This window comes from Bacteroides sp. HF-4919 (assembly GCF_018860125.1).
This window is the reverse complement of the sequence record NZ_JAHKNF010000007.1, coordinates 1-115343: the sequence shown is the minus strand read 5'-3', so window position 1 is coordinate 115343 and position 115343 is coordinate 1. Positions and strand designations below refer to the sequence as shown.

The window sequence follows — 115343 nt, the reverse complement described above, 5'->3', positions numbered from 1 at the left end:
TTCGGGTAGGGAATTGTATGTATTTAAGGTTCCCGGAACCGAGAGCCGTTTGCAGGGTGATATCAATAACGATGGTAAGATCGACAATAACGATTTAACCTCGTATACCAACTATACCGGTCTGAGAAAAGGTGATTCCGACTATGAAGGCTATATCAGTGTAGGCGACATTGATCAGAATGGTTTGATTGACGCTTATGATATTTCTGTAGTGGCAACACAATTGGAAGATGGTGTAAGTGAAGAGCCGATTGAGAAACTGGATGGTACCATTGAAATCAGTACTGCTAAACGGAATTACAGTAAGGGTGATGTTGTTGAAGTGCTTGTAAAAGGTGTCAACCTCCGCTCTGTAAATGCGTTGAGTTTTGCGTTGCCATACAATCAGCAGGATTATGAATTCGTGGGTGTAGAACCTCTGAACCTCAAAGCTATGGAAAATCTGACTTATGACAGACTCCATACCAATGGTACAAAAGCACTCTATCCTACATTCGTTAACCTTGGAGCTAAAGAAGCCCTTGAAGGAACAAACGATCTGTTTATTCTGAAGCTGAAAGCGAAACGTGCCGTGAAGTTTGATCTGAAAGCTATTGATGGCGTTTTGGTCGACAAGAACCTGAACACACGTAAGTTTTAAACTTGTGTAAGAATACTCCGCCGTTTGAACGGAGAAAAATAAAAAGCTGCCCGGAAATTTCCGAGGGCACTGAAAAAACAGATGGCTTTTCAGTGCCCTCTTGAAGAGTAAAAGTGAGAGTCGCCAAGTTAGAAATACTAACTTGGCGACTTTTCTATTTGGTTCCAGTAAGTAAAATGCTTCACATAACGGTTGACATCGTACTTACGAACGTAGTTGTTAAACCGAGTTCTGTTCAAAAAAGTGGAAAAGTTGAGAAAAAGCGTATTTATCTTGATTCATCATTACAGCTGCAAAAATAGAAATTCAAATCCGTTTTATTTCAAAATATAACTTAATCGACTATATTTCAATTATTTCAAAGAACTATTATTCACTTTAACGGAACAGTAGTGAACATTTATTATATAAATACAAAATATTATCATAATTCATAGTAATAATTATATTAATAATAGTAGCTTTGTTACTCCTTAAACATATAGTTAAACAATGAAACTAAAACACAAATTAAACTATATACTACAATGAAAAACATGAAAATTGCATCCTTTATGATAAAATTCATAATGATGCCCCTGCTTGTCAGCACTTCCTGTGTAAATGAAATTTCAGAAGAACCGACAACCCTTCCCGGAGAAATTCCTATCCGCCTTTCTACACAAATTTTATGCAACCCCACACGTGTTATTGATAACAAATTTCAAGAAAAGGACGCCATTGGCTTGTATGTATTGACACAACCATCAACTATCAATCAGAAACGATACATTGACAATATGCGTTTCACATGTTCCCAAACCTCCGGCTTCGAACCGGAAGAAACGATTTATTATCCTAAAGGAAACGGAGAATGTAACTTCATCAGTTATTATCCTTTTCAAGAAACAGGTATTGAACCGGACAAAAGTACAATGCAGGTCCAGATACAGACCGACCAAAGTACTGTGGGCGGACTATCACTTTCCGACTTTATGATCGCTGTAAACAATGACATTACACCCAGCCAGAACATGGTTGCCATGGAATATAAACACAAACTTTGCAAACTGGAAATCATTATAAGACCCGCAGCCGGAGAAGACTTACAAGAGCTCTTGGCTGATAACCCTACCTTATCCTTAAACGGATTCCATTCGGAAGCATCTTATGATTTTCTCACCGGCCAATTCGGGTCATCGGGACAAACGAGCGGCATTATTCCTTATGGAGAATGGAAAATAGAGAATAATACCCTTATAGGCAAAAAAGCGATACTGATACCCGAAAAAATAGAGTCTGACAGTCACTACATAAATATGGAAATAGATGGAAAGAGCTATAGTTGCCCATTTCCGGACAACTTTCAGCTGTCCAGTGAAAAAAGCTGTTCCATAGGCATTATCTATAAATCATCCGAAGGTATTCAAATCAACAACTTCGATCATAGCATTGCAGACTGGACAGAAGGGGAGTCGGGTGAAACGACAGCTCAGGAAACATCAGGTATAATTCACCTGGCTGCACTGAAATTCAGTAAGAGTAATGTATATAAAGCCATTAACGAAGGGACGCAGGTAGCAGAGATCTGTAAAGAGTACCTATTGGCAGACAATATCGATGCACAAGCCATCGTCGCCTATCCTGTTCTAAATGGAAAGACAGATTTAAACAACGGCACGGTAATTTGTTTACTTGACGAAACAGCAGCCGTTCACGGAGGCAAGGTCTCTTGGAACAAAGTTAATAATGTATTAGCCTACACGCCCGGAAATCAAAGCGTCATCAACGATTTCTACATAGCCGAAGATAACTCAATATCAATATCCAAGCCGGAAAATCCTCTACCTGTACGGTTGCAAGAAGATGTCTTGACAGATATACGGAATACGGAAACCAAAACTTATCCTATAGTAAAAATAGGAATCCAATATTGGATGGGACGTAGTTTGGAAGCGGCACGCTATACCGATGGTAAAACAATTACTTTGAAAAAGGATTTCACGGCAACAGCAGGCTATTACACCGGGAAATATCAAGATGCGCCTCAAAATTTTTACTTTTACAATTCTGAAGCTGTTATTTCAGGCAAGTTATCACCCCAAGGATGGAATATTCCTACCGAAACCGAGTGGGAACAACTAAAGCAATATATAAACAATGATGCTTCTAAACTGAAATCCGGACCATGGTCAAGCGATGAAAGCGGTGACAAGCTTCCTATACTTAACACTACAGGATTCAATGGAATGCCGGAAGGATATATTCTAAAAAGTAAGAACGGATATACCAACGGCTTATATACGGTGGTATACTGGTCTACCAATTCATCTGGAAATCAAATAAATAAAGCAATCTATTTGCTGCATACTACAAATGAAATAAAAGACGGCAATATAACAGACAGAGCTCTTTCTGTCAGATGCATCCGTAAATAACAAGCACTTTGCCTATCATACAGAATCTAAAGTTTAGGTAGATCTCCTCACCGCTACTGGCCCAAACTTTAGATTCTGTATTTTATCGTTAAATTATTCTCTTCATTCGAATAGGGAATCTTCTTCTTTTTTCTGTCTTTATAATCAAGAAATCAATTATAAAACCCAAAACAGAAAATATATGCAGAAAGTATTATTTATCACTACAATTCTACTTACATTATTCGCCCTCTCTATCCATGCTGAGCACAATCCTCAAAAAAGACCAGATGCATCTGCCCAATTCCAAACCGTCTCCGGTCACAGTATCAGTTTAAATGGTATCGGACTGGCATATAGTTATGAATATGCTTTTGCTCCGAAAGGTACTGTTATTTTTAGCGCAGGAGCTTCTTATGCTTTTGAAAGAACATGGCAACTCAAAATGGAATCACTTCGCGAATTCCATATCGCTACCAAAGACTATCATTTAGTAACCGGAGATTTAGCCATAGAACCACGTTTTTATTATAACCTGAAGAAAAGGCATCGCAATGGCAAGCGTACTTGGGGTAATTCCGGTGGGTATTTATCTGCCTGTTTCGGATATTCTTTTCCAATAGCCATCAGCAGCGGAGTAAAAACAGCGCATATATATGTTATCACCCCATATTGGGGATTTCGACGCGTATGGAAACATTTTCTTTTCGATCTATCTGGCGGAGCCGGTTATATAAAGTCCTCCAACGGCAATTCCGCCATCTATCCTACTGTGAGAATAGGACTGGGATATAGATTTTAAACGTCATACTCTAATTGAAGAATAAATAACCAAAGTACCGAATACAAAAAATGGCTACTCATCCCGAGCAACCAATCTTTTGTTAACCTTAAATCTAATACTTATGAAAAAAACACAATACAAATATACCGAATTTCAAGCAATTAGCAAATATCAGAGCAAAAATATCCTGTATTATAACACCGTTTAATACTCGATCTTGTTTTGTTAATACTTTAGGCTAAAAACGTTAACAATTAACACATTCGTTCACAGTTCTCCTGTAGCTCTATAGCCATAGGAAAAACAATATTATTTTCTAAATGAATATGATGATGCAAATTTTTCTCAAATGTCTCCAACATCTCAAATAATAACCTGTAGGTGTCACAAGCATCATCGGGTACTAAATATCCCTGAGCCAATAAAGAAATCCGGCGAAAACGTTCACCTTCGGCATCATGTTCATGCATCATTACCGAAATAGGGCTACTGACACTGCCACAATGAAAAGGCGGAACGGGGCGGTGTTGGGTCACTGCATCGAACAAATCGTATATATAAGGAAACAACACCATTTCCTCCTTGGTAAGATGATTATTCAGATCTATCCAGGACTCCTGAAACAACCCACGTATCTCATGAAGTTCCGGATGCTTCTCACCGTGTACCTCACAAACTTTATCAAGCAATTGAAGAATCTGCGGTCCCTGGTAACGGATATTACGATGATGGAATTTCAGGATGTAATCTACCAATAAATCCATAGGCCAACTTTTAAAATCAAAAATCGGAGAATGGTTCGGTTGCGTTTGCCCCAACTCTTCCAACAAGCTGTCCACCCCTGCTCCGGCTCTTTCACAAGCATCAGTCAGCGAGACATCTCCATTGCAACAGAAATCAATGCCATACTTATTGAATACCTTTGCGTGATCAAAACGATCGGCTACAATCTGGCCGACTGTCATAAGTTTATAATCTTTCATATTTTCCTCTTTTATTATTCAGAGGACAAAGGTAGGGAACAGAAAACAAATAATTTGTAACCAATGTTACAGGAAGGATTTTCTTTTGTCTTTCGAAGCAATATGAAGTATAAAACAATGGCATACACAGTTTTCTATAACTTGTGTATGCCATATTCTTTTCTTAATTAAAATAATACAGAAAGATAGCGATACCTTCGAGTGCTTTCTTAGGCTGATCTTTAATCTCAATCGCAAACTTAATTTCAGCTTTAGCCACACCACGCAAGTTAGTAAGAGAATGCAGACTTGCCTTCAGTCGCACACTTTGACCTGACAGTACTGCTTGCCCGAACTTCATCTTGTCCATACCATAATTAATCATCATCTTCAAATTATTTACTTCAATAATCTGATTCCACAAATGAGGAAGTAATGACAATGTCAGATATCCGTGAACAATGGTGCTATGATAAGGGCTCTCCACCTTAGCACGCTCTGTGTCCACATGAATCCACTGATGATCTAATGTTGCATCAGCGAAAAGGTTGATACGTTCCTGAGAAACCTCCAGATAGTCAGAGACTCCAATCTGCTGCCCCACTAATTTCTCAAAATCTTCATAAGAATTAATAATTACTTTATCCATATTTCTTCATTTAAAAATGTACATCTTTGCTACAAAGATATATTTTTTTTAGATAAGTTAAAATTAATCCGGTCTTTTAGATTCTTCATCAGAAAAACTCGCCGGCTTAGTACATGAATCTACTTTCCCAAATATCCGATACCGATATTTGGAAACCAATAAATACAATGCATCCCTTACTTTTACCGGAATCAGGATCAATGGATAAAAACACTGCCAGAATCCTCCCAGGTCTTTTAAGATATAAAGTATAGCCGTAGATTTAGAATAACAATCTCCTTTCCGGAAATAATAGAGAGTCTTATTACTACTTTCAACAGCATACCGGTCCAACAAAGTTTTACCCGCTTCAGATTGCAGTGAAACAAAACGGAACAACTTTCTTTTATCCCTCTTTACAATAAAAGAAACTGTCCCGTTGCAGAGATTACATATACCATCGAAAAGTATAATATTCATTCTATATTTCTAAATAATGGAAGTCTCGTATGCACTGGTCAACATATCATAATCGGCATCACTGTATTCTCCTTTTTCCCGAGCCTTCTGCACCTGTTTGATAAATGTTTCTACCTGTGAAAGGAAAGTCTGATAAGACTTCATCTCGCTTTCATGACCATTCACGGCAGGAAGTTTTTTAGCAGAATCGAGTTGTTTGGTAAGTTCAGCTACTTTCAGGTCAATGCGGGGGCCATCCATCATATGCTTACGTGCATACAGGTTCAAAATACTCTGCATCGTAGCAGACATCTTCCGTACAGACATAATCTGTTCTTTCAGCGGACTGTCCGCCAGAAGCACCTGTTCAGCCTGTTCGGTAAACGGACTCAGAATATCAAAAACATTCTGCTTGTATTCAGACATCTGTGTGCTCAACTGATAATTCGCCTCTAACAGTTGCTTCGCTTTGGTTACATCTTTCTTTTTCAAGTAAGAAAGATAGGTATCGAAATTTGCGTAGAACTCTGCTCTCGCCTTAAACAATCCGGCATAGTTCTGCACCAGATTCTGGCGGGTTTCTCCATTGAAGTAATCTCCGGGATTCATCACCGTCGCCGAATCTTTTGCAACAACTGTCGGTGGGGCGATGGCGGTAAGAGCCGGTACTTTTCCTTTTTGTTCCATATAATCCAAAACGGCATTTACATCTTTTTCCTTCACCATATCTTTTAATACTCCGAGAGAAGTATTATAATATTTGATTACCTCTGTCGCATTTTCAATATCTGCCGTACTGGCAACAGGAGCTTTGCTCTTGCTTCCACCCGAACAAGAGGCCAACAGAAAAGCACTCACAAGTGCTCCAAAAAACAATAGATTCTTTTTCATAATGTTTCCTTTAATAATTAGTAAATAGAACAAGCCTATAGATAGCTGATATTGCACTAATAACAATATAAAAGTCGTTTTGCTCTCAAAACCATCTATAAATTACAAAGGGAACAGAGAAATTAAAGAAATAAATATCATCGGAAGCGAAACCACATTACTGCATAAAACAAAAAATGGCTACTCGTCCCGAGCAACCAATCTTTTGTTAACCTTAAATCTAATACTTATGAAAAAACACAATACAAAAATACCGATTCCCAACTAATTAGCAAATTTACGCACGATATTCTGCTCTATTATAACATGGTTTAAAGTTACCGATAACTTATTAACATTTCACACTTGTATTGTTAACCATTAACAAGTTCCATTACTCGTTTTCAGACATAAAAAGGCTATCATACGTCATCCACCCAATAACGATGATATCCCCACCGGTACAATATTACTGAATTTCTTTATCCCCCCTGATCATATTCCAATCCTTCAGATAACAATTTTTCCGATGACAATGAACATGTTACAGGTATAACCGGTATTTCATTCATAACGAAATGAATGTAGACCTCAAAAGATAGTTTATAACCAACCCACACAACCCTATGCATTTCTGAAGCAGAAAGATAGAAATCAGATAAAGGCAGTAATCTATTATTCAATTCGAACAGTTCGAATGATGGAAAAAAAGAGAAGTCGATATTGTGATATTCTTTCAATAATAGAATCTTGTCACTTAATTTATTCTTTTTGATTTCTTGTATATTAATGTTTTTTTCTTGCTTAAGACATCAGATAGTGGTATATTTACCCCGAAACACTTCAGCCCGTTTTTTAACCTTAAAAGGAATTGAATATGAAAAATTTAAAATAATTATTGATCGTACTAATCTTTGTTACATAAAAAAACAAATAAAACAAATAAGATGAAACAAGTAAACACTGTTTTGACAGTCATTCTGTTGGTAGTATTGACTGGATGTGGAAGAAATAAACAATCAAACGATGATTTAATCATCGTGGACGTTTCGAAAAGCTATCCTAAAAAAGAATTGATTCTTCAGGATTTTATGAATGTGGAATATGTTGCGCTGGAAACTACAGATGAGTTTCTTACACAAGGCTTAGTACAAGATGTGGGAAAAGAATACTTATTGGTAACCAATAGGAATAATGATGGGGATATTTTTATTTTTGACAGGCAAACCGGTAAAGGATTAAAAAAGATAAATCGGCGAGGGCAAGGGGCAGAAGAATATGCAAGGATTAATGAGATTATTCTTGATGAAAACAATGATGAAATATTCGTAAAGTCACCGGGAAATAAAATCTTAGTATACGATCTTAACGGAGAATTCAAACGGTGTTTGAATCTTGGTAGAGATATTTCATCTATTTTTGATTATGACAAACATAATTTGATCTGTTATGATATGTCAGATTATCATAACAAAGGAAAAGATAGAAACAAATCGTACCATATTCTTATATCAAAACAGGATGGAAGTATCACCCGGGAAATTTTTATTCCTTTTAAAACGATTAACACACCGATTGTGACTGATGGAGATCGATTTATAGCAAATTATTCTTACCAAATACGCCTAAGTAACGGCAAATGGACACTTATGGACGCATCAGCCGATACATTGTATAACTATGCACCGGATGGTACATTAAGCCCCTTTATTGTAAGAACCCCCTCTGCAAATACTATGGAGCCTGAAATTTTTCTTTATATGGGTATTCATACCGACCGTTATTACTTTATGGAAACCGTTAAAAATGTATTTAACTTTGAAAAAGGTAACGGATTCTATACAGATGAGCTGGTGTACGACAAGAAGGAAAAAGCCATATTTCAAGTTGCCGTATATAATGATGACTATGCAGAAAAAAGAACTGTAGCTATGACGGCGAAATCAATAAATCGCGATATCGAGGATGTCACGAGTTTAAGTGCATCCCAACTTATTGAGATTTATAAGAAAGAGCAACTGAAAGATGGCAAATTGAAAGATATTGCTTCAAAGTTGAATGAAGAAGACAATCCTGTAATCATGTTGGTAAAGCAAAAAAATAGTGGTTTAAAATGAAAAAGGCAACCAACTATTTTATCAAGAGCAGTGGATCATCCACCACCTGCTGAACACTCCTTTTATTCCATTCGCAGGATTGTTGACCGAATAGATGGTGTTGCTCTTGTTCTTTACGTATACTATGAGGTTGTGTTAAAACGTTTTTGACACAACCTCCTTTTCACATTTACATTCAATCATTATAAAAATAACTAACCTTTCATCATGCTATGCTTATCATGATTTTATTTAGCCTTTTACGGTAATTCGTTTGTAACCATATACAGCACGATCACCCAATTCTTCTTCTATACGGAGCAACTGATTGTACTTCGCCATGCGGTCCGAACGGCTCAACGAACCGGTTTTAATCTGTCCGCTGTTTGTTGCTACGGCAATATCTGCAATGGTTGCATCTTCTGTTTCGCCGGAACGGTGAGAGGTGACTGTCGTATATCCGTGGCGGTGTGCCATTTCAATAGCGTTTAATGTTTCTGTCAGCGAACCTATTTGGTTTACTTTAATCAGAATAGAATTGGCACAACCTTTTTCGATACCTTTTGCCAGGAAATCAACATTAGTAACGAAAAGGTCATCACCTACCAATTGGCAGCGGTCGCCGATACGTTGAGTTAATTTTTTCCAGCCTTCCCAGTCATTTTCACTCATACCGTCTTCGATGGAATCAATCGGATATTCGTTGATAAGTTTCTCCAGATAGTCAATCTGTTCCTCGGCTGTACGTTTTTTACCCTTTTCACCTTCAAACTTGGTGTAATCGTAGATACCGTCATGATAGAATTCGGAAGAAGCGCAGTCCATGCCGATCATTACATCCTTACCCGGTTCATATCCGGCAGCTTTAATAGCGGCAAGGATAGAGTTTAGTGCATCTTCTGTGCCTTCCAGATTCGGAGCGAAGCCTCCTTCATCACCTACAGCTGTACTCAAACCACGGTCTTTTAATACTTTTTTCAAGGCGTGGAATACTTCGGCACCCATGCGCAGTCCCTCTTTGAAAGAGTTTGCACCAACCGGGCGAATCATAAATTCTTGAAAGGCAATTGGGGCATCGCTATGTGATCCTCCATTAATGATATTCATCATTGGGACGGGTAAAACATAAGTATTTGTGCCGCCGATATATCTGTAAAGGGGAATATCAAGATAATTGGCGGCAGCTTTGGCTACGGCAAGTGAAACACCCAGGATAGCGTTTGCACCCAGTTTGGCTTTTGTCTTTGTTCCGTCCAGTGCCAGCATAGCATGGTCAATGCCCATTTGGTCAAGGGCTGACATACCAATCAGATGTGGGGCAATGACTTTATTAACGTTCTCTACTGCTTTCTGTACACCCTTACCGCCGTAACGATGTTTATCACCGTCGCGGAGTTCAAGCGCTTCATGCTCACCGGTCGATGCGCCCGACGGAACGGATGCACGTCCCATGATGCCTGATTCCAATACTACGTCTACTTCTACTGTAGGGTTACCTCTTGAGTCGAGAATCTCTCGTCCTGTAATTTTTTCTATTTTCATTGTTTCTCTTGTTTTTTTAGTCTCTGCAAATGTACTCACTTATGGGAAGCGGTAGAATAACTATTAATAGGTATTCCGTGCGGTCTCTTTCCCTATAAATCAGTATTATCGCTTTTATACTATAAAACAAAGAGAGAGGTGGAAAAGTTCAGTCGTCTTCAACCTTGACTCCTAACAGAGGCAGTAAGTCCATTGCCTGTAATGAACTGACTATAGCCCCTTTCAGGTCAGCTATGTTTAGTTGAATGCCTGTTATTCTTGAGCTCCTCAGGTCGATACCTTTTAAAGACGTATGCGAAAAATCTGCTTCAAGCAGTTCACAGTTGTCGAAAGCTGCCGGTATTAATTTACTGTCATTGAGGCTGGCGTTTCGAAAATCACAATGGCTGAAACGAACGGTTCGCATTTTCGTCATGGAAAGATTGATATATTGTCCATAACAATGCTCCATCCGGACATGGTTTAGGGTGGCTTCCGGAAAACCTGTTCCTAAGAGCTTGCATGATATAAATTCTACCCGGTAGAAAGTAGTTCCGGCAAAGGACACGTTGGATAAGTCGCAATTTTCAAAACGTATGTCTGTTAATTGGGCTGATTTCAACTGGCATTCGTTGAATATTTGTTGTTTGAAAGTACAATTGTTAATACTTAGATAGGGCTTATTTACTTGTCGGACAACTCCTTTAGAGAAATATAAATCAGAAATTTTCTCTTCATCCACCAAAATATCGAGCGGAGTGATGCTTTCGGACTGCTCATTGATGAATGGGGCTACGACTTTAACAGGTTGGACTTTCTTAATTGCTGGTTTCATATATTAGTCTATTGTTTTAAATGTTCTCCGAGGTATCCTCCACCTAATACGGCTAAAAGCCCGAGTATCATACTGGCTAATGTGTAAAATGCGAATATGCCGTAGAAGCCTCCTTTCAGTAAACTCAGGCCATCATTAGCCAAAGTAGAAAATGTGGTAAAACCTCCACAGAAACCAACAGTCAGAAATAGCCTTAACTCGAAGGATAGATCAAGACGTTCCGAAAGTGAATAAAATAATCCTATTAACAAACTCCCAGCAATGTTTACGGCAAATGTTCCCCACGGAAAGGGGAAAAAAGTAGGGCTAAGTTTTTCGTTGACGGCTATTTGTGCCAGATAGCGGGATACACTGCCTATGCCTCCTCCGATAAATATATAAATAATCTCTTTCATCTTTTTTGTTTTGTTGGCAAAGTTACCACTGTCAACTGTTTATGCAAACGTTTTCTGATAAATCTTCTTTATTTCGGTTCTATTCGTCGAACCGGAATCTGCTTCTTGCTTATCTTTGTTGCATGATTACTAATTTATATTAAACCATATCATGAAGAACATGAATAAACTGACTTTTAAGTTGGCTTGCTTTTTTCTTTCTCTTTTAGTGAGTAGTGTGGCAATGGCCGAAAGCATTACTTCTCCAAATGGACTCTTGAAACTGAACTTTTCGGTGAATGGAAAAGGGGAGCCTGTGTATGAACTTTCTTATAAGGGTAAAGAAGTGATTAAACCTTCTAAACTGGGCCTTGAACTGAAAGATGATCCCGGTCTGATGGATGGTTTTACATTGATTGATGCCAAGACTTCTTCTTTTGACGAAACCTGGGAACCTGTTTGGGGAGAAGTAAAGCAAATCCGTAACAATTATAATGAGCTTGCGGTAACTTTAGACCAAAAAGCTCAGGATCGTAAGATGTTGATTCGTTTTCGTTTGTACGATGACGGACTCGGTTTTCGCTATGAATTTCCGCAGCAAAAGAATCTGAATTATTTTGTGATAAAAGAGGAGCATTCCCAATTTGCTATGACAGGCGATCATACTGCTTTCTGGATACCGGGCGATTATGATACACAAGAATATGATTATACTCGATCGAAGCTTTCGGAAATACGTGGCCTGATGAAAACAGCTGTTACTCCCAATGCTTCCCAGACTCCTTTTTCTCCTACCGGGGTTCAGACTGCTTTACAAATGAAGACCGATGATGGATTGTATATCAACCTTCATGAAGCTGCCTTGGTGGATTACTCTTGTATGCATCTTAATTTAGATGATAAAAACTTTGTTTTTGAATCATGGCTGACTCCTGATGCACAGGGAGATAAAGGATATATGCAGACTCCTTGTCAGTCTCCATGGCGTACAATCATGGTCAGTGATGATGCACGTGACATTCTTACTTCCAAATTAACATTAAACCTGAACGAGCCATGTAAATTGGAGGATACTTCTTGGATTAAGCCTGTCAAATATGTAGGTGTATGGTGGGAGATGATTACGGGTAAAAGTACATGGGCTTATACTGACGACGTTTATTCAGTGAAGTTGGGTGAGACCGATTATGCTAAGACTAAGCCCAATGGGCGTCATGGTGCCAATAATGAGAATGTGAAACGTTATATCGATTTTGCCGCTGAACACGGTTTTGACCAGGTATTGGTCGAGGGCTGGAATGAAGGATGGGAGGATTGGTTTGGCAAGTCAAAAGATTATGTGTTTGATTTCGTCACTCCATATCCCGACTTTGATGTGAAAATGTTGAATGAATATGCCAAGAATAAAGGGGTAAAGTTGATGATGCACCATGAAACCTCTGCATCTGTCCGTAACTATGAACGCTATATGGACAAAGCTTACCAATTTATGGAAGATAACGGCTACAACGCTGTGAAGAGCGGATATGTAGGCAATATAATCCCACGCGGTGAGCATCATTACGGGCAATGGCTGAATAATCATTATCTCTATGCAGTGAAGAAAGCAGCCGATCATAAAATCATGGTGAATGCTCACGAAGCCGTTCGTCCAACCGGATTGTGCCGTACGTATCCAAACCTGATCGGTAACGAGTCTGCCCGTGGAACAGAATATGAAGCTTTTGGTGGGAATAAACCATTCCATACTACATTGCTTCCTTTTACACGCCTGATTGGTGGTCCAATGGATTATACTCCAGGTATTTTTGACACTCAATTGTCTTTCTTGAGTGGTGAACATAGTTTTGTGCATACCACTTTGGCAAAACAATTGGCCCTTTATGTTACACTTTATAGTCCGCTGCAAATGGCTGCCGACCTTCCGGAGAGTTATGAGCGCCACATGGACGCATTTCAGTTTATTAAAGATGTGGCAGTAGACTGGGATGACAGTAAATATATTGAAGCAGAACCGGGAGAATATATCACGGTGGCTCGAAAAGCCAAAGGAACCGATAATTGGTTTGTTGGAGGTATTACAGGTGAAAATCCCCGTACTTCTACATTCGTTCTTGATTTCCTGGATCCGGGGAAACAGTATGTAGCCACTTTATATGCTGATGGGAAAGATGCGGATTATGAGAAGAATCCTACCTCTTATGAGATTAAAAAAGGTATAGTGACTAATAAAACCAGGATTTCTACTAAATTGGCTCGTAGTGGAGGTTTCGCTCTCAGTCTGATAGAAGCTACTCCGGCCGACCGAAAAGAACTTAAAAAGTGGAAATAAAGGTGGGTTAGTGGTAAAAAGGTTAGTTTGGTTATTTTTTTGAAATGAAAGAGTCCGGATACACAATATGTATGTCCGGACTCCTTTTGTTGATAGTTACTATATTATCAATTAAGTGAGTCATCTCTTGACTTTCTCTTTTTATCTGCTGTTCTTATCTTTATTGATTATATCGTTTTTAATCAATTGATTAATAGCCTAATGTTGAATGTTTATAAAGCTAACTTTAACATAGAGTTAAAGCTTGTTTTTTAAATGCAAAGAACAAGTTGTTTGCATTTAAAAGATTTGTTCTTTGTACAGAGGGAATAACGATCTTTGTTTTCTCCTTAACATTGTTAAATTATTCTGTTGTGATTATATCTTTGCTTTGATAGCTTTTGTTCCCTATATATAATAAGGTGTAAACAACTCTACTTATTAGCTCCTCCATCCAGTAACTCGGCTATTTTCTTTTTCAGGTTTAGCTTGATAATTTCATCTTGCTGCAGTTCTATTTCTACTGTAATTTTGGCATTTCCCAATTTATATCTGATAGCTTCGTTATCACAATTTATCTGTTCTTGTTTGATGCTATATAAAAGGGCAAAATCATAATCTAACGCCAGTGAAATATTATATAATGTATCCGTATCAATGCTTTTCCTTGTCAGTAGATAATCTACACTTTGAGGCTTAACGTCCAATCTTCTTGCGAGTTCAGCTTTAGTGACCTGCCTCTCGGACATTATATTCTTGATAATTTCACCTATATAAATATTGCTTTTTTTCATTTGCATGAAAGTACAACATAATCCGAAGAGTTAGGTTTATCGGCATAAAAGAATATCTGTCTATTTCTGTATTTTGTTCATAATTTATTTGTTTTATCAGATAAATTAGGATATATTTGCTGCGGATAACAGAGAGGAGTGCACTAACACCCTTCTGGTAACAGAAGAAAAAACAGAGTGGAACATAACATTTATATTATTATTATTAACACTAAAATTTTGAGATTATGAAAAAGAAACTCATGATGGTTGCAGTGCTCCTGGGTGCTTTGTCACTGGGAGCTTGCGTAGACAACGACGAATCGGCATCGGTAACAGCGGTGCGTAACGCAAAAGCAGAACAGCTGAAAGGTGCTGCTGCATTGGCTAATGCACAGGCTGGCGTTCAGGATGCCCAAAAACGGTTGACTGAGGCAAAAGCTGCGGCTAAAGAATTTGAAAATCAAAAAGATCAAGAAGCCTATGAACGTGACAAAGAGAGGTTGATAGCTCAGGCAAATGCTGATTTATGGGCAGCTAAGGCTAATGAAGAAAGAGCAAAACAAGACTTCCTGAATGTTGCGGATGAACAATTGAAGGGGTTATACGGTGAGTATCAAGGTTACTCTTATCAGTTGAGTAGTCTACAGGAAACAAGAGATCAAAATGCAGTTACTTTGGCTAATTATAAAGCCGGGCTTATATCTTATAAGGAAGTAGTTGAAAAGCAGAAAGCTATCAAACTGGCTAATATAGCTCAGAATGATGCTAAAATTGCTGCTTATAGTAAGTACGATGGTTTGGATAAAGCTGATCTACAAAATAAAGCACTTGAGGCACTGCAGATTAAAAATAACGCAATAAAAGCAACAACAGCTGCCGCTCAAGCTAAAGTTCCTGCACAGAAGGCATATCGGGATGCTATTGCGGATTTTACAAGTGATGAATCTTCTTTGAAGACTGTGGTTGCTGCTCGTACCATAATAGATCAATTGCAGAATTTTGGTGTTGCCACTCCTATCACAGGCTGTGAATATGATTATATAGATGGTACTGGTGTATATTACTATTCAGGTCTGTTGTACATTGGTAATGGAGAATATATTCAGCCAATCGAAATAAGTTCAAAAGAGATAGCAGAAGATTTATCTGTTACTTATTATAGTTGGAAGTCTGAATATGCTAAAGAAAAGGCAACTCAAAATTTCAATAATGAATATGCTGCTGCTGTTAAACTTCTGGGCAAATCAGGTGATAAGGCTGACGCAGGAACCAAATATGCTGATTTAACCGCAGCGAATGAAGAACTGAAAGCTGCCGGTGAGGATCAAGTAAAAATTGATGCTGCCAACATTAGTATTGCTAAAGCTAAGGATGCTATAAATGAACAGAATGAATCCATTGCTGAATTGAAAGAGACAATAGAGTTGATTGCTTCAATGTCGGGAGCAGATGTTGCTGCTTATGATAAAGCTATTGAGGCTTTGAAGACAAATGAAACAGTTTTGGCTTATGTAGCTGCGTGCGATGCGTATGACGAGGCGGACGAAGCTTACGAGGTAGCTGATGCGAATTATTCTGCTTTATCTGCTTTAGCAAATAATTATGGGGTAGATGCCAAGGCCGAAATTCGGACTTTAGAAGCTGCCAATGCAACTTTAAATAAAGAAATTGCAGACTTAGATTCTACTTATGGCGTTTTGAATCGTGAACAACAAATTGCACGTCTTGAGGTTTCTGTAGCTAATCTTACAACGCAGATCGATGCTATTCAGAAACTTATGGATATAGTTATGGAGCAGATTAATGCTTTAATAGCAAAATAATCGCCAATAGTAACGGCAAATAAACAACAAATCAAAAAAAGTATCGTATGAAAATAAAAAGACTTTTAGTGTTGGCCGTTCTACCCATGATGTGTCTTGCAGCTAATGCGCAGAACTGTAGTAAAGACAATACTCCTAAAAAAGGTGACTTTACGGTAGCAGCTACTGTTGGATACAATAGTTACACAAACGTCACAGCCCCTTCGGGGCTGCTGACTGACTATGAAGTCAGAGCGCTCTCAACCAACTGGGCAGACAAAAAGCTGATGGTTGGTTTCGAAGGGGGCTGGTTCTTCAAAGATCAGTGGAAACTAAATTTGGGTGGCGGTGTCAGCTTCACGAATAACCCCGGTTATCCGGCTGTTCCCGGCACGATAGATGGTTCAGAATCGAATGGAAGTGGATCGGTAGACGATTTGATGGGAGAAATCCCTAACTATCGTGCCGTAGCCAGTGCCCAGTCGTTCGCCTATAATGTGTCGGCAGGTGTTGATCGTTATTTCAACATTAAGCGTGTTCCTAACCTGATGTGGTATACAGGCGTTCGCGTAGGTTTTGCTTACGGCGAAAATGAAATGAAGTATGATGAAGAGACCTCTATGGGTAAATCGGTTGCCGAGAGCTGGAATCTTCGTGGCGCCCTGACTATCGGTGTCGATTACTTTGTTCTTCCTGCCCTTTACATCGGTGCGCAGATCGATCCGTTTGCTTATACGTACAACAAGACTACGTATAATCCGCAAGCCGGTCTTGGCGATCTTTCGGCGGACAGCCACAACTACAGTGTTTTGGCGGCTCCGACGTTTAAGATCGGATTTAAATTTTGACCTCTATCTCCATCCGGCCGATAGGCTATCGGTCGGGTGGGTGATTTTATAAATAAATAAGTCCATTTATTTATACCTCCCCGGTGTCCGTGACGGCTATCGGGGATTTTTATTCACTGTCTTCTTCAAAATCAAAGTCAAAATCAAAGTCGTCCATAAATTCCGGAGTAGTGAATTCTTCAATGCTTCGACGGTCTTTTTTAGTCGGGCGTCCGGTGCCTCTTGCGCGATCAATGAAACCACTGATTTTGCTCATTTCCAAAAGTTCATATTGATCGGGTGTCGTTACGTTTTCCATCATCTCGGATACAAGTTTTGCTCCGACTCGTTTCTCGATAGCTTGTAATACTTTGAAAGAGTATGTAATGGGGGGCTTTTTTACTTGAATTACGTCTCCTGGTTTTATCATACGAGATGCTTTCACAAACGATCCGTTGATGCTGATTCGTCCTTTTTTGCAGGCCTCAGCGGCGATGGTGCGGGTTTTGAAGATGCGGACTGCCCACATCCATTTATCTATTCTTGCTTCAGGCATTGGTTATAAATTGAAAATGAATTATTATTTTTTGTTGAATTGATTCATCGTTATGTCGATTCCTGCCAAACAAAAGCTTTTGGCAATCTCTCCGGCTGTCTCCAGGCGCTCGTTCATTGTTGTCCAGTCTTCTTCCGTAAAATGTCCTAATACGAAATCAACCTGTCCGCCCTTTGGGAAGTCATTGCCAATGCCAAATCTCAACCGTGCATAATTCTGAGTTCCCAAGATAGCTGCGATATGTTTTAATCCGTTATGACCTGCATCGCTACCTTTGCTTTTCAGACGTAATGTTCCAAAAGGAAGAGCCAAGTCATCAACGATGATTAGCATATTCTCCAATGGAATATTTTCCTTTTGCATCCAATAACGCACGGCATTGCCACTTAGATTCATAAATGTCGAAGGCTTTAACAGAATCATTTGTCTTCCTTTCACGGATAGGGTAGCTGTAAAGCCATAACGACCGTCCTTGAATGATAGGTTGTTTGCTTTGGCCAAAGCATCCAACACCATAAAGCCTATATTATGTCGCGTTTCATGGTATTCTGGACCAATGTTGCCTAATCCGACAATTAAGTATTTCATATCTTTCAGTTTATTTGTTTTAAATAAAAAACGCAGATTAACACAGATGTGAAATCTGCATTAATCTGCGTTTGAATGATATCTCTAATAAAGGGATAGCGATATTATTTTCCTGCTGCAGCAGCTGCACCTCTTGCCGCACGAGTCAACTTAACGGCACATACGACAGCGTCTTTTGCGTTCAGAAGTTCCAGTCCTTCATAGCTCAATTCGCCTACTTTAACTGTTTTGCCAAGGCCCAAGTGAGCTACATTGACAGTCAGTTTCTCAGGAATAACGTTGTACAAAGCTTTAACTTTCAGTTTACGCATCTGCAATGCTAATTTACCACCGGCTTTCACACCTTCAGCAAGGCCTTCAAGTTGTACCGGTACTTCCATTACGATAGGTTTAGCTTCGTCAATCTGATAGAAGTCTACGTGCAGGATAGTATCTTTTACAGGGTGAAATTGAATGTCTTTCAAAATCGCATTCACTTTTTTGCCATCGATAATCAGGTCTACTACGTGGATGTGCGGAGTATAAACCAGATTGCGAAGTCCTTCGTTAGTCACTGTGAAGTGAACAACTTCTCCACCACCGTAAAGTACACAAGGTACACCACCGTTGTTACGAATTTCTTTCAAAGCTCTTGCCTGTTCAGAAGAGCGTTCTGCAATTGTTCTTGCAGTTCCTTTAACTTCAATTGATCTCATTTCTTGAAATTTTTTGTGTTACTCTAAATTAAGTTATTTTGCTTGCTTAATTCACCATCACACGATGTGATTATCACACGATGTGCAAAAAGCGGTGCAAAAGTACACTTTCTTTCTGAAATATCAAAGAATTGATGTTTTTAATTATTCAAAATCAATATCTATTTTAATTTCACTATCTAAAACTGCAGTTTCAGTTTCGCTTTCAGATTCGATTTTTTTTTCGGATTCTAAATCTTCGGTATATTCTTGATTCTGATTGATATAACTGATCGCTTGTTCAAGACCGGACATGAATTTACCAAAATCTTCTTTATACAAAAAGATTTTATGCTTTTCAAAACTTACCTGGGAATCGTCTCCTTCTCCCATTACGACTTTTTTGCTTTCAGTGATGGCAAGAAACATTTCATCTTTACGGTTCTTTTTAACGTCCAGATAATATATACGTTTACCAGCTTTAATCGATTTGGAGAATACAATCTCTTTATCATTCATGTCTGTTCCTATTTTCTTTTTAAAATCTTCCATATTGTTAGGTCTGTTTATAATTGGCTTCAAAATTGGATATTTTTTTTAAACCGTCAAAAGAAAAAGGAAAGAGAATGAAATACTGCATTAAAAAATGTGATTTATTTGCGTAAACTCATTAAAAATGTCTACTTTTGCAATTCGTTAATAACAGTATTAATTAAGATTATGATTAACAGAGTTCTTATTCGTCTAAAGATCATACAGATAGTGTATGCTTACTATCAAAACGGCAGCAAAAATTTAGACTCAGCGGAGAAAGAGTTGTTCTTTAGCCTCTCTAAGGCTTACGACTTATACAACTATTTGCTGATGCTTATGATTGCTTTGACGGAATATGCACAAAAACGCATTGACACAGCGAAAGCTAAATTGGCGCCGACAAAAGAAGAGTTGTATCCTAACATGAAGTTTGTGGAAAATAAGTTTATCGCACAACTTGAAGTAAATAAACAATTGAGCGAGTTTATAGCTAACCAGAAAAGAACCTGGGCAAACGATCAGGACTTTATCAAAGAATTGTACGAGAAGATTATTGCATCCGATATATATAAAGAATATATGGCTTCTTCCGATAAATCTTACGAAATGGATCGTGAGTTGTGGAGAAAACTATATAAAACGTTTGTTTTCAATAACGATTCGCTGGATCAAGTGTTGGAAGATCAGAGTTTATATTGGAATGATGATAAAGAGATTGTTGATACATTTGTATTGAAAACTATCAAGCGTTTTGAAGAAAAACAAGGAGCTAACCAGCCATTATTGCCTGAGTTTAAAGATGATGAAGATCAGGAATTTGCACGGCGCTTGTTCCGTCGGGCCATTCTGAATGCCGATTATTATCGTCATCTGATCAGTGAAAACACAAAGAACTGGGATTTGGATCGTGTAGCTTTCATGGATGTGATTATTATGCAGTGTGCGTTGGCAGAAATTCTTAGTTTTCCGAACATTCCGGTCAGTGTTTCGTTAAATGAGTATGTAGAGATTGCCAAACTCTATAGTACAGTGAAGAGCGGTAGCTTTATCAATGGTACATTGGACGGAATAGTTAATCAATTAAAAAAAGAAGGTAAGTTGACAAAAAACTAATACCTTTGTCCAAATAGATTAAAAAACTAAAAAACTGATTATTTTATGAACCTATTAACTGTATTTTTTCAAGCTCCTGCTGCTGGCCCTGATGGTAGTTTGATGTGGATTATGCTGATAGCAATGTTTGTTATCATGTATTTCTTCATGATTCGTCCGCAGAATAAGAAACAGAAAGAGATCGCTAATTTCCGTAAGTCTCTCCAGGTGAATCAGAATGTAATTACTGCTGGTGGTATTCATGGTGTGATTAAGGAAATCAATGATGATTATATTGTTCTTGAAATCGCTTCTAATGTAAAAATTAAGATAGATAAGAACTCTATTTTTGCAGATGCTTCAGCTGCCAATAGCCAGTCTGCTACGAAATAAGGAACTAAAAATAAATAAAGCCTATGTTCGAACGTAGGAACATAAAGTATATTTATTTAAAATTATCAAGAAGGATTAAGGACTTTCTGCTTAGTGATAAGAGTAGAGAGTTCTTAATTTTTTTATTTTTCTTTTTTATTGCAGGTGGATTTTGGCTGCTTCAAACATTAAATAATGATTATGAAGCAGAATTTTCAATTCCTGTTCGTTTGAAAGGAGTACCCAATCATGTAGTTTTAACTTCTGAACCTCCTTCTGAATTGCGTATCAAAGTAAAAGATAAGGGTACGGTATTGCTGAACTATATGTTGGGCAAAAGTTTCTTTCCGGTAAATATTGATTTTTCTGAGTCAAAGGCCCCTGATAATCATGTGAAGATTTATACTTCAGAACTTGAGAAAAAGATTCTGGGACAGCTCAATGTGTCCACTCGTCTGCTTTCTGTCAAACCAGATACCTTGGAGTATATTTATTCTACCGGAAAGTCGAAATTGGTGCCTGTTAAATTAGAGGGTAAAGTTACTGCAGGGCGTCAATACTATATTTCCGATACCATTTATTCTCCGGATTCTGTTTTAGTATATGCTCCTGTAGCTATATTGGATACAATTACAACTGCCTATACACAAAAAGTGAACTTTGAGAATGTAGCGGATACATTGAGGCAACGAATTGCACTTGCCGGAGTGAAAGGAGCTAAGTTTGTTCCTGGAGCGATTGATTTAACTTTGCCTGTGGATATATATACGGAAAAGACTGTTGAAGTACCATTGCGTGGTATTAATTTTCCGGCAGATAAGGTGTTGAGAGCTTTTCCGTCTAAAGTCCAGATTACATTTCAGGTTGGACTAAGCCGTTTTCGCAAAATTAAGGCAAGTGATTTTGTTGTAAATGTCTCTTATGAAGAACTTTTAAAGTTGGGCACTGATAAATATACTGTCAAATTGAAGTCAGTTCCACGTGGAGTGAGTCATATACGCATTCATCCGGAGCAGGTTGATTTTCTTATAGAACAAGTTTCTTCTTATGGCAATTAAAATTGGTATAACCGGTGGGATAGGCAGTGGCAAAAGTATTGTTTCACGGCTACTTGAAGTAATGGGGATTCCTGTCTATATTTCAGATGAGGAGTCCAAGAGAATTGTAGCGACCGATCTTGTTATACGTAAGGAACTGTGCGACTTGGTAGGAGAGGAGGTTTTCTTAAACGGTAAATTAAATAAGGTCTTATTGGCTTCATACCTTTTTGCTTCCTCCATACATGCTTCTCAAGTTAATAGAATCATACATCCGAGAGTTAAAGAGCATTTCAGGCAATGGGCTTCACACAAGGGTTGTATGGATATTATAGGTATGGAATCAGCAATCCTTATAGAGTCGGGGTTTGCTGATGAGGTTGATTATATTGTGATGGTTTATGCCCCTTTAGAAATAAGGGTGGATCGTGCAGTTCGGCGTGACAATGCTTCGTGTGAACAGATAATGCAACGTATTCGGAGCCAAATGAGTGATGAAGAAAAGTGTGAACAGGCTTCTTTCGTTATAATAAATGATGATGAGAAACCGTTGATACCACAGATTTTAGAGTTAATTGCTTTCCTATATCAAAAGATTCATTACCTTTGCTCCGCAAAAAATAACTAATATAAAAGTAATATACTATGTTAAAGACTATTTTGTCTATCTCCGGTAAACCGGGATTGTATAAGCTTATTTCGCAGGGGAAAAATATGTTAATTGTAGAAACAATTGATGCGACTAAGAAACGTTTTCCTGCTTATGGTAATGAAAAGATTATCTCTTTGGCAGATATAGCAATGTACACAAACGATTCGGAAGTACCTTTGCGTGACGTATTGCGTTCAATAAAAGAAAAGGAAAATGCAGCTACGGCCTCTATAGATGTGAAGAAGGCTACTCCCGAGCAGCTACGCCAATATTTAGCTGAGGTTTTGCCTGATTTTGATCGTGACAGAGTGTATGTGAATGATATCAAGAAATTGATCTTATGGTACAATATTCTTGTTTCTAACGGAATTACAGAATTTGGTGAAGAAGCTGCTGCTGAGGCGGAATAAAAATTAATTCTGTTTCTTTTAGTTAAAAGCGCAATATCCCTTACTGAAAGGGGGATATTGCGCTTTTATTTTTTATCGTGCACCAATAAACAAAAGGCTCCTTAAGCTGTTCTTGCATAACTATATAAAATTTGCATAGAATATTTTAGAGAACTTATTTGTCGTATTCAGGGCTTTTTAATTATCTTTGTTGCAATCCGTCGATACCTGAAGAGTCAGTGTTGCGAGGAATATTACACAAAAAGAACAAAAGCGTTTTTAAGATATTATTCTGTACTTGAAATCTGGACAATTTCACTATTCAGGAATAATGCAACGAACGCTCATGCTCTGCTGTATATGCAAATATATAGTATCGAGCGTGGGTTGTTGTACATTATTTGAATAGTGGCAGTCCAGAGCCTCAGGTACGATAATTGCAACGTTCCCACGCTTTTTTATATACGAAAGATTCTTTCGAGGGAACCGGGAGTGATAGGAGAGAAGGAAAGAGCATGAAAGCAACAAGAGATAGCGGTATCTGTATGAAACTGGACGATTTTACCGGAGTTTTGTCTTTGGAACGTCTGGAAGTTAATACAATGGTATACCTGTATAGTGAGCAGGGTGAGTTAATAGGGAAGATTCACTCAACGGGAGATTGTGTTACTTTTATATTGCCGAGAAGAGGCATGTATGTGCTTGTTATTCATTGTGCATCCTATCCGGTGGAGGTCAGGAGGATCACTTATTGAACTTTCAAGAAAGAGAAAAGCCGGTATACCATAAGGCATACCGGCAGATCGCTATAGTCTATAGATTCTCAATTCTTTAGTTACGAAAAACCAATCCGTCACCTTGTGCATCTACAATAATTGCTTTACTACGGTCTACTTCTTGTGCTAATAATTTCTTTGATAAATCATTTAATAAATATCTCTGAATAGCTCTTTTTACAGGACGTGCACCGAACTCTGGATCATAACCTACTTGTGAAAGAAAATCTAAAGCGGCATCTGTCAGCTTCAACTCTACTCCATTACCCGCAAGCATCTTCTGCACACTCTTGATTTGCAGCAGGACAATTTGTTTTATTTCTTTTTCCGTTAGTGGTAGAAACATGATGGTTTCATCAATACGGTTTAAGAATTCGGGGCGTATGGTTTTCTTTAGCATATTCATTACCTCTTTCTTGGTTTCTTCTACAACTTCGTCTTTGTTGGCACTGTTCAGTTTTTCCATTTGACTCTGTATGTAGCTACTACCCATATTAGAGGTCATGATGATAATTGTATTTTTGAAATTTACCACGCGACCTTTATTGTCTGTTAACCTTCCGTCATCAAGTACCTGTAACAATATATTGAATACATCCGGATGAGCCTTTTCGATCTCGTCAAACAGTACTACAGAATAGGGTTTACGCCGTATGGCTTCTGTCAACTGTCCTCCTTCATCGTATCCCACGTATCCCGGAGGTGCTCCAACTAAACGTGAAACACTATGTTTCTCTTGATATTCACTCATATCAATACGGGTCATCATTGTTTCATCATCAAAAAGAAACTCTGCGAGTGCTTTAGCCAGTTCGGTTTTACCTACTCCGGTAGTGCCCAGGAAGATGAAGGAACCAATCGGACGCTTGGGATCCTGCAATCCTGCGCGGCTGCGGCGTACGGCATCGGATACAGCTGCAATGGCTTCATCTTGCCCGATAACACGCTGATGTAATTCTTCTTCAAGATGAAGTAACTTGTCCTTTTCACTCTGCATCATTTTGCTTACGGGAATTCCGGTCCAGCGGGATACTACATCGGCGATATCTTCAGCATCTACCTCTTCCTTTATCATAGCTGTATCCCCTTGCATTTCATGTAACTTTTTCTGGGTATCCTCAATTTCCTTATTCAATTCTTGTAATTTTCCATATCGGATTTCTGCAACTTTCCCATAGTTTCCTTCACGTTCGGCCTTGTCAGCTTCAAATTTAAGATTTTCGATTTCAACTTTGTTCTGCTGGATTATATCCATCAGACTTTTTTCACTTTGCCATTTTGCTTTGTATGATTTCTCCTGTTCTTTCAGTTCGGCCAATTCTTTGCCGATTGTTTGTAATTTCGGTTCATCATTTTCGCGTTTAATGGCTTCCCGTTCGATCTCTAACTGTTTGATTTTACGTGATATTTCATCCAATCCTTCCGGGACGGAATCTACCTCCATACGGAGTTTGGCTGCCGCCTCATCCATAAGGTCAATTGCTTTATCCGGTAAAAAACGATCAGTGATATATCGACTGCTTAATTCTACGGCAGCTATGATTGCATCGTCTTTGATACGTACATGGTGATGATTTTCATATCGTTCTTTCAGACCACGCAGAATGGATATTGTACTCAGATTATCCGGCTCATCTACTTGTACTATCTGGAAACGGCGTTCCAAAGCTTTGTCTTTCTCAAAATACTTCTGGTATTCATCAAGGGTCGTAGCACCGATGGAACGTAACTCTCCACGGGCAAGTGCAGGTTTCAGGATATTAGCTGCATCCATGGCACCTTCTCCCTTCCCGGCTCCTACCAATGTATGGATCTCATCGATGAAGAGTATGATGTTGCCTTCAGATTTTTTCACTTCATTCACTACGGATTTAAGCCGCTCTTCAAACTCTCCTTTGTATTTGGCTCCTGCAACCAGTGCCCCCATATCCAGAGAGTATACTTGTTTATCTTTCAGGTTTTCAGGAACATCTCCCCGGAGGATACGGTGTGCCAGTCCTTCAACTATTGCTGTTTTACCGGTACCCGGTTCACCTATTAATATAGGGTTATTTTTGGTGCGTCGACTCAGAATCTGAAGTACACGCCGAATTTCTTCGTCACGTCCGATCACCGGATCGAGTTTGCCGCTACGAGCGGCTTCGTTCAGGTTTATGGCGTATTTTTCCAGTGATTGATAATTATCTTCACTGGACTGAGAAGTGACTTTTTCTCCTTTTCTCAATTCATTAATAGCTCCGCGTAGTTCTTTTTCGGTCATTCCTGCATCTTTCAGAATAGTAGATACAGTACTCTTTACCGTTAGTAATGCCAGTAATAAGTGTTCCAGTGAAACAAATTCATCACCCATTTCTTTGGAATACTGTGTTGCTTTCTGGAAGACTTCGTTTGCTTCCCGACTCAAATAAGGCTCTCCGCCCGAAACTTTTGGGAAAGAGTCAATTTGCTTGTCGAGTACAAGGGCGATTTGCTGGCCGTTCAATCCTAACTTCTGGAAGATGAAGTTAGTAACATTTTCGCCTACCTTCATCACTCCATACAGGATATGAGCTGTTTCAATGGCTTGTTGTCCCCGGCTTTGTGCCAGATTGATCGCTTCTTGTACAGCTTCCTGTGATTTAATGGTAAAATTGTTGAAATTCATATCGTTTATTCTCCTTTCTTTTTCTTATTTTCAATAACACTATTGAAGGCGCAAAAGATTTGCCATGGGTTAAAAACTGACTTTTTTTCAGCTTTTTAAGGAATGTAAAAGCCAAAATGTCATATATTTTCCTTTTTACAAGGAAATTGTGTCCGAATGCAAGGGCATTTTAGAAGTATGTTGTATCTTTATAGCCTGAATATAATTATAAAGGAATTACTATATGGACGAAAAAATAAAGTTCCCTTCGAATGTGATATTGATAGATGCAGCGTTCTTGAATTTAGTTATAACGGATCTGAAGAAATATTTTGAGCGAACATTGAAGCGTGAGTTACAAGAGATTGATCTTTCGGAATTGATAACTTATTTAGCGTTAGACTCAGGCATAACAGAAGGAGAAAATCAAGTTCAAATATTAGTGGTATACGATAAGAATTCCGTCCGGTTATCTAATTGTGTACCGTCTGATTTATCTACAGAGCTGAATGGTGTAGCGTTTAAGAGTCAGTTTGGAGAATTTTCTTTTGCCGGTGTGCCTTGTGAGGAAATGGTATCCCGTGAGGAATTATATCTCGATTTATTAAATATTGTTGCAGATTCTGCCGATGTGAGACAATTGATTTTAGTCTCTTTTAATGAAGAATATGGTGATAAAGTAATGAATCGGTTGAAAAAGATTAAAAATAAAAAAACGATTCAGTTTCGTATGAATGAACCGGAGGAAATGCTGGAAGGGCATCAATGGGAAATGCTTGCATATCCGTTGATGCAAGCGTTGGGAATCAGGGGAGAAGAATTGTAATATAGACAATAAACCTTTATATTTATGTCTGATTTTCGTCTAAAAGTATTTTTAAGTGTTGCTAAGAACCTTAGTTTCACGAAAGCGTCACAGGAGTTGTTTGTCAGTCAGCCTGCTATAACCAAGCATATTCAGGAATTGGAAACTTGCTATCAGGCCCGCTTGTTTGACAGGCAAGGGAATAAGATTTCTTTGACAGAGGCAGGGAAGCTTTTGCAAGAACATAGTGAAAAGATATTGGAGGATTATAAACGGCTGGAATATGAAATGCATTTACTCCATAATGAATATATAGGTGATTTAAAGTTAGGTGCCAGTACTACAATTGCGCAATATGTGCTTCCTCCTTTATTGGCTAATTTTATAGCAAAATTTCCTCAGGTGAATCTTTCTTTGCTGAATGGGAATTCCAGAGAAATAGAAGCAGCTTTGCAGGAACACCGCATTGACTTAGGTTTAGTGGAGGGAATTTCTCGTTTGCCGAATCTTAAATATACTACGTTTTTGCAGGATGAATTGGTGGCTGTTGTCCACACAGGTAATAAGCTCTCATTACCGGATGAAATTACTCCGGAAGATTTATCCAGAATTCCTCTTGTGCTTCGTGAGAGAGGTTCGGGTACGTTGGATGTTTTTGAAAGAGCTTTGTCCGGACATAATATAAAGTTATCATCTTTGAATGTGCTTTTATATTTGGGTAGTACGGAGAGTATCAAATTATTTCTGGAACATACAGATTGTATGGGAATTGTTTCTATCCGTTCCATCAGTCGTGAATTACTTTCCGGTACTTTCCGGGTTATCGAAATCAAAGGCATGCCTATGTTGCGTGAATTCTGTTTTGCCCAACCCCAAGGGCAGGAGAGTGGATTGTCACAGGTTTTGATGCAGTTTGCCATGCATCATAATAAAAAGTTATAAAGCATAATTAGATGCAATTGGCATATACCGATAAGTAGCCGTATCTTTGCACCCGAAAAATAAAAAAGATAATAAGATATGGTATCAGCTATTACGAAAACGTTACAGACAAACAATAAAAAGGTCTATGTTTCTTTACTTTCTATTTTGACTTTATTTCTAATGTTGGATTATGTTCCAGGATTGCAGGCACTTTCTGCATGGGTAACCCCACCATTAGCTCTCTTCCTTGGGGTAGCTTTCGCATTGACATGTGGACAGGCGCATCCGAAATTTAATAAAAAGACATCCAAATATTTGTTGCAATACTCTGTTGTCGGATTAGGTTTTGGTATGAATTTGCATTCGGCACTTGCTTCCGGTAAAGAAGGAATGGAGTTTACTATTATTTCAGTAATCGGTACACTGATCATTGGGTGGTTTATTGGTCGTAAGTTCCTGAAGGTAGATCGTAATACCTCTTATCTTATCAGTTCGGGTACGGCGATTTGTGGTGGTAGTGCCATTGCTGCTGTAGGTCCTGTAGTAAAGGCGAATGATAGTGAAATGTCTGTAGCGTTGGCTACAATATTCATATTAAACGCACTTGCACTTTTTATCTTTCCAGTAATCGGACATGCTTTAAATATGAGTCAACATGAGTTCGGAACTTGGGCTGCCATTGCTATTCATGATACAAGTTCTGTGGTAGGTGCCGGTGCTGCATACGGTGAGGAGGCACTAAAAGTTGCTACTACTATTAAATTGACCCGTGCCCTTTGGATTATTCCAATGGCATTTGCTACTTCGTTTATCTTTAAAAGTAAAGGACAGAAGATCAGCATTCCTTGGTTTATCTTCTTCTTTGTATTAGCTATGATTGTGAATACCTATTTGTTGGGTAGTGTGCCTGCATTGGGGGCAGCTATCAATGGATTGGCTCGTAAAACTTTAACTATCACTATGTTTTTCATCGGGGCTTCTCTTTCATTGGATGTTGTGAAGTCCGTAGGTATCAAACCTTTGATACAGGGAGTACTTTTGTGGGCAGTGATTAGTCTGAGCACTTTGGCATATATTTATTGGTGCTGATTAAATATAAACAGAACTGTATGTAAGAGGTACGATGTCTAAATACATCGTACCTCTTACATATAATAAATATCCTATATCATTTACTCTATACTTATGTTTTTTAGTTCTTTCCCAAGGTTTTTTAGTTCGTCATTCAAAGCGTTTAATTCTTCACTATAATTTGTATCTATAGTGTTCAAATTATAAGTTCCGCTTAATTCTATCATACCTTTTTGTTTGCTTATATCTTTCTTGCTGTCATAAATGACAGGTTTATTATTGGTATAGAGCCTATCTCCTGATATTATAAAGCACTGACTGGTATTTTGATACAACATTAGTTTTTTGATATCATCCGTTGTCATATCTCCTTCCATATATACAAATTTTAGGGAAGATGCTCCGTCCATTACCATAATTAGTTCTTTTATCTTACTTCCTTTACGATTTACATAGATTTCTGAACCGGAAGTTGTCCCTTTTTGTTTCATCAATAGTTCATATTTGGATGACTGCACCAAAGAACGAATATCTTTAGCCATCTCTTCACGTATCTTATTATCACGCGTAGAAAGGACCTGAACAGAATTCAAGTGTTCTGCCACCTTACCTATATAAAGGTCCTTCATAAATAAGTTCGGATTTAGTTCCATCATTGCTTTAGAGATGTAAACTGATGATACCCCTTTCATGTCGTTGTATTTGTTGAACAGATTCTTTTGTGCCTGACAAAAGAGAGGTGATAATAGCAGCACACAAACCAGAATAAATTTCATTGTTTTCATAACCGTTTATTTTTTTATTTCGTTTTTTACTTCTTGATGTATTCTTCTCATGTCAATTTGGCTTTCCTTCACTTCATTGAACCCGTTGTTCAGGTTAACGGAAATCTCCAGTAATGTCGCCTGAAACATTCGATAGGCTTCTTCCGGGTCAGAAAACGTGTCTTGCGGTGTAGGTGGACACACATTCTTACCCAGATTGTCGATACCATATCCAAGACCGACAAGTAATAGTATAGTGGCTGCTATACTTCCAATCCAGCGCCAATTGTTCTTGGAACTGTTGGGGCGGAAGAAGCGTTGTTCTTTCTCGGCCATTTCATCAATCAACAAGTTTAGTTTGTCCTCCAAATATGCAGGAATTTCCACATCATGATCTGCGTTTAAGTAAAGGTTAAGAAAGATTTCTTTGTCCTTCAGCAGATGTTCGGGTACTTCCGTTGTTCTGAAATAATCTCTCAGCGCCTCTTCCTGGCTCTCGGTAGTAGTCCCCTCATAAAACTTGGCGAGCAACCTTTCAATTTCTTCGACTTTCATAATTATTCCATTTATTAAATTCTTCACGTATCTTTTTCCTTGCTCGTGATAGCAGTACACGAACATTAATAGAATTCAATCCGGTGACTTGTTCTATCTCTTCGTAAGAACAGCCTTTGATATCACGCATGTTTATGATCCGTTGCTGCTGTTCGGGTAAGTGGGCTATGATATCTGTTACCTGTCGTGCGCCTTCGCGTACTTCCAGGTTGTCCGATTGGGAAATATCCTGAACGGCAGACAGTTCTACGGTTTGTCGGGACAATATGTACTTTCCTGAGCGGAGCAAATCAAAACACATATTCTTTACCAAAGTGACACTAAATGCTTCCGGATTACTAATAACAGTCAGTCCTTCCCGCTTATCCCACAGCTTCAGGTAGGCTTCTTGCACTATATCCTCCGCATCGGCTGAATTCTCCAGTAGTCGGTAAGCTACACGGTACAGTTTGCGGTGATAAGGCAGAAACTCTTTTTTAAAACTCTCAGCATCCATGGATTCGTTTTTGTCAATGTTTATATTTGTAAGACGTAATGGGACGAATTATGTTACAAAGAAAGAGAAAAAAGAGCAAGTAATATGAAGATATTTGATGAAAAGGATGTACTTTTAATGACTTAATTAAAATGAAATACTATGAGTGAAAGTGAAATTACGAAATTGGATATTATTGTAGAGGTATTAGGTGAGAGAGAACCAGAGATACGGCGCTTGGTTACATTGGATGATCGGATAAGGACATTTGCAGAGTCTGGTGATGAAAATGGTCAGAGAATGCCAATTGAACTTATAGCGGAGTGGGCGATGTTACTGGATAAGTACTATCCGTTGGCATTGGAAAAACGGAATTCTCTGGATTGATATATGATAAACGATTGGCTGTCATTCAATGAAATACAGCCAATCGTTATCTATTGATTAGAGTTATTTGTGTTCTCTCAATTTTTCGAAGATTAATCCTTCCAGTTCTTCAGCGAGTTCAGGATTATCGGCAATACACTGTTTAGCTGCATCGCGACCTTGTCCCAGCTTCGTGTCATTATAGCTATACCATGAACCACTTTTCTTGATGATTCCCAAATCGGCTCCCAGATCAATAATCTCTCCAGAATGTGATATACCTTCGCCAAACATGATATCGAATTCTGCTTTACGGAAAGGAGGGGCTACTTTGTTCTTCACAACCTTGACCTTTGTTTGTTTACCAATCACTTCTTCACCGTCTTTTATTTGTTGTGAACCGCGGATATCCAAACGTACCGAAGCATAGAACTTCAATGCATTGCCACCGGTTGTTGTTTCGGGATTACCGAACATTACACCGATTTTCTCACGCAATTGGTTGATGAAAACACAAGTCGTACGGGTTTTACTCACTGCTGATGTCAACTTGCGTAATGCCTGAGACATTAATCGAGCCTGCAAACCTACTTTATTGTCGCCCATGTCTCCTTCTATTTCTGCTTTCGGAGTCAAGGCGGCTACGGAGTCCACTACGATGATGTCGATGGCTGAAGAGCGGATCAATTGCTCTGCAATTTCCAGTGCCTGTTCTCCGTTATCCGGTTGAGAGATAAATAGATTATCTACATCCACTCCCAGCTTGGCCGCATAAAAACGGTCAAAGGCATGTTCAGCATCAATGAAAGCGGCAATTCCACCGGCTTTTTGTGCTTCTGCAATGGCGTGGATCGCCAGTGTGGTTTTACCGGATGATTCCGGACCATAAATTTCAATTATTCTTCCGCGGGGATAACCGCCTACGCCTAATGCTGCATTCAGTGCAATCGAACCTGTAGGAATTACTTCTACTTGTTCTACCACTTCTTCACCCATTTTCATGATAGAACCTTTACCGAAGCTTTTCTCTATCTTGTCCATGGCAGCCTGTAAGGCTTTTAATTTTTCGCTTGATGCCATTTTATTATTATCTGTTTCAAAATTTAACTCGTCTTCTTTCTTTGCCATAATGATCGATTTATAAAATTTGTGAAGCGTGTTCTTTGGTCTTTACCTCTTTCGGACCGATGATTCGTTCAACGACTCCTTCTTCATTGATCAGGAAAGTAGTGCGTAAAGTACCCATATAGGCACGGCCATATAGCTTTTTTTCTCCCCATACTCCAAATTGCTCTACTAATTTTTTATCAGTATCGGCAATCAAGGTAAATGGCAGATTATTCTTTTCAATAAATTTTTGATGTGACTTTTCATTGTCTACACTAACACCGATCACTTCGTATCCGGCCTTACGCAATTCTGCGTAATTGTCACGCAGGCTGCAAGCCTGAGCCGTACAGCCGGAAGTGCTATCTTTGGGGTAGAAATAAAGGACGATTTTTCTTCCTTTATAGTTGCTGAGGCGTACCTCTTCTCCCTTTTCATTGATACCCAGCAATTCAGGGGCTTTATCTCCTATATTCATCTTTGATGATTTTCCCAATGTCTAAATTATGTCAATCAGCTTACCACAAGGTGGCATATAGCCAATTGACATATTATTATGTTAATTACAATTCCAGGTTTCCGTCGAATTCTTCGTGCCAAGGCAGACCTTGTTTGTTCAATTGTTCCATGAACGGATCCGGATTAAACTCTTCCACATTATTCACACCCGGTCGCTTCCATTCGCCTTTGAAGAACATCATGGCACCAATCATGGCCGGGACACCTGTGGTATAGCTTACTCCCTGCATACCCGTTTCTTTGTATGCTGCTTCGTGACTACAGTTATTGTATACATAGTAGGTACGTTCTTTGCCATCTTTTAAGCCACGGATGCGGCAACCGATAGAGGTTTCCCCTTCGTAATTTTCACCCAGATCTTGAGGATTAGGTAGCACGGCCTTCAAGAATTGCAAAGGAACAATTTTTTGCCCGTTGTAATCGATTTCGTCGATGCGGGCCATACCGATGTTCTGAATCACACGTAGGTGAGTCAGATATTCCTGACCGAATGTCATCCAGAAACGTGCTCGTTTGATAGTTGGAAAGTGTTTTACAAGTGATTCTAACTCTTCGTGGTATAACAAGTATGAGTCACGAGGACCTATATTCGGATAAGTCAAGTCTTTATGAATTTCCAAGGGTCCGGTGGTTACCCACTGTCCGTTTTCATAATAACGTCCGTTTTGGGTGATTTCACGGATATTGATTTCCGGATTGAAGTTTGTAGCAAAAGCCTTGTGATGATTTCCGGCATTACAATCTACTATATCCAGGTATTGAATTTCATCGAAATAATGTTTGGCAGCATATGCCGTATAAATGCCACTCACCCCTGGGTCGAATCCACAACCTAAGATAGCAGTCAGACCTGCCTCTTTGAAACGTTCGTGATAAGCCCATTGCCAGCTATATTCAAAGTGAGCTTCGTCTTTAGGCTCATAATTAGCGGTATCCAGGTAGTTTACACCTGCTTTCAGGCAGGCTTCCATGATAGTCAGATCTTGATAAGGCAAAGCAACGTTAATAACCATTTCCGGTTTGAAGTCGTTGAATAGTGCTACCAGTTCGTCTACATTATCAGCATCCACTTGGGCTGTTTTTATGCTGGGGTTGCCGATGGCTTTCACAATGTCGTCACATTTTGACTTCGTGCGGCTGGCGATCATGATATCAGTAAATACATCGGCATTTTGTGCCACTTTGTGTGCTACAACGGTACCTACACCGCCTGCACCGATAATAAGAACTCTACCCATTTCTTTAATTAAGAATTTTAAATTAAGAATTTAAGAATTGTTGATGGAACAAATATACGGCATTATTTCAGAATATTCGCCGATTTAAGTTTCTTTATTTGGCGCGAAGCAAGATACCATTTTCAAATTCGAGTATTTTCCCCCTGTATAACCATGTCTCAAAACGAGAGTCGGTCCGGACTCTGATTTCGATAGGTTCGCCGATTGCCAATTTACACTTTTCGGTTGTCATACCCGGTTTTACCTCTCCTTTAGCAAGCATTAACCAATTGGCTTCGCTAATGTTCGGATATTTTTTTCGTATGTTGGTAAATGCAAAAAGATTTTCAATGAAATCTTCATTTCTAAGGATAGGATCATATCTCAAATCTACTTTTATCTGGTATGTTGTTCCCAAAACATCTGCCAGTAGGAGTATAGCTGACGTTCCTGTTTTTTCAGGTTGCACGTCTTTGATTTGTAACGGGGTATAACGCAGTAAATCTGCTTGTCCGATATATTTAGATTGAATGGACTCTTTGGCTTTAATGTCCGGATTGGTAAAAGAAAATGCGTTGGGGAAGTAGCTCATCCTCTTTTCTGCTTGAAAATCGTCAGGTTCCATACCGGAATTTGTTCTGGACATGGCTACGTCAATATAATAGGTGTTCCCTTTACTATCAGTAAAAATAATTCTCACAGGAAAAGCTTTGCTGCCAACACTGATTGCTATGACTTTTACGGGTTCACCTTTGGGAATACTGACCTCTCTGTATCCGGAGTAACTGCTGACATCATTTATTTTTACTGTGGTAGTCCGGGTATAAAGTGTTTTTCCAATCAATAATTCTTTGGCGGTATTTATATCTTGCAGGTAGATGAGTCCGTTGATACCGGCACGAGGATCTTTATCACACAGATCGTTCAGTTTGGTATCTTTCATTTCGTAATAGTATTTTTTACCTTCACATTCAAAAATGAAACGTGAAGTATATATTTTACCGATATATGTTTCATGCTCTGTTTCTTCGGATCCTACATATTCTACAGTTTTATTTTTGAGTAAGTCGTTAACTACTTCTTTCCCGTTTTCGTAACAACAAAATATGGGGATGAATTCGTCACCGCTATCCGGAATAAACATAAATTTTATTCCAGGTGTCCACTTACATAATTGTTTCATCGGAAAATACGTTGTTATAAAATTCGTTTCTTCGTCAACCGATGGGGCCAAGGGGGAAGAGAGGGGTACGGAATAATCTTTCTGTGCAATTGCCGTGGAAGCGACTGTCAATAGAAGGAGTAATAAGGTTTTGATACGTCTTTTCATGATTGTATATTGTTTGTTGAACTATTCGTATGTCTGTTCTGTTTATCTTAATTCGACAAATGTATCAACTTTATATTATTTTTTATCTATATTTGCGCCAATATTTAACTTAAATAGTATAACAATGAAAAAAGTATTGTTTTCAATTTGCATGGCAGGTGCAGCATTCGCAATGTCATCTTGTGGTTCAACCAAAGAGACCGCTTCTTTATCATCTTTAAATGGTGAATGGAACATTATTGAAGTGAACGGTTCGGCTATTGTTCCGGCAGAGAATCAGGAATTGCCGTTTATCGGTTTTGATACAGCAACTGGAAAAGTATATGGTAACAGCGGCTGTAACCGTATGATGGGTTCGATAGACCTAAATTCAAAACCCGGTACTATTGATATGAGTCGTTTGGGAAGTACTCGTATGGCTTGTCCTGATATGACAACGGAACAAAATGTACTGAATGCATTGGGACAGGTAAAGAGTTATAAAAAACTGGGTAAACAGAACATAGCTCTTTGTAATGCTTCCAGTCGCCCGGTAGTTGTCCTTCAGAAGAAAGTATCTACGGTGAAGTTGTCTGCACTGAGCGGTGAATGGAAAATAGAGGAAGTGAATGGTGAGACTATCCCTTCCGGTATGGAGAAGCAGCCTTTTATCAGTTTTGACGTTAAAAAGAAATCTATTCATGGAAATGCCGGATGTAATCTGATTAATGGGGGATTTGAAACTGATAAAGAAAATCCTCGTTCTATTTCTTTCCCAAATGTTATTTCTACTATGATGGCTTGTCCGGACATGGAGGTAGAAAGTAAAGTGATGAAGGCTATCAATGAGGTGAAATCATTTGATGTGTTGTCCGGTGGTGGAATTGGTTTGTATAACGCAGACGGAACACTGGTAATGGTGTTAGTGAAAAAATAGAAGTGCCTTAGTTAAAAGATACAGAGAAGGGTGTCCTGCAAAGGACACCCTTCTCTGTATCTTTTAACTAAGGTTTAGTATAATAATGGTTCTTCTTATTTTAGATATGAGTTGCGGAATATGATCCAAACGATTACTGGAGAGCCAAACAAAGCAGTTACTGCATTGATAGGTAATGTACCCTGCATTCCGGGCATTTGAGAAATTAAGTCACAAATTAACAGCGTAATGGCACCACACAGTATGGAGCCCGGAAGAATAATACGGTGGTTAGGGCTCCCAAACAATCCTCTGGCTACATGGGGCATGGTGATGCCTATGAAGGCTATAGGACCGGTAAAAGCTGTCGAAGTTCCGGCCAAAAGTGCAGTGGCCAGAATAATCCAGAGGCGTAATCTGGTCACAGAGACTCCCAATCCGTTGGCATAGTTTTTTCCCAACAACAAGATATTGAGTTGTTTTTGCAAGAGCAATGCAGTCAGAATTCCACAGGCAATGACGGGGGCCATCACACTCATCTGTTCCCAGCCCACTGAAGAGAGGCTGCCAAAGGTCCAGGTAATAAAAAGCTTGAGAGTATCCGGATTGCTCATGCTTTGCAGGATACTGACGATGGCACCGGCAAAGTTGCCGAACATCATGCCTATGATTAACAGGGAGACAGTCTGAGGTATTTTGATAGAAACGATTATTACCAATAATAAAACTCCTATAGCCCCAATGATAGCAGCTGTCACTTGCCCCCATCCTGCTATGAGCCACAGGGGAAGCGAAGAAGTGCCTAAAGTGAGTAAGGCTACTCCCAGGCTGGCGCCGGAAGTTACTCCCAATACGTCAGGACCGGCCAGTGGGTTATGAAACAAGGTCTGCATCAATACTCCGGCAACAGAAAGTGATGCTCCTGCTAAAATAGCTGTTAATGCTTTGGGAAGTCGGTGATTGATGATAATTTCACGATAGATAAGATTATCACTGCCTCCGGTAAGCGTATCCCATACGTCTCGTATGGAGAGGTTGACGCTCCCAATAGCAATATCTGTCATGAAAGCAACGACTAACAATATGATTAATAATAAAAACAGCCGGTAGTTTTTCATTCACTTTTTAATTTATCCATGTAAGTTAACTCGTAGTCAGGCAATAGTGTCGGATGAACGATCTTGATCATATCACTCAATAATAGATCTGGACGAGCTACTCCACTTTCCCAATAATCGTTTCCACCAGTAGCATTTGTCCGCTTGTTTATATGGTATACATTGCCGTCTTTATATGATTTGAATAGTTTGTATTTTGGGTCCATTCGTCCCAACTCTTCCAAAGTATTGGCTTGTACGCCTACCCATATATCAGCTTGGTTGAAATGTATCAGAGCTTCTTCAATACTGCTGGATATACTACCGGAAGCTGTTGTGTCGTTGGCATAATAGTAATTGGCACCTGCATCGCGGAAGAGTTGTGCACTATAGCTTCTTCCTCCCGGCATAGACCAGGTTCCCCTGTAATCTTGCCCGGAAAGTATAGAAGGCGCATATGAAAATTTCTCGGCACTCTTTTTTACTTCATTGTATTGTTTTGCTATTTGCCCGAAAATGCTGTCAGCCAATGCTTCTTTGTCGAAAAAGGCTCCGACAAATTTAATCCATTCTGCACGTCCCAGAATAGATTTTTCTTGCCATTCAATATTATATAGGATAGGCAATCCCGTTTGTTTCATGCGTCGGCTGTTTTCGTCTTCGGTATTGTAGGCAGAAGTCATTACGGCCTGTGGGTGTAATAAAAGTAAGTTTTCTATGTCCAGATTGAAAGCATCGCCCAAATCTTTTATTTTACCCTCTTTGACACCTTGCAGAATGGTAGGATTGTAAATATAGGCCGAGTTGCACACCCCTGTCACTTTATGCAATTCCCCCAGAAGTTCAAGAAAACCCAAATGAGTAGCTGAGTTGGTCATCATACTTTTTAGTGGGATCACTATTTTGTGACCATTGGCAGGGACAGGCTGATCTTCGGTTTTCACAAGATAATAGATATCATAGGCCTCTCCCGGTTTCCAGGGATTATATACTGTTACTGTAGTGTATTCAGGAGAATGTGTTATTCCGAATCCTTCTGCGTATGAAAGAGGGGCCGGAACACCTTCTTCGACAGTGAGTGTTGCTTTCTGCTTTTCTTTGCAAGCAGTGAGCAGAAATGATATTAGTATAAAAAGAATAAAAGAAGATCGGTTCATCATACTTTAAATATTGATTAGTCGTGGTGCAAAAATACAGGATTATTCCGGATTATAGGTCTGCCTAATAAGGAAAATGCCGTAAATACGAGCAAAGGGAAAATTGATGGAGATGTGTTTTTAAACGTACGTTTATTTGTCACAAAGATAAAGCTAATATTTAAATACACAAAGTGTTTAATAAAAAGACTTTCATTTAACTTTCATTTTTATTGAAATAACCTCATTCTCAAATCAGTGGCTGTTCTTTCTCTTTTCATTTTATCTCTATGATTTTATAAATCTTTTCCTTCAATGAATTATTTATTTTTAATGTGTTTTTAAACGTACGTTTAAAAACACATTTTTTAGGTATAATATGCTGATAATAAGAATGTTTTATTGGGAATTTATTAAAAGTTAACCACTATGAATTTATTGGGATTGATTCTTGGAAGTGTAATATTGGGGCTGCTTGCTTGCCTGATATGGATACTTTATGATTTTCGGCGATTTAAGAAGAAAAATAACCTTATAGAATGACTTAGGCAAATGGGCAAGAAAGTATTAGTCTTTTTACTGCTTTTTTTATTTATTGGATGGGTAAGTGCTCAACAAGGAGAGTTGGGAAGAGTAGTAGGGCAGAGCACACAAACTCGGGTTTTTGGGCGCAATATATTTGCAAGTCGGAACTTGTCATTTGAACCTAATCTGAATATTCCTACTCCGGAAAACTACATGTTAGGACCGGGAGATGAAGTGATAATTGATATATGGGGAACTTCGGAAAATACGGTAAGAGAGACTATCTCTCCCGAAGGAAGTATTTTGGTGGAGAACATCGGTCCTATTTACCTGAGTGGTCTGAACATGCAGGAGGCCGAGCAGCATCTACGGCGTGAATTTAGTAAAATCTATGCAGCTATCTCCGGAGAATCGGTACATATCAAGGTGACATTAGGGAAGATACGTTCCATTATGGTTAATGTCATGGGGGAGGTTGAAGTTCCCGGTACCTACCGGTTATCTGCTTTTGCATCAGTGTTTCATGCTTTGTATCGGGCCGGAGGGGTCAATCGAATTGGCAGCTTGCGTACGATTCAAGTCGTGCGGAACGGTGAAAAGGTAGCCGATGTGGATGTATATAAATATATAATGGAGGGAAAACTGGCAGATGATATCCGTTTGTCGGAAGGAGATGTGATTCTGGTCTCTCCTTATGAGAATCTGGTCGGTATTTCAGGAAAAGTGAAACGACCGATGATTTATGAGATGAAACAGGGAGAGTCTCTGGCTGCCTTAATCAACTATGCAGGCGGCTTTACGGGGGATGCTTATCGGAATACGGTTCGTTTATTGCGTCGTAGCGGAAGAGAGAAGCAAATATATAATGTAGATAAAGTGGATTATGAAAACTTTATTCTGACTGATGATGATGAAGTTTCCGTAGAGGCGGTATTAGATCGTTTCTCTAATAAAGTGGAAGTTCGTGGGGCGGTATATCGTGCCGGTATGTATCAACTGGACAGTTTGACAGGAACTATAAAACAACTGATATGTCAGGCCGAAGGGCTTCGTGGGGATGCTTTTCTTAATAGAGCGTTGCTTAAGCGAGAGCGTGAGGACCTGTCACATGAAATGATTCCTGTTGATTTAAGGAAATTGATGGAAGGTATTATTCCGGATTTACCCCTTCAGAAAAATGATGTGCTTTATATATCGAGTATCCGGGAACTGGAAAAGGAAGGAACATTGGCTATTTATGGTGATGTGGCAAATCCGGGATATTTTCCTTTTGCTAAAAATATGACTATCCAGGATCTGATTTTAAAAGCCGGTGGTCTGTTGGAATCAGCTTCAACGGTTCGTATCGATGTATCGCGGCGTATTAAAGATGCTAAAAGCACCTCTTCCTCTTCTGTAATAGGGAAAAGTTTTACGGTTGAATTGGAGAATGGCCTATTGGTAGGAGCAAAGCGGGTGTTTGAATTGGAACCTTATGATATGGTTTTTATACGTAGAAGTCCGGGCTATCAGAAACAGGCGAATGTGACGGTTGACGGAGAAGTAATATTCACAGGCAACTATGCGCTGACTAAAAGGAATGAACGGTTGAGTGATCTGATAGCTAAGGCCGGAGGATTATCGAAAGATGCCTATGTAAAAGGTGCACGCCTGATGCGTAGGATGACAGCTGATGAAATCCGGCAAAAACAAGATGCAGTCCGGTTTGCTGTTAAGGGAACCGGAAAAGATTCGGTATCTTTGGCTGCTCTGGAAGTCGATCAGACTTATTCAGTAGGTATTGAACTTGAAAAAGCATTGGCAAAACCAAAGTCCGATGAAGATTTGGTGTTGCGTGAGGGAGATGTACTTTTTATTCCTAAATATGTCAGTACTGTGACCATTACCGGAGCTGTGATGTATCCCAATACGGTTCTTTATCAAAAAGGAAGTGGAATTGATTATTATATAGGTCAAGCGGGCGGCTTTGGCAACCGGGCCTTGAAGCGACGTGCCTATGTTGTATATATGAATGGCACTGTTTCCCGATTAAGACACAATACGGCAAATGCCATTGAGCCCGGGTGTGAAATAATCGTTCCCACTAAAGAAGAACGGAAAAAAGCTACTGTGTCCGGAGCAGTAGGCATGAGTAGTTCCATTGCTTCTATTGCTGCAATGGTTGCTTCTATGGTGAGTTTAACAAAATAAGAGATAGATGAATATAAATGAAAAGCCCGAAATGGCGGAGAAACAGTCATGTCATTGGTATCTTGCTTTTACAGCTTCGCGGGCAGAGCAACGTGTAAAACAAGAACTGGATCAACGAAAAGTGCGGAATTATCTTCCGTTGCGGAAAATTACTTATCAATGGCAGGGTCGTCCCAAGGAAACATTGTTACCACAGATAACTCGTTGCATTCTTATCCGGGCTTCAGAATCTGATGTTTTGCAGTTGTCCGGAATACAAGGATTAATTATTCCTCAAAATATATGGGAATATCGGATACCGGAATGGCAGGTGAACAGTTATCAATTACTGTTTTCTCATATAGATACTGCTGTGGAGTGGATACCTGATTGTCCGGAACCGGCTTCTATGGTTCGTGTCACCGGAGGTTCTTTAAATGGACTGGTGGGCGAACTTGATACTTCGGAAACAGAAATGCGGATAATAATCCGTTTTCATACTATGGGATGTTTTCGCATAACCATACCCGGAGAGTGGATTGAAAGGCTTTAGATATTACTTTCTCTTTTTTCATCTCAACGATAATTCCTCGTCCGTTTCAGGGCGGGGAATTATTATTTTATTTCCCTGTAACTTTGACTCTTTTTCACCTTTTAGATGACATAAGAATACCAAAATCTGACTTTCTGTCAGAATCCTGTCATTTTCGATCTTACTCAACCTTTTGGCATAAGGTTTGTTTTTTTATAGTCGTCCGCTTAAGACAAACTCTTAAAGAGAGTGCGGGAATAACCGGACAAAAGAAACTGAAATAATAATAAATAAAAGAATAACGATCATGGGAAAAATTATTGGTATTGACTTAGGAACTACAAACTCTTGTGTTTCTGTATTTGAAGGAAACGAACCTGTAGTAATCGCAAATAGTGAAGGTAAACGTACAACTCCCTCCATTGTAGCATTTGTAGACGGTGGCGAACGTAAGGTGGGTGATCCTGCAAAACGTCAGGCTATCACGAATCCTACCCGTACAGTTTTCTCTATCAAACGTTTTATGGGTGAAAATTGGGATCAGGTGCAGAAAGAGATCGCACGTGTACCCTATAAAGTGGTGAAAGGTGATAATAATACTCCGCGTGTAGATATAGACGGACGCTTATATACTCCACAGGAAATTTCAGCAATGATTCTGCAGAAGATGAAGAAGACAGCTGAGGATTATCTGGGACAAGAAGTGACAGAAGCAGTAATCACTGTTCCTGCATATTTCTCTGACTCACAGCGTCAGGCCACAAAAGAAGCCGGACAAATTGCCGGTCTGGAAGTGAAACGTATTGTAAACGAACCGACTGCAGCTGCGTTGGCCTATGGCCTTGATAAGGCTCACAAAGATATGAAGATTGCCGTATTCGACTTAGGTGGTGGTACATTCGATATCTCTATTCTGGAATTCGGTGGTGGCGTATTTGAAGTACTTTCTACAAACGGTGATACCCACCTGGGTGGTGATGACTTTGACCAGGTTATTATCGACTGGTTGGTTCAGGAATTTAAGAATGACGAAGGTGCTGACCTGACTCAGGATCCGATGGCTATGCAGCGTTTGAAAGAAGCAGCTGAAAAAGCTAAAATTGAGCTGTCTTCTTCTACAAGTACTGAAATCAACTTGCCGTATATCATGCCGGTAGGTGGTGTACCTAAGCACTTGGTTAAGACTCTGACTCGTGCTAAATTTGAATCTTTGGCTCACAATCTGATTCAGGCTTGTCTTGAACCTTGTAAGAAAGCAATGCAAGATGCTGGTTTGAGTAACTCAGATATTGATGAAGTAATTCTTGTAGGTGGTTCTTCACGTATTCCGGCTGTACAGAAGTTGGTTGAAGATTTCTTCGGTAAAACTCCTTCAAAGGGTGTTAATCCGGATGAGGTAGTAGCTGTAGGTGCCGCTGTTCAAGGTGCTGTACTGACTGACGAAATCAAAGGTGTGGTATTGTTGGATGTAACTCCGTTGTCAATGGGTATCGAAACACTGGGTGGTGTGATGACTAAATTGATTGACGCTAATACTACAATTCCTGCACGTAAGAGCGAAACATTCTCTACTGCTGCCGACAATCAGACAGAAGTTACCATTCATGTTCTGCAAGGTGAACGTCCGATGGCTGCACAAAATAAATCAATTGGTCAGTTCAATCTGACTGGCATTGCTCCGGCACGTCGTGGCGTTCCTCAGATCGAGGTTACATTTGATATTGACGCCAACGGTATCTTGAAAGTATCTGCTAAAGATAAAGCTACAGGTAAGGAACAGGCTATCCGTATCGAGGCTTCCAGCGGTTTGAGCAAAGAAGAGATCGAAAAGATGAAAGCAGAAGCTGAGGCTAATGCAGAAGCAGATAAGAAAGAACGTGAGAAGATTGACAAGTTGAATCAGGCTGACAGTTTAATCTTCCAGACTGAGACTCAGTTGAAAGAATTGGGCGATAAGTTATCGGCAGATAAGAAAGCTCCGATAGAGGCTGCTCTTCAGAAACTGAAAGATGCTCACAAGGCTCAGGATATGGCAACCATTGATAGCGCTATGGCCGAACTGAATACAGCATTCCAGGCTGCAAGTGCTGAAATGTACGCTCAGAGCGGTGCACAGGCTGGTCCGGATATGAACGCAGGTCAGGCTAATCCCGGACAAAATAACGGCAAACAAGACGATAACGTTCAGGATGCTGACTTTGAGGAAGTCAAATGATTCCGATAAGGATACAGATAATAAACAATAAGCAAAAGCGTGCAGCTCAATGAGTTGCACGCTTTTTGCGTTTATGGGGGTCATGGTTGCTATGTGTTTTCTATGGGCTTTTTTATCTCTTATTTGCGACATGTTTGCGACACGTCTTATTTGGCGATAAGGTACAACTTAAATTGATATAAACCATTTAAAACGAGAAGAATATGCCAAGAGGAAATTACATCATTCAAAGAAGTTGCGAGGAGTGCGGTAAAATCTTTACTCCTCCGACATTAGTGTCGAAGTATTGTTGCCCTGCTTGTTCCAAGAGGGCGTATAAGAAAAGACAAATCGCAAAAGAGAAAGAAGCGATACGCCAAGCACTGATTAGACGAATACCATCCAGTAAGGGGTATCTAACCGTAAAGGAAGCTATGCTGATTTACGGAATTAGTAAAGACGTTCTTTATCGTATGATACGGCAAGGCTTGATACCGTCATACAATTTTGGTCAGCGTCTGATACGCCTTAGTCGGCAGTATATGGATGAACACTTCAAAACAAAGGCAGGGAGTAGAAAGAGAAAAAAGGAGGCATTGTCCTTTGAACCCAAAGATTGTTACACCATCGGAGAGATCGCAAAGAAGTTCCATATCAATGACAGCAGTGTGTTTAAGCACATGCGCCGTCATTCTATTCCTACACGCCAAATCGGTAACTATGTTTATGTTCCCAAATCTGAAATTGATAAATTGTATAAGTCGTTATGAAGAAAGCATTACCCAATACCAAAGTGACCGTCAAACTCAGAAGGTCGAATTATAAAGAAGAGTGGTATCTGATTATAGAGTCATACCCAGTGTATAAGCGAGGTTCTAAACGGGCAAGCCGTGTGGTGGAATCTATCAACAGAACTATATCCACACCCATTTGGGATAAGTCATCCATAGCACGAATCTTGCCGGATGGAACATTCAACTATAAGCCTAAACGTGATTTGAATGGAATTATCCAATGCCGTTCAACGATAGACCAAGAGGCTTGCATCTATGCCGACAATGTGCGGAAGTTACGGCAGCATGAATACGATAGTGCCATCCTATACACTGATAAGGAAAACGAAATCGCTGCACAGAATGAGCGGAGCGAACAGGATTTTATCAAGTATTTCAATCGTATTATAAGCACACGTCATCCCAATAGTTCCGATTCGATTATAGTCAACTGGAGGCGTGTAGGTGAATTATTGAAAATGTATTCACAAGGGCAACCAATTCCATTCAAGGCGATTTCCGTTAAACTGCTTGAAGATATAAAGATGTTCCTTCTCCGTGCTCCAATGGGAGGGAATAAGAAAGGTACTATCTCACAAAACACGGCATCAACCTATTTTTCCATACTTAAAGCCGGACTGAAACAGGCGTTCATTGATGAATATCTGACCGTTGATATAAGCGCGAAAGTAAAGGGAATAACAAACATAGAGAAGCCTCGTGTTGCGCTTACCATGAATGAAGTGCAAATGTTGGTTGATACTCCTTGCAAGGATGATGTTTTGAAACGTGCGTTCTTGTTCTCTATTCTCACTGGATTGCGGCATAGTGATATTCAAACTTTGAAATGGAAACAAATTCAGCAAACAAGCAAAGGTACATGGCAAGCAGTAGTAATTCAGCAAAAGACAAAAAGGCCCGATTACAAGCCAGTCATTCAACAGGCACTTCAACTATGCGGCATACGTCCAGACGATGATGAAGCACTTGTTTTTGAAGGATTGACTGATGCCTCTTGGATTTCTCGCCCGTTGAAAGTCTGGATAGAAGCATCCGGTATCAAGAAGCACATCACCTTCCATTGTGGGCGGCATAGCTATGCTTCGCTGTTGCTGGAAAATGGCGTTGACATATACACCATCAAGTCTTTGATGGGACATACTAACGTCAAAACCACGCAGATTTATACGCATATCGTAAACGAACAAAAAGAGAAAGCCGCCAATACACTGCATATAGAAAATTTGGATTTATAGGTTGTGGTGGTTATATCCACCATTGAGCACCAACGACTTATGTAATACCAATCATATACTTACCACCGTTTACCCCTCATGAAGCATCAACTTTTTGAGGGGTATTTTGTAGTATAGAGGTGTTCAGTAAAGAATGTGTTAGTCCAAACAGTCGTTTATTCCCCTTTTATTATGTTGCCCAATAAATTTTCGTATTAATGAAACTTAAATCTGTCAGTGGTAAATGAGCGGTTGATTGGTGGCGGTCAAGCACCTATTTAGCACCTATAAGCATCCCTATACTTTTGTGGCATAAATTTTAATACGAAGAAAAAATGGCCTATAAAGTAAATTCATTGGAGGAAATGCCGAATGCGTTGTCCTACCTGATTGAGTCCGTAGAAGTACTGCAATCTAAAGTGAATGCCTTGCAGCATAAACAGGCAAGTAACTCACCCAAGTGGATGGATATAGATGAGCTTTGCGCTTATCTGCCATCACATCCTGCCAAACAAACGGTTTATGGATGGGTGTCAACCAAACAGATTCCCGTACATAAAATAAACAAGGCTTTGGCTTTCCTGCAATCAGAGATTGACGATTGGCTGAAGAACAAATCGCACAAGACCCAAGATGACTTAATGGAAGAAGCCAGACGATTTGTCGAATCTAAAAAGATTATCAGATGATGGAAACGACCGACTATTGCTTTTCATTCTTTCGCAAGCCCATTCAAAACATCGAACCGATGAGGGCTATAGGTATTGTGGATGTGTATCGTTATGTCATCGGACATTATGCCCAACCACAAACCGAGAACCTGCGGCAGATGCAGTCCTCTCCCGAAGCCAAAAGGTACAAAGCCACCCATTTTGACTATTGTACTTTTTCGGGATTATTCCGAAAACGGAATGAAAAGGAACTGATTATGCACTCAGGATTGATGTGTTTGGATTTCGATCATGTGGATAACATAGGGAGGTTAAAGCAACAATTACTTAACCATGAGTATTTTGATACAGAACTGTTATTTGTCAGTCCATCCGGTAATGGATTGAAGTGGATAATACCTGTTGATTTGAAAGGCTGGGAACATTCCCGGTACTTCAAGGCTGTTACCAACTGTATCAAAGCGACAGGTTTGCCATTGGTGGATATGTCCGGCAGTGATGTGGCTCGTTCATGCTTCTTACCCTACGACCCACAAGCATATATTAACCCTAAATACAAAGATGATGTCGAAGAAAATATTTTCCGCCCAAGATTGGGAGAATGTCCCTTCTGAAATACAACAGGCACATACACCAAGTATTGCCCCTATATATAATAAGGTGGAGGATGATGTGGAAAGTGTTGTTCGGGAGATAGAACAGTGTGCCATTGATATAGCCCCTCATTATAAAGATTGGGTGGAGTTGGGCTTTGCGCTTGTGGATGGATTGGGAGAGAACGGGCGGGAGTATTACCACCGCATCAGCAGGTTTTACCCTACCTATCAAAAGGAAGAAACGGATAAACAATACACGCATTGTCTGCACTCCAAAGGGCAAGGCATTACTATCCGTTCTTTCTTCCATTTGGCAAATCAAGCTGGAATCTCATTGGCTCCGTTCTTCAAAGAGCATTTATCCATTTTGCCAAATATCCAAAATGGTAAAACGGGTAAATGGATAAAATCAGAAGAAGAACTTCCTACATTTCCTGAATGTGTGTTTGAGCATCTTCCTCCTTTTCTAAATGAGGTTGTCAATAATTCCATTTCGGTAGATGACCGTGATACGATATTAATCGGGGCTATTGTGTGTTTGTCGGTATGCTTTCATAATGTTTGTGGCGTGTACGATGAACGCATTGTTTATCCCAACCTCTATCTGTTTGTTGTAGCGGATGCCGGTATGGGAAAAGGAGCATTGACTCTATGCCGTGAATTGGTAGCCCCCATCAACCGCCATTTGCATGAACTTTCCAAACGATTGGAACAGGAATATAAAGAAGCAATGAACACATATATTAAAGGTAAGAAAACCGATGGAATGGCTATGCCAACTGAACCGCCCATGCGTATGCTCGTGATTCCAGCCAATAGTAGCGCAAGCTCTTTCTTGAAGATATTAGGAGATAATGACGGAATCGGGCTGCTGTTTGAATCGGAGGGCGACACGTTAAGTCAGACTTTGAAATCGGACTACGGCAATTACTCCGATGTGTTGCGAAAGGCATTCCATCATGAATTGGTAAGTTTGAGTAGGCGTAAGGATAGAGAGTATTGTGAAGTAGCCAATCCGAGAGTATCGGTAGCTTTGGCTGGAACTCCAGAACAGGTAAGAAGATTGATACCTGATGCAGAGAACGGATTGATGAGTCGCTTTTGTTTCTATATTATCCGCTTCAAACGAGGTATAAGAAATGTGTTTGCCACAAGCGACATTTCCCAATCCAAGAATGCCATGTTCAAACTGTTGGGAGATAAATTCTGCCATTTACATGAGAATTTTGTACGGCAGGGTAATTATTCCTTTTCTCTTCCCTCTGATTTACAGGAACACTTTATTGAATATCTCAGTCGGGTGAATGAGGAATGTTGTGACGAAGTGGATAACAAGATGCAAGGAGTAGTCAGACGGATGGGACTGATTGCTTATCGTATAATGATGGTGTTGACCGTTGTCCGACATTTGGATAATGTGATTCACAAATCTTCTTCTGACGAGACTGTACAATTGGTTTGCCATGAGTTTGACTATTCCGTAGCCATGAGTATTTGCGACACCCTGCTTTATCATGCCGTATTCATTTATCAGAATTTGTCAGGAAATCAGTCTAAACGATTCAATACCGTTTCGCAAGAGACAGGCGTTTATGCACGAAGGAACACCCTTTATAATATGTTGCCTGACACTTTCACAAAGAAAGATTATGATGCGGCGGTTTTAACTTTGGGCGAGAATGGAAGTACGGCAAACAAGTGGATAGAAGCCTTTATCAAAGATGGCAAACTAAGCCGAATAGAACAAGGGAAATATAGGAAGATTTTTTGAGTGGCAAGTTTGTGTTTTAGTGTCACTAAAACCTATGCGGCAAGCGGATAGAACAGCCACTCTCAAAAAATCAATTTATGAACATAAAAGTTTAGATAAGTATGAAGGATAAGAAACTTGGTGGTCGCCCTAAGTTGGCGAGTTATCAGAAACGCACGAAATGTTTTCGGGTAATGTTTACCGAGAACGACTACATTTATATCCAATCCAAAGCGGAGCAGGCTGGATTGTCTGTCAATGAATTTTGCCATCAGGCTGCAATGGATTGTCAAGTCTGTCAACGCATCAGTCCTGAAATGGTATCGGCTATTCGTGACCTTTCCGGTATCGCCAATAATGTCAATCAGATTGCCCACCAGATGCACACTTATGGTTTGGAAGCTGTCAAGCAACAATGCTTCTCAATCATATCAGAAGTCAATAGAATCATCACCCAAGTGAAGAACAACTGCCATGATAGCAAAGATTAAAACAAGAACCGATTTTGGAGGAATAGTGAATTACGCCAATGACCAAAAGAACAAGAAAAAGAGTGCCACACTTTTGGCACACGAAGGAGTCTGCACCATTAGTAATAAAGCCATCGCTGATTTTTTTCAGATACAAGCATCCATGCGCCCGAAAGTAAAAAGTCCGGTGAAACACGTATCACTTGCTTTTTCTTCGCAAGACATTAGCCGTTTTCCCGATAATGAAGAAGGAGATGCGCTGATGGTGGAGATTGCCAAGAAATGGATGGAACAAATGGGGATTCGTAATACTCAATATATCATAGCCCGGCATCACGACACGAAACATCCTCATTGCCATTTGGTATTCAATCGGATAGACAATGAAGGCAATCTTATTTCTGACAGCAATGAAAGAATACGCAATGCAAAAGTTTGTCGTGCTTTGACTAAAGAGTATGGATTTTACTTTGCCCCTAAAAATAGTAAAGCCAGAAATAAAAGTCGTTTGCGTCCTCACCAATTACGGAAGTATAATCTTCGTTCTTCAGTTCTTGATGCGCAGGTAAATTCTCGTTCTTGGAATGACTTTATTAGTACGCTCAAAGGTCAGGGCATAGATATGCGTTTTAATCATGCTGAGAACTCTGATAAAATTCGTGGTATATCCTTTTGTATGGATGAATTTAGCATTGCTGGTTCTAAACTTGACCGTGATTTGAGCTTCAACAACCTTTGCACTATGTTGGGTGATGTAGCTGCGGAACTGATTATTCAACCCCATCAAGTCATAACTCCCGGTGGAGGTGGAGGAACCAACAATGAACAAGGCGGGCGGGATGATAAAGACAAGGATAACCAAAGAAGCGAACCTTTTTATAAACCTTCAAAACGTAGAAGATAATGAAAGAAGATGTAATAGCTGCAAATCTTGCAAATTTGCGCCAAAGTATCAGTGAACTGAAAGAGTGTATTGAAAAACAGAATGTCACTGTTTCTAAATCGGAACAATCTGTAAAAGTGGAATTTGATGAAAAGACCATTTATACTGGAATTGCCAAAAGTTTCTGTACTTGCTGGAATGAAGCCTTGTCTGTGATCAAGAAACATATCTGGCAACAGCAGCCTAACACATTGCCGTTTTCGCTATGGTTTCCGAAACTCATTGATTTATTCAAGCAGAAGTCCAAACTTCTTGAATATCTTTATCGGCACGTTTGCGATTACAATCAGAATCGTATAACTATCGAAACTAATACCCGATGTATATTGAAACGGCAGGATGAGATATTAGCAAAAATCAATGAATTGAAAAGCCCTGTAACCGTTATTCCACCTAATATCAGTGGGTTGTTTATATATGGCTATCATATTAAGCTACGATATGTCATGGTCTTCATTGTCGTTATTATGATATGGGCCGTTGCTGTTTCTGTTAGTAGTATGAAGTATAAGGAAGAGAGCTTTGCGTATTATTCTATGTATAGGGCAGTGAAGGAACAGAATCAGAACTTGATAGAAAAGCAGATAGCAATAAAAGGGGAAAATTAGTATATGCTTCTACGTATATACTGTTTGCTCCAATTTATCCCTTTACATTTTAATCAATTGTGAAGGAATTTTTTATATTGGTGTATATTAATATAATTTTAAGAGTTATGATTTACGGATACATTAGAGTAAGCAGTGACAAACAAACTGTAGAAAACCAACGTTTTGAGATAAGTAATTTCTGTAATAATAATGAGTTGACAATTGGCGATTGGATTGAAGAAACTATTAGTGGAACGAAAAATTACACAAAACGACAGCTTGGACGTTTACTGCGTAAAGTACGCAAAGATGATATTATCATCTGTAGTGAGCTTTCACGTCTTGGACGCAATCTTTTTATGATTATGGAAATCTTGAATATCTGTATGACAAAAGAATGTAAGGTATGGACAATTAAAGATAACTATAGACTTGGGGAAGATATACAAAGTAAAGTCCTTGCCTTTGCTTTCGGATTGTCAGCTGAGATTGAACGCAATCTTATCAGTCAACGTACAAAAGAGGCGTTAGCGAGAAAAAAAGCAGAAGGGGCAATGCTCGGACATTGTCGTGGCTTTCGTTGTAGACTTAATCCCAAATGTGCCAACAAGCACGATTATATTGTAAAAGAATTGGCTAAAGGAACAGAAAAAACAGTTATATCTAAAAGATTGAAAGTATCAAAAACTACATTATATCGTTATCTCGTTTATACGGGGCTTCATTTGCCTATAAACTGTCAACAAGAAGGATGGGAAGAGTATGGTATCTATCATTGATTTCTATGTACTACAGAAGCGACCCTCAAAAAAGGGCTTCGATATTGTCATTGGCAATCCACCGTACGGAGCGAAATACGACAACCAAACAAAGAGGTATTATAAGAATACCTATGTGACGGCAAATAGCATCCGAGGATTACAGAAGGGGTCTCTTGATACATATACACTATTCATAGAATTGGGATACAATCTGCTTAGGAAGAATGGGAGTTTTGCCTATATCGTTCCAATATCCTTGACATCAAGTGATTCCCTAACAGGCGTACACCGTCTTTTGATGGGAAACTGTGATACCATATACATATCATCGTATGCAGTACGTCCTAAGCCTGTTTTTGAGAACGCTGTAGTAAACACTTCGATACTTCTTTTTAAGAAGACTGAAACGCCATGTCAGTATCTTTTCTCAACCAAGATGCACAGAAGAGGGAATGAGTTTGAATTACAAAGGCTCATTGATAATTTGCAATTTGTTGATGTGAAAGGGCAAACACTTTATGGTCGTATTCCAAAGATAGGTTCTGAAATAGAGAAAACCATCTTAAACAAACTCTTCAACTATACAAAGTTAGGATCTCTTATCAAGACTTCAGGGAGTCCAATCATATATAGGTTTGCAGGAGGGCGATATTTCAAAGTCGTAACAAATTATAGTACCGGTTCATCAGCAGAGAGAACTATCTATTTCGCTAATTCCAAAATCGCAGATGCTGTTGGCTGCATACTCAGTAGCAGTTTGTCATTTTGGTTCTATCAGATCTTTTCTGATAATTTAAATTGGAAGACATACGAGATAGAGAATTTCACAGTTCCACAGCTCTCAGCTGAGGATATTGACTATCTTGACAAGTTGTATTCTCGTTATCTTTCTGACATAGAGGCAAAAGCTAATATCAGAATAACTTCTGGAGAGTCCACCTATAATGTTGATTCATTCAAGGAATACAAAATTGTACGCTCCAAAGCCATCATTGATGAGATAGATGACTACATCTGTCCGCTATACGGATTGACGCAGGAGGAAACCGATTTTATCAAAAATTACGAATTAGAATTTAGGTTGGCTGGAGAATGAATGATAATTGGAGGATAATCCCTCCAATTATCATAATCTTTCCTTTCAGAATTAATGCTTATTCAGCATTTCGATATTGATAGTCATAATTGATTAAAAATTTTATTTCAATCTCAGATAAACCATATTTTTCTCCAATAAATTTATCAATTGCATCAATATGCATTTTAGATTGTCTTGCAAAAAAACATTTCAGTCCCGTTTTAGTTGTCTGGCTCTTTGAATATAAATCATTAAGATAAGTATCATATAAAGTATTTATTTTATCAAGTTCTTCATCTGAAAATGATTCGAATGGGATAGGAAACATTTCTAATTCGGATGATCGTAGGTTATGCCAATCTGAGTGTATCAGCCAAAACCAATAGAAAAGGTTACTTGACAAGGCTGCTCCTACAAGACTTTGATATTTTTCTCTGACTTTCAATTCCCCTTCTGCAGAAGAATGAGTAGGAATCTTAGTTATTATTTTATAGTACCTACCACCTGCCTTCCGGTAATAAATAGGTAAACCTTCTCGTTTATACACATCTTTTATTGTTGTGACACAACGCTCTAATTTGCATAATATTCCTAATTCTATTTCATTGCCTATCTTTGGAATTCTCCCATTGCGAATATGATGAAGGGCATTTACAAACTTTAGGTCATCTAAGAGTAACCACAGAGATTCATCAGAATAGCGTTTGTTGATATGCGTAGTCATAATTCTTGTGGCCTTGTTGCTGGATTTTTTAAAACTAATAATGGATACTTGTTGTTCTGCACTTTCAAATATACGGCGTGGTCTGTCTCCATATGAACTGACATAGATTTCGTCACAGTGATTTATTAGTAGTCTATGAAGTCCTGACATTGCATCGGAAGCAGTAACACTTAGTGGAACAATAAAGATTGCATTTCCTTTAGTGTGTAATATTTGGTAACCTAAATCAATGAAAAGCGAAAAAGTATCTAAAGATCCTTTTTGTATATTAGGTATAGTTTGAGCAGATGTAAATATATGTTTGAAGCATGCTTTGTCTATAGATGAAATTTTAGCACCGTACGGTGGATTGCCAATGACAATATCGAAGCCCTCTTTTGAGGGTCGTGAGAAAACATCATGGAACCAGGTATGCCAGAGGAAGAACTGACTGTTTGCAGACAAGTCCATATCTTCAAAATCAATATGAATACCTTGCTCAACGAGTTCCTGCTTTACAATATCTGCAATGTCCTTTCTCAGCTGCATTTTCTTGTCATGTTCAGGGCAAGCGTAATATTCAGTAAGTTTGTCGCGTAGATTTTTGCGATAAACATCTAACATGCTATCAAAGAAAGTTAGACTTTCACCAGCTCCTATTTTCTTTTCTGTCATCGTTGAAAGGTCAACACCCTTATATTGCTCCAGAAGGGAATTCCCCTGCATAATCTTGAAATCAAGGTTAGGCAGAGCCTCTGGTGACTTTTCGTCAACAATCAGTGAGAGCCAGAAACGAAGTCGGGCTATATCCACTGCTCCACGTTCAATGTCAACACCATAAATGTTGTTTTGGATAATGTGACGTTTAATGTTAGCTGCATTCTCTACAATGTTTGGCTCAATAGCAGAACGGCAGAAGAACAGTTCGCGCAGCAATCCCATTGGAAAAGCACCAGAGCCAATTGCAGGGTCGCATATCTTCACATCGTACAGTTTCTGATCAATGTATTCCTTTAATTCGCCCAGCTGGGATGCATCGTGAGTTGTCACAAACTGACGTATACACTCCTTGTCTTCTTCCCTCATGTCTGTTTGCAGATATGCTATCAAGCTTTCTCGGCACATGTACTGCACAATCTCTTTCGGCGTATAGAATGCACCCTTATCCTTGTTGTCCTCCAGCAGGTTTTCAAAGATGCGTCCAAGCATTTCTGGGTCAACGCCCACTTCTGCATCGTTTGGGTCATTTTCATCGATGGTAAAGTTGTACTGCGAGAGCATTGTCAGCAGGCCATTAAAATAGCTGGCAGGAAAATGACTGGGCTTCTTGTCAAGAATGTCACGTTCAAACAGACCGCCGTTCAAATATGGAATACGACAGTTGCGGAAGCCTTCTACTTTTGTGTCGTAAAGGTCGCCCTGATCTGAACGGTTACGGTCTAAACCTTCTGTAAACAAGTCTTCTAATATGTCATCAAGAAAGTTTTCCTTTTGACGTTCATTTGCATTCTTGAAAATATTCAGCATGAAATCACGATCGCCTTCGCCCCATTCCTTGCTTGCAGGAACGCCAAGCCAGCCTTTCTTTTGGAGGAAGTGCAGGAACACAATGCGTCCAAGAAGTTTCTTCACATAGTCACGAATGGGTTTTTCCTCACGGTCACGAATTTTGTCAGCAGCCATACCCGTATGGTCAAAGCCTGTATCAATGAAGTGTTGACGCATTCCGTTTGTAGGGTCAACCATGTAATTGACAAAAGCTTCGTATTGAGCCTTGTACTTCCCAAAGAACTCTTTAGAAAGAGCTTCAACGTTGAATGCATTTTCGATGTCTTTAATTTCAAGAGAATTCCTTTTGTCGTATAGAGCTATGAAGTTGTCAGTTGCCGTGCGGCATGACTGACCAGGCCCCAGCAGGAACGTATAGCGTTTGCTGTCGGTGGATTCTTCTTTGTTGCCACTCTTTCGGCAATAGGTGAAACGCCAATCCCAACGAGTATCATCCTCGTAATGGAACAGCATGAAGGCACAAGAGAATTGATCCATGACAGCACGGATGAGCCGCTGGATGTTCACACGGTTATGCTCCATCATAACCCGGTCGCTGACTGTCACATCGAAAATCTGTAAAGGTTCAACGCCAACATACATCATTCCAACTTGCTTGATGCTGCGTATTCCCGTCGCTTCTGCCAGTTGTCTTCGTTCGGGCTGACTCTCCAAAAGCTCTGTTTCAAAACCATCCTCAAAGTCATCTTCACCGAAAATGGGAAAAATAACATTGTTGAGGAACGAACTCCAGCCTTGATATCGGCTGCTTAAATATTCTTTTAATGACTCCTTATTCATGGGGGTATTTGTTTACTTGATGGTTCCTAATACAATAGATGCTTCGCCTTGTTTACTTTCCACATGGGCTACGAGTTTGCCGATTTCTCGCTCCAGAATCTCGTCTATATCTTGTTGCTCTATGGCAAAGAGACGTAACCCCCGCTCTTCTAATTCTTGACCAATAGCCAATACTTTTTTGATAATATCAAAACTTCCTCGGTCAATAAACTTACGAGCATTTTTCAGCAAAATCTTGGATTGTAGTGATAAACTAGGTGTGTTGTTAATTTTCACCAACATTTCTTTTGCAGCCGTAGCCTTGTCACCAGCCCTTGACTTGTTGATGCGGACAAAGTATTGGTTATAAGTCTTTATGGCTTCTGCCGAAAGCTGTCGCCAGTTATCTGGTAATGGAACACGTTTGGCATTTTCTTTCACACGCATATCTTCAAGCAGTTCAAGCAAAGAAATTATTTTGGCGTTATACAGACCCTCGGCTTCTGTACGTATTCTAATTGCAAGCCTTGCAGAGTGTGGTGCTTTTACTATGAAATATGCCGTTCCACTTGCAGCCTGTGCTATCTGCCAGTCTTTATCAGCTTGTTCTATTTGCAGATAACGTTCAGGGTGAGTATCCTTGTATTGTTTCAGTTCATATACATACTTCTGCAAAGGTGATTCTTCACCGTCAACAGCTTTGGCAATATCGTAATGTACCACACTTTCCTCTTCCGAGAAAATCTTACTGTCTTCACCAAACAGGACATGGAAGGATTGTAACTTGGTATGTGCCTTGCGAACCAACTGAATCTGCGCATCGCCTTCTGCACTTGGCATGAAGTTATAGACATAGACAAAAGGCTCTTTACTGCCGATACGGTTTACACGACCTATGCGCTGCATCAGGCGAGTGGAGTTCCAAGGAGTATCATAGTTCAGAATAACATTGGCACGGTGGAGGTTCACACCTTCAGCCAAGACCTCTGTTGTAATGATAACATTGTAGTCATCCTTCCAGACACCTTCGTAATTGGCATCGAAATTTTCCTCAATCGTATGTTCCATCTCATCACGATTGGCAGCAGTAATGACAAGTGCCTTATAGCCCTTTGCCTTTACCGCTCTCGCAAGCGATTGTACCGTGTTTATAGCTTCCGAGAAGATAACCAATTTTCCAGAGGTATTCTTTTGTGGATTAAACAATTCTGGCTTGATGTTCTCTTTGAAAGCATCAAATTTCGGGTCTTGTGGGTTTTTCGCCCATCGATCATAGAGATTAGAAATGAGTCGGAAGTCTTCTTTCAGTTGGATATAGTATTCCTCCTTGAAGTCTTTGCGGTTATATTCTGCATTCTGTCCCTTCTCGTTACGCCCTTGTTCCGTCAATTTTGTTATCTTGGCTCTGATGTCTTCTACACAATCATTAAACGAAACACGTTTACCACGTTTCAATGTTTTGGCTTCATAGTCAAGTTCTTTGTTCACGTCAATTTGCGGACAAACGAAAATTGTGTCGTTCTCCCACATCTTAATCATGTTCTCTGTGTAACGTCGCAGGTTCAACAGGGATTGGGTGAAAGCAGTGAACGAACTTTCAAGACGCTTCACAAGAAGAATCTGCATGATGGTTGCAAGCTGCTTGGCAACGTCGTTGACACCACGATTGCCTCGACCTGTATGTTTTCTTTCGTTGGCAGGGTCAGTAAAATATTCAATGGCACGATAGCGGAAATATTTTAGCCACTCGTCAGTCTGCAACTTTTCTGCCTTCGTTGGAGCAATGATTGTCATAGTATCAGAGAACAGTTGAGCCAACTCGTCATCCATGATGTATTCAAGATTGTTAGGTCCAACAATTTTTGGAAATATCAAGCCTTGTGATTCCATATCATCCTTGTAATATTTCTCAACGTCAGTCCTTGTTCGGCGTTCTAGAATATCACTTAACACGCAATCACGCAGTCTCTTTGACACGGCATCCAAGCGTTGGCGGCGCTCATCTGCTGGTATGTCGTTGCTTCTATCTATCAGCAATTCATATTCTCGGTTGACATCTGCAAAGAACCTTTCGATATTACCACTTTCAGCCTTCTTCAATGTACTGTCATTGTGGTTTCTCTCAAAAAGGTAAATCTGATTCTTCAAGTCGTTTGGTCGGTTGTTCTGCGGTGTGGCAGAAAGAAGACCCACGTATGGATATACCCCTGTATTAGAACAAATCTTCTGTATCAGTTCATCAAGAGACTGGTACATCAATGTGGCACTGTTGCGGAACTTATGGCTTTCGTCAATGACAATAAAGCCATAATTCTTTTCTTGGAGTGTTCCACCAAAATCGCCAGAATCGCGGCTGTCGTCATCGTCATCTTCGCAGCTCTCATCTTCGGCAACATTTCCGATGCGTCCAGTTGTAATGAAGTCAATGTATGGCGCAATCTTCTCGTCAGAATTTTTGTCGAACATGGCTATAGTCTTCTTCCAACCCGATTGAATGGCAGGAGGAGTAATGACCAATACTTTACGTTCTCGTCCATCGTCTTCTGGTACGGACAAGAAACGCTTGATGATGAGCGTACCAATAATCGTCTTGCCAAGTCCCACCACATCTGCCAACATAAAGCCACCATGTTCGTGCATAATGCCGATACACCTCTTAACAGCTTCTATTTGATATTCCAGTTTGTGGATGTTCGCTGGCAGATAAGTTTCTATCTGTTGTCCGAGTGATTTGTCTACAATGTCACCAAACTTAATTTGTAGCAATTTGATATATAGTTCGTATGGAGTGAATGATTGTTGTTCACTTTTGCGTTCTTTTTCCACGTCATCTGTTATAGGTGCAGATTTAAGGATTTGTTCTAAGAATTGTTTGTTCCAAGGTTCAGATATTTCCCATTTTTCATTAAACCATATCAAATGAGATTTATTACCAGGTATTTCATCAAGCGATAACACTTGATTTGGAGCTGTTTCAATATAGTTTAATTCAGCGTTACCTTGTAATCCTTTTTGTGTAAAATTTGTACTACCCACGATACCAATACCAATGCCGTTTGACTTTCCGTCAAAGATGTAACACTTAGAATGTAAAAATTGAGTTTCGTCATTTTCATTTTTTCGAAATACACGAATCTGAATCTTTGAATCATTGTTTTCCGTACAATAATCAAGAAGCAGACGTATAGCATCTTTATATTCCTCAGTAACATTAAGTTCGTGGATATCAGTTTTTATGAAGTCCAGCGGATAATTTGCATCTTTATATTTAGGTGACTTTAATTGATTTACGTATATATAAGGGTCTTTTCCTATAAGTAAACGAAGCGTTGTTCCTTCTTTTTCAATGAAAGACCTCAAATTTTCTTGTAGTATAGCTAAACCGGGAATATCCCAATAGCCTGTGGCAATACTAACTGTTTTAATACCATCAATGGCTAAGCATTTTCTCAATGTTGTTGTCATTGAAAGTGCTTCTATGGAATTATCTATAAGTGTATTATTCATTTTAATTCTATTCTATGGTTTGAAAATATGCGCTAATTACATTCTTTCTCTCTCCTCTCTTTTACTTTTTCCAATCCCGGCATCTTTTTAGCCAATGCACTTTCTCCTGCTGGAAAATAGAGAGGAAAAACTTTATATAAGAAACCCACAACTTCACTACGACTTTTATCCATATTGTAAAAAGCAGAGCAGACAAAGTACATTAGTTCTTGCTGACTACATGTTTCTTTAGGTTGTATGCTTATTGAGGGAGCAACTATCAAGTCATGTTCAGCAAATGATAGAGCACTGGCAAGAATAGCTTCCTGTTCTTCTTCGGTAAACATCTTTATTTTCCCAGCTAACCATTCAAGCTCTCTTTGCCGGAGTGCTTGTTGTTTTTCGTTTTGATGCTCCAATAGGATTGCTACATTTTCTTGTTGCTTTTCTGTCAAGGCGTTTTCTAATGCTTGGTTCTTTCGTTTAAGAACGTTGAATTTTAGCAAAGCAGCAATGTACATACAGAAATATCCTACTGCAATATCGAATATTAGGACAAGCAGATAATTGTTACTTGAGTTTTGTATGCCACCAGCCATATATTCACTAATAGGGATAACAGCTAATAGCATGATAATGGCTATTGCATAAAGCACTCGGTATCGCGTTTTATGGTTTACCTGTGGCAAAGAGGCAAACAAAAAGGCGATAATCAAAACGGCTATGATTGCAAAGAGTGGTATGAAAGAGGTCTCCATAGGTTTGTTGTTCTGTTTATGGTTTAACAATAATGCGCCAATAACCAGCCTTGTCTGAACCTTCGTGAACCAAAATTCCCATACCCCTAAGGCTCTTGATATTTTTCTCTATAGCGCGTTTAGTTACACCAATCTTGTTGGCCATATTATCAGCTGTGATTGAAGGATCTGAAATAACGAGGTCGATTATCTTTTGTGCAGTTTTACTGACTTTCTTCTGTGTTTCCGATGTATCTCCGAACTTATCCGCATTTACACCGAACTTTTCGACCGAACTTTCTTCATTTACACCGAACTCTTTTGTGTTTACACCGAACTTTTCGACCGAACTTTCTTCGTTTACAGGGTACTTTTCGAGGGTACTATTTACCCTGTTGGCTACTTCCTCTACAGGTATTCTTCCGCTTTCGTTCCAGTTCAAATTATAGAACGTGGTGTAGAAAGAGGTCGCTTCCGTTTGATATTGCGGTTCTTTGCCTTGCAAGAAATTAGGTAATTTCTCTGTAAGCTCTCGCATTTTGCGTAAACCGGAACCACGTTTCTCCATATAATCCAACTGTGTGAACACATCTGCAATGACAGGATTACGACGCATGGACGGCACTTTGTATATGTCACGGTCTTGAATTTGTGTACCGTCAAGCATAGCACCAGGTGATACCAGTTCTACGCGGTCATCATAAATGTCGATATGTACTTCACCGCCCATTATAGTATAATCTCTATGGATAAGGTGGTTTACCAGTCCTTCAAAGATGGCACGGTCGGAATAGTCGGGGAGGTTAAGGCGATAGTTTGGCATCTTCACCCAGCCGCTCATGGTATAGTTTTTGATGAAATCCATACCATATTTTAAGAGCAGCACAAGGTTAGCCCGATGTTCTACGGAACTGATGGCATCATCCTTATAGAGTCCAGTCCAACGGGTGCAGAAAATACGCGATTGAAATACCGTGCAATTATCCACAAACAGCAATCCTGCATTGGTCAGTTTGCCGTCAGGAGTTACTAGTCCGAATGATTCCAGATACTTGTCGTTCCATTCTTGATGGGTTTGCTCACGGAAAGTATTGGCAAGGATGATGAAAGAATGTTTGCCGGCATCCACTTGGGTAGGAAGAGAATCCCATGTCATGTGCGTGCCTTTTAATACCAACGAAAGTAATTGTTGGGAGTTGCATTCTACACTTTCATTGCCAACTCGTACATATGCGGTACGTGTCCCATCCTGATAATAGTAATAAGGTGTAAGCGTTCCTGCCTTTACTTTCACTTCAAGCAGGGTATGCCCTTCGTGTTCTATCGGAATAAGCTGAACTTCCGGCACAGGGTCAAGTCGTGCCTTCATCATTTCACTGATAAAATCAGCATCGGATTGTGGATTCTCCAAACCTACAATCACTCCATCATCGTTCACTCCATAGAACAGACTGCCACCTTCTGTATTGGCAAAAGCCGACACGGATTTGAGCCATGACTTCACTTTCTTACGTTCCAACATTTCCTTGAAATCGTAAGCTGAGCATTCCGCTATCAATGTATTGTTTTGAATTTGCATCGTTTCCTTATAATTGTTAGGGTATAGTTCCCCAATATCATGTACAAAGGTAAGGATAAAAGTGGAGATTCTGTTAAATTCGTGCCATACTTTTGATTATTATGCGTTTATATCACGATATTTATTGGAAAATTTTATATTTTTGCAGTCAAGAGCTGTGGTTGCTTATGGATGCTTATTTTCGGATTTGCGATATAATTGCAACACGTGTACGCAAGTTGCTCATACAGAGATACTGTTGATTTTGAAGAAGTGAAGTAAGTAAGTTCTAAACAATAGGTCTACATATAGAAGGCCGCTGCAAGACGAGTGCTTGTGGCGGCCTTTATTTGTTTGAACTAATTTTAACTATTCCGGTGAAACCAAGCAATCTCCGGATTGTTGTACTCTGCAACGGTATAACGGACGGAGATATGTTTGGAAAATCAGGTGATTTAGAGGATATGAGGAAATGGCGGGTATGGAAGCTGAAATTGATAGATGCCCGTCTTTATTTTGTCAGTATATTCGTGGGATTGTTGACAGGGCTTGTTGCTGTACCCTATCACTATCTGTTACAATTCTTTTTTAATACTCGTAGAAACTTTTTTGATTCACAGCCACATTGGTATTGGCATATTCCTATCTTTTTGTCTTTATGGGGTATCCTCTTATTTGTGATGTGGTTGGTGAAAAAGATGCCGTTGATCACCGGTGGGGGGATTCCTCAAACCCGTGGAGTGATTAACGGACGTATCTCCTACAAGCATCCTTTTATAGAGTTAATATCTAAGTTTGTGGGAGGAGTGTTGGCGTTGAGTGCCGGTTTGTCTTTGGGACGTGAGGGACCCTCCGTGCAGATCGGCTCTTATATCGGTTGTCTGGTGTCTAAATGGGGAAGAGTGCTTGCCGGTGAACGAAAACAACTGCTTGCCGCCGGTGCAGGTGCCGGATTGGCTGCTGCTTTTGCCGCTCCCTTGGCTTCTTCGTTATTGGTCATTGAGTCTATCGAACGTTTTGATGCACCTAAGACCGCCATAACCACTTTGCTCGCCGGAGTGGTGGCAGGTGGTGTGGCGAGTATGATCTTTCCCATTAACCCTTATTTCCAGATTGACGCTATTTCTCCCGGACTGGTTTTTTCTTCACAAGTCAAATTGTTCTTATTGCTGGCTGCGGTAATTTCCGTATCCGGTAAGATTTATTCGGTTATTACAGTTTGGTTTAAGCGACTTTATCCGGCCATCAAGCATCCGGCTTATGTGAAGATGCTCTATTTGTTGTTTATTGCTTATTTAATATCACTCACGGAAGTGAATCTGACCGGTGGAGGTGAACAATTTTTATTGGAGCAGGCGATGCATGCTGATACCCATATTATGTGGATTGTGGGGATGATGATTCTGCACTTTGTTTTTAGTGTGCTTTCGTTTTCTTCCGGATTGCCGGGAGGAAGTTTTATTCCCACTCTGGTTACCGGGGGACTGATCGGGCAGATCGTTGCTTTGATTCTGGTACGTCAGGGCATTATCGGATACGAAAATATCAGCTATGTCATGCTGATATGTATGTCTGCTTTTTTGGTTGCGGTGATCCGGACTCCTTTGACAGCAATCGTTTTGATTACTGAGATCACCGGACATCTGGAGGTTTTCTACCCCTCCATTGTTGTGGGAGGGCTGACCTACTATTTTACGGAGATGTTGCAGATCCAGCCGTTTAATGTGACACTTTATGATGATATGATTAATTCTCCTGATTTTCAGGAGGAGAAGCGCTATACTCTTTCTGTGGAAGTGATGAGCGGTTCGTATTTTGATGGGAAGATGGTAAGCGAATTACTGTTGCCGGAACGTTGTGAAATTATCAACATACACCGAGACAGGAAAGATATACCCCCGGCAAAGCAGAAACTTGTTCCGGGGGATCAGGTGCAGATTGAGATGGATGCACAAGATATTGAAAAATTATACGAACCTTTGGTAAGTATGGCCAATATTTATTGAGCTTGTTCTCTCAGCCAAGCTATTTCTTCGGGCCACAATGTTTCATCGATGGTTTCCAGAATCAACGGCATGTTGTCGAAACGGGGATCTTTCATTAGTTTCTCAAAGAAAGCGAAACCGATTAATCCCTTACCGATGCTGTCGTGACGGTCTACACGACTTCCCAATTCTTTTTTTGAATCGTTGAGATGCATTCCCCGCAGATATTCAAATCCGACCACTTCACCGAATTCTCCGAAGACATTATCATAATCATTCAGAAAGTCATAACCGGCTGTAAAGGTGTGGCAGGTGTCCAGGCACACTCCTACACGGCTTTTATCTTCCACGCGGTCGATGATGTATTTCAACTGCCAGAATTCATTTCCCAGGTTGCTTCCTTGTCCGGCAGTATTTTCAATAACGGCAGTTACTCCTTGGGTCTTTTCCAAAGTCAGATTGATGCTTTCTGCGATCCGATCCAGACATTCTTCCACCGGTATCTTGTTGAGGTGGCTGCCGGGATGGAAGTTCAGCAGTTTCAGTCCCAATTGTTCGCAACGTTGCATTTCGTCAAGGAAGGCAGCCCGGCTTTTGGACAGTCCCTCTTCTTCGGGATGTCCCAGGTTTATCAGGTAACTATCGTGCGGGAGAATGTATTCGGGGGCGAAGCCGAATTTCTCACAATTTTCTTTGAAGAGACGGATACTATCTTCGGTTAGTGGTTTACTGACCCACTGGCGTTGATTTTTTGTGAAGAGGGCGAACGCATTGGCCCCGATCTTATGTGCATTAACAGGAGCGAACTCTACGCCTCCCGATGCACTGACATGTGCTCCGATATATTTCATAATTCTTTTCTTTGATTTATATGCAAAGATAACATTTCCATAACAATATATGTTTTGCCCCATAACAATATATGTAATGAGTGATTACATATATTGTTATGGGGCAAAAGCTCAGATGGGCTTAATGATTAAGCTAAGTTTCCTATTTCATCCAGATTCTTCTGGATATCATCATCTGTAAGCGAATAGTTTACCAGATCACCGGACAGGTATTTGTCATACGAAGCCATATCGATCAGTCCGTGACCGGACAGGTTGAACAAAATCACTTTCTCTTCTCCGTTTTCTTTGCATTTGTTTGCTTCACGGATGGCTGCTGCAATGGCGTGACATGATTCCGGAGCAGGGATAATGCCCTCAACTTGTGCGAACAGGCATCCTGCTTCGAATGATTCCAACTGACTGATATCTACTGCTTCCATCAGTTTGTCTTTCAGGAGTTGCGAAACTATTACTCCGGCACCGTGATAACGAAGTCCGCCTGCATGGATATTGGCTGGGGCAAAGTTATGTCCTAATGTAAACATAGGCAACAGTGGAGTATATCCGGCTTCATCACCGAAGTCGTACTGAAACTTGCCTCGGGTAAGCTTCGGGCAAGATGCCGGTTCGGCAGCGATGAAACGTGTCTTTTTACCTTCAAGTATGTTGTGACGCATGAAAGGGAATGCGATACCACCGAAGTTGGAACCGCCACCAAAGCAGGCAATCACCATATCAGGATATTCGCCGGCCATTGCCATCTGCTTTTCGGCTTCCAGACCGATCACTGTCTGGTGAAGAGTGACATGGCTCAAAACGGAACCTAATGTATATTTGCAGTTAGGAGTAGTTTGTGCCAGTTCGATTGCTTCGGAGATGGCAGTCCCTAATGATCCCTGATGATTGGGGTGTGCAGTCAGAATATCTTTTCCTGCACGGGTTGACATTGAAGGGGATGGGGTCACCTGGGCACCGTAAGTTTGCATGATACTGCGGCGGTAAGGTTTCTGTTCATAGCTGATCTTTACCTGATAGACGGCTGCTTCCAGACCGAAGAGTTTAGCGGCATAGGCCAAAGAGGCTCCCCATTGTCCCGCTCCGGTTTCGGTTGTTACGTTTTGTACGCCTTCTTTTTTGCAATAATAAGCTTGAGGGATGGCAGAATTTAATTTGTGTGAACCCATCGGACTGACACTTTCATTCTTGAAATAGATATGTGCCGGTGTGCCCAATGCTTTTTCCAAACCATAGGCACGAACCAATGGAGTACTACGGTAATATTTATACATTTCACGAACTTCTTCCGGTATTTCGATCCATTGGTCAGTCTGGTTCAGTTCCTGACGGCAAAGTTCTTCTGCGAAGATCGGATACAGGTCTTCTGCCTTTAATGGCTGTTTGGTTCCCGGATGCAACGGAGGCATTGGTTTGTTCACCATGTCGGCTTGTATGTTGTACCAATAGTGTGGAATTTCTTCTTCAGGCAGCATGTACCTTTTTTTCTTGTCGCTCATAATATTGTAGTTATTTGATTATTCTGATGCCAAAAGTAAGTATAATTTTTAAGAATTATATGATTTCAGCAACAAAGAATCGGATATGTTTGTTATTTTAGTTAAGTTTGTGCGACTCAATTAATATGCAATCCGATGAAGATATATCATAAATTCTTTTTATATCAGAATAAATTATTGCAGCCTTACGTACGACTTTTGTTACGATTAATGGCAATCATTACCTATCTGGCCTCCATTATGCTGATAGTGGGAGTGATCTATGAACATGGCTTTACGCTTTCTGCACATGAAGTTACGAAAATACATCTTCTCTATAAGACGGTCTGGATTATATTCTTGATTGACGTCACCCTGCATATATTACTTGAATACAGGGATACGAAAAAGAATTTCCGGAAACTTGCCTGGATACTGAGTTGGTTGTTATATCTGACTCTGATACCTGTCATTTTTCACCGTCCCGAAGAAGGAGGGGCTATCTTGCATTTGTGGGAGTTCTTACACGGCTACTTTTATCACATTATCCTGCTGTTGCTTTTTTCTCTTTTGAATTTATCGAACGGATTGGTACGCCTTTTAGGAAGGCGGACGAATCCTTCTCTGATCTTGGCTGCCAGCTTTTTGGTGATTATTATAATTGGAGCGGGATTATTAATGTTGCCTCGTTGTACGGTAGACGGTGTTACATTATCGTGGGTCGATGCGCTGTTTACTTCTACCAGTGCCGTATGTGTAACAGGGCTGGTACCTGTTGATGTGTCTGCCACCTTTACTCCGGCGGGACTGACAGTGATCATATTGCTGATTCAGATCGGCGGTTTGGGAGTCATGACTCTGACCAGTTTCTTTGCTATGTTCTTCATGGGAAATACTTCTCTGTACAATCAGTTAGTGGTACGTGATATGGTAAGTTCCAATTCGTTGGGGTCATTACTTTCCACCTTGTTATATATATTGGGTTTCACTTTGGTGATTGAAGGAGTCGGTATGCTGTCCATTTGGTTCAGCATACACGGTACACTGGGGATGGATGTACAAGATGAACTGGCTTTTTCTGCCTTCCACTCTATTTCAGCTTTCTGTAATGCGGGATTTTCTACATTGCCGGGCAATTTGGGTAATCCGATGGTAATGACTAATCATAATTGGCTTTATATAACTGTGTCGTTCCTGATCATTTTCGGAGGAATCGGTTTCCCGATTCTTGTTAATTTCAAAGATATTATTGTTTACCATGCCCGTCGTTTCTGGCGTTTGATTCGTACCCGTCAATGGGACAATCACCGGGTGCACCATTTATTTAACCTGAATACTAAGATTGTCCTGATAATGACTGTCTTATTGCTTGTTTTTGGCACGATGGCCATTGCAATTTTTGAGTGGAATCATTCGTTTGCCGGTATGTCAATTGCTGATAAGTGGACACAGGCTTTCTTTAATGCCACTTGTCCCCGAACGGCCGGATTCAGCAGTGTCGATTTGACTTCACTCAGTATACAGACCATTATGCTTTATATTGTTCTGATGTGGATTGGTGGTGCGGCACAGTCTACGGCCGGTGGTGTGAAAGTAAATGCGTTTGCCGTGGCCTCACTCAACTTAATTGCGGTTTTGAGAGGAACAGAGAGAGTAGAAGTTTTCGGTCGTGAGTTGTCATACGATTCTATTCGTCGTTCCAATGCGGCTGTGGTTGTTTCATTGGGAATCTTGTTTGTATTTATATTTATTTTAAGTATACTGGAGCCTAAGATGTCCATCATGACCCTGACCTTTGAATGTGTGTCGGCTTTAAGTACGGTTGGTTCCAGCCTGAATGCGACTCCTTTGCTGTGTGACGAAAGTAAGTTGCTGGTATCATTGCTTATGTTTATCGGCCGTGTGGGATTTATTACATTGGTACTGGGCATTGTGAAACAGAAAAAGAATACGAAATACCGTTATCCGAGCGATAACATTATCATAAACTAATCAGTTGAATTCATTATGAAATACATTATTATTGGTCTTGGAAATTACGGTCATGTGTTGGCCGAAGAACTTTCTACCTTAGGGCACGAGGTGATAGGGGCTGATTTGGATGAAGGGCGGGTAGATAGCATAAAAGATAAGATTGCCACAGCCTTTGTGATCGATGCGACGGACGAGCAGTCTCTTTCCGTCTTGCCTCTCAACAGTGTTGATATGGTGATTGTCGCTATCGGTGAAAATTTCGGAGCTTCAATTCGTGTGGTGGCTATGTTGAAGCAAAAGCAGGTAAAGCATATTTATGCACGTGCCATTGACGGGGTTCACAAAGCGGTACTTGAGGCTTTTGGGTTGGAGAAGATTTTGACTCCGGAGGAAGATGCGGCCCGGAGTTTGGTGCAGCTATTGGATTTTGGTACAAAGATGGAAACCTTTCGGGTAGATTCAGAATATTATGTGGTTAAGTTCAATGTTCCCGAGAAGTTTGTCGGTTATTTTGTTAACGAGTTGAATTTAGATGAAGAATTCAATTTGAAGTTGATCGGATTGAAGCGTTCCAATACGATCAAGAATTGCCTGGGTATTTCTTTGGTGGAGCACAAGATTGTAAACGAATTGCCGGAAGATGCCAAGATACGTCCGGATGACGTATTGGTGTGCTATGGTAAATATAGTGATTTTCAGAAATTGTGGAAGGCATTGTCATAAGGGTAAATTATAGTGAGATTATGCTCTTTCTTTATATAAATGCGCCTCAAATGTAACAGAATGACATTTGAGGCGCATATCGAAGAAGTTAGATTATCCTTTCAAGGCTTCTTCCAGATCAATACCTAATGCTTGAGCTACTCCTGTGCCATAAGCCGGATCAGCTTTGTAGCAGTTGCGTACATGCCGTTGTTTGATGAACAATTCTGCGTCACCCATGGCGCGTGCGGTATTTTCAAACAATAATTGTTGTTCATCCGCAGGCATCAGTCGGAACAAATCACCCGGCTGACTGTAGTAATCGTCATCATATTCACGTTCGTTATAGTTGAATACATCTCCGTGAACCTTTAAAGGCGGTTCTTTTTTCTCAGGCGAGTCTTGCCATTCGCCATAACTATTCGGTTCATAGCCTTTGGCTGAACCATAATTGCCGTCCACTCGCATTGCTCCGTCACGGTGGAAAGCGTGGAACGGACAACGTGGTTTGTTTACCGGTATCTGCTCTGAGTTTACACCCAATCGGTAGCGCTGTGCATCACCATAAGAAAATAATCGTCCTTGCAACATCTTGTCGGGTGAGAAGCCGATACCTTCAACAATGTTCATCGGATTGAAAGCAGATTGTTCTACTTCTGCAAAATAGTTTTCCGGATTACGGTTCAATTCAAGAATGCCTACATCCTGCAATGGGAAATCTTTGTGTGGCCAAACCTTGGTAAGGTCGAACGGATTGATACGATAGTTATCTGCTTCTTCTTCAGTCATCAACTGAATTTGGAACTTCCATTTTGGGAAATCACCCCGTTCGATGCTTTCGTATAGGTCACGTTGATGCGATTCACGATCTTTGGCGATGATTGCTTCAGCTTCCTGATCAGTCAGGTTTTTAATGCCCTGCATAGTCTTTAGATGAAACTTAACCCAAATTCGTTTGTTTTCTGCGTTTAGGAAGCTGTAAGTATGGCTGCCGAATCCGTGCATGTGGCGATAAGAAGCCGGAATGCCGCGTGGACTCATGGTGATAGTTACCTGATGGAGAGCCTCGGGCAACAAGGTCCAGAAATCCCAATTATTGTTAGCGCTACGCATGTTGTTGCGTGGATCGCGTTTTACAGCATGATTTAAATCAGGAAATTTTAGAGGATCGCGCAGAAAGAACACAGGGGTATTGTTACCTACCAGATCCCAGTTTCCTTCTTCTGTATAAAACTTCATGGCAAATCCACGGATATCGCGTTCTGCATCGGCGGCTCCGCGTTCTCCTGCTACAGTTGAAAAACGTACGAAACATTCTGTCTGTTTACCTACCTGGCTGAAGATAGCGGCTCGTGTGTACTTGGTGATATCGTGTGTGACGGTAAATGTGCCGTAAGCTCCGGAGCCTTTAGCGTGCATACGGCGTTCGGGGATCACTTCACGATCGAAATGAGCGAGTTTCTCAATCAACCATGGATCTTGTAGCATGATTGGCCCGCGGGGGCCTGCTGTCTGGCTGTTTTGGTTGTCGGCAATAGGACGACCATTAGCTGCTGTAAGTTTTTTCTTTTCCATATAGTTTTGGTTTTTACCGGAAACAAAGCTTTCAATGATGTGAAGTCTTTTACAGCTCCTCTTCCGTGTTATTACTTGACAAAAGTAGCGCTAAATTGTTTACTCGTCAAATAGATAATTTCAATCCATGGATAGGTGATATCTATTTCTATCAAAGATATCAGTTTTACTTGGATTTGCAATGTTTCGTGGGAAAAAATATAAGATGTAAGTGGTTCTATTTTTTCCAGCCGATTGTTTCCAAAAACCATTGGGTATTAGTTTCGTTCAGTTTTTGCTCCTTGAGCATTTCCGGCATTTGACTATAGTTTCTTTTGAATGCTTCTATCAGTTTGTTAAAACGTTCGGGCGAGTAATTCAGTGCAATGCTGGTCGCTTCGGTCGCTCCCATGGCAGGGGTCAATACGATCCCGGCATCCCGGTATTTGAGCGCAGTGACAGCCTTGCTGAATCGTTTGAATTGTGAAACCATTCCGTCATTTAATTCCGGGATAGAAGTCGGATATTGAATTTCTATCGTGTTTCCCTGGCTGCACGATGTTTCCGGTAGAGTGATCAGTAATGCCAATTCATCACCGATGTATTCATATTCTGCTTTGCTTCCATTCACGGTGATTGCTTTCGGAATGGCGGAACCTAATACTTTTATCTTAAACTGACGGTTAGGCGGCATGTTGCGATAGCTGCCTTTCCGAGGAGCAATCGTTACGGTTAAAAGATTATCTTTTCGTTCACAGGCCATCTGGGTACGGGCATATTCGTTGGCATAATATTTATCATTGCCGTTGTCTTCATAGAAACAGAACGAACCGCTTCCTCCGGGGAATACATTTACGATGATTTCTTCGTTATTGCTGTTCAGATTCTTCACCCGGTTGTAAAGAGGGAGTACGGAGCCCGCTTTTACGTATACCGGATATTCGGTCAGTGTAAACGAGCGTTCTACTGTCTGTCCTCCTTTCAACAAGGTTCCGGTTGTCCATTCAAACCAGTCGTTACCTTCCGGCAGCCACACCTTTACTGTGGAAAGTCCGTTTTGCATGGGAGTAGTGATGGGGGCTACCAAAATCTGGTCGCCAAACATGTATTCGTTTCTGAAATCGTATGCCTCTTTGGCTTCAGGATAATCGTAATACATCGGGCGGCAGATAGAAATACCATTATCGTAAGTCTCCCGGGCCATCGTATATATATAAGGAGCCAATTGGTAGCGGAATAGGATCGAGTTACGTAAGGCTTCGAAATAATCCCCTTTGAAATTCCATAATTCTTTATTCAGGACCGCATTCTTTGTAGAGTGAGTTCGCATCACGGGTGTCAGAGCACCGTATTGCATCCAGCGGGTGAAAAGTTCCGGATCGAGTATTTCTTTTTCACCGCCTTTGAACATGTGCCCACCGATGTCATGGCTCCAGTAACCATACAATACATTGGAGGCGCAGTTGGTAAAGTAAGGTTGGAATTCAAGCGATTTCCATGATATGACAGCATCTCCCGAGAAGCCGATCTGGTAACGGTGATTGCCCAGTCCTCCCCAGCGATGATAGAGCATCGGACGCGTATCACGGTTACGCTCCATATCCGAGAAGAAAACATAATTGATCCACCAGGTATTACTGAGGCTGTCCACTTTCTTATCATACATCCATTGCTGCCAGTCGAGCCACCAGAAGTCTACTCCTTGTTTTTCCATGGGGCGGAGTACCTTGTTCAGCATACCGTTCATAAAATGTTTGTCCGAAACTACCCAGGGGATAGGTTCGTGTTTAGCCGTATCTATTCCCATCCATTGTGCCATCTCCGGATATTTTTCTTCATAAGGGGCCACACCATCGGCAGGATGTAGATTTAGGGTAATCTTTAAGTCATTGTCTTTCAGATAACCGAGGAATTTGGCAGGATCCGGAAAGAGTCGGCGATTCCATGTCCATCCCGTCCATCCGCCGAATCCCGGTTCGGTATAGTGCCAGTCCATGTCTACCACCAATACATCCAGAGGAATATTATAAGTGTGGAAGTTGTCCACCAATTGCCGCATCTCCTTGTCCGAATAACTCCAATATCTTGACCACCAATAGCCGAATGCGTACCGGGGTGGGAGAGGAACTTTTCCCGCAAAGGCTGTATAATCTTTCAGGGCAGCTTTGTAGTCGTGTCCATAGGCCATGAAGTACCAGTCTTGTCCGTCTTTATTTTCACGTGTCTCTACCCAGGGCCATTCCGAATCATCAAACAGGAAATTTTTTGAATCGTCAATCAGAGTCCATCCGTCTGTTGAGAGAAGACCGTCTTCCAGCTTCATGTCCTGATGGCTGTATATGTTGTGGTTTCCTTCAAAACCATCCAGTGTGCGGTCCGTCCCTTTTAGGTTTCCCTTTTGCGTTGTACCGGGTGTCCACTCGAAGGGCAACATTCCTTTGGCCGATGTAATCGTTAAATTATCTTTTGTAAAAGGACCTTTTCCTTTTTTATATTTCAATTTCATACGGGCGGTACTTATCACTACCACCGCACTTTTATTTTGTACCGTGTACTCCGGAATCGGTAAGTTACGGTGGATTGCTACAAATGATGGGGCGTCGGTAAACGTACCCGAAGGACTCCATTCCATACGGATAACCCCATCTGTGAGAATGCTAAAACGTACGTTCCCATCACAATAGGCTATTGTGTTCTGAGGAGTTGCTGCCGAGAGTGAAAGGCTGAACAGAACTCCTTGCAATGCCAGTAAAAAATAGACTGCTAAATATTTCATGTTGTATTTATGTTAGTTTTTCACAAAGATAAGAGTAATATTCATATATTCGTAATAATGAATTTTAAATCTTTTTATATCTTTGCAACCTGTGCAATAATTATCGTTCCTTTAGTTACAACAGATGATAGTATGAAAAAAGACGATTTCTCAGAAATTTATGATGTTTATTTTCCGAAGTTACTGCGTTTTACCCAAACGTATCTGATTTCAGAGGATGAATCGGAGAATATTGTCCAGGAAATCTTTATCTATTTATGGGAACACAGAGATATCATCGAAACACTTCAGAACCTGAATGCCTATCTGTTTACATTGGCAAAAAACCGTTGTATCGACTATTTTCGTAAAGAGATGGTTCGTGATATCCGTAAAGGTTCGCTTTCGGAGATAGAAAACAGGGAACTCCAACTGAAACTATATTCATTGGAAGCATTTGACAATGATCGCCTTTCGGATGCTGACATTGAGGAGATATTGAATAATGCCATCAATCGCTTGCCGGAGCGTTGCCGTGAAATATTTATTATGAGCCGTTTGCAGAATCTCCGTTATAAAGAGATAGCTATACGGCTGAATGTTTCTCCCAATACGGTTGAGAATCAGATTGCCATCGCATTGCGCAAGTTAAAAGAAGAACTGAAAGACTACTTTCCCCTTTTTGTTTTCATTATCTGAAAAAGAATCCCTATTTTTGTCAAGCTATTAGGAATTACTTATTTTATATTCAAAACACAACAATGAAACACTTAGTTATTTGCATCGTCCTGATGGTGGGCGGTGCTTGCTGCTTTGCACAGCAAAAGAAAGTGGCTGCCCATAAGGCCACGAGTGGTAATCCTGTACTCCAGGGGTGGTATGCCGATCCGGAAGGCATTATTTATGATGATACTTATTGGATCTTTCCAACTTGGAGCGATGTTTACGAAAAACAGACTTTCTTTGATTGTTTCTCTTCCAAAGACCTTGTGAACTGGACCAAACATGCTTCGGTTCTGGATACTACAGCCGTTAAATGGGCTAAGAAAGCGATGTGGGCTCCTTCGGTGATTAGCAAAAATGGAAAATATTATTTCTTTTTTGGAGCGAACGATGTTCACGAAGGAGAGATTGGTGGCATTGGCGTGGCAGTCAGCGATCGTCCGGAAGGACCGTACAAAGATTTGCTGGGCAAGCCGTTGATTAATGAGATAGTGAATGGAGCGCAACCGATCGACCAGTTTGTGTACAATGATGACGGGCGTTATTATATGTATTATGGTGGTTGGGGACATTGCAATGTAGTGCAGTTGAACGATGACTTTACAGGATTGGTACCTTTCGAAGACGGTACTATCTATAAAGAAGTGACTCCGGAAAATTATGTCGAAGGACCGTTTATGTTCAAGAAAGACGGCAAATATTATTTTATGTGGAGTGAAGGAGGTTGGGGAAGCCCTGATTACTCTGTAGCTTATGCTATTTCCGATTCTCCGTTCGGTCCTTTTAAACGTGTAGCCAAAATTCTGGAGCAGGATTCTTCAGTGGCAACCAGTGCCGGACATCACTCGGTGTTGCATGCTCCCGGGTCGGATGATTATTATATTGTTTATCATCGTCGTTCGCTGAATGATAATGCGCGCGATCACCGCGCGACTTGCATTGACAAAATGACTTTTGACAAAGACGGATTTATTAAACCTGTGAAGATGACTTTTGAGGGTGTACCTCCACAGAAGATCAAGAAGAAATAAGGAAATCGTTTGGGAGATGTGCCGGAAACAGAATGGCACATGAACAAAGCTGGTTTTGTAAACGGCCGCAGATGCTGACTTTTTCAAACTGTCGATGACATTTGAAATTGCATCTGAGGCCGTTTTATTGTTTGGGATCAGTAGGGTGTCTTCGGGCAAATGCGGTGATCGTTAAGAGTGAGAAAGTGCATTAAGAAGTCCATTGCTTGATGGGATGTGCTTCTTTATGAAGTGGTGAAGTCATGACTGAAAAATCTTCTGGTCTGCATGTAAAGTTCATCTTAGCCGCTAAGATGGACATCTTGGCTGCCGAGATCTACATCTTGGCTGCTAAGATACACATCTTGAGTGCTGAGATGGACAGTATGATATGGAGAATCCCATTTTCTTTAGTATTCTGACGAACTTTGATCAGGGACTTTTGTGTGTTTGATTTTAATCTTGTGATGGGCTTGTTCAGAAGAGGTTTCCGGAGAGGGAGAGGTATGAACCGATGAAAGGCCGGGACAGGGGATTGTGATGCTTTATTCTGGCTGCACGGGTCTGATTGCAAAGAAAAAAAGTTTTTTGAAAAAAAGTTGTTTTTCTTTTAGTGGATTTTAAAGGCTGTTACGCCTTATTAATAGAAACCCTAAAAAATGAATGAACTAATAGATAAATATTTTGCAGGAGAAATGACTGACCGGGAGAAAAAAGACCTTTTCGACCGGATAGAGACGGATGAAACTCTGAAGAAAGAGTTTCTCCGGATGCAGAATGTAGTAGCGTTGACCGGAATACTTTCCCGGCAGGACGATCCTGAAGTCAGCCGAAAAGGGAAGCAGCATTTCGCGAAACTCCTGTTTCGTAAAAGATTGAAGCGGACAATTACCGTATCTTTGAAATATGCCGCTGTTTTTGCGGTGTTGATTGCAGGTACTTTCTATGTCACAAAGCAATACTTGTCAGAGGAATTCGGTAAAAACTATACTATGATTACAGCTCCCAAGGGACAGCGGGTAAAAGTGGATTTACCGGATGGAACCGTTGCCTGGCTGAGTCCTTGCAGCAGTCTCCGCCTGTCGGCATCTTTTAATGAGTCGGACCGTAAAGTAGAATTGGATGGCGCTACTTATTTTGATGTGGCAAAGAATCTTGAAAAGCCGTTTATCGTTTCGGCCAAGGGCTATCGGGTCAGAGTGCTCGGAACTAAATTCAATATATCGGCCTATAAGAATAGTGCTGAATTTGAGACGGACCTTGTAGAAGGCTGTGTTCATATTTATGATCCGGCAGATATAAGGAATGAAGTATTTCTGCAACCCAAAGAGAAGGCGGTGCTGTGGGGAGACCGTCTGATGAAGCGGGAATCAGACTTTGATAATGAAGAATACCTGAAGAACGGAATAGTGAGCTTCCTGTCGGAACCTTTCGGGAGAGTGCTGAACAGCGTCGCTTTATGGAATGACGTAATTTTCAAGATAGAACGTTCGGTCAATGCAACCCAACGCATTTCCGGTAAATTCCGGCAAAGTGATTCTTTGGAGAGTATCTTAAAAGCTTTGCAAGGTGCCATGCCTTTCAAATACAAGATAGTTAGTGAAGAAGAAATTATTATTTATTGATAAATACGGATGATACTCTAACTAAAAACAGATGCCTATGAAATAGAAAAACAGTATGAAGTGAAAAAAAGGAGGAAATGGTCTGGTACACCTTTCCCTCCCGATAAAGTCAACACATTTGGCTGGTCCTAATAAAAAACAACAAAGTATTAACCTTATTACATTGCAAAAGTATGAAAAAAAACTTATTGCTGTTATCTTATGCAATTAAACAACGTGAAATTATTCAAATCTTGCGAATTATGAAATGCACAGTCTTGCTATTATTTCTGCTTATCCTCCAGGCACATGCTGGTGTAAGCTCGCAAAATGCAAGGGTAAACATGTCTCGAAACCAACTTCCGTTAAAGGAGTTTATGGCGGAAATTGAAAGACAGACAGACTATCTGTTTATCTATAGTGATGCAGAAATCAATGCTTCTCGCCAGGTAAGTGTGAAGAAAGGTACTCATAGGGTGGCCGATTTACTGAGCGAGGTGCTCTCTAAGAATAATATTTCTTATAATTTCGCAGATAATTATATTTCTCTTCATGTACGCAAAGAGGCTGAAGCACAGTCTTTGGCTGCATCTCCCCAACAGAAAAAGAATACAATTCAAGTATCGGGAACCATCGTAGATACCGCAGGTGAGCCTATAATCGGGGCTAACATCAAATTGAAAGGTGCTCAGGGAACCGGAACGATTACGAACGTGGAGGGTAACTTTAAATTGGAAGTGCCTACCAATGGTGTACTGATCGTTTCCTTTATCGGATACCAACAGCAGGAAGTGCCGGTGAACGGAAAAACCATGCTGAGAATTAAAATGGCGGAAGACGCAGAAGTGCTTGATGAAGTGGTGGTAACAGCTTTGGGTATCAAACGCGAAGAAAAGGCATTGGGTTACGCTGTCCAGAAGGTGGGTGGAAGTAAGTTGTCCACTGTGAAACCTGTTAACATCGCTACTTCACTGACCGGTAAGGTTGCCGGTCTGAACGTAACCAACAGTACGGAGTTCAATACGGCTCCGACCCTCAAACTGCGTGGTGAGACTCCGTTATTGGTTGTGGACGGTGTGCCGTATAGCAATATCTCTCTGAATGATATCGCGGCGGATGACATTGAGTCTGTTGACGTATTGAAAGGAGCTACTGCATCGGCTTTGTATGGTGCCCGCGGAGGTTCGGGAGCTATCATGGTGACTACAAAGAAAGGTAGCCAGGAAGGACTGAATATTTCGGTAAACAGTAGTACGATGTTCAATGCCGGCTATCTGGTGTTGCCGGAAGTGCAACACGGATACAGTACCGGTCAGGGAGGTAAATATACCGCTGCCGACTTTGTTTGGGGTGATAAATTGGATATCGGCCGTACAGCCGTACAGTATGACCCGTATACTTATGAGTGGAAAGAGATGCCGTTGGTTTCGAAAGGTAAAGACAACTTTAAGAACTTCCTGGAAACAGGTTTCATCACCAATAACAATATCAGTATCAGCCAGACCGGTAAATACGGTAGTTTCCGCTCTTCTTTGTCGCATGTTTATAACAAGGGACAATATCCGAACCAGAGATTGAATAAGATTACTTATTCGGTAGGTGGAGACATGAAGTTCGGCAAACTGAGTTTCGAAGGAGGCGCGATCTACAACAAGCGTTTCTATCCCAATGGTGAAGGAGCCGGTTATGGCGGCGGCGGTTACATCTACAACCTGTTGGTATGGACAGGTACCGATTATGATGTGCGCGACTATAAAAACTATTGGAGAAAGAAAGACGAAGAACAGAACTGGATGAATGACGTGTGGTATGATAACCCTTATTATCTGGCGCATGAAATGACTTCATCGAATGATTATGATAAAGTAAATACTTACTTGTCGGGTAAATATGACATCATGCCCTGGCTGAACTTCTCAATGAGAGCTGGTGCCGATGCTTATGCCAGCCGTACGGAAAAGAAAAACGCAATGAGTGCCCGCGGCGGATGGGACAAGAACGGATACTTCTATACATCCAAATCTACCGGATTCAGTTTCAATGGTGATGCCTTGTTATCTGCCAACCACAGTTTTGGCGATTTTGCCATCGATGGTTTTGTCGGAGGTACCATCTATTATTACTATGATGATGCCATATCATCGAATACCCGTAACGGATTGAGCATTCCGGGCTATTATTCGCTGAAGGCATCGGTTGACCCGATCGCTTCTTCAAGTTCATACAAGCAAAAACAGGTGAATTCTATTTACGGAAAATTCTCTGCTTCCTGGAAGAGCACCGTGTTTGTGGATGTTACGGCACGTAATGACTGGTCGTCTACTTTGCCCTCGGAAACACGTTCTTATTTCTATCCGGCTGTATCGGGAAGTATCATCATGTCGCAGTTGCTGAAGATGCCCGAATGGCTGAACTTCTGGAAACTGAGAGGTGCCTGGACTGTAACGAAGAGCGACTTGGGCATTTATGATACGAATCAGGCTTACAGTGTAAGCACCAACGTATGGGACGGAATGAATACTGCCGTATATCCGGAAATGATTCGCAGTACAACCCTTGAACCGACTGCTGCGCGTTCTTACGAAATCGGTACTGCTTTCAATGTATGGAACAACCGTTTGCGCTTTGATATTTCTTATTATAACAAGCTGAAATACAACCTGACACGTGAAGCTACAATCAGTGGATCGTCCGGTTTTACCAAAACATTGGTGAACTATGATGAAGAGCAGGTTCGTCGGGGAGTGGAAGTTTCGTTGACAGCGTCTTTGATCCAATCAAAAGACTGGAATTGGGAAGTGAATGCTAACTGGGCCCGTGACCGTTACTTCTATGCTAAGGTTGACCCGGTGTACTCTACACAGAAACCTTGGGTAGCTGCCGGTAAACGTTGGGACTGGTATGGCATCTATGACTGGGAACGTGACCCTCAGGGAAACATCATTCATGAAAACGGTTATCCCGTACAAAGCAAATACCAGTCGGTAATGGGTAATGAATATCCGGACTGGATCTGGGGGCTTAGCACTACCTTGCGCTATAAAGAATGGACTTTGGGAATCTCGCTGGACGGACGTGTAGGCGGTATGGCTTATTCTCGTACGGAGCAGACCATGTGGAACACCGGTGTACACCCCGATAGTGATAACAAATGGCGTTATGATGAAGTGGTGAACGGCAAAAAGAACTATGTGGGCCAGGGTGTGAAAGTGGTATCGGGTAAGGTTGAATACGATACAACCGGAAAGATTATCAGTGATACGCGTGTGTTTGCACCGAACGATACACAGGTTTCGTATGAAAGCTATATCAAGAACTACAATCCGTGGTCGGGTGGCAAGGTTTACCAGAACGTTCACGACTGTACATTCCTGAAATTGCGTGAGCTTTCATTGTTGTACACAATGCCCAAATCAGTATGTGATAAACTGCATATGAAAGGCGTTACACTCGGTTTGATCGGACAGAACTTATTGATCTGGATGAAAGAGTTTAAGTATGCTGACCCGGATGTGGATTCGGACGACCTGAATTCACCTTCTATGAGATATGTCGGATTTAATGTTAAGTTTGATTTGTAAAAATGGAAATTATGAAACTAATAAATAAAACGTTGCTTTTACTTACAGCAAGTGCCGCTATCCTGGCATCTTGTAACAAGTTTGATGATTTGAATACGAACCCGGATGCCGCAACCAAGGTGACAGCCCCCATGTTGGCGACAAAACTTATCCTGAATATCACACAACAGGGTGCTGCAAAGAATTTTGTATACCACAGTATGCTGAGCAAGCAGATCGCATGGTCGGAGAATGCTTCGGATGAACAGTACAATTTGTTTGGCAGAACCGATTTTGACGGTTATACCATTCTCACAAACTGCCAGAAGATGATTGATGCGGCCAATGATGGAGATAAGGACTCGTATGCTGCTTTGGCTAAATTTATGAAGGCCTATAAGCTGTTTTATAAATCATTGGAAGTGGGCGATATCCCTTACAGTGATGCTTTGAAAGGCGAAGAGGGAGTTCAGAAGCCTAAATACGATACACAGAAAGAGGTGATGCGCCAGGTATTGGAAGATTTGGAAGAGGCTTACACTTTATTCTCATCGGGTGATGACTTTGACGGTGACCCTATCTTTGGCGGTGACACTGAAAACTGGAAAAAGACCGTGGTTGCATTCGAACTGAAGGTACTGACCCACTTGTGTAAGAAAGAGGCGGACGCAGACCTGAAAGTGAAAGAACGCTTTGCCCGACTGGCTGCCTCGGGTTCGCTGATGACATCGAATGCAGATAACTTCCAACTGGTATATTCTAATAAGGCCGGACAGCTTTATCCGTTCTACTATACACAAAACAAGCATTCTGACTATCTGATGATGTCGAGCGTGATTATCGATAACCTGAAAAAGTTCAATGACTACCGCATGTTCTATTATGCTTCTCCTTCGAAAGCCCAGACAGACAAAGGGGTGAAAGAGTCCGAGTGGGATGCTTATCTTTCGGTAGATCCTTCGGACAGCTATTCAAATATCTCTGTCCTGTACGGAAAAGGTGAATTCTGCCTGGCTAACCTTCGCTATACCCGTATTCCGGAGGGGGAACCTCTGATGCGCCTGAGCTATGCGGAGCAGAACTTTATATTGGCTGAAGGAGCTGTACGCGGTTGGATTTCGGGAGATGCTTCTACTTATTATAAGAAAGGTATAGAAGCCAGCATGAATTTTATAGCGGACAACACGCCTGATAAGGAAGAGTATACTCATGGACGTACCATTACCCAAGAGTATATACAGGAATACTTGGCACAACCGGTCATCCAGTTATCCGGTGATAAGGAAAAAGACCTGGAGATGATCTTATTGCAACGTTATCTGGCCTCGTTCCTGCAACATCCGTATGATGCTTACTATGACTACCGCCGTACAGGATATCCGGTATTGCCTATCAATCCGAATACGAACCTGAATACAGAAAAGGATAAGATCCCTACAAGATGGATGTATCCGGAGGCTGAATTCAGTTATAATCCGGATAACGCCAACGAAGCTGTTCAGCGTCAGTACAACGGTTCGGACGATGTGAATAAGTTAATGTGGATTCTCCAGTAAATTATTATTCATTTGAAGGTAAACGCACAGGTATATCCTGTGCGTCCTTCTTTATACCCAAATAATCATAACCATGAAACAAATTTATTTATTGCTGGCTATCCTGTTGGGAAGCCTTCAGCTGGCAAGTGCACAGCAGCAAACTCTCCGGTTCAACAAAGACGGTAAATTCAAGATTGTCCAGTTTACCGATGTTCATTATATCTATAACGACCCCCGTTCGGACATATCGGTTGAGCGTATCAATCAGGTACTGGATTTGGAAAAACCCGATCTTGTTCTTTTCACAGGTGACGTGATTTATGGCAAACCCGCGGAAGAAGGGATGCGTACGGTATTGAATCTGGTATCTAAAAGAGAGATTCCTTTTGCCGTAACTTTCGGGAATCATGATAATGAGCAGGGATTGACCCGTGAAGAGCTGCTGAAGATTATCCAGTCCGTTCTTTACAACCTGACACAGACCACTCCGGGAATTTCGGGGGTGACCAATTTTATCCTGCCTGTGAAGTCGTCGGACGGAAAACGCAATGCAACGGTTCTTTATTGCATCGACTCCCATTCTTATTCACAGATAAAAGGGGTGAACGGATACGATTATATAAAATTTGACCAGATTCAGTGGTATCGTGAGAACAGTAAGAAGTTTACTGCGGAAAATAATGGCGTTCCGGTTTCGTCGTATGCATTTTTTCATATAGCTTTGCCGGAGTATAATCAGGCAGCCTCTTCCGAAAGCGCAATACTTTATGGTATTCGTAAAGAAAAAGCATGTGCTCCCCAATTAAATTCGGGCTTGTTTACTGCCATGAAAGAGATGGGAGATGTGAGAGGTGTATTTGTGGGACACGATCATGATGACGACTATGCTGTGTCATGGAAGGGCATCTTGCTGGCATACGGACGTTATACTGGCGGTAATACAGTCTATAACCATCTGACAAACGGTGCGAGGGTGATAGAGCTGGATGAAAACGCAAGCAGCTTCCGTACATGGATACGCCTGAAAGAAGGGATTGTTCAACAAGTGACCTATCCTGCCGATTTTACTAAAGAATAAAGGTTGCACAAAAGCATGATGCGATATGACACTGCCGCCACGATGGGATATGTTTTTGGAGTGAAACAGCCGCAAGTTTGGACAGGACGTCCGATGATACAGGTTTTCAAGTAAAACAGTACTGTCACAACCCGAAGAAAAACAATGCACATAATATAAATTGGATAAAATGAAAAAGATTTTTTTTATGACGCTTTTCCTGCTGGTAACTATGGTGGGGCAAAGTAAAGGTAAAGGTGAATTTACGGTTCTGCAATGGAATGTATGGCAGGAAGGTACAATGGTTCCGGGAGGATATGATGCAATCGTTAACGAGATTGTACGTTTGCAACCCGATTTTGTGACGTTCAGTGAAGTACGCAATTACCATAACACTCGTTTCAACGACCGTATTGTGGCTTCTCTCAAAGAGAAAGGGCTGGATTATTACTCTTTCTATACTTATGACACAGGCTTGCTGAGCAAACATCCGATCACGGATTCACTGACTGTATTTCCGGAAAACGGAGATCACGGAAGTATCTATAAACTGACCAGCTCGGTGGACGGATATAAAGTGGCTGTTTATACGGCGCATTTGGACTATCTGGATTGTGCATATTACAATGTGCGTGGTTATGACGGTTCCAGTTGGAAAGAGATACCTATTCCGACTACTGTGGAAGAGGTGCTCAAAGTGAATGTGGCATCTCAACGCGATGACGCTATCAAGATGTTTATCGCTGAGGCCAAAAAGGACATTGCAAACGGATATAGCGTGATTGTAGGCGGTGACTTCAACGAACCTTCACATCTGGACTGGATTGAGGAAAACAAGAATCTGTACGACCATAATGGTCTCGTAATTCCCTGGACAGTGACAACATTGTTGGAGAAGGACGGATTTATAGATACATACCGCCATATTTACCCGAATCCGCTGACTCACCCGGGATTTACATATCCGGCAGATAATCCGCTGAAAGAACCCGGTAAACTGACATGGGCACCGAAAGCGGACGAACGTGACCGCATTGATTTTATTTTCTATCAGGGAAAGGATATTGAAGCAAAGAAAGCGGTGATCTTTGGTCCGAAAGGCTCTATCGTACGTAACCAGAGAGTACAGGAGACTTCAAAAGACAAATTCCTGCTTCCGTTGGACGTATGGCCGACCGATCATAAAGGACTGTTGGTAACGTTTAAGATGAAGTGATGTTTCACCACAGAAGACATAGAGTAACACAGAGTGAATTTTAAGTCATTGATTATTGACATAAATGCTCTGTGTTACTCTGTGTCTTAAATCTCCCCACGCATCCGGTCTTCGAATGCTGCGAGTGCTGCTTTGGCACCTTCCCCCATTGCGATGATAATCTGTTTGTAGGGAACGGTGGAGACATCTCCGGCAGCATAGATCCCCGGAACATTGGTGCGGCAGTGGGAGTCTATTATGATTTCACCCGGACGGTTTACTTCTACCGTCTCCCGGAAAATACCGCTGTTGGGCATCAGTCCTATCTGTACAAAAATGCCGTCTAACCCGATCACCTGTTCCTGCTCCGTCTGACGGTCTTTGACACGGATGCCGGTAACTTTGTCGCCATTGCCTATCACTTCGGTGGTCTGCGAATGGACGAAGACTTCTACGTTCGGCAGGCTTTTCAGTTTCTCCTGCAACACTTGGTCTGCTTTCAGTTCATCCATAAATTCGAGTACCGTGACTTTTGAGCAGATGCCTGCCAGATCGATGGCAGCTTCGATTCCGGAGTTTCCTCCTCCTACGACAGCCACATGTTTTCCTTTGTAGAACGGGCCATCGCAATGCGGGCAGAATGCAACTCCCCGGCCGATGTATTCCGCTTCGCCCGGTACATTCAGTTTACGCCAGCTTGCACCGGTGGCAACGACTACTGCCGGAGCAGAGAAACGCTCGCCCCCTTTGGCTGTGAGCACTTTGTCTTTGCCTTCAAGCTCGAGCTTTTCAAGCCGGCGATGTTCGAGCAGGTCGATAGGGTATTGTGCCATGTGCGTTTTCAAGTTATCGGCCAACTGACTTCCGGTGGTTGAGGGAACGGAAATCAGGTTCTCTATGCCGACTGTCTCTTTTACCTGTCCGCCTATTCTTTCGGCAATAACGGCTACATTCAGGCCTTTGCGGGCCGAATAGATGGCAGCGGCGGAACCTGCCGGACCTCCACCGACTACAATCACGTCATACTTCCTGATAGAACTTTCACGGGCGCTTTGTTCCACTCCATATTGTTCTTCCAGTTTGCTCAACAGTTCGCCAAAGTCGCCGCGGCCTACATGAATCAGTTTGCCGTCTGCGAATACAGAGGGAACTCCCTGTATTTTCAAGGCTTCTACTTCGGCTTGATTGATGGCACCATCCACCGTCTGGTGCTGGATCCGGGCGTTGAGTGTGGTCATGGCATTGAGTGCCTGCACTACGTCGGGACAGTTGGTACAAGTCAATGACACATAGGTTGTCAGGCGGATAGGTCCTTTCAATGCTTTTACCCGGTTGCAAATCCCTTCGTCTGGGAAGTTTTTGCCTTTTCCGTCTGCGTTCAGTACGGCGAGTAGTAATGAACTGAATTCATGTCCGTTGGGGACGGCGCGGAAAGTGATGCCCGTCCTTTGGTCGTCTTTGAGAAGCGTAAATTCCAGTCCTTCGCCCTCATGGATCCGGCAAGATAGTTTCTCTGAACAAGATGCCACGTCGTTCAGAAGGTCCAGGAGTTCGTTGCGGCTTTCGTGCTGTGGTGAGACAGTGATATCGAATGTGTACTTCGCCTCCAATCCGGAGAAGATGGTACGTAATTGTTCTTTTATAGCTGAGTCTAACATTATATTGAAGATTGATTAGGGTAAAAAAGACCGGCATTGGGGGATGCCGGTCTTCATAGAATTACTGCTTAGATCTTACCGACCAGATCGATGCTCGGCTTCAGGGTTGCTTCGCCTTTTTTCCATTTGGCGGGGCAAACTTCTCCGTCGTGGGTAGCCACAAACTGTGCGGCTTCTACTTTGCGGAGTAATTCATCGGCATTACGTCCGATGTTGTTGTCCTGTATTTCGGCAATCTTGATCTTTCCTTCCGGATTTACGAGGAAGGTTCCGCGGTAAGCCATTCCGTCTTCTTCGATCATCACGCCAAAGCCACGGCTCAGTACGCCTGTCGGGTCTGCCAGCATCGGATATTTGATCTTACGGATACTTTCCGAAGCATCATGCCATGCTTTGTGTACAAAGTGGGAGTCGGTGCTTACCGAGTACACTTCCACACCCATGGCCTGGAATTGCTCATACTTTTCGGCAACGTCTACCAATTCTGTCGGACATACAAATGTGAAGTCTGCCGGATAGAAGAAGAAAATAGCCCATTTTCCCTTTACGTCTTCGCTGCTTACTGTTTTAAAACTTCCGTTTTGAAAAGCCTGTACTTTGAATTCAGGCATCTGTGAGTTGATAATTGGTTCCATAATTGTTTCTTATTTAGATTCATTCTTTATTTGTTTACGTTGCAAAAGTATGGCAAAATTTCCCGTTTCAACAAAAAATCCCATTGATAATATTTATCGGCTGATAGATGAAATCTTATGGGGTATGCAGCTCCATGTGTTTTTTGCCTGGTATAAGGACGGAACGTTCATATTGTAACTTATTTCTTTAGTCCTCTTCCGGAAAGATAGTAAAAACGTTGATTGGCTGACAAGCCCTTTGAGGATTCGGATCAAACCGGCGGGAGTGAAGTGCAAAAACTGAGTTTTTCTTCCTCAAGAAGCAGGCTTGGGCGGTGCGAAAGCCGGTGTTTTCATCCAAAAGAGCCAGTGTTTCCAGAAAAAGAAGTAAGCATTTGGTCCGAAAGACGTAAGCAACTTGAGAAAATGCTTACTTCTTTTTGGAATATCTCTATATGTTTTCTCTCATTACATATATTGTTCCCGTTTGAGAGATGAAAAGAGAGAGATTTTTTTCTGGTTGACCTTTGATTATGAAGGTGCCGAAACAGATAAAAGGGAAGTGCCGGACTTAAATAATACCCTTTTTGTTCTTATTCTTATAGAATAAGTGTTCTCTTGCCTGAAAATAGAGATTAAAGGTGATAAAGCGGAAAAGGCTGACCGGGAAAGGAGACGAAAAAAACGTTCTACTGCATTCTTGCCCGGAAAAAAGCAAATCTGGATCCATTCGATTATCAATTTGACAGAACGGCATTTTAAAGCCTTCGCCGTGGAAAGAGGAGGGAAGGGTGCTTGGAAGAGAAGGTGATATGAAAGCAAAGAGAGCGCAGACAGGTGTAGTCTAATCAAAATAGAAATAAGTTTGCGTTTTGTTAAAGTTGTATTCACGTTTAAACTTCTATCTGACTTTTTAGTCATATAGACAGTTGCAACAAAAAAGACAGATGATTATTTGATAATTTAAAAAAGAAAAGAACAATGAAAAGAATAAGTTTTTTGTTAGTGGCCCTTTTGATGGTAGGGGGAATGGCGATGGCACAAGGCCCGCGCAGAGGTGGTCAGAATATGGATCCGAAGGAACGTGCCGAGCGCATGACTGAACGTATGGCGAAAGAATACTCTTTGAATGAAACCCAGAAGAAACAACTGTTGGAAGCCAATATGGCTCTGATGGAGAAGATGGGAACACGTCCCGGAAAGATGAAACCCGAAATGAGGCAAGGTAAGGAGGGGCAGAGTCAGGCTACTGACAGCTGCACTTGTAAACAGGATAAAAGAAAAGCTCCCCGCATGTCGAAAGAAGACAGAGAAAAGATGCGGCAGGAGATGAAAGCTTCGCGTGAGGCTTACGATGCCAGTCTGAAGAAAATAATGACGAAGGAGCAGTATGAGGCCTATACCAAGCAGAAGGCCGAACGCGGACCGAAAAGAGGAGGTAGAAAGTAAATTTCAGTATGGATGATCAGTGATGGACCGGCGTAGCGGTATAGGGCGCCGGTTCCTCACTAATTGTCAGCTACTAATTACCGAAATACTTGTATATTTCCACTGCTTTTTGTTCCTTTGCCGTACGATTTAATAAACAGATGATTCAAATATGAAAAAGCTTATTTATCTGCTTGGGTTGACAATGCTTATGGTTATCGTTGCGTGTTCCGGTACAGCTGAAAAGAAACAGAGCGATATCCGTGTCTTGATGCAAGATAGCACCGATGCACATGGCTTGCAGCGGATGACAGCCCGGAAGAGTGAAATAGATATTAAATACAAAGGCAAAGAGTACCATTCGTTTATATCCCGTACCCCTAATGATTCACTTCCCCGGGTAGTGAGCCAGATGGGAAATACATACGTTGACAATCAGATTGTTCTGAGACTGACACGCGGGAATGAACGTATTTTTAGCAGGACTTTCACCAAGAAACAATTTGCGTCTCTGATAGGAGAGGACTTTATGGCAAAGTCCATTCTGGAAGGAATTGCTTATGATAAAACAACTCCCGAGGGATTTGTCTATGCCGCCAGTATCTGTTATCCGCAAACGGACTTGTATGTGCCCGTCTCCATTACGATCTCGACCGATGGGAAGATCAGCATGAAGAAAGAAGAACTTCTGGAAGAGGTATACGAGGAGGATACTTCTGGCCGTTAAAAAATACAAAAAGAGTTTACCCTTTTGTTTATTACCAAATCTTTCCCGATTCTATCTCGTTATTTGCAGTGTAAAATAATTCCGAAACTTATTATTTACACTAAAAATAACGATTATGAAAAAGATTCTATCTATTCTTGTTTTGGCTATCATAGCCGTTCAATTTGCGTTTGCAGGTGATATCATTACGAAAGACGTGATGACACTGCCTCTTCCGGCACGCAACTTTATTAATCAGCACTTTTCTAATCCGCAGATTTCGCATATTAAGATAGAAAATGAGATTCTGCAAACAAAGAAGTACGATGTGTTGTTGACTAATGCAACCGAGATCGACTTCGATAACCGGGGAAACTGGATTGAAGTGGATTGTAAGAAAGCCGCTGTTCCCGCATCGATTATCCCCGGCTTCGTGAAGGAGTATTTGAAGTCCAATGGATATAACTCTGAATTTGTAACTCAGATAGAACGTGACCGCAGAGGTTATGAAGTCGAGCTTAATACGGATTTGAGTCTGAAGTTTACCAAAGACGGCCGTTTCCGTAAAGCGGAATATTGATAAATTGGAATAAACCTGTTAAAAAAAGACCTTGATTATGAAATCGTTGAAATTTAGTTTGTTGGCAGCTGTGCTGCTGTCGGTAGTGTTTGCTTTCAGTTCGTGTGGTGATGATGACGATACAGGATATCTTCCGCCGAGCCAGGCCATTCAGGATGCACTGAAGAAGCTTTATCCCAATGCCACTGCCATTAAGTGGGAGCAGAAGGGTGTTTATTACGTAGCCGATTGTCAGGCTGACGGCAGAGAAAAGGAAGTATGGTTTGATGCCAACGCCACCTGGCTGATGACGGAAACCGAGTTGAACAGCATCAATAATCTGCCCCCGGCAGTGCTGACGGCTTTTATGGAGTCGAGTTACAGCAATTGGGTGGTGGATGATGTAGCGATACTGGAATATCCGAATGAACCTTATACGGAATTTGTGGTAACCGTGGAACAGGGTAAGAAGATTGATTTATACTTTTCGGAAGGTGGCGGTTTGCTCCACGAAAAAGATGTGACCAACAGTGACGATACTCACTGGCCCAGAACTTAAAGGTTGAATCTGCCGACCGAGGCACGTGAATAGAAAGAACAAGAGGATGTGCAATCTGTGGTGAGTCATGCACACCCTCTTGCGCTTTATGGAGAATGGCCTTTTACATCGGCTTGTAATCCTTTGCCAGTCCGCCTTCGCTTGTTTCTTTATAAAGTGAAGGGAGATCGTGCCCGGTTTGTTTCATTACCTGTATTACCTTGTCGAAAGAGACGCGATGTATTCCGTCGGTGAATGACGAGTATAGATTGGCGTCCAGTGCACGTGCGGCTGCGTATGCGTTCCGTTCGATACAGGGGATTTGTACTAATCCGCACACCGGGTCGCAGGTCATGCCCAAGTGATGTTCCAGACCCATTTCGGCGGCATATTCAATTTGCGCAGGACTGCCTCCGAACAATTGGTTGGCTGCGGCCGAAGCCATTGCGCATGCCACGCCTACTTCTCCCTGGCAACCTACTTCCGCTCCGGATATGGAAGCGTTCTGCTTAACGATGTTGCCAATTAGTCCGGCCGTTGCCAGTGCGCGAAGAATGCGCATCTCACTGAAATCACGGCTCTTGGCAAGATGATAGAGAACGGCAGGCATTACTCCGCATGAGCCGCAGGTTGGTGCCGTTACGATTTTACCTCCCGAGGCATTTTCTTCACTTACGGCAAGTGCATAGGCAAAAACCAGTCCGCGGGATTGCAGGGAAGCTTTGTATCCGGTGGCCCGGATATAATATGTGGAGGCTTTGCGTCTCAGGTTCAACGGGCCGGGCAGTACACCCTCTTGTTCAAGACCACGCTGGACGGACTCTTTCATCGTATTCCATACTTCTCTCAGGTAGTCCCATATATCGGGATCTTCGCATTCTTTTACGTATTCCCAGTAACTCTTTCCGGTGTGTTCGCACCAATCCAGAATTTCGGTCATGCTGTTCATGCCATATACTTCCGGGCTTTCAATGGAAGCTTGTTTGTTGTCTTCGGCCAATGCACCTCCGCCAACGCTGTAAACGGTCCAGTTTTCAAGTTCGTTGCCATCAGCGTCGAGCGCAATGAAGTTCATTCCGTTGGGATGGAAAGGTAGAAATATTTTAGGTTGCCATATAAGATCTACCGGTGCTGTCGGTTCCAATGTGTCGATGATGGCTACATCCGTCATGTGCCCTTTTCCTGTCGCTGCCAGGCTTCCGTAGAGGGTTACTTTGAACGATGCTGCTTCAGGATGTCGGGTGAGGAACATTTCTGCTGCCTTGCGAGGCCCCATGGTGTGGCTGCTCGAAGGCCCGGTTCCAATACGATAGAGTTCTTTTATTGATTTCATATTAGCTAATTAGGTTGTTGCGCAAAGGTAATTGTTTTTTCAAGATTTTTGGTAACTTAATACCATTTCTTCTTACGGAAAAACCAGTATACGGCTGCGCCTACCAATATCATCAATATCCAGGCGTATACATATCCATACCGCCAGTCCAATTCGGGCATAATCTTAAAGTTCATTCCCCATACACCGACAAGAAAAGTCAACGGGATGAAGATGGTAGAAACAATGGTGAGCCGCTTCATGATGTCGTTCATCCGCAGATCATTGTTCGATATATAAAGGTCTACCAAAGACGATAACGTTTCCCGGCATATTTCGATTGTTTGCAATACGAATTGCAGATGGTCGTTGACATCATTGAAGAAGGCACGGTTCACTTTGTGCATCAGGGAGTTTTCCGCCCTCAACAGTTTGACGTATTGTTCTTTTAACGGAAGAATGGCTTTTTTCATCAGCATATATTGCCGGCGGAGTGCCTGTATCTGGATGCCGATGTCGTTTCCGTCACTGATGGTGAGTAGTTCTTCTTCCAGGTCTTCCAGCGAGTCGTCGATGGTGGATACGGTGGAAATGTAGTTTCCCATCACGCTGTTCAGCAAAACGCTGAGCAGGTAGTCACTTTGCCGGCTCCGGATTTTCAGTACGTCATTGTGCAGGGCGGAGGTAACGTCATCGAAGAAGTCGGTTTCATTTTCCAGAAAGGTAAGCACAAAGTTGCTCCCTTGTATGATACACACCTGTTGCTGCTCCAATTCATCCATCTCATCTTCGGGGCTTGTTTCTTCTCTGTTGTTGAAGCGGAATATTTTCATGATCAGTACCGTATACTTGTCATGCTCTTCTATCTTTGTGGGATGTTCGGCATTCAGAATATCCTGAAGGGTAAGAAAGTCTATTTCGAAGTGGCTGCATATTTCGCGGATGAGCTCGGTATTCTGAAGCCCGTGTATCTGCAGCCAGTTGATTTCTTCGTGGTTGAGTGCATTGGCTACAGCCTGGAAATCGGTGCCCGATACTTCCTGCATTTCGAGGGCATTGTAGGTACACAAATGCAGGTGAGTGGGAGTCTGGCTCTCACCGGTATAAACTAATCTTTCACTTAACAGGTTATTCTTCATATTCTTTGTTCTTTTATGCCAAATCGACTACCGTGATACCTGCTCCCCCAAATTGGACATGCTCGTCGGCGAAGTGACGGATACCCGGTACGGTTTGCAGATATTGGCGGATTAGGGTACGCAAAATTCCCGTTCCGGTTCCATGCAGAATACGTACCCGGCTCATACCGACCAGGATGGCGTCATCCACAAAATAGGTAACAGCCTGTAAAGCTTCGTCCCCCCGCATTCCCCGCACATCGATATCTTGCTTGAAGTTCAGCTTCTTCTCGTACATGCTGTCCTGGGTCTGGTTGCTGACAAAAGTGCTTTTAGCAGGCTCCTGTTTCTGAGGAGTTGCATTGCTTCGTTCCAACCGTTCCAGCTTTACGGTTGTTTTGATACTGCCGAAAGCTACGACTGCATTCTTTCCGTTGATCTCAAGCACTTCTCCGACAGAACTCTGCCCTTTGATGCGTACCGGACACCCTTCGGTGATGGGAGCTACTTGGGGAGTTTGCTGTGCAGCTTGTTGTTCTTTCGGAACATTCTGCTTTTTTTCTTTCTTCCGGTTTTGCTTTTCTTTCAGCTTTTCCATCTTTCGGGCTATCTTGTCCTCCCGTTCTTTGGAAGTCAGGCTGTCCATCGACTCGCGGAACTCTGCCAGTTCCTGACGGGCGAGGCGTGTCTTTTCTTTTTCAGCCTGTGCCTCTTTAATGGTACGTATGGTATTCTCGATACGTGCGTTCGATTCTTGCAATAACCGTTCGGCTTCTTCTTTGGCCTGGCGGATGATTTCCTTTCTCGACTTTTGCAACTCTTCCATTTCCGATTGATAACGGGCGATGGTTTCTTCCATCTGTCTTTCACGTTGACGGATGGTCTGGCGTTTGCCTTCCCAATAACGCTTGTCCCGCACAATGTCCTGCAAGTATTTGTCAGCATTGATGTACTCGCTTCCCACTATTTCGGAAGCATCGGCAATGACATCTTCCGGTAAACCGATTTTCCGGGCTATCTCTACTGCGAAAGAACTTCCGGGATTACCGATTTGAAGTTGGAACAGTGCCTGCATCAAGTGGCGGTCGTAGAGCATAGCTCCGTTTACTACACCTTCATGGTCTTCTGCAAAGTGCTTCAGATTTTGGTAGTGTGTAGTAATAACGCCGAAAGTATGCTTTATGTTGAATCGTTTCAGAACAGCTTCCGCAATGGCCCCGCCAATCTGGGGTTCTGTACCGCCTCCGAATTCATCGATCAGAATCAGGCTGCGTTCATTGCAACTCTTCATCATGATCTTCATGTTCGTCAGGTGGGAAGAGTAAGTACTCAGGTCGTCTTCAATGGATTGTTCGTCGCCTATATCGATGAAGATGCTGCCGAACAGACCGGCGTGGCTGCGTTCGTGCATAGGTACCAGCATACCGCATTGTAACATGTATTGCAGCAGTCCTACGGTTTTCAGGCAGACTGATTTACCTCCGGCATTAGGGCCGGATATAATGAGGATGCGCTGTTTGGTACTCAGTTCTATATCCAGGGGAACTACCTTTTTTCCGTGCTTGGCAAGGGATAATTGCAGCAGTGGATGAACAGCCATGGTCCAATCCAGTAATTGTTCGTTTTCCAGACTGGGCTTGATGCTGCTGGTTTGAATGGCAAAGTAACTTTTGGCGCGAATGAAATCGATTTCGGCCAGAAATTCGTACGATTGGAGTATCTCCGGAATGGAAGGACGCAATGTATTGGAAAATGTGGTCAGGATACGGATGATCTCGCGACGCTCGTCTCCCTCCAGTTCGCGGATGCGGTTGTTGGCTTCTACCACTTCTGCCGGTTCGATGAATACAGTTTTACCACTGGCCGATTCATCATGGACGATACCTTTGATTTTGCGTTTCAGACCCGGGGCAACCGGAATTACCAATCGACCGTCGCGCATGGTCAGAGTAACGTCTTTATCCACATATCCGTCCGATTGAGCGTTACGCAGGATGCTGTTCAGCGAGCGTGAAATACTCCCCATCGTATTAGCCAATTCCCGGCGGATGCGTGACAGTTCGGTTGAGGCGTTGTCCTTGATTTTACCGTATTTGTCCAGAATGCCGTCTATCTTGGTGATAAGTTGCGGGAATACGGCAATATCTCCTGCGAGTCTTTTCAGGCTGGGGTAAGGGTGGTCGGATTCTTCTTCCTCGTTCCGTTGCAGAAAACGTACGATGTCGCGGATTGTCTCTAACGAACGCCGCAAGTCGAACAGTTCCTGTTCGTCCATGTACATGCCTTCTACCCGTACCCGTTTTAATGACGGACGGACATCGAAGAAAAACTGATCCGGGAAGTTATCTTCTTCTTGTATGATGCGGACAAACTCTGTGACTTGGTTCAGCAGTTCTTCAACAGTTTCAAATTGATCGGAGAAGTTCATTTCCGATACTCTCTCTTCTCCCAACGTACTGAGACATTTGTCCTTTAATAATTGTCTGATCTGGTCGAATCCTATTTTTTGCTCAAAATTCTGGGGATATATCATGTACTGTCTTATTTATCTGTATAACGCTTTAAGTTGAAATGTGCCGCAAAAATACGATTATTTCGCGAAAAAAATGCCGAAACGTTTGCAGATTTGAAAATGATTCGTACCTTTGCAGCGCTTTAAGAGAAAAGCACTATTGAAAAGTAGTTTTGGAGAGGTGGCAGAGTGGTCGATTGCGGCGGTCTTGAAAACCGTTGTACTGCGAGGTACCCGGGGTTCGAATCCCTGTCTCTCCGCAATAAATGCTGATAATCAGTGATTTACAAGAATGGCACCCAATTTTACACCCTAAAAAGTAAAATTGGGTGTTTTTGCTTTATTTAATACTTTGCTCTTTTATTACTTATTTGGCTTTGCACTGTCTTTAGTTGCTTTAACTATTATTTATTGTATAATTTGAAAAGGGGATATTGTGTTGTTGGTGATATTGTTATACTAATATTTATTTGAATCATTTTCTTTCTTTAACTTTTTTAGAGTAGGGAATCTCCCGAATAATTCTGTCTTTTATAATAGTAATACATTCCTTTAGAGCTTGATTTTGTGTTGTTCTGTTTGTATCTTGGTGCTAAACGCATTATTTTTATATTGGATAGGCATTTAGGTTATGAATTGAATATAACTTTGGGCTTTTAAAGTACATTTCATTTTGTCAATGAAATACTAATTAATGGGTATTTTACTGATAAAGAAATTTGTATGATTTTGCATAAATGCATATCGCAAAGATGCATAAACGATTTATTTTATTGTGTTGATCGTGGATTTGTTTACAGCTCTTGTATGTTATACTTTTATTTTCATGCTTTGGGCATAATAATGAAATTGAATGGTTATTTGTAATAAAATACCAATTAATTGGTATTTTATTGTACAGGAAAAATCCTTTAATTTGCAAAAAACTAAATTGTATTAATATGAAAAAAATATTCATTCTTCTGTTCGTTTCCTTAGCATTATTTTCCTGTGAAAAAGAAGAAAATAATAAAATTTTTAAATATCAGTTGCTGCCAAGTGAGAACGTATCTAAACCATTTAGTTGTTTGGGGGAGAAACGTACTATTACTTTTACAATTATTCAAAAAACATTGATAGATGATATTTTAGATTCAGAGGTTCCGATTATTCCCAAGGATGTTTCGATAGAATTTGATAAAACTCTTTTTTCTGATATAGAGACAAAAATAAAGGGTGATCAAGTTGTATTAAATATAACCTCAAATATTAATAAGGAAGATAAAATTTTGAATGTTGATCTACAGATTTCTTACTCTACTATTAATGGTATAAAAGTAGAAAAAATTCCCCTAATTATAGATAAAGGGAAGTTGACATTTGTGTATAAAATCCATTCGGAACAGAATCCTTTTGTTCTACCAGCTGAAGGTGGGAAATTTGAATTGCCTTTTATTTGTAAAAAACAAACATATTTGAATGATCAGTTTATAGAGGAAACTTATTCATCATTAAATGGATTGAGATTTAAAACGATAAGTACTGGTAATGTCTGGTTTCTTACGGTCAGAAAAGACGGAGAAAAAATAGGTTTTTACAAATTCACTTTTGTGGGAGAAGGACCATATAACCAAAAAACAGATCCAGAGTGTTATTTTAACATATATACCCATGATGCAAATTTGATTACAGATAATCCTACGGAAATATTCAGACAGGATTTCATACAACCCCAGACCCCGGGTGAGGATTATTATAAACCTTCTCGATCCTCTTATAAACATGGTACTTTTGATTTTTAACATATTCAGTATTAACCTTAATTATATTAATTATGAAACAGTATGTATATTTGTTGATTTTGCCAATTATGTTTTTAATTTCATGTTCCGATGATACAGTTGAAGAAATGGGTGGCTCTAATCATGTTCTTCTTGAGAGATACCCTCAAGAAGTGATAAATATTTCAATGGATAATCCAGAAAGCTTTGCTTCATTTAATAAAACCTCCGTTACTCGTTCTTCTGAATTATTGAAAGATAGTGTATGGAGTAGTGGAAATGGACATACATTAATTTATGAAACAAATGAACATATACCAACTCAAGGGTTAATGAGGTATATTTATTTAGGTTCAATTCTTCAAGGTGGATCTATTGAAAAGCAGCGCTTTGTTCCTATTGTAAAACCTATGGATCCAATTACAATATCATATTCTTTTCCAGCTCGTTGGGTTACTGATATTATCGCAAAACCGAGCCTTTCAGCACAAAGGCAATCTTTGCAGAATATAATGAATAAAGAAGGCATGACAGGTAAACAGTTGGGGTCTTTTACTTATAATATGAGGCAATTTTCCTATTTTGAAGAGTTAAAACTTGCTTTTGGAGCAAATGTCAACATAGGCGGGCTCCTTAATATTGATGTCAGTCTTGATAAGGGAAAAATAAGAAAGAAAACCGGATTGTTTGCGAAAATAGTACAACGTAATTACACTGTTGACATGGACCTTCCTGCTGATGGAAATATTCTTTTAAATCATGATGATATGGGATCTGTCGGTAAGTATGATCCTATTTATATCAGTTCCATTACTTATGGAAGAATGGCCTTAATTTCGATAGAATCTTCTGAAAGTTATGATAAAGTAAGAATTGCCTTACAAGCTGCCTTACAAGCTAAAGTTGTAAATGGGAAATTATCTTTTAATCTTGAACAAGAAAAGATTCTTAAAGAAGCAGAGGTGAACGTCATGGTGTATAATGGAGAAGGAGAAGGCACTGTTAAAACTGCGAAGGGGTGGAATGAGTTTCAAGATTTTATAATTCAAGGAGGTCGATTTTCTAAAGACCTGCCGGGAGATGCAATTTTTTATACTGCGAGTTATTTATCTGATAACTCTCCCTTCTACTCCAAATTTAAAATCCATTTAGAAAATTGACAATAACTTAGAACCATGAGAATCTTAAGATATACTCTGTTTTTATTTGCTATAGGATTAATTTCATGTGAACAAGAATTTGACAAAAAAGAACAGCAATCTGATTGCTGTTCTTTTCAAAATCTACCTAAGTATCCCGAACAAGTGGTGAATATAAATGTGCATAACTATATTCCTGATATGGGAGATAAGGTTTTATCTTCTCCTTCACATATCCATACAAGAGCTTCAGAAATCATTTCTGAGACATTATGGGATAATGGGTTTGGTAAAACAATTCATGCACAGGCAGATGAGTCGATAGTTTTGGATAATCTGAATCGATATATTTATCCTGGCTCTATCTTGGATGGGGCAAGCGTTGCCAATCAGGATTATAAAACAATCAGTGTCCACTATAAGCCTATAAATGTCTCTGTGTCCTTTCCTGCCCAAAAAGTTACAGGTGTACTTGAAAAGCCATCTTTGTCTTCATGTAGGCAGTTGGTAATGGATTTGATGCATCAGAAAGGTATAGGGCAACAATCAGCTTCCGTACACTTTGATATACACCGTTTTACATCTTATGATGAGCTGAAAATGACTTTTGGATCAAATGCCAATACGAGCTTTTTATTTTGGGGGTCGTCATCTTCCCAACAAGAACATAAGGAACGAATTAGTAAAAGTAGTGGCTTATATATAAGGTTTATTCAGAAATATTTTACGATTGATATGGATATTCCTGAGAAGAGTTTTATTGAAGGTAGTATCAATGCCCAATACTCTCCTGTCTATGTGAGCTCCATAGCTTATGGAAGGGTCGGCATATTAACTCTTGAAACCGATGAAATATACGAGAATGCGGAGTCCATTGTAAAGAAGGCCGTTAATGGCTTTTTATATAACAAAAAAGAATTTCTGACAGTTGAAGAAAAGGGCTTTTTTGATGAGGCCAGAATGAAAGTATATGTAGGGGGAGGAAATGGTGACAGTGGTGTAAAGACCCTTACCGGATTTGACGATTTTATCAAATTTATAAGTGAAGGAGGGCATTTTTCTGCAGAGACACCTGGTAAACCTATATTTTGCAGCTTTGCGTATTTGTCGGATCATTCACCTTATAAAGTTAAATTTAAAATTGATATTGATAGCGATCCTGTATATGCAAGAATTGAATATCGGAATCTAAAAAATGACTCCTATGTGGGTAGATCTTTACAAAGAGAAAAGATAATTGGCGATGTACATCTTGCCTTTTATGCTGATAGAACGGCTAAGATTCCGACAGTTGCTCCAAGATACATTTCTTTTAATATTGTAGAACATAGCAGACATTATTTGAAGGCTCGAATACCAAGAACAGAAAAGGATGATACAACAGTAGAAGAATTTGTTAAGAGTAATAATAGCCGTGGGACTGAATTACAATTAAAACATGATTTGTTGCTCACAGAATTTGTTTGGACGCATAATAACCCAAGAAGAACTCGATATGAACAAAACACTTTCAGATATAGTCTTAGTGAAGGTGGTTTTTACAAAATTCTCCCTGCTATAAATGAGCCAAAGAAGTGGCGATAATTTGAAGTTAGCACTCCTTGTCGAACAAATAAATAAGAGATATGGTATTAAAAGATAAATTGGTTATGAAAAAAGTATGTATGTTACTTCTTTGGTTATTTATATGCAATATTGGGCTGGTATTAGCACAAGGAAGGAGATTCGAATTTGAATTAGGAGCCAATTATCCAATTGGGCTACAAAAGAATGGATATAAAGAAAATCATGTTGGGTTTTATTTAAATGGAATATATAGGTTTTCCACCAATCCGTTAAGTGTAAATCTAAAATTAGGTTATGAAAGTTACACAATTGTACTGAATAATACTTTTAATGGAAGATCTTTATCTCTTATGCCGGCAGCTAATTATCATTTCTTACGGAATGAATCTGTTGATTCCTATGTTGGTTTGGGAACTGGTGTTTCAATTGATAATATAGATGTGGGAGTTTTCAATGAAGGTTATAAGTTGCACTTTGCGGTGGCTCCACAAGTTGGTATTAGATTTATAAACCATATAAATGTATATTTACAGTATTATGTGACACATAAAGATTTTTCCAGGTTGGTATTGGGAGTTGGTTATGTTTTCTGATATTGTCCAAGTGAAGAATAGATTTTTTTATATTTGTTAGATTTAGGGTGTCAATTTGCGTTTAACAGGTGCCAGTAAAGAGTATATTCTTTTACTGGCACTAATAATTTATAGCCTCTCGTTATTAAGTGATTATATTTTCAATCCTTTTCGTTGCTTGTTTTCAACAGGTGTGTTTAGCCTTAACTTTTCTTTAATTTCCTGAAATTTCTTCCTGAACCAATCGAGTATGGGTATTCCGTCAATGCACAGCCTGAATTTTCCTTTCTCCTGCGGGTTCCTCTCCACTGTTGCCGTTGAGTGCTCCGTCCTGAACTTCTCCTTGTACTCCTTTGAATAGAGCCTTCCCTTGAACTCCACGGGTTGCAGGCTGACAATTCGTCTTGTCAGTTCTTCGGTGAAGCCCACTTCCCGGCATTGTTCTGCTATGGGCATCAGTTCCTTTACAATAGGAAAGTAGGTGTCTATCAGTTCCAGCCGATTGTCGTATTCTGCGATTTTCTGCCGGTAGCTCCAGTCAACTCTGTTTATCTCGCTGCTGTGACGGTTTTCCATTTTTGTCTGCTCCCTCTGTTCGGCTTGCACCTGCTTTTGCAGATTCACAATGTTCCGTTTCAAATTTTCATTCTCCTCTTCCAGCCTCTTAACCTTGCTGCCTCCGAAAAGTGAGCTCACCCCGTCCGCTATGGCTGTGGTGGCGTTCACCGCCGCCCCCTTCATTTTCTGCACGTTGATTTCCCCCTTTACCTGCTTCAGTTTTTTCATTGCTTCCTCTTCCAGCCCCAGCAGGTTTTCTATGTTCTCTTGCAGGCTGTCCTGCTGCTCCACCAGCTGCTTGTAGTATTGCATGGTGGAAATATGCTTTGCCAATGAGCCGTCCACGCCTCTCTGCAAGCCGTACTTGTTCATGGCTTGGGCATAAGTGTCCTGATAGTGTTTTAGCCTGTGCCTTGCCATTACATCATCTGCGCAGAGTCTCACGTCCTGCGGGTTCTTCTTTCTGTACTTTTTTTTCCCGTTCTGTTCTTCCTGTCCGGCTTTCCTTCGCTCTCCGGTCACTATCGGTATGACTGTGGCGTGTATGTGTGGTGTCTTCTCGTCCATGTGCAGTACTGCCGATACGAGGTTCTGCTCCCCGTATGTTTCCCGGATCCATTTCAGACTGTCGTTACACCAGTCTTCAATCCGTCCTTCCGCTTCCATTTGCTTCATGTCCTTGTTACTTCCGGTAAGGAGTATCCGGATTGCCTTCACCTGATTGGCGCTCACCTTGCGTCTGATGCCTGCCGTTTCTATCCGGTGGGCTATCGCCTGCGTGCGGTTCCTCACCCCTTCGGGAAACTGTACGAGCTCCCGGTTCAGGTGTGTGCGCGTTCTGTCCGCATTCTTCGGGTGAACGGTGCGCTCTATGTGTGCGGACATCCTGCTGTCCGTCCCTTTTGCCTTTTCCAGATGCAAAACTGCATATCCCATAACTGTCAATAATTTCAGGTTAATACTTCCCCTGCCTTGCTTTTATGCCGCATGGCAGACGGGGTTTCCAAAGGGGCGGCGCCCCTATGGCTCGTTGGGGCTTTTTTAGCAATGTGTGCATTGCGTTAAGAAAAAGCCCTAATGAGCTATGGCTTTTTTCAAAGCCTTCCGGTGGCTCTACGGTTACATCCTGATACCTTTGTTTTTCTTTTTCAGTTGCTCTGCCTGCCGTTGTCCTTTCTCCGGCTCCGGTCTCTGCTGCTGATGTTCGGCTTGTCCGTTTTGCTTACTCCGCAGGCAGTCGTTCAGGTCGTTGTAGCCTCCGTATATGTGCGACGCGTCCCGGACGCGCAGCCCGTATTCCTCCCGTAGTTCCTGAACAGCTTCCATTCCCGCTTTGTCGTTGTCGAGGAAACAGTGGATGCACCCGTAACCGCCCAATGGTCGGATTGCCTTGGAGAGGTTGGAAGTCGAGTTCAGTACGATGTAGTCCTGCCCGTCAAGTTCGGGACGGTCGGGACACCTTTCCAGCCGCAGGGTGAGGAAAGAGAGGTAGTCCATGAATCCCTCGAAGATGTAGCATGCCTCCTTCGGCTCCGATTGCCGTATATGGGTGATGTCCTTCGGTGCTATGCATCCCTTGAAATGCTTGTTGCGTATCTCGTATCCTCCCGAACGGTTGGGGAAGCCTATAGCATAGTATGGGGTTTCCCCGGTCAGATAGCGGACCTCCCTGCATTCTCTTTTTGCCAATTCCGTATTTATTCCCCTTTGCCGCAGGTAGGCATACAGGGCGGGAGAGGAGAGCGGTACTACCTCCAACTGCCGGAAACTCGGCTTTGACAAGGGTTGCTTGCCAAAAGAGAAAGAGGCCGGGCGCACGTTTTGTGCCTGCTCCTTTATCCTTTCCAAGAGGTAGGGCAGACTGTCGGATGCGTATAGCTCCTGTGCCAGTGCGATGATATTACCACCTTTGCCTGCGCCAAAATCATACCATAGGTTGCGTTCGGTGTTCACCTTGAAGGAGGGTTCCTGTTCGTCCCTGAACGGTGAGTTGTACCATAGACTACCACCCTGTTGCCTTACCGGACTGTATCCAAGACTGTGCAGATATTCCTCTATGCGTATCTGCTTCGCTTCATTCATGTTCATCATATTTCTGTTTTAAGTAGATATTGTTTTTGGGGTTTTCGCCCGTACCCTTTCATGTGTAACGGGCTGCATCCGCTTTACTTTACTTTGCTATATATATGCCCCCAGACTAAAGTAAAGCGGTTTCCGGTCTGTGCCGTCATGGTGGAGGCCGGGTATGAGACCATACCCTTTTTTCGTACTGTCATACCGTTGTTCTTGTCAAGTGTGAATATTATTTTTTCTTTTCGCCCGTATCTTTTTGTATATTACGGGCTATATCCACTTTACTTTACTTCCGTATATATATGGTACGGGACTAAAGTAAAGTGGTTCCCATACAATACCGCTAATAGTGAAAATCGGTTTTGAAGGTGTATTTCCTGCCGTTCTCCTGTACTATCATCCGTTTGTTTTTCAGTACTGTAATGAGGTCTGTCAGCCTGTTTCCCCCAAGCATGACACCGACAGAGGCGTAGGTTTTCCTCAATTCTTCCGCAAGCTCCTTGTAGCCGTATTCATCTTTGAGTGTGAATGCCGCTTCCAGTGCGATGCGGTGCTGCTTCTCTGTGATGTCCTTGTAGGGGTCGAACTTCTCCCTTTTCCCTTTTCCCGGATCCTTGTGTTTGAACAGGTATTCGTCCTGCAGTTCGGGCAATGCCTCCTCGTTGATGCGGAATGCGAACGGTTCGAAGTTCATCGCCCTGATATGTGCTGCCTTGACCGTACTGATGTCGGGGTCCTTTTCGTCCTTCTCCACTTGCAGCACTGTTTCGGCCTTGTTGCTAAGCTCCGTTCCGATGTGTCCCCTTGCGTTCTCGTCCCCCTTGTTCTGATGCAGTATGGTGTGTATGTGTATGTGTCTTTCCCCCGTCCATGTCATCAGCAGGGAGATTACCTTCGTGGACTCGCTGGGACTGTTGATGTCGTACACCATATCCCGTATTCCGTCAATGACTACCAGCCCTACATTTTCGGTGCGGTAAATAGCCTCCCTCACGATTGCTATTCGTTCCTCGGGCGTGTACTTCCTTAGGACAAGGAATTCAAGGTCTTTATGGTTCCTGCCTGTCGGCAGTCCCGCCATGCGCAATATTCTTTTTGCCACTTTCGCACAGTGGTAGGAACTTTGTTCGGTATCCACATAGAGTATTTTCCTCCTGTTTTCGGGCAGTTCCGCCGTGTAGCTTAGCACTGTCCCGTTTTTCAGTGCAGCCGCCACGATTGCGGAAACATTGAAGGTTTTCTTGCTCTTTGCTTTTCCGATTGATGCGCTGAAGTTCCCCAGCGTGCCTATGACGGAACCGTGTACTTTCAGTATTTCGGGTGCCCTCTCGTAGTCTTCCGAAAGGTCGAGCCGTGAGGCTTGCCACAGTATCACCGCCGCTTCGGGCGTGACTTCTTTTCTTTCTCTGTACTCCATGTCCGTACCTCCTTATCTGCGTCCCCCGCTTTTGTGTCCTGCCAGTTCGAGTGCCATGTCCGCATCTACGATGATTTTGCGTCCTATCTGCGTAATGGCTCTGTCTATCTTCCCGCTTTTTTTGATGCGGTTTGCTGTGGGCATACTGCACCCGAACAGGCGTGCTATGCCGCCTATCCCGTACACGTATTTCTTTTCCGTATCGGCTGCGGGCTGTGCTGCTCTCGCTTCCCTTTCCTGTAAGGCGTGTCGGTTCAGTAATATGAATTCTTCTCCCGTCATCTGCCATACGGGCTTTGATAAAAGTTCTCTGATTTCCATGTTGGAATGAATTTAACGTTTGTACTGTAAGCCCTGCGCACGGGCTTTTTTTGTTTCGTTCGAACAGTGCAAAGTTAATCCCGGATACGGGTGGTAAGGATGTGGATAGCGTGAATGGAGTATCACGCTATCTCACTAAATATCAGAAGATAATAAAGAGTGGTGAAAAATATTTCGGGTGGTAAAAGTGGTTGTTTCGTGGAATGTCGTGGCGTATCGCTAACTATCGGAATATTGACTGCATTTCCTTCGCAAATATCTGATTGCTGTCACTGGGTAAATCGGTCCGGGGTACGGGTGCCTTGTATTTGGACTTGTAATATTTTATATCTATCTCCAGCAGTTTCATGATTTCCTCCTTCCATTTTTCTCTGTCGGGTTTGGAAAGTGTTTCTCCCATGAGAAATATCAGGTAGCATACACGTGCCTTTTCATCCTTTCTCACCTTTAATCTGCTCGCGCACGGTTGCAAGTTCATGTTGGCGTAGAAGTCCAGTTCATTGATCTCCTCGAACTGCTCTCCGTTGCATGTCTCGTGAATGGCCGACAGGAGTTTCATGGGGAAATAGACCGGGCTTTTTTTTGATATGGTGTCGGATGCGGAACTTTCTTTTTCTTCCTCTCCTTTTTTCTTTTGGCCGGTCATGTATTTATCAAGAATTGCCAGCAGCGATCCGTCCAGCCTGTATATGTCTCCGCAGTGGTTTTTCAGGTATTGCAGGGCTTCCTGCCTTGCCTGTTTCTTCTTTGCGTATAGTTCATCCAGTTTGGCTTTCTCCCTGTCGTATTCCTGCTTGCACCGTTCGTACCTCTTTTCCAAAAGCTCCTCTTCCTGACGGTCGTGTTCCCTGAAACCGACTGCCTCCAAAGAGCCGTTAGCTTCCATAAGTTCCCGGTAATATTCGTTTGTGATTTGCATTTGTCTTTCGATGTCCCGGTCATGACATCTTTCATGCTGCCGGCAGATATGTTCAATATCGAGACGGTCGAAAAACTCCTTGCAGGTATTATACATTGAGATATTGTTTTCAATCTCCCGTTTCAGACTGTTCAGCAATATAGAAAAGTGCGTACCCTCCGTTTCAAGCATGAGGCTGATAAGTGCCTTTTCAAAGGTCTGTGTGTCTTCATACTCTTTGTAAAAGTCATGAATAAACTTCTGCTTCTCAAAAGAGAGGCCGTCACCGGATGTTATTTCCGTATATGTCTTGTTGAGTTTCCCGTAGCGGGGTATCATTGAGGTTATTCTTTCTTCCATGCTATTGTTGTGTTTACAGTTGGTTGAATTTGTTCATCGCATTGGCCTTGATGTCATCGGCAACGTCTATGTATGGTTTCATCGCCTTGTAGTCGCTGTGTCCCGTCCACTTCATCACTACTTGTGCGGGAATACCCAATGCCAAAGCGTTGCAGATGAATGTCCGTCTTCCGGCATGGGTTCCCAGCAGGGCGTATTTGGGTGTGACGGTGTCTATACGTTCATTTCCCTTGTAGTAAGTTTCCCTTACCGGGTCGTTGATTTCCGCAAGTTCCCCCAGTTCTTTCAAATAATCGTTCATCTTTTGGTTGCTGATGACCGGAAGTGCCTTGTGATCTTCAAAGTGTACGCTTTTGTATTTTTCCAGTATCGCCTTGCTGTGGTTGTTTAACTTTATGATAAGGCTGTCCGCTGTCTTTACGGTTGTCACTTCTATATGGTCGGGCTTGATGTCGCTCCGTTTGAGGTTGTACACGTCCGAATAGCGCAGCCCGCTGAAACAGCAGAACAGAAAAACGTCCCTTACCCGTTCGAGATACTGCTTGGTTTGGGGTATCTTGTAGTCTTTCAGTCTGTTCAGTTCCTCCCATGTGAGGAATATCACTTTTTTGGGTGTGTTTTTCAGCTTGGGCTTGAAGCTGTCATAAGCCATGTTCTGATTGTGCCCTTTCTTGAAACTCCACCGCAGGAACCATTTCAGGAAGGCTATCTGCTTGCCTATGGTGCTGTTGCGCATATCTTTCTTGTTACGCAGGAAGTCCACATAGTCATTCAGACCGTTCTCGGTGAACGTATCAAAGGAAAGTTCATCCCTGAACTCTTTCAGGTGGTTCTTTACCGCAGCGAATTTTTCGTAGGTTGCGTCTGTCCAGTCGTTCTGTTTCCCGCATTCCCTTACAAACTCCTCGAACGCCTCCCAAAAGCTGATTTTAGGTCCTTCGGCTGTTTCCTGCTCTGTGACTGGTTCATCCTTCATCCTTGCATTGAAGCTGTCCTTTATCTGTGCAGGTGTGGGTAGTACGTTCTGTACTTCAAACTCTTTGAAGATGTTCTGTATCTCCGTGTACTGTCTTAGCAGGTCTGCATTGATTTCGGATGCGCTTAGCTTCAGTTTGTTTGTGCATCCGTTCTTTACCCTTTGTTTGTCCGTATCCCATTTGGTAGCGTCAATGCGGTAGCCCGTTGTAAACTCTATACGCTGGCTTGCGAATATCACACGCATACGGATAGGCACATTCTCTGTGATTGGCACACCGTTTTTCTTCCGGCTTTCCAGTGCGAAAATGATGTTTCTTTTGATATTCATAATTGGGTGTGTTTGAAAATTGACACCCAAAAATACACCCAAGAAGTGAGATATGCAAAGATATTAAGAGATATTTTATTTTCTGTTTACTTTGTAATAACTTGGTAATTAACAAGATATTACGAGTTTGTGATATTGTTTGAAATGATAGGTGATAGAACCTGTCTCTCCGCAAACTTATCGAATGGTAAGTGGATAAAAAGCCTACAAGTTCACAACTTGTAGGCTTTTTACTATTTATACTTTTTATTTCCAGAACACCTGAGTGAATAAAAAGGTATGATAATGCTACCATTTTATAATCAGACATTGCCGTATTGATGGAAATTATATTATTTTGACCGGTAGAAAATAAGCTATGAGACTCACAGACCCTAAATGCAAATACATTTTTGCCTTCATTCTTTTATTGGGGGTCTTCTTATGTGGGTATAATTCCAAACAGTGGTATGTCACAAATCATCGGATTAAAAAAAACATTTCTCTTATTTATTCTTGTTCAAAAGATAAAATCGGGCATGGACGCTTTGAAGAACTTGTAAAACAAGAGTTTAAAGCGCAGGGTATAGAGCCTGTGTTTGATGAATTTTACCTTGATTGTGACCGTTTCGACCAGAAAGTCGAAATGGAACATATAGGTAATTATCTTGAAATTCTGAAAACTAAGCCGATAGATCTTATTTTAGCGGTAGGGGACCAAGCTGCTTTTTCTTTGTTATCGACCCGTCATCGCCTTCTCTATTCTATTCCTGTGGTAGCCTGCAACGTGCATTTCCCTGATGAAAATCTTATAAAAGAGTATGAATCCAGAAAGGTATATGTGTTGAGAGATGCTCCGGACTTTAAACGCAATATGGATTTTATAAAGTCTTTGCAACCCCATGTAAATATGGAGATTGTTTATAATATTGATTTAACTGCTCTTGGGCATAAATCTTTTGACTTGCTGAATCGGGTTATCGACAGAAAGAATGTGCAGATTTGGGGGCATAAGTCAGCGTTTTCTATGGAGTATGAATACAAGGAAATGAGAGAAATGATAGAGTATTACAGTCTGATGCCTGCTGTCGCAAATCATAAATCAGAAAAGGAGGAACTGACTGTGAGCCTCTGCCCTTTCCGGTACATAAAAGGTGCTTCTTTGCTTGTTATGATGGAAAATTCGAAATCTGAGCAAGAGAGGAAGGCATTCTTACTTGATAAATTTGATCTGGTATCGCTTCCGATAGTAAATGCTCTGAATATACCTTCTTTCAGTTGTGTACGCGAGGGATTTGGAGATGGGAGTAAAATTGTAGGTGGTTATATGGCTACTGAAGAGATCTCTGCACAAGCTGTTACCGGTTTATCCGTCCGGCTAATGAATAAAGAGAAAATAGGTATGCCTAAGATAAGGGATCTGGAGAAAGAGTATGTGCTGGATTGGAGTGTCTTTTCGTCCTATAATGGTTATGATATTGGAAATGTGGCAAAGGATGTGCGTATTATTAATTATCCGTTCTATGACCATTACCGAAAGGAGGTTTATTTATTGGGTGTGCTATTTATTCTTGCATTCATTTTCATATCAATCAGCCTGTTGCGTACACGCCGACGTTCTCTGATAGAACGTAAGAACTTACAAATATTGGAAGAAGCACACAAACGGTTGACTCTTTCTGCCGACGGAGGGCAGATTTCATTATGGAATATGCAGGGAGATGACATTGAGTTTGATGATAATTATACGCGTCTGACAGGTATGGGAAAAAGAAGGGTTAAGAGAAGCACCTTTTTAGAGTATGTACATCCCGATGATTCTCAGTTATTGAGTTCTTTTTATGGAGCACTTTACAAATCTCCGGGCATGCAAATACAACGGGCACGTTTTTGTTTTGATGAAACGGAAGAATATCAATGGTACGAATTGCGCTGCCGGAGTCTGAAAGATGTAGAAGGCGAGATGATGCTGGCAGGTATCATGCAGAATATTCAGGAGGCGGTAGAACGTGAGCATCAGTTGATTCTGGCTAAACAAATGGCTGAGAAAGCTGAATTGAAACAATCTTTCCTTAATAATATGAGTCATGAAATTCGTACCCCGCTCAATGCAATTGTCGGATTTACGAATGTGTTGATAGGCGAAGGTTCCGAAGAGATAGATCCGGATGAAAAGGCAAGTATGCTTGATATCATCAATCATAATAATGAATTGCTTTTGAAGCTTATTAATGATGTGCTGGAAATATCCCGTCTGGACTCCGGAAGTCTGGATTTCGAAATAAAGGAATGGGATATGACAGAGATTATGAAAGAGATTTATCTGACGTATCAGCCGTTAATTCAGCCTTCCTTGCAGTTTCATCTTGAATTGGGTAATCCGGTTCCTTTACTTGTGCATATTGATCGTTTCCGTTTTACTCAGGTTATCTCCAACTTTTTGAATAATGCAAATAAGTTTACTCAAAATGGTCATATAACATTGGGATGCAAAGTGGACGAAGAACATCATGAAGTTTGTATATATGTAAAAGATACCGGTAAGGGAATCGATGAAAAGGAACTTATGATGATTTTTGACCGTTTTTATAAAACAGACGAATTTGAACAGGGAAGCGGTCTCGGACTTGCTATTTCTAAAGTTATTATCGAGCGATTGTCAGGGCGTATAGAAGTGCATTCAGAGAAGGGGAAAGGCAGCTGTTTTGCAGTGATTTTATCATTGGTGGATGTACGGAAGGATCATTTGGATGAGCTTTTATAAAGTGTCGTGGCGGGTGATCCGCTTGATCTGATTCAGCGGGGTCGGTTTCATGATAGTGTCCCCCCTGTACTTACATAAAAATCCCCCTCTGTCCTTTGAGGCAGAGAGGGATTTCAACTTATTATTTTCTCAATGTTTATTTACGGAAAGGCGGTTTTACTACCACAGCTTTCAGCTTACGGCCACGCATATCGATGCATATCTCCGTACTGACCTTGCTATATTCAGGCTTTACATATCCCATGCCAATACCGATTTTACGGGTTGGAGACATTGTGCCTGAAGTCACAATCCCGATCTTATCACCTTCAGCTGTTACCAGTTCGTAACCATGTCGGGGAATACCACGGTCGATCATTTCAAAACCTACCAGTTTGCGGACTGTGCCCTCAGCCTTCTGTTTTTCAAGCATTGGGCGATTTGTAAAGTTCTTGCCATCCACGAATTTAGTAATCCAACCAAGTCCGGCTTCAATAGGAGAGGTAGTGTCATCCAGATCATTGCCATACAGGCAAAATCCCATTTCAAGTCGAAGTGTGTCACGTGCGCCAAGTCCTATCGGCTTAATGCCAAACTCGGCTCCTGCTTCGAAAACGGCATTCCAGATCTTTATGGCAGCATCAGGATAGAAATAAAGTTCAAATCCACCGGCTCCGGTATATCCCGTGTTAGAAATAATCACATTTTTCTCACCGGCAAACTCACCAACCTTAAATGTATAATAAGGAATATCGGAAAGGTTGATGTCTGTCAACTTTTGCAGAGCTTGAATAGCTTTCGGACCTTGTACGGCGAGTTGCGCCATATTATCAGAAGAATTTTCCAGTTCGGCTCCTTCTGTATTGTGAGAGACGCACCAATTCCAGTCTTTCTCTATGTTTGAAGCGTTGACAACCAATAAATACTTTTCCGGTTCATATTGATAGACCAGCAGGTCATCAACAATACCGCCGTCTTCATTCGGAAAACAGGTATATTGAATTTTGCCCGGCACCAAAGCTGCCACGTTATTTGAGGTCACTTTCTGCAAAAAAGCCAATGCATGAGGCCCTTTCACCCAAAATTCACCCATGTGGGAGACATCGAAAACACCGACACTATTACAGACAGTAAGGTGTTCGTCAATGATACCGGTGTATTCAATAGGCATGTTATATCCTGCAAACTCGTGCATCTTAGCACCAAGTGCGATATGTTTCTCGGTAAATGGAGTGGTTTTCATGAAATGAGAATTTAAGAATTATATAAATAATGATTATTTAGAAGCTACAAGTTCAGCAATCTTCACAATGACTTTCATTGCCTTTTCCATGTTCTGGATCGGAACAAATTCATAGCGGCCATGGAAGTTCAGCCCACCTGCAAAGATGTTAGGACAGGGTAAACCTTTGAATGACAATTGGGCTCCATCCGTTCCTCCACGAATTGGTTTCACATTCGGCTTCACGCCTACAGCCTCCATTGCGGCAAAAGCAGTATCGATAATATGCATCACAGGCTCAATCTTTTCTCGCATATTATAGTATTGGTCACGCAACTCAAGAGTGGCGGTACCTTTACCAAACTCTGCGTTGATCTTGTTTACCAGATGCTCTATTTCTTTCTTGCGATCTTCAAATTTATTGCGATCATGGTCACGAATGATATAGGATACAGTACTCTGCTCTACATCCCCCTGGATACCGATAAGATGATAGAATCCTTCGTATCCGGAAGTATGTTCCGGAGTTTCATGCCGGGGAAGCATGGTGATGAATTGATTGGCTATGCGGATAGAGTTAATCATTTTATGTTTCGCATATCCCGGATGTACATTACGTCCCTTAAAAATGATTTTGGCAGCAGCGGCATTAAAGTTTTCAAACTCCAATTCCCCGACTTCTCCTCCATCCATCGTATAAGCCCATTCACATCCGAATTTCTGAACATCAAACTTATGGGCACCTTCACCTATTTCTTCATCCGGATTGAAACCGATCCGGATTTTGCCATGTTTAATTTCGGGATGTTCTTGCAGATAGACAACGGCTGATACAATCTCGGCAATACCTGCTTTGTCGTCTGCTCCTAATAAGGTTTTACCATTGGTGACAATCAGATCTTCTTCTTTGTGATCAAGCAATTCGGGAAATTGAGCCGGTGAAAGCACAATGTTTTCTTCGGTACAGAGTACAATATCCGAACCATCATATTTTTCTACAATGCGTGGAGTTACATTTTTTCCACTCATGTCGGGACTCGTATCCATATGTGCTATGAAACCGATAACAGGTACTTCCTTGTCTGTATTGGCCGGCAATGTTGCAAAAAGATAACCGTTTTCATCCAATGTTATATCTTCTAACCCCAAAGACTCTAATTCGGACTTTAGATATTCGGCAAATACCATCTGTCCCGGAGTACTGGGAGTAAGTCTTGTCAGTTCGTCCGACTGTGTGTCAAAGCTTACATACTTTAAAAAACGTTCTACTAAATTCATATCATTAAGAATTAATAATTTGCTAATCTATTATTTTTCACGCCTGTAAAGGTAAAAAAAGAGCCGTGAACTGCCAAGCAATTCACGGCTCTTTTTTAATACATTATTCTATATTTAGTCACTAATAGCTACTTAGAAACAGCTGGAGCCATCGAAACAATGGGTGCAGACCTTACATTTTGGCAGTCCGATAGCTTCAATTAGTGTTTCAATCGTATTGAATTTGAGGGAAGAAAGTCCAAAACGCTCAGCAATAATACTTACCATTTTTTCATATTCCGGTGAACCGGTAGTAGCATATTTATCCAGGTTTTTATTTTTATCTCCTTCCAAGTCCTTTATTATTTGTCTGGTGATCAGTTCCATATCTGATTTTGAAGCAGTAAACCCAATAAAGGGACAGCCATAAATCAGCGGTGGACATCCAATACGCATATGTACTTCTTTTGCACCATAATCAAAAAGTATTTTCACATTATCGCGCAACTGCGTACCGCGTACAATGGAGTCGTCACAAAAGATGATACGCTTGTCCTGAAGCATTGCACGGTTAGGTATTAATTTCATCTTTGCCACCAGAGAACGTAATTCCTGCTTACTCGGAGTAAAACTACGAGGCCAGGTGGGAGTATATTTAGTAATGGCTCTATGATAAGGAATCCCTTTCCCTTCTGCATAACCTAACGCCTGTCCAATACCCGAATCCGGGATTCCACAAACGCAATCGGCGTCAAAATTATCTTGTTCTCCCATTTTCATTCCGCTCGTGAAACGCACCTCCTCTACATTACGGCCTTCATAGCATGAATTGGGAAAGCCGTAATATACCCAAAGGAATGAACAAATCTGCATTTTATCGTTAGGCTTACGGAGTTGTTCTAAACGGTCGGCGTGCATACGGACAATCTCACCGGGACCCAAATAACGTTCTATTTCAAAATCAAGATTCGGAAAACTGTTGGATTCACTGGTAGCAGCATAAGCCCCCTCTTTTTTACCGATAATTATAGGAGTACGTCCCCATTTGTCACGTGCGGCAATCACTCCATCTTCTGTTAACAGAAGCATGGAACACGATCCCTTGATATGGTTATATACGTTTTCAATCCCTTCAACGAAGTTTTTTCCTTGAATAATCAATAAAGCAATAAGTTCAGTCTGATTGGTGTTACCCGAACTAAGTTCGGCGAAATGCATGTTTTGTGAGAGTAGTTCCTCTTCAAGTTCTTTGAGGTTGGTGATCTTTGCGACTGTAACAATGGCGAATCTGCCAAGATGTGAATTGATAATAATGGGTTGTGCGTCTGTATCACTGATAATGCCTATACCGGCATTTCCTTTAAATTTATCAAGTTCCTCCTCAAACTTAGTCCGGAAATATGAACTTTGTAAATTGTGGATCGAACGGATAAATCCTTGTTCTTCACTATATGTCGCCAGTCCTCCCCGTTTTGTTCCCAGGTGTGAGTTATAGTCTGTGCCGTAGAATAAATCGGTCACACAGCTCGTTTTCGAGACTGTTCCGAAAAAACCTCCCATATGATTCTTTTTTGATGTTGTTTTTAAAAAGATGGCGCAAAAGTACAAAAAAGATTCGTGTTGGCATAGGTTTCTATAAGAAATCAGTTTTTCAGGCGATCCTCCAGAAACGCCTGTAAAATACGGGCATGATTATAAACCGGTTCCTTAGAAGCATATAAAAGAGTGACTGTTTTATAAGGATGTATCCGGACTAAAAAATCAGCTACTTTATCGGAGGTTTCAAGCTCTTTCCGGTACATTGCCGCAAATTCTTCCCAATGTCCTGGGATATCTCCGTGAAACCATTTTCTCAAATCGGAAGAGGGAGTCAGTTCCTTCGCCCAATAATCATACTTTAAATATTCTTTTTTCATTCCACGAGGCCAAAGCCGGTCAACCAGTACACGATAGCCATCCTGTTCCGAAGGATCTTCATATACACGTTTAATTCTTATCTGATTCATATCAATGATCTTTTGATTATAATAACTTAATAGAAATAGAAAAAGTTTATGGAAGAAAGGACAAATCATCATACCTTAAGAAAATGTGAGTTTTAAAATATAAACATTGTAAGTGCATCGTTCTTCAAGTGGAGATTGATAAGAGAAGTTATGAAAGATGAAAATCGGAACATAAGGAATTAACAAACCATTCATTTTGTTTGTAGAGCTTCATATTGGTATTATACCTATTTAATTATTATAATCTGCTGAGAAACAATTTTATGTGAATAGCTCTGCAAAGCGATCTAAACGCTCTTTTTCTATTCCAATTATAAATACCTATTTTACAAAGGTTTGCATTTAATTCAAAAATTACTTCCCAGAAATAGGCTTGCGGAAATTTGCAAGCTACAAAAATAAATTATATTTTTGCGGATGTTTTTGCAAAACCGGTTTACATGAATCGGATCGATAAAACAATTATTGGCGAATAATTAACTATTAATGTTTAACCAAACCAATTTAAAATTTAGAAAAAATGAAGAAAAGTATTATTATGTTTGCATTAGCAGCATTGATGAGCACAAGCGTTTTCGCTCAAAACAATGATGCAGAACGCCTTCCGGGGTACAAAACAACTTTCGAAGGTAATGGATTTTGGAATAATTGGTATATGTCTTTAAACTTTGGTGCGCAGTCTCTCTTCGCTGAAAACTCTAAAGATGCAAAATTCAGAAACACTATAACTTTTATGCCGACTCTTTCGGTAGGTAAATGGTTCAACCCTTATTGGGGAGTTCGTTTGCAGGGTACAGGTGGCTCATTGCATGGATTTACATCTGGAGCTAATTCAATGTTACATTATCAATATGGTGCCGTTCATGCAGACTTTATGTTTGGACTGATCAATTTCTTCGCTCCTTATAAAGAAAATCGTCGTTTTGACATCGTTCCTTTTGCAGGTATCGGTGGAGCATTCATCCGCAAAGGTGACCAGTCATTTACAATCAATGCAGGTATTCAGGCACGCTACCGTATTTCAAAGCGTTTCGATATCAATGTTGAATACCAGGGAGCTATTTTAGACGACGATATGGTAGTTCGCGGCGGTTTCCCGAACGATGGAATCAGTGGGCTGACAGCCGGCGTTACTTTCCGTTTCGGAAAAACCGGTTTCAAGAAAGGTTACTCTTCACGTCAGTACAATGCAATTAAGAGCAACTATTCTGACTTAGAGGCAAACTATACTTCTTTGAAAAAAGAAAATGCTGCACAACAAGCCGAAATTGCTGAGTTGAAAGCACGTAAGCCGGAGGTTATCAAAGAAGAAACCGTAATCGATAATTCAGAAATCAAGGCTCTCCCAAGTACTATCACTTTCCCGTTCAACAGCAGTAAAATTGAACTCTCACAGGAAGTAAGTATCTTCAATATTGCTGAATTCTTAAAAGCAAATCCTGAAATCCGTGTTCGTCTGACTGGTTACGCCGACAAACGTGGTTCGGAACAAGCTAACAGAATTGTTTCTGAAAGACGTGCCAATGCAGTGACAGAGGTATTTGTCAATAAGTACGGAATTGCTAAAGATCGTATCACTACAGAATTCAAAGGTACCAGCACTAAATTTGAAAATGATGACTGGAACCGTGCAGTAGTTGTGGAATTGATTAAGTAATAACAATTATACTACCTTTTTTAAGAATGAGGGTGTCCGAAAAGGGTACCCTCTAACTTTTTTCTTTTTTTGTGATTTATCCAACAACTTATAAAAATGCCCCTCATGAAACTCAATTTTCTCCCTTTATCAGTCTTATAATCCTTT

The 115343-nt window shown here is 41.1% G+C and carries 97 protein-coding genes, 1 tRNA gene and 1 pseudogene (1 of these 99 running past the window's edge); 53 read left to right on the top strand and 46 right to left on the bottom strand.

Features of this window, described 5'->3' with window-relative positions; genetic code table 11:
• Nucleotides 1–640 carry the 3' portion of a TIM-barrel domain-containing protein gene (locus tag KO473_RS13410; RefSeq protein WP_005818755.1) on the top strand. Its footprint begins 3227 nt before the window's first position, so only the last 640 of its 3867 coding nucleotides appear in the window; its start codon lies off the left edge, out of view; its stop codon occupies nucleotides 638–640.
• 137 nt (nucleotides 641–777) lie between these two features.
• On the opposite strand, the gene KO473_RS13405 is transcribed toward KO473_RS13410, so the two are convergent.
• Nucleotides 778–879: a DUF4372 domain-containing protein gene (locus KO473_RS13405; protein ID WP_157195908.1), complete on the bottom strand. Its 102-nt coding sequence runs from the start codon at nucleotides 877–879 to the stop codon at nucleotides 778–780.
• A gap of 288 nt (nucleotides 880–1167) precedes the next feature.
• Here KO473_RS13405 and KO473_RS13400 point away from each other — a divergent pair, with 288 nt between their 5' ends.
• Nucleotides 1168–3057, top strand: coding sequence for a fimbrillin family protein (locus tag KO473_RS13400; protein ID WP_122130456.1), 1890 nt, complete (start codon nucleotides 1168–1170; stop codon nucleotides 3055–3057).
• A gap of 181 nt (nucleotides 3058–3238) precedes the next feature.
• Nucleotides 3239–3838, top strand: a complete 600-nt coding sequence (locus KO473_RS13395; RefSeq protein WP_022011834.1) for a hypothetical protein — start codon at nucleotides 3239–3241, stop codon at nucleotides 3836–3838.
• Nucleotides 3839–4074: 236 nt separating this feature from the next.
• On the opposite strand, the gene ric is transcribed toward KO473_RS13395, so the two are convergent.
• The 4 genes from ric to KO473_RS13375 all read right to left on the bottom strand — a co-directional run bounded on the left by ric (nucleotide 4075) and on the right by KO473_RS13375 (nucleotide 6760).
• Entirely contained in the window at nucleotides 4075–4803 is a 729-nt protein-coding gene (ric, locus tag KO473_RS13390) for an iron-sulfur cluster repair di-iron protein (protein WP_032542356.1), read from the bottom strand.
• Between the two features lie 163 nt (nucleotides 4804–4966).
• Nucleotides 4967–5431 carry a MaoC family dehydratase gene (locus KO473_RS13385; RefSeq protein WP_005775901.1) on the bottom strand — a complete coding sequence of 155 codons (465 nt, stop codon included), beginning with the start codon at nucleotides 5429–5431 and terminating at the stop codon, nucleotides 4967–4969.
• 63 nt (nucleotides 5432–5494) lie between these two features.
• A complete protein-coding gene (locus tag KO473_RS13380) occupies nucleotides 5495–5890 on the bottom strand; it encodes a thiol-disulfide oxidoreductase DCC family protein (RefSeq protein WP_044299519.1) in 396 nt (131 codons plus the stop codon).
• A 9-nt stretch (nucleotides 5891–5899) separates the two neighbouring features.
• Nucleotides 5900–6760 (bottom strand): hypothetical protein, encoded by an 861-nt coding sequence (locus KO473_RS13375; protein WP_022011836.1) that lies wholly within the window; start codon nucleotides 6758–6760, stop codon nucleotides 5900–5902.
• Nucleotides 6761–7686: 926 nt separating this feature from the next.
• Between KO473_RS13375 and KO473_RS13370 the strand changes: the two genes are divergently transcribed.
• A complete protein-coding gene (locus KO473_RS13370) occupies nucleotides 7687–8856 on the top strand; it encodes a 6-bladed beta-propeller (protein WP_022011837.1) in 1170 nt (389 codons plus the stop codon).
• Between the two features lie 231 nt (nucleotides 8857–9087).
• Here the strand turns inward: KO473_RS13370 and eno are convergent, their stop codons facing one another.
• From eno to crcB, 3 genes are all read right to left on the bottom strand, one after another.
• Nucleotides 9088–10377: a phosphopyruvate hydratase gene (eno, locus tag KO473_RS13365; RefSeq protein ID WP_005775910.1), complete on the bottom strand. Its 1290-nt coding sequence runs from the start codon at nucleotides 10375–10377 to the stop codon at nucleotides 9088–9090.
• Between the two features lie 148 nt (nucleotides 10378–10525).
• On the bottom strand, nucleotides 10526–11191 hold the full coding sequence (locus KO473_RS13360) for a pentapeptide repeat-containing protein (RefSeq protein ID WP_005818765.1): 666 nt from the start codon (nucleotides 11189–11191) through the stop codon (nucleotides 10526–10528).
• An 8-nt stretch (nucleotides 11192–11199) separates the two neighbouring features.
• Nucleotides 11200–11586 (bottom strand): fluoride efflux transporter CrcB, encoded by a 387-nt coding sequence (gene crcB, locus KO473_RS13355; protein WP_005809844.1) that lies wholly within the window; start codon nucleotides 11584–11586, stop codon nucleotides 11200–11202.
• Between the two features lie 151 nt (nucleotides 11587–11737).
• Here crcB and KO473_RS13350 point away from each other — a divergent pair, with 151 nt between their 5' ends.
• On the top strand, nucleotides 11738–13897 hold the full coding sequence (locus tag KO473_RS13350; RefSeq protein WP_122130788.1) for a glycoside hydrolase family 97 protein: 2160 nt from the start codon (nucleotides 11738–11740) through the stop codon (nucleotides 13895–13897).
• 413 nt (nucleotides 13898–14310) lie between these two features.
• Here KO473_RS13350 and KO473_RS13345 read toward each other — a convergent pair whose 3' ends face one another.
• Nucleotides 14311–14670, bottom strand: a complete 360-nt coding sequence (locus tag KO473_RS13345; RefSeq protein ID WP_165016011.1) for a helix-turn-helix domain-containing protein — start codon at nucleotides 14668–14670, stop codon at nucleotides 14311–14313.
• A gap of 227 nt (nucleotides 14671–14897) precedes the next feature.
• Between KO473_RS13345 and KO473_RS13340 the strand changes: the two genes are divergently transcribed.
• Nucleotides 14898–16475, top strand: a complete 1578-nt coding sequence (locus KO473_RS13340) for a hypothetical protein (protein WP_022011840.1) — start codon at nucleotides 14898–14900, stop codon at nucleotides 16473–16475.
• 47 nt (nucleotides 16476–16522) lie between these two features.
• Complete coding sequence (locus tag KO473_RS13335) at nucleotides 16523–17302, top strand: BT1926 family outer membrane beta-barrel protein (protein WP_216035127.1); 780 nt, start codon at nucleotides 16523–16525, stop codon at nucleotides 17300–17302.
• Between the two features lie 109 nt (nucleotides 17303–17411).
• Here KO473_RS13335 and KO473_RS13330 read toward each other — a convergent pair whose 3' ends face one another.
• From KO473_RS13330 to KO473_RS13315, 4 genes are all read right to left on the bottom strand, one after another.
• A complete protein-coding gene (locus KO473_RS13330; RefSeq protein WP_005818776.1) occupies nucleotides 17412–17837 on the bottom strand; it encodes an RNA-binding S4 domain-containing protein in 426 nt (141 codons plus the stop codon).
• A 24-nt stretch (nucleotides 17838–17861) separates the two neighbouring features.
• Nucleotides 17862–18425, bottom strand: coding sequence for an aminoacyl-tRNA hydrolase (gene pth, locus KO473_RS13325; RefSeq protein WP_005809833.1), 564 nt, complete (start codon nucleotides 18423–18425; stop codon nucleotides 17862–17864).
• Between the two features lie 104 nt (nucleotides 18426–18529).
• On the bottom strand, nucleotides 18530–19120 hold the full coding sequence (locus KO473_RS13320) for a 50S ribosomal protein L25/general stress protein Ctc (RefSeq protein WP_032540876.1): 591 nt from the start codon (nucleotides 19118–19120) through the stop codon (nucleotides 18530–18532).
• A gap of 144 nt (nucleotides 19121–19264) precedes the next feature.
• Nucleotides 19265–19651, bottom strand: a complete 387-nt coding sequence (locus tag KO473_RS13315; protein WP_005809831.1) for a PUR family DNA/RNA-binding protein — start codon at nucleotides 19649–19651, stop codon at nucleotides 19265–19267.
• Between the two features lie 168 nt (nucleotides 19652–19819).
• Between KO473_RS13315 and nusB the strand changes: the two genes are divergently transcribed.
• The 6 genes from nusB (at nucleotide 19820) to KO473_RS13285 (ending at nucleotide 23930) form a co-directional block, all read left to right on the top strand.
• Nucleotides 19820–20746, top strand: coding sequence for a transcription antitermination factor NusB (nusB, locus tag KO473_RS13310; RefSeq protein ID WP_005775923.1), 927 nt, complete (start codon nucleotides 19820–19822; stop codon nucleotides 20744–20746).
• Nucleotides 20747–20791: 45 nt separating this feature from the next.
• On the top strand, nucleotides 20792–21118 hold the full coding sequence (yajC, locus tag KO473_RS13305) for a preprotein translocase subunit YajC (protein WP_005775925.1): 327 nt from the start codon (nucleotides 20792–20794) through the stop codon (nucleotides 21116–21118).
• 23 nt (nucleotides 21119–21141) lie between these two features.
• A complete protein-coding gene (locus KO473_RS13300) occupies nucleotides 21142–22155 on the top strand; it encodes a CdaR family protein (RefSeq protein ID WP_005775926.1) in 1014 nt (337 codons plus the stop codon).
• Complete coding sequence (gene coaE / locus KO473_RS13295; protein ID WP_005775927.1) at nucleotides 22145–22762, top strand: dephospho-CoA kinase; 618 nt, start codon at nucleotides 22145–22147, stop codon at nucleotides 22760–22762. Before KO473_RS13300 ends, coaE begins: the two co-directional genes overlap by 11 nt.
• A gap of 17 nt (nucleotides 22763–22779) precedes the next feature.
• Nucleotides 22780–23196: a DUF5606 domain-containing protein gene (locus KO473_RS13290; protein ID WP_005775928.1), complete on the top strand. Its 417-nt coding sequence runs from the start codon at nucleotides 22780–22782 to the stop codon at nucleotides 23194–23196.
• A gap of 524 nt (nucleotides 23197–23720) precedes the next feature.
• Nucleotides 23721–23930 carry a hypothetical protein gene (locus KO473_RS13285; RefSeq protein WP_050418555.1) on the top strand — a complete coding sequence of 70 codons (210 nt, stop codon included), beginning with the start codon at nucleotides 23721–23723 and terminating at the stop codon, nucleotides 23928–23930.
• Between the two features lie 76 nt (nucleotides 23931–24006).
• Here KO473_RS13285 and clpB read toward each other — a convergent pair whose 3' ends face one another.
• A complete protein-coding gene (clpB, locus tag KO473_RS13280; RefSeq protein ID WP_005775930.1) occupies nucleotides 24007–26595 on the bottom strand; it encodes an ATP-dependent chaperone ClpB in 2589 nt (862 codons plus the stop codon).
• Between the two features lie 223 nt (nucleotides 26596–26818).
• On the opposite strand from clpB, the gene KO473_RS13275 reads away from it, so the two are divergent.
• The 3 genes from KO473_RS13275 to KO473_RS13265 all read left to right on the top strand — a co-directional run bounded on the left by KO473_RS13275 (nucleotide 26819) and on the right by KO473_RS13265 (nucleotide 29392).
• The gene (locus KO473_RS13275; RefSeq protein WP_005775931.1) at nucleotides 26819–27400 is read left to right on the top strand and encodes a DUF6621 family protein; all 582 of its coding nucleotides are present in this window, start codon (nucleotides 26819–26821) and stop codon (nucleotides 27398–27400) included.
• 24 nt (nucleotides 27401–27424) lie between these two features.
• Nucleotides 27425–28321: a LysR substrate-binding domain-containing protein gene (locus tag KO473_RS13270; RefSeq protein ID WP_005775932.1), complete on the top strand. Its 897-nt coding sequence runs from the start codon at nucleotides 27425–27427 to the stop codon at nucleotides 28319–28321.
• Between the two features lie 78 nt (nucleotides 28322–28399).
• Entirely contained in the window at nucleotides 28400–29392 is a 993-nt protein-coding gene (locus tag KO473_RS13265; protein WP_122130786.1) for a YeiH family protein, read from the top strand.
• Between the two features lie 83 nt (nucleotides 29393–29475).
• On the opposite strand, the gene KO473_RS13260 is transcribed toward KO473_RS13265, so the two are convergent.
• Genes KO473_RS13260 through KO473_RS13250 form a run of 3 tightly spaced genes read right to left on the bottom strand, consistent with a single transcriptional unit; the run spans nucleotide 29476 to nucleotide 31189 of the window.
• On the bottom strand, nucleotides 29476–30159 hold the full coding sequence (locus KO473_RS13260) for a DUF4252 domain-containing protein (protein WP_022011922.1): 684 nt from the start codon (nucleotides 30157–30159) through the stop codon (nucleotides 29476–29478).
• Between the two features lie 6 nt (nucleotides 30160–30165).
• Nucleotides 30166–30693, bottom strand: coding sequence for a hypothetical protein (locus KO473_RS13255; protein ID WP_005775935.1), 528 nt, complete (start codon nucleotides 30691–30693; stop codon nucleotides 30166–30168).
• On the bottom strand, nucleotides 30674–31189 hold the full coding sequence (locus tag KO473_RS13250; protein ID WP_005775936.1) for an RNA polymerase sigma factor: 516 nt from the start codon (nucleotides 31187–31189) through the stop codon (nucleotides 30674–30676). Before KO473_RS13250 ends, KO473_RS13255 begins: the two co-directional genes overlap by 20 nt.
• 141 nt (nucleotides 31190–31330) lie before the next feature.
• On the opposite strand from KO473_RS13250, the gene KO473_RS13245 reads away from it, so the two are divergent.
• Nucleotides 31331–31555 carry a hypothetical protein gene (locus KO473_RS13245; RefSeq protein ID WP_005775937.1) on the top strand — a complete coding sequence of 75 codons (225 nt, stop codon included), beginning with the start codon at nucleotides 31331–31333 and terminating at the stop codon, nucleotides 31553–31555.
• 63 nt (nucleotides 31556–31618) lie between these two features.
• Here the strand turns inward: KO473_RS13245 and recA are convergent, their stop codons facing one another.
• The 4 genes from recA to KO473_RS13225 form a co-directional block, all read right to left on the bottom strand.
• Nucleotides 31619–32662, bottom strand: coding sequence for a recombinase RecA (gene recA, locus KO473_RS13240; RefSeq protein ID WP_005775938.1), 1044 nt, complete (start codon nucleotides 32660–32662; stop codon nucleotides 31619–31621).
• A gap of 10 nt (nucleotides 32663–32672) precedes the next feature.
• Complete coding sequence (gene bcp, locus KO473_RS13235) at nucleotides 32673–33119, bottom strand: thioredoxin-dependent thiol peroxidase (protein ID WP_005775939.1); 447 nt, start codon at nucleotides 33117–33119, stop codon at nucleotides 32673–32675.
• An 85-nt stretch (nucleotides 33120–33204) separates the two neighbouring features.
• Nucleotides 33205–34398: a saccharopine dehydrogenase family protein gene (locus KO473_RS13230; protein WP_005809817.1), complete on the bottom strand. Its 1194-nt coding sequence runs from the start codon at nucleotides 34396–34398 to the stop codon at nucleotides 33205–33207.
• 94 nt (nucleotides 34399–34492) lie between these two features.
• The gene (locus KO473_RS13225; protein WP_122130784.1) at nucleotides 34493–35707 is read right to left on the bottom strand and encodes a hypothetical protein; all 1215 of its coding nucleotides are present in this window, start codon (nucleotides 35705–35707) and stop codon (nucleotides 34493–34495) included.
• 124 nt (nucleotides 35708–35831) lie between these two features.
• Between KO473_RS13225 and KO473_RS13220 the strand changes: the two genes are divergently transcribed.
• Nucleotides 35832–36623, top strand: coding sequence for an META domain-containing protein (locus KO473_RS13220; RefSeq protein WP_005818811.1), 792 nt, complete (start codon nucleotides 35832–35834; stop codon nucleotides 36621–36623).
• A 95-nt stretch (nucleotides 36624–36718) separates the two neighbouring features.
• On the opposite strand, the gene KO473_RS13215 is transcribed toward KO473_RS13220, so the two are convergent.
• Nucleotides 36719–37720, bottom strand: a complete 1002-nt coding sequence (locus tag KO473_RS13215; protein ID WP_005818813.1) for an iron ABC transporter permease — start codon at nucleotides 37718–37720, stop codon at nucleotides 36719–36721.
• A complete protein-coding gene (locus KO473_RS13210) occupies nucleotides 37717–38856 on the bottom strand; it encodes an ABC transporter substrate-binding protein (protein WP_032537441.1) in 1140 nt (379 codons plus the stop codon). Before KO473_RS13210 ends, KO473_RS13215 begins: the two co-directional genes overlap by 4 nt.
• Nucleotides 38857–39387: 531 nt before the next feature.
• On the opposite strand from KO473_RS13210, the gene KO473_RS13205 reads away from it, so the two are divergent.
• The 13 genes from KO473_RS13205 to KO473_RS13145 all read left to right on the top strand — a co-directional run bounded on the left by KO473_RS13205 (nucleotide 39388) and on the right by KO473_RS13145 (nucleotide 53140).
• Nucleotides 39388–41550, top strand: a complete 2163-nt coding sequence (locus tag KO473_RS13205) for an SLBB domain-containing protein (protein ID WP_005818819.1) — start codon at nucleotides 39388–39390, stop codon at nucleotides 41548–41550.
• A 7-nt stretch (nucleotides 41551–41557) separates the two neighbouring features.
• Nucleotides 41558–42082: a transcription termination/antitermination NusG family protein gene (locus KO473_RS13200; RefSeq protein ID WP_005818821.1), complete on the top strand. Its 525-nt coding sequence runs from the start codon at nucleotides 41558–41560 to the stop codon at nucleotides 42080–42082.
• Between the two features lie 286 nt (nucleotides 42083–42368).
• Nucleotides 42369–44276 (top strand): molecular chaperone DnaK, encoded by a 1908-nt coding sequence (gene dnaK, locus KO473_RS13195; RefSeq protein ID WP_005818823.1) that lies wholly within the window; start codon nucleotides 42369–42371, stop codon nucleotides 44274–44276.
• A 203-nt stretch (nucleotides 44277–44479) separates the two neighbouring features.
• Nucleotides 44480–45025, top strand: a complete 546-nt coding sequence (locus tag KO473_RS13190) for a helix-turn-helix domain-containing protein (RefSeq protein ID WP_005818824.1) — start codon at nucleotides 44480–44482, stop codon at nucleotides 45023–45025.
• Nucleotides 45022–46284: a site-specific integrase gene (locus tag KO473_RS13185; RefSeq protein ID WP_005818825.1), complete on the top strand. Its 1263-nt coding sequence runs from the start codon at nucleotides 45022–45024 to the stop codon at nucleotides 46282–46284. Before KO473_RS13190 ends, KO473_RS13185 begins: the two co-directional genes overlap by 4 nt.
• 314 nt (nucleotides 46285–46598) lie before the next feature.
• Nucleotides 46599–46952: a helix-turn-helix domain-containing protein gene (locus KO473_RS13180; protein ID WP_004313943.1), complete on the top strand. Its 354-nt coding sequence runs from the start codon at nucleotides 46599–46601 to the stop codon at nucleotides 46950–46952.
• Nucleotides 46949–47548 (top strand): BT4734/BF3469 family protein, encoded by a 600-nt coding sequence (locus KO473_RS13175; protein ID WP_004313940.1) that lies wholly within the window; start codon nucleotides 46949–46951, stop codon nucleotides 47546–47548. Before KO473_RS13180 ends, KO473_RS13175 begins: the two co-directional genes overlap by 4 nt.
• Nucleotides 47499–49301 (top strand): DUF3987 domain-containing protein, encoded by a 1803-nt coding sequence (locus KO473_RS13170; protein ID WP_004313939.1) that lies wholly within the window; start codon nucleotides 47499–47501, stop codon nucleotides 49299–49301. Before KO473_RS13175 ends, KO473_RS13170 begins: the two co-directional genes overlap by 50 nt.
• A 101-nt stretch (nucleotides 49302–49402) precedes the next feature.
• Nucleotides 49403–49771 (top strand): MobC family plasmid mobilization relaxosome protein, encoded by a 369-nt coding sequence (locus KO473_RS13165; RefSeq protein WP_004313937.1) that lies wholly within the window; start codon nucleotides 49403–49405, stop codon nucleotides 49769–49771.
• Nucleotides 49755–50654: a relaxase/mobilization nuclease domain-containing protein gene (locus KO473_RS13160; RefSeq protein ID WP_004313935.1), complete on the top strand. Its 900-nt coding sequence runs from the start codon at nucleotides 49755–49757 to the stop codon at nucleotides 50652–50654. Before KO473_RS13165 ends, KO473_RS13160 begins: the two co-directional genes overlap by 17 nt.
• Nucleotides 50654–51301: a hypothetical protein gene (locus tag KO473_RS13155; protein WP_004313932.1), complete on the top strand. Its 648-nt coding sequence runs from the start codon at nucleotides 50654–50656 to the stop codon at nucleotides 51299–51301. The genes KO473_RS13160 and KO473_RS13155 overlap by 1 nt, the downstream gene beginning before the upstream one ends.
• A 107-nt stretch (nucleotides 51302–51408) precedes the next feature.
• Complete coding sequence (locus tag KO473_RS13150) at nucleotides 51409–52062, top strand: master DNA invertase Mpi family serine-type recombinase (protein WP_005818830.1); 654 nt, start codon at nucleotides 51409–51411, stop codon at nucleotides 52060–52062.
• On the top strand, nucleotides 52046–53140 hold the full coding sequence (locus tag KO473_RS13145) for an Eco57I restriction-modification methylase domain-containing protein (RefSeq protein WP_080691282.1): 1095 nt from the start codon (nucleotides 52046–52048) through the stop codon (nucleotides 53138–53140). The genes KO473_RS13150 and KO473_RS13145 overlap by 17 nt, the downstream gene beginning before the upstream one ends.
• Nucleotides 53141–53198: 58 nt before the next feature.
• On the opposite strand, the gene KO473_RS13140 is transcribed toward KO473_RS13145, so the two are convergent.
• The 4 genes from KO473_RS13140 to KO473_RS13125 are packed head-to-tail and all read right to left on the bottom strand — an operon-like array spanning nucleotide 53199 to nucleotide 61955.
• On the bottom strand, nucleotides 53199–56174 hold the full coding sequence (locus tag KO473_RS13140; RefSeq protein WP_011109348.1) for an Eco57I restriction-modification methylase domain-containing protein: 2976 nt from the start codon (nucleotides 56172–56174) through the stop codon (nucleotides 53199–53201).
• Between the two features lie 12 nt (nucleotides 56175–56186).
• Complete coding sequence (locus KO473_RS13135; RefSeq protein ID WP_005818835.1) at nucleotides 56187–59660, bottom strand: helicase-related protein; 3474 nt, start codon at nucleotides 59658–59660, stop codon at nucleotides 56187–56189.
• 32 nt (nucleotides 59661–59692) lie between these two features.
• Nucleotides 59693–60397 (bottom strand): hypothetical protein, encoded by a 705-nt coding sequence (locus tag KO473_RS13130; protein ID WP_005818837.1) that lies wholly within the window; start codon nucleotides 60395–60397, stop codon nucleotides 59693–59695.
• A 16-nt stretch (nucleotides 60398–60413) separates the two neighbouring features.
• Nucleotides 60414–61955: an RNA-binding domain-containing protein gene (locus KO473_RS13125; RefSeq protein ID WP_005818839.1), complete on the bottom strand. Its 1542-nt coding sequence runs from the start codon at nucleotides 61953–61955 to the stop codon at nucleotides 60414–60416.
• Between the two features lie 413 nt (nucleotides 61956–62368).
• On the opposite strand from KO473_RS13125, the gene KO473_RS13120 reads away from it, so the two are divergent.
• On the top strand, nucleotides 62369–63940 hold the full coding sequence (locus KO473_RS13120) for a ClC family H(+)/Cl(-) exchange transporter (protein ID WP_005818840.1): 1572 nt from the start codon (nucleotides 62369–62371) through the stop codon (nucleotides 63938–63940).
• On the opposite strand, the gene nfo is transcribed toward KO473_RS13120, so the two are convergent.
• Together nfo and KO473_RS13110 are read right to left on the bottom strand one after the other, a co-directional pair.
• Entirely contained in the window at nucleotides 63934–64770 is an 837-nt protein-coding gene (nfo, locus tag KO473_RS13115) for a deoxyribonuclease IV (RefSeq protein WP_005818841.1), read from the bottom strand. The two genes, KO473_RS13120 and nfo, sit on opposite strands and share 7 nt — an antisense overlap.
• Before the next feature lie 128 nt (nucleotides 64771–64898).
• Complete coding sequence (locus tag KO473_RS13110) at nucleotides 64899–66266, bottom strand: TrpB-like pyridoxal phosphate-dependent enzyme (protein WP_005818842.1); 1368 nt, start codon at nucleotides 66264–66266, stop codon at nucleotides 64899–64901.
• 135 nt (nucleotides 66267–66401) lie between these two features.
• Here KO473_RS13110 and KO473_RS13105 point away from each other — a divergent pair, with 135 nt between their 5' ends.
• The gene (locus KO473_RS13105) at nucleotides 66402–68237 is read left to right on the top strand and encodes a TrkH family potassium uptake protein (RefSeq protein WP_005818843.1); all 1836 of its coding nucleotides are present in this window, start codon (nucleotides 66402–66404) and stop codon (nucleotides 68235–68237) included.
• Between the two features lie 15 nt (nucleotides 68238–68252).
• The gene (locus KO473_RS13100) at nucleotides 68253–68942 is read left to right on the top strand and encodes a TrkA family potassium uptake protein (protein WP_005818844.1); all 690 of its coding nucleotides are present in this window, start codon (nucleotides 68253–68255) and stop codon (nucleotides 68940–68942) included.
• A gap of 93 nt (nucleotides 68943–69035) precedes the next feature.
• On the opposite strand, the gene KO473_RS13095 is transcribed toward KO473_RS13100, so the two are convergent.
• On the bottom strand, nucleotides 69036–70496 hold the full coding sequence (locus tag KO473_RS13095; protein WP_005818845.1) for a catalase: 1461 nt from the start codon (nucleotides 70494–70496) through the stop codon (nucleotides 69036–69038).
• Nucleotides 70497–70713: 217 nt separating this feature from the next.
• Nucleotides 70714–73251: a glycoside hydrolase family 31 protein gene (locus tag KO473_RS13090; RefSeq protein WP_122130782.1), complete on the bottom strand. Its 2538-nt coding sequence runs from the start codon at nucleotides 73249–73251 to the stop codon at nucleotides 70714–70716.
• A gap of 132 nt (nucleotides 73252–73383) precedes the next feature.
• Between KO473_RS13090 and KO473_RS13085 the strand changes: the two genes are divergently transcribed.
• The 8 genes and pseudogenes from KO473_RS13085 (at nucleotide 73384) to KO473_RS13050 (ending at nucleotide 83938) form a co-directional block, all read left to right on the top strand.
• Complete coding sequence (locus KO473_RS13085; RefSeq protein WP_005775958.1) at nucleotides 73384–73929, top strand: RNA polymerase sigma-70 factor; 546 nt, start codon at nucleotides 73384–73386, stop codon at nucleotides 73927–73929.
• A 62-nt stretch (nucleotides 73930–73991) separates the two neighbouring features.
• Nucleotides 73992–74984 carry a glycoside hydrolase family 43 protein gene (locus KO473_RS13080; RefSeq protein ID WP_122130780.1) on the top strand — a complete coding sequence of 331 codons (993 nt, stop codon included), beginning with the start codon at nucleotides 73992–73994 and terminating at the stop codon, nucleotides 74982–74984.
• Nucleotides 74985–75622: 638 nt separating this feature from the next.
• Nucleotides 75623–76588, top strand: a complete 966-nt coding sequence (locus KO473_RS13075; protein ID WP_005818851.1) for a FecR family protein — start codon at nucleotides 75623–75625, stop codon at nucleotides 76586–76588.
• 173 nt (nucleotides 76589–76761) lie between these two features.
• Nucleotides 76762–80148, top strand: a complete 3387-nt coding sequence (locus KO473_RS13070) for a SusC/RagA family TonB-linked outer membrane protein (RefSeq protein ID WP_032543324.1) — start codon at nucleotides 76762–76764, stop codon at nucleotides 80146–80148.
• An 11-nt stretch (nucleotides 80149–80159) separates the two neighbouring features.
• On the top strand, nucleotides 80160–81683 hold the full coding sequence (locus KO473_RS13065) for a SusD/RagB family nutrient-binding outer membrane lipoprotein (RefSeq protein WP_005809757.1): 1524 nt from the start codon (nucleotides 80160–80162) through the stop codon (nucleotides 81681–81683).
• 73 nt (nucleotides 81684–81756) lie between these two features.
• A complete protein-coding gene (locus KO473_RS13060) occupies nucleotides 81757–82743 on the top strand; it encodes a metallophosphoesterase family protein (protein ID WP_216035126.1) in 987 nt (328 codons plus the stop codon).
• A 9-nt stretch (nucleotides 82744–82752) separates the two neighbouring features.
• Nucleotides 82753–82857: pseudogene (locus KO473_RS13055) on the top strand (alkaline phosphatase); the annotation flags it as partial.
• Between the two features lie 73 nt (nucleotides 82858–82930).
• A complete protein-coding gene (locus KO473_RS13050) occupies nucleotides 82931–83938 on the top strand; it encodes an endonuclease/exonuclease/phosphatase family protein (protein ID WP_181996063.1) in 1008 nt (335 codons plus the stop codon).
• Between the two features lie 86 nt (nucleotides 83939–84024).
• Here KO473_RS13050 and ahpF read toward each other — a convergent pair whose 3' ends face one another.
• Both ahpF and ahpC read right to left on the bottom strand, forming a co-directional pair.
• Nucleotides 84025–85575 (bottom strand): alkyl hydroperoxide reductase subunit F, encoded by a 1551-nt coding sequence (gene ahpF / locus KO473_RS13045; protein WP_122130777.1) that lies wholly within the window; start codon nucleotides 85573–85575, stop codon nucleotides 84025–84027.
• Nucleotides 85576–85643: 68 nt separating this feature from the next.
• Nucleotides 85644–86210 (bottom strand): alkyl hydroperoxide reductase subunit C, encoded by a 567-nt coding sequence (gene ahpC / locus KO473_RS13040; RefSeq protein WP_005775969.1) that lies wholly within the window; start codon nucleotides 86208–86210, stop codon nucleotides 85644–85646.
• Nucleotides 86211–87170: 960 nt separating this feature from the next.
• Here ahpC and KO473_RS13035 point away from each other — a divergent pair.
• From KO473_RS13035 to KO473_RS13020, 4 genes are all read left to right on the top strand, one after another.
• Nucleotides 87171–87638 (top strand): DUF4890 domain-containing protein, encoded by a 468-nt coding sequence (locus tag KO473_RS13035; RefSeq protein ID WP_005809744.1) that lies wholly within the window; start codon nucleotides 87171–87173, stop codon nucleotides 87636–87638.
• 151 nt (nucleotides 87639–87789) lie between these two features.
• Complete coding sequence (locus KO473_RS13030; protein ID WP_005775973.1) at nucleotides 87790–88344, top strand: DUF4738 domain-containing protein; 555 nt, start codon at nucleotides 87790–87792, stop codon at nucleotides 88342–88344.
• A 115-nt stretch (nucleotides 88345–88459) separates the two neighbouring features.
• Entirely contained in the window at nucleotides 88460–88903 is a 444-nt protein-coding gene (locus KO473_RS13025; RefSeq protein ID WP_005775974.1) for a PepSY-like domain-containing protein, read from the top strand.
• 37 nt (nucleotides 88904–88940) lie between these two features.
• Complete coding sequence (locus KO473_RS13020) at nucleotides 88941–89441, top strand: PepSY-like domain-containing protein (RefSeq protein WP_022011903.1); 501 nt, start codon at nucleotides 88941–88943, stop codon at nucleotides 89439–89441.
• A 103-nt stretch (nucleotides 89442–89544) separates the two neighbouring features.
• On the opposite strand, the gene KO473_RS13015 is transcribed toward KO473_RS13020, so the two are convergent.
• From KO473_RS13015 to KO473_RS13005, 3 genes are read right to left on the bottom strand one after another with little or no spacing between them, the layout of a single operon-like run.
• A complete protein-coding gene (locus tag KO473_RS13015; RefSeq protein WP_005775976.1) occupies nucleotides 89545–90753 on the bottom strand; it encodes an L-serine ammonia-lyase in 1209 nt (402 codons plus the stop codon).
• A 56-nt stretch (nucleotides 90754–90809) separates the two neighbouring features.
• Nucleotides 90810–91871 (bottom strand): magnesium/cobalt transporter CorA, encoded by a 1062-nt coding sequence (corA, locus tag KO473_RS13010; RefSeq protein ID WP_005809741.1) that lies wholly within the window; start codon nucleotides 91869–91871, stop codon nucleotides 90810–90812.
• 13 nt (nucleotides 91872–91884) lie between these two features.
• Complete coding sequence (locus tag KO473_RS13005; protein WP_122130775.1) at nucleotides 91885–94383, bottom strand: endonuclease MutS2; 2499 nt, start codon at nucleotides 94381–94383, stop codon at nucleotides 91885–91887.
• A 154-nt stretch (nucleotides 94384–94537) separates the two neighbouring features.
• Between KO473_RS13005 and KO473_RS13000 the strand changes: the two genes are divergently transcribed.
• From KO473_RS13000 to KO473_RS12980, 5 genes are all read left to right on the top strand, one after another.
• A tRNA-Ser gene (locus KO473_RS13000) sits at nucleotides 94538–94622 on the top strand.
• A 681-nt stretch (nucleotides 94623–95303) separates the two neighbouring features.
• On the top strand, nucleotides 95304–96143 hold the full coding sequence (locus KO473_RS12995; RefSeq protein ID WP_005809737.1) for a hypothetical protein: 840 nt from the start codon (nucleotides 95304–95306) through the stop codon (nucleotides 96141–96143).
• Between the two features lie 32 nt (nucleotides 96144–96175).
• Nucleotides 96176–97282, top strand: a complete 1107-nt coding sequence (locus KO473_RS12990) for a thiol-activated cytolysin family protein (protein ID WP_005809735.1) — start codon at nucleotides 96176–96178, stop codon at nucleotides 97280–97282.
• A 15-nt stretch (nucleotides 97283–97297) separates the two neighbouring features.
• Entirely contained in the window at nucleotides 97298–98845 is a 1548-nt protein-coding gene (locus KO473_RS12985; protein WP_005818873.1) for a thiol-activated cytolysin family protein, read from the top strand.
• 41 nt (nucleotides 98846–98886) lie between these two features.
• Entirely contained in the window at nucleotides 98887–99420 is a 534-nt protein-coding gene (locus KO473_RS12980; protein ID WP_005809729.1) for a porin family protein, read from the top strand.
• A gap of 132 nt (nucleotides 99421–99552) precedes the next feature.
• On the opposite strand, the gene mobV is transcribed toward KO473_RS12980, so the two are convergent.
• From mobV to KO473_RS12950, 6 genes are all read right to left on the bottom strand, one after another.
• Nucleotides 99553–100893 (bottom strand): MobV family relaxase, encoded by a 1341-nt coding sequence (gene mobV / locus KO473_RS12975; RefSeq protein ID WP_005809727.1) that lies wholly within the window; start codon nucleotides 100891–100893, stop codon nucleotides 99553–99555.
• A 183-nt stretch (nucleotides 100894–101076) separates the two neighbouring features.
• On the bottom strand, nucleotides 101077–102045 hold the full coding sequence (locus KO473_RS12970; protein WP_045899480.1) for a toprim domain-containing protein: 969 nt from the start codon (nucleotides 102043–102045) through the stop codon (nucleotides 101077–101079).
• Nucleotides 102046–102373: 328 nt separating this feature from the next.
• On the bottom strand, nucleotides 102374–103447 hold the full coding sequence (locus tag KO473_RS12965) for an AAA family ATPase (protein ID WP_005809724.1): 1074 nt from the start codon (nucleotides 103445–103447) through the stop codon (nucleotides 102374–102376).
• Nucleotides 103448–103459: 12 nt separating this feature from the next.
• The gene (locus KO473_RS12960) at nucleotides 103460–103768 is read right to left on the bottom strand and encodes a DUF3853 family protein (RefSeq protein ID WP_005809723.1); all 309 of its coding nucleotides are present in this window, start codon (nucleotides 103766–103768) and stop codon (nucleotides 103460–103462) included.
• A 223-nt stretch (nucleotides 103769–103991) separates the two neighbouring features.
• Nucleotides 103992–105026: a hypothetical protein gene (locus KO473_RS12955; protein WP_032562619.1), complete on the bottom strand. Its 1035-nt coding sequence runs from the start codon at nucleotides 105024–105026 to the stop codon at nucleotides 103992–103994.
• A gap of 13 nt (nucleotides 105027–105039) precedes the next feature.
• Nucleotides 105040–106332, bottom strand: a complete 1293-nt coding sequence (locus KO473_RS12950) for a site-specific integrase (RefSeq protein ID WP_216035125.1) — start codon at nucleotides 106330–106332, stop codon at nucleotides 105040–105042.
• A gap of 358 nt (nucleotides 106333–106690) precedes the next feature.
• Here KO473_RS12950 and KO473_RS12945 point away from each other — a divergent pair, with 358 nt between their 5' ends.
• On the top strand, nucleotides 106691–109075 hold the full coding sequence (locus KO473_RS12945) for a HAMP domain-containing sensor histidine kinase (protein ID WP_122130773.1): 2385 nt from the start codon (nucleotides 106691–106693) through the stop codon (nucleotides 109073–109075).
• Nucleotides 109076–109211: 136 nt separating this feature from the next.
• Here the strand turns inward: KO473_RS12945 and gcvT are convergent, their stop codons facing one another.
• The 4 genes from gcvT to KO473_RS12925 form a co-directional block, all read right to left on the bottom strand.
• Nucleotides 109212–110297 carry a glycine cleavage system aminomethyltransferase GcvT gene (gcvT, locus tag KO473_RS12940; RefSeq protein WP_005809715.1) on the bottom strand — a complete coding sequence of 362 codons (1086 nt, stop codon included), beginning with the start codon at nucleotides 110295–110297 and terminating at the stop codon, nucleotides 109212–109214.
• A 33-nt stretch (nucleotides 110298–110330) separates the two neighbouring features.
• Nucleotides 110331–111554, bottom strand: a complete 1224-nt coding sequence (pepT, locus tag KO473_RS12935) for a peptidase T (RefSeq protein ID WP_122130771.1) — start codon at nucleotides 111552–111554, stop codon at nucleotides 110331–110333.
• A 132-nt stretch (nucleotides 111555–111686) separates the two neighbouring features.
• The gene (locus KO473_RS12930; RefSeq protein ID WP_122130769.1) at nucleotides 111687–113093 is read right to left on the bottom strand and encodes an amidophosphoribosyltransferase; all 1407 of its coding nucleotides are present in this window, start codon (nucleotides 113091–113093) and stop codon (nucleotides 111687–111689) included.
• A gap of 83 nt (nucleotides 113094–113176) precedes the next feature.
• Nucleotides 113177–113539, bottom strand: a complete 363-nt coding sequence (locus tag KO473_RS12925) for a DUF488 domain-containing protein (protein ID WP_005775985.1) — start codon at nucleotides 113537–113539, stop codon at nucleotides 113177–113179.
• 520 nt (nucleotides 113540–114059) lie between these two features.
• Between KO473_RS12925 and KO473_RS12920 the strand changes: the two genes are divergently transcribed.
• The gene (locus KO473_RS12920) at nucleotides 114060–115196 is read left to right on the top strand and encodes an OmpA family protein (RefSeq protein WP_005775986.1); all 1137 of its coding nucleotides are present in this window, start codon (nucleotides 114060–114062) and stop codon (nucleotides 115194–115196) included.
• The last annotated feature ends 147 nt before the right edge of the window (nucleotides 115197–115343 follow it).

What these genes read in the sequence shown, in the direction of transcription:
- KO473_RS13400 (WP_122130456.1), top strand. Translation starts at nt 1,168, where the DNA reads ATGAAAAACATGAAAATTGCATCCTTTATGATAAAATTCATAATGATG.
- KO473_RS13395 (WP_022011834.1), top strand. Translation starts at nt 3,239, where the DNA reads ATGCAGAAAGTATTATTTATCACTACAATTCTACTTACATTATTCGCC.
- ric (WP_032542356.1), bottom strand. Translation starts at nt 4,803, where the DNA reads ATGAAAGATTATAAACTTATGACAGTCGGCCAGATTGTAGCCGATCGT.
- KO473_RS13385 (WP_005775901.1), bottom strand. Translation starts at nt 5,431, where the DNA reads ATGGATAAAGTAATTATTAATTCTTATGAAGATTTTGAGAAATTAGTG.
- KO473_RS13380 (WP_044299519.1), bottom strand. Translation starts at nt 5,890, where the DNA reads ATGAATATTATACTTTTCGATGGTATATGTAATCTCTGCAACGGGACA.
- KO473_RS13375 (WP_022011836.1), bottom strand. Translation starts at nt 6,760, where the DNA reads ATGAAAAAGAATCTATTGTTTTTTGGAGCACTTGTGAGTGCTTTTCTG.
- KO473_RS13370 (WP_022011837.1), top strand. Translation starts at nt 7,687, where the DNA reads ATGAAACAAGTAAACACTGTTTTGACAGTCATTCTGTTGGTAGTATTG.
- eno (WP_005775910.1), bottom strand. Translation starts at nt 10,377, where the DNA reads ATGAAAATAGAAAAAATTACAGGACGAGAGATTCTCGACTCAAGAGGT.
- KO473_RS13360 (WP_005818765.1), bottom strand. Translation starts at nt 11,191, where the DNA reads ATGAAACCAGCAATTAAGAAAGTCCAACCTGTTAAAGTCGTAGCCCCA.
- crcB (WP_005809844.1), bottom strand. Translation starts at nt 11,586, where the DNA reads ATGAAAGAGATTATTTATATATTTATCGGAGGAGGCATAGGCAGTGTA.
- KO473_RS13350 (WP_122130788.1), top strand. Translation starts at nt 11,738, where the DNA reads ATGAAGAACATGAATAAACTGACTTTTAAGTTGGCTTGCTTTTTTCTT.
- KO473_RS13345 (WP_165016011.1), bottom strand. Translation starts at nt 14,670, where the DNA reads ATGAAAAAAAGCAATATTTATATAGGTGAAATTATCAAGAATATAATG.
- KO473_RS13340 (WP_022011840.1), top strand. Translation starts at nt 14,898, where the DNA reads ATGAAAAAGAAACTCATGATGGTTGCAGTGCTCCTGGGTGCTTTGTCA.
- KO473_RS13335 (WP_216035127.1), top strand. Translation starts at nt 16,523, where the DNA reads ATGAAAATAAAAAGACTTTTAGTGTTGGCCGTTCTACCCATGATGTGT.
- KO473_RS13330 (WP_005818776.1), bottom strand. Translation starts at nt 17,837, where the DNA reads ATGCCTGAAGCAAGAATAGATAAATGGATGTGGGCAGTCCGCATCTTC.
- pth (WP_005809833.1), bottom strand. Translation starts at nt 18,425, where the DNA reads ATGAAATACTTAATTGTCGGATTAGGCAACATTGGTCCAGAATACCAT.
- KO473_RS13320 (WP_032540876.1), bottom strand. Translation starts at nt 19,120, where the DNA reads ATGAGATCAATTGAAGTTAAAGGAACTGCAAGAACAATTGCAGAACGC.
- KO473_RS13315 (WP_005809831.1), bottom strand. Translation starts at nt 19,651, where the DNA reads ATGGAAGATTTTAAAAAGAAAATAGGAACAGACATGAATGATAAAGAG.
- nusB (WP_005775923.1), top strand. Translation starts at nt 19,820, where the DNA reads ATGATTAACAGAGTTCTTATTCGTCTAAAGATCATACAGATAGTGTAT.
- yajC (WP_005775925.1), top strand. Translation starts at nt 20,792, where the DNA reads ATGAACCTATTAACTGTATTTTTTCAAGCTCCTGCTGCTGGCCCTGAT.
- KO473_RS13300 (WP_005775926.1), top strand. Translation starts at nt 21,142, where the DNA reads ATGTTCGAACGTAGGAACATAAAGTATATTTATTTAAAATTATCAAGA.
- coaE (WP_005775927.1), top strand. Translation starts at nt 22,145, where the DNA reads ATGGCAATTAAAATTGGTATAACCGGTGGGATAGGCAGTGGCAAAAGT.
- KO473_RS13290 (WP_005775928.1), top strand. Translation starts at nt 22,780, where the DNA reads ATGTTAAAGACTATTTTGTCTATCTCCGGTAAACCGGGATTGTATAAG.
- KO473_RS13285 (WP_050418555.1), top strand. Translation starts at nt 23,721, where the DNA reads ATGAAACTGGACGATTTTACCGGAGTTTTGTCTTTGGAACGTCTGGAA.
- clpB (WP_005775930.1), bottom strand. Translation starts at nt 26,595, where the DNA reads ATGAATTTCAACAATTTTACCATTAAATCACAGGAAGCTGTACAAGAA.
- KO473_RS13275 (WP_005775931.1), top strand. Translation starts at nt 26,819, where the DNA reads ATGGACGAAAAAATAAAGTTCCCTTCGAATGTGATATTGATAGATGCA.
- KO473_RS13270 (WP_005775932.1), top strand. Translation starts at nt 27,425, where the DNA reads ATGTCTGATTTTCGTCTAAAAGTATTTTTAAGTGTTGCTAAGAACCTT.
- KO473_RS13265 (WP_122130786.1), top strand. Translation starts at nt 28,400, where the DNA reads ATGGTATCAGCTATTACGAAAACGTTACAGACAAACAATAAAAAGGTC.
- KO473_RS13260 (WP_022011922.1), bottom strand. Translation starts at nt 30,159, where the DNA reads ATGAAAACAATGAAATTTATTCTGGTTTGTGTGCTGCTATTATCACCT.
- KO473_RS13255 (WP_005775935.1), bottom strand. Translation starts at nt 30,693, where the DNA reads ATGAAAGTCGAAGAAATTGAAAGGTTGCTCGCCAAGTTTTATGAGGGG.
- KO473_RS13250 (WP_005775936.1), bottom strand. Translation starts at nt 31,189, where the DNA reads ATGGATGCTGAGAGTTTTAAAAAAGAGTTTCTGCCTTATCACCGCAAA.
- KO473_RS13245 (WP_005775937.1), top strand. Translation starts at nt 31,331, where the DNA reads ATGAGTGAAAGTGAAATTACGAAATTGGATATTATTGTAGAGGTATTA.
- recA (WP_005775938.1), bottom strand. Translation starts at nt 32,662, where the DNA reads ATGGCAAAGAAAGAAGACGAGTTAAATTTTGAAACAGATAATAATAAA.
- bcp (WP_005775939.1), bottom strand. Translation starts at nt 33,119, where the DNA reads ATGAATATAGGAGATAAAGCCCCTGAATTGCTGGGTATCAATGAAAAG.
- KO473_RS13230 (WP_005809817.1), bottom strand. Translation starts at nt 34,398, where the DNA reads ATGGGTAGAGTTCTTATTATCGGTGCAGGCGGTGTAGGTACCGTTGTA.
- KO473_RS13225 (WP_122130784.1), bottom strand. Translation starts at nt 35,707, where the DNA reads ATGAAAAGACGTATCAAAACCTTATTACTCCTTCTATTGACAGTCGCT.
- KO473_RS13220 (WP_005818811.1), top strand. Translation starts at nt 35,832, where the DNA reads ATGAAAAAAGTATTGTTTTCAATTTGCATGGCAGGTGCAGCATTCGCA.
- KO473_RS13215 (WP_005818813.1), bottom strand. Translation starts at nt 37,720, where the DNA reads ATGAAAAACTACCGGCTGTTTTTATTATTAATCATATTGTTAGTCGTT.
- KO473_RS13210 (WP_032537441.1), bottom strand. Translation starts at nt 38,856, where the DNA reads ATGAACCGATCTTCTTTTATTCTTTTTATACTAATATCATTTCTGCTC.
- KO473_RS13205 (WP_005818819.1), top strand. Translation starts at nt 39,388, where the DNA reads ATGGGCAAGAAAGTATTAGTCTTTTTACTGCTTTTTTTATTTATTGGA.
- KO473_RS13200 (WP_005818821.1), top strand. Translation starts at nt 41,558, where the DNA reads ATGAATATAAATGAAAAGCCCGAAATGGCGGAGAAACAGTCATGTCAT.
- dnaK (WP_005818823.1), top strand. Translation starts at nt 42,369, where the DNA reads ATGGGAAAAATTATTGGTATTGACTTAGGAACTACAAACTCTTGTGTT.
- KO473_RS13190 (WP_005818824.1), top strand. Translation starts at nt 44,480, where the DNA reads ATGCCAAGAGGAAATTACATCATTCAAAGAAGTTGCGAGGAGTGCGGT.
- KO473_RS13185 (WP_005818825.1), top strand. Translation starts at nt 45,022, where the DNA reads ATGAAGAAAGCATTACCCAATACCAAAGTGACCGTCAAACTCAGAAGG.
- KO473_RS13180 (WP_004313943.1), top strand. Translation starts at nt 46,599, where the DNA reads ATGGCCTATAAAGTAAATTCATTGGAGGAAATGCCGAATGCGTTGTCC.
- KO473_RS13175 (WP_004313940.1), top strand. Translation starts at nt 46,949, where the DNA reads ATGATGGAAACGACCGACTATTGCTTTTCATTCTTTCGCAAGCCCATT.
- KO473_RS13170 (WP_004313939.1), top strand. Translation starts at nt 47,499, where the DNA reads ATGTCGAAGAAAATATTTTCCGCCCAAGATTGGGAGAATGTCCCTTCT.
- KO473_RS13165 (WP_004313937.1), top strand. Translation starts at nt 49,403, where the DNA reads ATGAAGGATAAGAAACTTGGTGGTCGCCCTAAGTTGGCGAGTTATCAG.
- KO473_RS13160 (WP_004313935.1), top strand. Translation starts at nt 49,755, where the DNA reads ATGATAGCAAAGATTAAAACAAGAACCGATTTTGGAGGAATAGTGAAT.
- KO473_RS13155 (WP_004313932.1), top strand. Translation starts at nt 50,654, where the DNA reads ATGAAAGAAGATGTAATAGCTGCAAATCTTGCAAATTTGCGCCAAAGT.
- KO473_RS13150 (WP_005818830.1), top strand. Translation starts at nt 51,409, where the DNA reads ATGATTTACGGATACATTAGAGTAAGCAGTGACAAACAAACTGTAGAA.
- KO473_RS13145 (WP_080691282.1), top strand. Translation starts at nt 52,046, where the DNA reads ATGGTATCTATCATTGATTTCTATGTACTACAGAAGCGACCCTCAAAA.
- KO473_RS13140 (WP_011109348.1), bottom strand. Translation starts at nt 56,174, where the DNA reads ATGAATAAGGAGTCATTAAAAGAATATTTAAGCAGCCGATATCAAGGC.
- KO473_RS13135 (WP_005818835.1), bottom strand. Translation starts at nt 59,660, where the DNA reads ATGAATAATACACTTATAGATAATTCCATAGAAGCACTTTCAATGACA.
- KO473_RS13130 (WP_005818837.1), bottom strand. Translation starts at nt 60,397, where the DNA reads ATGGAGACCTCTTTCATACCACTCTTTGCAATCATAGCCGTTTTGATT.
- KO473_RS13125 (WP_005818839.1), bottom strand. Translation starts at nt 61,955, where the DNA reads ATGCAAATTCAAAACAATACATTGATAGCGGAATGCTCAGCTTACGAT.
- KO473_RS13120 (WP_005818840.1), top strand. Translation starts at nt 62,369, where the DNA reads ATGTTTGGAAAATCAGGTGATTTAGAGGATATGAGGAAATGGCGGGTA.
- nfo (WP_005818841.1), bottom strand. Translation starts at nt 64,770, where the DNA reads ATGAAATATATCGGAGCACATGTCAGTGCATCGGGAGGCGTAGAGTTC.
- KO473_RS13110 (WP_005818842.1), bottom strand. Translation starts at nt 66,266, where the DNA reads ATGAGCGACAAGAAAAAAAGGTACATGCTGCCTGAAGAAGAAATTCCA.
- KO473_RS13105 (WP_005818843.1), top strand. Translation starts at nt 66,402, where the DNA reads ATGAAGATATATCATAAATTCTTTTTATATCAGAATAAATTATTGCAG.
- KO473_RS13100 (WP_005818844.1), top strand. Translation starts at nt 68,253, where the DNA reads ATGAAATACATTATTATTGGTCTTGGAAATTACGGTCATGTGTTGGCC.
- KO473_RS13095 (WP_005818845.1), bottom strand. Translation starts at nt 70,496, where the DNA reads ATGGAAAAGAAAAAACTTACAGCAGCTAATGGTCGTCCTATTGCCGAC.
- KO473_RS13090 (WP_122130782.1), bottom strand. Translation starts at nt 73,251, where the DNA reads ATGAAATATTTAGCAGTCTATTTTTTACTGGCATTGCAAGGAGTTCTG.
- KO473_RS13085 (WP_005775958.1), top strand. Translation starts at nt 73,384, where the DNA reads ATGAAAAAAGACGATTTCTCAGAAATTTATGATGTTTATTTTCCGAAG.
- KO473_RS13080 (WP_122130780.1), top strand. Translation starts at nt 73,992, where the DNA reads ATGAAACACTTAGTTATTTGCATCGTCCTGATGGTGGGCGGTGCTTGC.
- KO473_RS13075 (WP_005818851.1), top strand. Translation starts at nt 75,623, where the DNA reads ATGAATGAACTAATAGATAAATATTTTGCAGGAGAAATGACTGACCGG.
- KO473_RS13070 (WP_032543324.1), top strand. Translation starts at nt 76,762, where the DNA reads ATGAAAAAAAACTTATTGCTGTTATCTTATGCAATTAAACAACGTGAA.
- KO473_RS13065 (WP_005809757.1), top strand. Translation starts at nt 80,160, where the DNA reads ATGAAACTAATAAATAAAACGTTGCTTTTACTTACAGCAAGTGCCGCT.
- KO473_RS13060 (WP_216035126.1), top strand. Translation starts at nt 81,757, where the DNA reads ATGAAACAAATTTATTTATTGCTGGCTATCCTGTTGGGAAGCCTTCAG.
- KO473_RS13050 (WP_181996063.1), top strand. Translation starts at nt 82,931, where the DNA reads ATGACGCTTTTCCTGCTGGTAACTATGGTGGGGCAAAGTAAAGGTAAA.
- ahpF (WP_122130777.1), bottom strand. Translation starts at nt 85,575, where the DNA reads ATGTTAGACTCAGCTATAAAAGAACAATTACGTACCATCTTCTCCGGA.
- ahpC (WP_005775969.1), bottom strand. Translation starts at nt 86,210, where the DNA reads ATGGAACCAATTATCAACTCACAGATGCCTGAATTCAAAGTACAGGCT.
- KO473_RS13035 (WP_005809744.1), top strand. Translation starts at nt 87,171, where the DNA reads ATGAAAAGAATAAGTTTTTTGTTAGTGGCCCTTTTGATGGTAGGGGGA.
- KO473_RS13030 (WP_005775973.1), top strand. Translation starts at nt 87,790, where the DNA reads ATGAAAAAGCTTATTTATCTGCTTGGGTTGACAATGCTTATGGTTATC.
- KO473_RS13025 (WP_005775974.1), top strand. Translation starts at nt 88,460, where the DNA reads ATGAAAAAGATTCTATCTATTCTTGTTTTGGCTATCATAGCCGTTCAA.
- KO473_RS13020 (WP_022011903.1), top strand. Translation starts at nt 88,941, where the DNA reads ATGAAATCGTTGAAATTTAGTTTGTTGGCAGCTGTGCTGCTGTCGGTA.
- KO473_RS13015 (WP_005775976.1), bottom strand. Translation starts at nt 90,753, where the DNA reads ATGAAATCAATAAAAGAACTCTATCGTATTGGAACCGGGCCTTCGAGC.
- corA (WP_005809741.1), bottom strand. Translation starts at nt 91,871, where the DNA reads ATGAAGAATAACCTGTTAAGTGAAAGATTAGTTTATACCGGTGAGAGC.
- KO473_RS13005 (WP_122130775.1), bottom strand. Translation starts at nt 94,383, where the DNA reads ATGATATATCCCCAGAATTTTGAGCAAAAAATAGGATTCGACCAGATC.
- KO473_RS12995 (WP_005809737.1), top strand. Translation starts at nt 95,304, where the DNA reads ATGAAAAAAATATTCATTCTTCTGTTCGTTTCCTTAGCATTATTTTCC.
- KO473_RS12990 (WP_005809735.1), top strand. Translation starts at nt 96,176, where the DNA reads ATGAAACAGTATGTATATTTGTTGATTTTGCCAATTATGTTTTTAATT.
- KO473_RS12985 (WP_005818873.1), top strand. Translation starts at nt 97,298, where the DNA reads ATGAGAATCTTAAGATATACTCTGTTTTTATTTGCTATAGGATTAATT.
- KO473_RS12980 (WP_005809729.1), top strand. Translation starts at nt 98,887, where the DNA reads ATGGTATTAAAAGATAAATTGGTTATGAAAAAAGTATGTATGTTACTT.
- mobV (WP_005809727.1), bottom strand. Translation starts at nt 100,893, where the DNA reads ATGGGATATGCAGTTTTGCATCTGGAAAAGGCAAAAGGGACGGACAGC.
- KO473_RS12970 (WP_045899480.1), bottom strand. Translation starts at nt 102,045, where the DNA reads ATGAACATGAATGAAGCGAAGCAGATACGCATAGAGGAATATCTGCAC.
- KO473_RS12965 (WP_005809724.1), bottom strand. Translation starts at nt 103,447, where the DNA reads ATGGAGTACAGAGAAAGAAAAGAAGTCACGCCCGAAGCGGCGGTGATA.
- KO473_RS12960 (WP_005809723.1), bottom strand. Translation starts at nt 103,768, where the DNA reads ATGGAAATCAGAGAACTTTTATCAAAGCCCGTATGGCAGATGACGGGA.
- KO473_RS12955 (WP_032562619.1), bottom strand. Translation starts at nt 105,026, where the DNA reads ATGGAAGAAAGAATAACCTCAATGATACCCCGCTACGGGAAACTCAAC.
- KO473_RS12950 (WP_216035125.1), bottom strand. Translation starts at nt 106,332, where the DNA reads ATGAATATCAAAAGAAACATCATTTTCGCACTGGAAAGCCGGAAGAAA.
- KO473_RS12945 (WP_122130773.1), top strand. Translation starts at nt 106,691, where the DNA reads ATGAGACTCACAGACCCTAAATGCAAATACATTTTTGCCTTCATTCTT.
- gcvT (WP_005809715.1), bottom strand. Translation starts at nt 110,297, where the DNA reads ATGAAAACCACTCCATTTACCGAGAAACATATCGCACTTGGTGCTAAG.
- pepT (WP_122130771.1), bottom strand. Translation starts at nt 111,554, where the DNA reads ATGAATTTAGTAGAACGTTTTTTAAAGTATGTAAGCTTTGACACACAG.
- KO473_RS12930 (WP_122130769.1), bottom strand. Translation starts at nt 113,093, where the DNA reads ATGGGAGGTTTTTTCGGAACAGTCTCGAAAACGAGCTGTGTGACCGAT.
- KO473_RS12925 (WP_005775985.1), bottom strand. Translation starts at nt 113,539, where the DNA reads ATGAATCAGATAAGAATTAAACGTGTATATGAAGATCCTTCGGAACAG.
- KO473_RS12920 (WP_005775986.1), top strand. Translation starts at nt 114,060, where the DNA reads ATGAAGAAAAGTATTATTATGTTTGCATTAGCAGCATTGATGAGCACA.